The 109,779-nt window shown below is 65.9% G+C and carries 100 protein-coding genes, 1 tRNA gene, 1 other RNA gene and 1 riboswitch (1 of these 103 only partly in view); of the genes, 46 read left to right on the top strand and 56 right to left on the bottom strand.

Features of this window, described 5'->3' with window-relative positions; translation table 11 throughout:
• The 4 genes in view from ACS5PJ_RS13190 to acsA are tightly spaced (each overlapping or abutting the next) and all read right to left on the bottom strand, a layout consistent with a single transcriptional unit that may run on beyond the window.
• A protein-coding gene (locus ACS5PJ_RS13190) for a dihydrolipoamide acetyltransferase family protein (protein WP_439435328.1) crosses the window boundary here: on the bottom strand, positions 1-834 show its 5' portion. The gene continues 687 nt to the left of window position 1, outside the view; only the first 834 of its 1,521 coding nucleotides appear in the window; the start codon lies at positions 832-834; the stop codon falls past the left edge of the window.
• Positions 827-1,807: an alpha-ketoacid dehydrogenase subunit beta gene (locus tag ACS5PJ_RS13195; RefSeq protein WP_439435329.1), complete on the bottom strand. Its 981-nt coding sequence runs from the start codon at positions 1,805-1,807 to the stop codon at positions 827-829. The genes ACS5PJ_RS13190 and ACS5PJ_RS13195 overlap by 8 nt, the downstream gene beginning before the upstream one ends.
• The gene (gene pdhA / locus ACS5PJ_RS13200) at positions 1,804-2,802 is read right to left on the bottom strand and encodes a pyruvate dehydrogenase (acetyl-transferring) E1 component subunit alpha (protein ID WP_439435330.1); all 999 of its coding nucleotides are present in this window, start codon (positions 2,800-2,802) and stop codon (positions 1,804-1,806) included. Before pdhA ends, ACS5PJ_RS13195 begins: the two co-directional genes overlap by 4 nt.
• Entirely contained in the window at positions 2,799-4,622 is a 1,824-nt protein-coding gene (gene acsA / locus ACS5PJ_RS13205; RefSeq protein WP_439435331.1) for an acetate--CoA ligase, read from the bottom strand. The genes pdhA and acsA overlap by 4 nt, the downstream gene beginning before the upstream one ends.
• 67 nt (positions 4,623-4,689) lie before the next feature.
• On the opposite strand from acsA, the gene pyrE reads away from it, so the two are divergent.
• The 4 genes from pyrE to ACS5PJ_RS13225 all read left to right on the top strand — a co-directional run bounded on the left by pyrE (position 4,690) and on the right by ACS5PJ_RS13225 (position 8,040).
• Positions 4,690-5,274: an orotate phosphoribosyltransferase gene (gene pyrE, locus ACS5PJ_RS13210; protein ID WP_439435332.1), complete on the top strand. Its 585-nt coding sequence runs from the start codon at positions 4,690-4,692 to the stop codon at positions 5,272-5,274.
• Positions 5,275-5,380: 106 nt separating this feature from the next.
• A complete protein-coding gene (locus ACS5PJ_RS13215; RefSeq protein WP_439435333.1) occupies positions 5,381-6,139 on the top strand; it encodes a GAF and ANTAR domain-containing protein in 759 nt (252 codons plus the stop codon).
• A gap of 90 nt (positions 6,140-6,229) precedes the next feature.
• Positions 6,230-6,883, top strand: a complete 654-nt coding sequence (locus ACS5PJ_RS13220) for a hypothetical protein (RefSeq protein WP_439435334.1) — start codon at positions 6,230-6,232, stop codon at positions 6,881-6,883.
• A gap of 110 nt (positions 6,884-6,993) precedes the next feature.
• Complete coding sequence (locus tag ACS5PJ_RS13225) at positions 6,994-8,040, top strand: thioesterase domain-containing protein (protein WP_439435335.1); 1,047 nt, start codon at positions 6,994-6,996, stop codon at positions 8,038-8,040.
• Here ACS5PJ_RS13225 and ACS5PJ_RS13230 read toward each other — a convergent pair.
• Positions 8,037-8,867 carry an HAD-IIA family hydrolase gene (locus ACS5PJ_RS13230; RefSeq protein ID WP_439435336.1) on the bottom strand — a complete coding sequence of 277 codons (831 nt, stop codon included), beginning with the start codon at positions 8,865-8,867 and terminating at the stop codon, positions 8,037-8,039. The two genes, ACS5PJ_RS13225 and ACS5PJ_RS13230, sit on opposite strands and share 4 nt — an antisense overlap.
• Positions 8,868-9,299: 432 nt before the next feature.
• Between ACS5PJ_RS13230 and ACS5PJ_RS13235 the strand changes: the two genes are divergently transcribed.
• The 4 genes from ACS5PJ_RS13235 to ACS5PJ_RS13250 all read left to right on the top strand — a co-directional run bounded on the left by ACS5PJ_RS13235 (position 9,300) and on the right by ACS5PJ_RS13250 (position 12,350).
• The gene (locus ACS5PJ_RS13235; RefSeq protein ID WP_439435337.1) at positions 9,300-10,082 is read left to right on the top strand and encodes a hypothetical protein; all 783 of its coding nucleotides are present in this window, start codon (positions 9,300-9,302) and stop codon (positions 10,080-10,082) included.
• Positions 10,083-10,101: 19 nt separating this feature from the next.
• Complete coding sequence (locus tag ACS5PJ_RS13240) at positions 10,102-10,773, top strand: TrmH family RNA methyltransferase (RefSeq protein WP_439435338.1); 672 nt, start codon at positions 10,102-10,104, stop codon at positions 10,771-10,773.
• Positions 10,774-10,902: 129 nt separating this feature from the next.
• Positions 10,903-11,922 (top strand): class II fructose-bisphosphate aldolase, encoded by a 1,020-nt coding sequence (gene fbaA / locus ACS5PJ_RS13245; RefSeq protein ID WP_439435339.1) that lies wholly within the window; start codon positions 10,903-10,905, stop codon positions 11,920-11,922.
• 2 nt (positions 11,923-11,924) lie between these two features.
• Entirely contained in the window at positions 11,925-12,350 is a 426-nt protein-coding gene (locus ACS5PJ_RS13250; protein ID WP_439435340.1) for a DUF3151 domain-containing protein, read from the top strand.
• A gap of 186 nt (positions 12,351-12,536) precedes the next feature.
• Here the strand turns inward: ACS5PJ_RS13250 and ACS5PJ_RS13255 are convergent, their stop codons facing one another.
• Positions 12,537-13,169 (bottom strand): uracil-DNA glycosylase family protein, encoded by a 633-nt coding sequence (locus ACS5PJ_RS13255; protein WP_439435341.1) that lies wholly within the window; start codon positions 13,167-13,169, stop codon positions 12,537-12,539.
• A gap of 213 nt (positions 13,170-13,382) precedes the next feature.
• On the bottom strand, positions 13,383-14,591 hold the full coding sequence (locus tag ACS5PJ_RS13260; protein WP_439435342.1) for a cobalamin-independent methionine synthase II family protein: 1,209 nt from the start codon (positions 14,589-14,591) through the stop codon (positions 13,383-13,385).
• 13 nt (positions 14,592-14,604) lie between these two features.
• Positions 14,605-14,711, bottom strand: a riboswitch (SAM riboswitch).
• A 277-nt stretch (positions 14,712-14,988) separates the two neighbouring features.
• Here ACS5PJ_RS13260 and ACS5PJ_RS13265 point away from each other — a divergent pair.
• The 4 genes from ACS5PJ_RS13265 (at position 14,989) to ACS5PJ_RS13280 (ending at position 18,660) form a co-directional block, all read left to right on the top strand.
• Positions 14,989-16,278, top strand: a complete 1,290-nt coding sequence (locus ACS5PJ_RS13265) for an adenylosuccinate synthase (protein ID WP_439435343.1) — start codon at positions 14,989-14,991, stop codon at positions 16,276-16,278.
• Positions 16,279-16,613: 335 nt separating this feature from the next.
• The gene (locus ACS5PJ_RS13270) at positions 16,614-16,991 is read left to right on the top strand and encodes a YegP family protein (protein WP_439435344.1); all 378 of its coding nucleotides are present in this window, start codon (positions 16,614-16,616) and stop codon (positions 16,989-16,991) included.
• Between the two features lie 233 nt (positions 16,992-17,224).
• Positions 17,225-17,776, top strand: a complete 552-nt coding sequence (locus ACS5PJ_RS13275) for an RNA polymerase sigma factor (RefSeq protein WP_439435345.1) — start codon at positions 17,225-17,227, stop codon at positions 17,774-17,776.
• Complete coding sequence (locus ACS5PJ_RS13280; protein ID WP_439435346.1) at positions 17,773-18,660, top strand: hypothetical protein; 888 nt, start codon at positions 17,773-17,775, stop codon at positions 18,658-18,660. Before ACS5PJ_RS13275 ends, ACS5PJ_RS13280 begins: the two co-directional genes overlap by 4 nt.
• Before the next feature lie 57 nt (positions 18,661-18,717).
• Here the strand turns inward: ACS5PJ_RS13280 and ACS5PJ_RS13285 are convergent, their stop codons facing one another.
• From ACS5PJ_RS13285 to acs, 4 genes are read right to left on the bottom strand one after another with little or no spacing between them, the layout of a single operon-like run.
• A complete protein-coding gene (locus ACS5PJ_RS13285; RefSeq protein ID WP_439435347.1) occupies positions 18,718-19,212 on the bottom strand; it encodes a CoA-binding protein in 495 nt (164 codons plus the stop codon).
• A complete protein-coding gene (locus tag ACS5PJ_RS13290; protein ID WP_439435348.1) occupies positions 19,209-20,540 on the bottom strand; it encodes an O-acetylhomoserine aminocarboxypropyltransferase/cysteine synthase family protein in 1,332 nt (443 codons plus the stop codon). Before ACS5PJ_RS13290 ends, ACS5PJ_RS13285 begins: the two co-directional genes overlap by 4 nt.
• On the bottom strand, positions 20,540-21,733 hold the full coding sequence (gene sfnG, locus ACS5PJ_RS13295; RefSeq protein WP_439435349.1) for a dimethylsulfone monooxygenase SfnG: 1,194 nt from the start codon (positions 21,731-21,733) through the stop codon (positions 20,540-20,542). The genes ACS5PJ_RS13290 and sfnG overlap by 1 nt, the downstream gene beginning before the upstream one ends.
• The gene (gene acs / locus ACS5PJ_RS13300; RefSeq protein WP_439435425.1) at positions 21,730-23,688 is read right to left on the bottom strand and encodes an acetate--CoA ligase; all 1,959 of its coding nucleotides are present in this window, start codon (positions 23,686-23,688) and stop codon (positions 21,730-21,732) included. The genes sfnG and acs overlap by 4 nt, the downstream gene beginning before the upstream one ends.
• A 539-nt stretch (positions 23,689-24,227) precedes the next feature.
• On the opposite strand from acs, the gene ACS5PJ_RS13305 reads away from it, so the two are divergent.
• Positions 24,228-24,653: a CoA-binding protein gene (locus ACS5PJ_RS13305; protein ID WP_439435350.1), complete on the top strand. Its 426-nt coding sequence runs from the start codon at positions 24,228-24,230 to the stop codon at positions 24,651-24,653.
• 20 nt (positions 24,654-24,673) lie between these two features.
• Here ACS5PJ_RS13305 and ACS5PJ_RS13310 read toward each other — a convergent pair whose 3' ends face one another.
• A complete protein-coding gene (locus ACS5PJ_RS13310; RefSeq protein WP_439435351.1) occupies positions 24,674-25,702 on the bottom strand; it encodes an isopenicillin N synthase family dioxygenase in 1,029 nt (342 codons plus the stop codon).
• Positions 25,703-25,747: 45 nt separating this feature from the next.
• On the opposite strand from ACS5PJ_RS13310, the gene ACS5PJ_RS13315 reads away from it, so the two are divergent.
• From ACS5PJ_RS13315 to ACS5PJ_RS13330, 4 genes are read left to right on the top strand one after another with little or no spacing between them, the layout of a single operon-like run.
• Positions 25,748-26,167: an MmcQ/YjbR family DNA-binding protein gene (locus ACS5PJ_RS13315; RefSeq protein WP_439435352.1), complete on the top strand. Its 420-nt coding sequence runs from the start codon at positions 25,748-25,750 to the stop codon at positions 26,165-26,167.
• Complete coding sequence (locus ACS5PJ_RS13320) at positions 26,160-26,702, top strand: DUF1990 domain-containing protein (protein ID WP_439435353.1); 543 nt, start codon at positions 26,160-26,162, stop codon at positions 26,700-26,702. Before ACS5PJ_RS13315 ends, ACS5PJ_RS13320 begins: the two co-directional genes overlap by 8 nt.
• A 31-nt stretch (positions 26,703-26,733) precedes the next feature.
• Complete coding sequence (locus tag ACS5PJ_RS13325; RefSeq protein ID WP_439435354.1) at positions 26,734-27,051, top strand: putative quinol monooxygenase; 318 nt, start codon at positions 26,734-26,736, stop codon at positions 27,049-27,051.
• 21 nt (positions 27,052-27,072) lie between these two features.
• The gene (locus ACS5PJ_RS13330) at positions 27,073-27,366 is read left to right on the top strand and encodes a DUF503 domain-containing protein (protein ID WP_439435355.1); all 294 of its coding nucleotides are present in this window, start codon (positions 27,073-27,075) and stop codon (positions 27,364-27,366) included.
• 78 nt (positions 27,367-27,444) lie between these two features.
• On the opposite strand, the gene purL is transcribed toward ACS5PJ_RS13330, so the two are convergent.
• From purL to purS, 3 genes are read right to left on the bottom strand one after another with little or no spacing between them, the layout of a single operon-like run.
• On the bottom strand, positions 27,445-29,754 hold the full coding sequence (gene purL, locus ACS5PJ_RS13335; RefSeq protein ID WP_439435356.1) for a phosphoribosylformylglycinamidine synthase subunit PurL: 2,310 nt from the start codon (positions 29,752-29,754) through the stop codon (positions 27,445-27,447).
• The gene (gene purQ, locus ACS5PJ_RS13340; protein ID WP_439435357.1) at positions 29,751-30,524 is read right to left on the bottom strand and encodes a phosphoribosylformylglycinamidine synthase subunit PurQ; all 774 of its coding nucleotides are present in this window, start codon (positions 30,522-30,524) and stop codon (positions 29,751-29,753) included. The genes purL and purQ overlap by 4 nt, the downstream gene beginning before the upstream one ends.
• A gap of 1 nt (position 30,525) precedes the next feature.
• Positions 30,526-30,777: a phosphoribosylformylglycinamidine synthase subunit PurS gene (purS, locus tag ACS5PJ_RS13345; protein WP_066287204.1), complete on the bottom strand. Its 252-nt coding sequence runs from the start codon at positions 30,775-30,777 to the stop codon at positions 30,526-30,528.
• A gap of 259 nt (positions 30,778-31,036) precedes the next feature.
• Here purS and ACS5PJ_RS13350 point away from each other — a divergent pair, with 259 nt between their 5' ends.
• From ACS5PJ_RS13350 to ACS5PJ_RS13365, 4 genes are all read left to right on the top strand, one after another.
• The gene (locus ACS5PJ_RS13350; RefSeq protein WP_354147962.1) at positions 31,037-31,234 is read left to right on the top strand and encodes a hypothetical protein; all 198 of its coding nucleotides are present in this window, start codon (positions 31,037-31,039) and stop codon (positions 31,232-31,234) included.
• Between the two features lie 264 nt (positions 31,235-31,498).
• A complete protein-coding gene (locus tag ACS5PJ_RS13355; RefSeq protein WP_439435426.1) occupies positions 31,499-34,420 on the top strand; it encodes an exo-alpha-sialidase in 2,922 nt (973 codons plus the stop codon).
• Between the two features lie 246 nt (positions 34,421-34,666).
• The gene (locus ACS5PJ_RS13360; protein ID WP_500690905.1) at positions 34,667-35,065 is read left to right on the top strand and encodes a substrate-binding domain-containing protein; all 399 of its coding nucleotides are present in this window, start codon (positions 34,667-34,669) and stop codon (positions 35,063-35,065) included.
• Positions 35,066-35,357: 292 nt separating this feature from the next.
• The gene (locus tag ACS5PJ_RS13365) at positions 35,358-38,393 is read left to right on the top strand and encodes a S8 family serine peptidase (protein ID WP_439435427.1); all 3,036 of its coding nucleotides are present in this window, start codon (positions 35,358-35,360) and stop codon (positions 38,391-38,393) included.
• A gap of 59 nt (positions 38,394-38,452) precedes the next feature.
• Here ACS5PJ_RS13365 and ACS5PJ_RS13370 read toward each other — a convergent pair whose 3' ends face one another.
• From ACS5PJ_RS13370 to ACS5PJ_RS13385, 4 genes are read right to left on the bottom strand one after another with little or no spacing between them, the layout of a single operon-like run.
• Entirely contained in the window at positions 38,453-38,830 is a 378-nt protein-coding gene (locus ACS5PJ_RS13370; RefSeq protein WP_439435359.1) for a YegP family protein, read from the bottom strand.
• Between the two features lie 14 nt (positions 38,831-38,844).
• Positions 38,845-39,777, bottom strand: coding sequence for a 3-methyladenine DNA glycosylase (locus ACS5PJ_RS13375; protein ID WP_439435360.1), 933 nt, complete (start codon positions 39,775-39,777; stop codon positions 38,845-38,847).
• Positions 39,755-40,336 (bottom strand): serine protease inhibitor, encoded by a 582-nt coding sequence (locus ACS5PJ_RS13380; protein ID WP_439435361.1) that lies wholly within the window; start codon positions 40,334-40,336, stop codon positions 39,755-39,757. The genes ACS5PJ_RS13375 and ACS5PJ_RS13380 overlap by 23 nt, the downstream gene beginning before the upstream one ends.
• A 44-nt stretch (positions 40,337-40,380) precedes the next feature.
• Entirely contained in the window at positions 40,381-40,866 is a 486-nt protein-coding gene (locus ACS5PJ_RS13385; RefSeq protein WP_439435362.1) for a MarR family winged helix-turn-helix transcriptional regulator, read from the bottom strand.
• Between the two features lie 81 nt (positions 40,867-40,947).
• On the opposite strand from ACS5PJ_RS13385, the gene ACS5PJ_RS13390 reads away from it, so the two are divergent.
• Both ACS5PJ_RS13390 and ACS5PJ_RS13395 read left to right on the top strand, forming a co-directional pair.
• Complete coding sequence (locus ACS5PJ_RS13390; RefSeq protein WP_439435363.1) at positions 40,948-41,190, top strand: hypothetical protein; 243 nt, start codon at positions 40,948-40,950, stop codon at positions 41,188-41,190.
• 140 nt (positions 41,191-41,330) lie between these two features.
• On the top strand, positions 41,331-41,546 hold the full coding sequence (locus tag ACS5PJ_RS13395; protein ID WP_439435364.1) for a hypothetical protein: 216 nt from the start codon (positions 41,331-41,333) through the stop codon (positions 41,544-41,546).
• A gap of 84 nt (positions 41,547-41,630) precedes the next feature.
• On the opposite strand, the gene ACS5PJ_RS13400 is transcribed toward ACS5PJ_RS13395, so the two are convergent.
• Positions 41,631-42,989, bottom strand: coding sequence for an aspartate kinase (locus ACS5PJ_RS13400; protein WP_439435365.1), 1,359 nt, complete (start codon positions 42,987-42,989; stop codon positions 41,631-41,633).
• Between the two features lie 215 nt (positions 42,990-43,204).
• On the opposite strand from ACS5PJ_RS13400, the gene ACS5PJ_RS13405 reads away from it, so the two are divergent.
• The 3 genes from ACS5PJ_RS13405 to ACS5PJ_RS13415 all read left to right on the top strand — a co-directional run bounded on the left by ACS5PJ_RS13405 (position 43,205) and on the right by ACS5PJ_RS13415 (position 46,534).
• The gene (locus ACS5PJ_RS13405; RefSeq protein ID WP_439435366.1) at positions 43,205-44,176 is read left to right on the top strand and encodes an ABC transporter ATP-binding protein; all 972 of its coding nucleotides are present in this window, start codon (positions 43,205-43,207) and stop codon (positions 44,174-44,176) included.
• On the top strand, positions 44,173-45,324 hold the full coding sequence (locus tag ACS5PJ_RS13410; protein ID WP_439435367.1) for an ABC transporter permease: 1,152 nt from the start codon (positions 44,173-44,175) through the stop codon (positions 45,322-45,324). Before ACS5PJ_RS13405 ends, ACS5PJ_RS13410 begins: the two co-directional genes overlap by 4 nt.
• A 106-nt stretch (positions 45,325-45,430) precedes the next feature.
• Complete coding sequence (locus tag ACS5PJ_RS13415) at positions 45,431-46,534, top strand: hypothetical protein (protein WP_439435368.1); 1,104 nt, start codon at positions 45,431-45,433, stop codon at positions 46,532-46,534.
• On the opposite strand, the gene ACS5PJ_RS13420 is transcribed toward ACS5PJ_RS13415, so the two are convergent.
• The 5 genes from ACS5PJ_RS13420 to ACS5PJ_RS13440 all read right to left on the bottom strand — a co-directional run bounded on the left by ACS5PJ_RS13420 (position 46,523) and on the right by ACS5PJ_RS13440 (position 51,699).
• Positions 46,523-47,119, bottom strand: a complete 597-nt coding sequence (locus tag ACS5PJ_RS13420) for a GNAT family N-acetyltransferase (protein ID WP_439435428.1) — start codon at positions 47,117-47,119, stop codon at positions 46,523-46,525. The two genes, ACS5PJ_RS13415 and ACS5PJ_RS13420, sit on opposite strands and share 12 nt — an antisense overlap.
• A gap of 17 nt (positions 47,120-47,136) precedes the next feature.
• Positions 47,137-47,736, bottom strand: a complete 600-nt coding sequence (gene recR / locus ACS5PJ_RS13425; RefSeq protein ID WP_439435369.1) for a recombination mediator RecR — start codon at positions 47,734-47,736, stop codon at positions 47,137-47,139.
• A 74-nt stretch (positions 47,737-47,810) separates the two neighbouring features.
• Positions 47,811-51,137 carry a DNA polymerase III subunit gamma and tau gene (locus tag ACS5PJ_RS13430; protein WP_439435370.1) on the bottom strand — a complete coding sequence of 1,109 codons (3,327 nt, stop codon included), beginning with the start codon at positions 51,135-51,137 and terminating at the stop codon, positions 47,811-47,813.
• Between the two features lie 65 nt (positions 51,138-51,202).
• Positions 51,203-51,299: signal recognition particle sRNA small type (gene ffs / locus ACS5PJ_RS13435), an RNA gene on the bottom strand.
• 76 nt (positions 51,300-51,375) lie between these two features.
• Positions 51,376-51,699, bottom strand: a complete 324-nt coding sequence (locus tag ACS5PJ_RS13440) for a YqfO family protein (protein ID WP_439435371.1) — start codon at positions 51,697-51,699, stop codon at positions 51,376-51,378.
• A 336-nt stretch (positions 51,700-52,035) separates the two neighbouring features.
• Between ACS5PJ_RS13440 and ACS5PJ_RS13445 the strand changes: the two genes are divergently transcribed.
• Positions 52,036-52,120 (top strand) — tRNA-Ser (locus ACS5PJ_RS13445).
• A gap of 132 nt (positions 52,121-52,252) precedes the next feature.
• Here ACS5PJ_RS13445 and ACS5PJ_RS13450 read toward each other — a convergent pair.
• Positions 52,253-53,170: an oxygenase MpaB family protein gene (locus ACS5PJ_RS13450; RefSeq protein WP_439435372.1), complete on the bottom strand. Its 918-nt coding sequence runs from the start codon at positions 53,168-53,170 to the stop codon at positions 52,253-52,255.
• Between the two features lie 231 nt (positions 53,171-53,401).
• Here ACS5PJ_RS13450 and ACS5PJ_RS13455 point away from each other — a divergent pair, with 231 nt between their 5' ends.
• The 3 genes from ACS5PJ_RS13455 to ACS5PJ_RS13465 all read left to right on the top strand — a co-directional run bounded on the left by ACS5PJ_RS13455 (position 53,402) and on the right by ACS5PJ_RS13465 (position 56,383).
• Positions 53,402-54,718, top strand: a complete 1,317-nt coding sequence (locus ACS5PJ_RS13455) for a M23 family metallopeptidase (RefSeq protein WP_439435373.1) — start codon at positions 53,402-53,404, stop codon at positions 54,716-54,718.
• Positions 54,719-54,798: 80 nt separating this feature from the next.
• Positions 54,799-55,284 carry a glutathione peroxidase gene (locus tag ACS5PJ_RS13460; protein ID WP_439435374.1) on the top strand — a complete coding sequence of 162 codons (486 nt, stop codon included), beginning with the start codon at positions 54,799-54,801 and terminating at the stop codon, positions 55,282-55,284.
• A 163-nt stretch (positions 55,285-55,447) separates the two neighbouring features.
• Positions 55,448-56,383: a phosphodiesterase gene (locus ACS5PJ_RS13465; RefSeq protein WP_439435375.1), complete on the top strand. Its 936-nt coding sequence runs from the start codon at positions 55,448-55,450 to the stop codon at positions 56,381-56,383.
• Positions 56,384-56,387: 4 nt separating this feature from the next.
• Here ACS5PJ_RS13465 and ACS5PJ_RS13470 read toward each other — a convergent pair whose 3' ends face one another.
• A complete protein-coding gene (locus ACS5PJ_RS13470; RefSeq protein WP_439435429.1) occupies positions 56,388-57,803 on the bottom strand; it encodes a stealth family protein in 1,416 nt (471 codons plus the stop codon).
• A 287-nt stretch (positions 57,804-58,090) separates the two neighbouring features.
• Entirely contained in the window at positions 58,091-59,020 is a 930-nt protein-coding gene (locus tag ACS5PJ_RS13475; protein ID WP_439435376.1) for a Cof-type HAD-IIB family hydrolase, read from the bottom strand.
• A gap of 148 nt (positions 59,021-59,168) precedes the next feature.
• Between ACS5PJ_RS13475 and ACS5PJ_RS13480 the strand changes: the two genes are divergently transcribed.
• Both ACS5PJ_RS13480 and ACS5PJ_RS13485 read left to right on the top strand, forming a co-directional pair.
• Positions 59,169-59,468: a type II toxin-antitoxin system VapB family antitoxin gene (locus tag ACS5PJ_RS13480; protein ID WP_439435430.1), complete on the top strand. Its 300-nt coding sequence runs from the start codon at positions 59,169-59,171 to the stop codon at positions 59,466-59,468.
• A complete protein-coding gene (locus tag ACS5PJ_RS13485; protein WP_439435377.1) occupies positions 59,461-60,132 on the top strand; it encodes a LytR C-terminal domain-containing protein in 672 nt (223 codons plus the stop codon). The genes ACS5PJ_RS13480 and ACS5PJ_RS13485 overlap by 8 nt, the downstream gene beginning before the upstream one ends.
• Positions 60,133-60,151: 19 nt before the next feature.
• Here the strand turns inward: ACS5PJ_RS13485 and ACS5PJ_RS13490 are convergent, their stop codons facing one another.
• Together ACS5PJ_RS13490 and ACS5PJ_RS13495 are read right to left on the bottom strand one after the other, a co-directional pair.
• Complete coding sequence (locus ACS5PJ_RS13490) at positions 60,152-60,793, bottom strand: TetR/AcrR family transcriptional regulator (protein ID WP_439435378.1); 642 nt, start codon at positions 60,791-60,793, stop codon at positions 60,152-60,154.
• Between the two features lie 38 nt (positions 60,794-60,831).
• Positions 60,832-61,590, bottom strand: a complete 759-nt coding sequence (locus ACS5PJ_RS13495) for a DsbA family oxidoreductase (RefSeq protein ID WP_439435379.1) — start codon at positions 61,588-61,590, stop codon at positions 60,832-60,834.
• 124 nt (positions 61,591-61,714) lie between these two features.
• On the opposite strand from ACS5PJ_RS13495, the gene ACS5PJ_RS13500 reads away from it, so the two are divergent.
• Both ACS5PJ_RS13500 and ACS5PJ_RS13505 read left to right on the top strand, forming a co-directional pair.
• Positions 61,715-62,833 (top strand): glycosyltransferase family 4 protein, encoded by a 1,119-nt coding sequence (locus tag ACS5PJ_RS13500; RefSeq protein WP_439435380.1) that lies wholly within the window; start codon positions 61,715-61,717, stop codon positions 62,831-62,833.
• Between the two features lie 17 nt (positions 62,834-62,850).
• Positions 62,851-64,998 carry an amylo-alpha-1,6-glucosidase gene (locus ACS5PJ_RS13505; protein WP_439435381.1) on the top strand — a complete coding sequence of 716 codons (2,148 nt, stop codon included), beginning with the start codon at positions 62,851-62,853 and terminating at the stop codon, positions 64,996-64,998.
• 28 nt (positions 64,999-65,026) lie between these two features.
• Here the strand turns inward: ACS5PJ_RS13505 and ACS5PJ_RS13510 are convergent, their stop codons facing one another.
• Genes ACS5PJ_RS13510 through ACS5PJ_RS13530 form a run of 5 tightly spaced genes read right to left on the bottom strand, consistent with a single transcriptional unit; the run spans position 65,027 to position 69,721 of the window.
• Positions 65,027-65,560, bottom strand: coding sequence for a GNAT family N-acetyltransferase (locus ACS5PJ_RS13510; RefSeq protein WP_439435382.1), 534 nt, complete (start codon positions 65,558-65,560; stop codon positions 65,027-65,029).
• A 9-nt stretch (positions 65,561-65,569) separates the two neighbouring features.
• Positions 65,570-66,586, bottom strand: coding sequence for a sugar phosphate isomerase/epimerase family protein (locus ACS5PJ_RS13515; RefSeq protein WP_439435383.1), 1,017 nt, complete (start codon positions 66,584-66,586; stop codon positions 65,570-65,572).
• Between the two features lies 1 nt (position 66,587).
• Positions 66,588-67,826, bottom strand: coding sequence for a Gfo/Idh/MocA family protein (locus tag ACS5PJ_RS13520; protein WP_439435384.1), 1,239 nt, complete (start codon positions 67,824-67,826; stop codon positions 66,588-66,590).
• Between the two features lie 9 nt (positions 67,827-67,835).
• Entirely contained in the window at positions 67,836-68,966 is a 1,131-nt protein-coding gene (locus ACS5PJ_RS13525) for a Gfo/Idh/MocA family protein (protein ID WP_439435385.1), read from the bottom strand.
• Positions 68,963-69,721, bottom strand: a complete 759-nt coding sequence (locus tag ACS5PJ_RS13530; RefSeq protein ID WP_439435386.1) for a sugar phosphate isomerase/epimerase family protein — start codon at positions 69,719-69,721, stop codon at positions 68,963-68,965. Before ACS5PJ_RS13530 ends, ACS5PJ_RS13525 begins: the two co-directional genes overlap by 4 nt.
• A 150-nt stretch (positions 69,722-69,871) precedes the next feature.
• On the opposite strand from ACS5PJ_RS13530, the gene ACS5PJ_RS13535 reads away from it, so the two are divergent.
• Positions 69,872-71,083 (top strand): ROK family protein, encoded by a 1,212-nt coding sequence (locus tag ACS5PJ_RS13535; protein ID WP_439435387.1) that lies wholly within the window; start codon positions 69,872-69,874, stop codon positions 71,081-71,083.
• A gap of 6 nt (positions 71,084-71,089) precedes the next feature.
• On the opposite strand, the gene ACS5PJ_RS13540 is transcribed toward ACS5PJ_RS13535, so the two are convergent.
• Entirely contained in the window at positions 71,090-72,049 is a 960-nt protein-coding gene (locus ACS5PJ_RS13540) for a D-2-hydroxyacid dehydrogenase family protein (RefSeq protein ID WP_439435431.1), read from the bottom strand.
• A gap of 142 nt (positions 72,050-72,191) precedes the next feature.
• Here ACS5PJ_RS13540 and ACS5PJ_RS13545 point away from each other — a divergent pair, with 142 nt between their 5' ends.
• Positions 72,192-73,373 (top strand): MFS transporter, encoded by a 1,182-nt coding sequence (locus ACS5PJ_RS13545; protein WP_439435388.1) that lies wholly within the window; start codon positions 72,192-72,194, stop codon positions 73,371-73,373.
• A 323-nt stretch (positions 73,374-73,696) separates the two neighbouring features.
• Here ACS5PJ_RS13545 and aceB read toward each other — a convergent pair whose 3' ends face one another.
• Positions 73,697-75,349, bottom strand: coding sequence for a malate synthase A (gene aceB, locus ACS5PJ_RS13550; RefSeq protein WP_439435389.1), 1,653 nt, complete (start codon positions 75,347-75,349; stop codon positions 73,697-73,699).
• Positions 75,350-75,459: 110 nt separating this feature from the next.
• Positions 75,460-76,776 (bottom strand): isocitrate lyase, encoded by a 1,317-nt coding sequence (gene aceA, locus ACS5PJ_RS13555; protein WP_439435390.1) that lies wholly within the window; start codon positions 76,774-76,776, stop codon positions 75,460-75,462.
• Positions 76,777-76,931: 155 nt separating this feature from the next.
• Between aceA and ACS5PJ_RS13560 the strand changes: the two genes are divergently transcribed.
• A complete protein-coding gene (locus tag ACS5PJ_RS13560; RefSeq protein WP_439435391.1) occupies positions 76,932-78,446 on the top strand; it encodes a helix-turn-helix domain-containing protein in 1,515 nt (504 codons plus the stop codon).
• A gap of 105 nt (positions 78,447-78,551) precedes the next feature.
• On the opposite strand, the gene ACS5PJ_RS13565 is transcribed toward ACS5PJ_RS13560, so the two are convergent.
• From ACS5PJ_RS13565 to ACS5PJ_RS13575, 3 genes are read right to left on the bottom strand one after another with little or no spacing between them, the layout of a single operon-like run.
• Positions 78,552-79,571 (bottom strand): TAXI family TRAP transporter solute-binding subunit, encoded by a 1,020-nt coding sequence (locus ACS5PJ_RS13565; protein WP_439435392.1) that lies wholly within the window; start codon positions 79,569-79,571, stop codon positions 78,552-78,554.
• Positions 79,564-81,048 (bottom strand): HAMP domain-containing sensor histidine kinase, encoded by a 1,485-nt coding sequence (locus ACS5PJ_RS13570; RefSeq protein WP_439435393.1) that lies wholly within the window; start codon positions 81,046-81,048, stop codon positions 79,564-79,566. Before ACS5PJ_RS13570 ends, ACS5PJ_RS13565 begins: the two co-directional genes overlap by 8 nt.
• The gene (locus ACS5PJ_RS13575; RefSeq protein ID WP_439435394.1) at positions 81,045-81,713 is read right to left on the bottom strand and encodes a response regulator transcription factor; all 669 of its coding nucleotides are present in this window, start codon (positions 81,711-81,713) and stop codon (positions 81,045-81,047) included. The genes ACS5PJ_RS13570 and ACS5PJ_RS13575 overlap by 4 nt, the downstream gene beginning before the upstream one ends.
• Before the next feature lie 260 nt (positions 81,714-81,973).
• Here ACS5PJ_RS13575 and ACS5PJ_RS13580 point away from each other — a divergent pair, with 260 nt between their 5' ends.
• From ACS5PJ_RS13580 to ACS5PJ_RS13590, 3 genes are all read left to right on the top strand, one after another.
• Entirely contained in the window at positions 81,974-83,368 is a 1,395-nt protein-coding gene (locus ACS5PJ_RS13580) for an MFS transporter (RefSeq protein ID WP_439435395.1), read from the top strand.
• A gap of 247 nt (positions 83,369-83,615) precedes the next feature.
• Positions 83,616-85,364, top strand: a complete 1,749-nt coding sequence (locus tag ACS5PJ_RS13585) for a pyruvate dehydrogenase (RefSeq protein ID WP_439435396.1) — start codon at positions 83,616-83,618, stop codon at positions 85,362-85,364.
• Positions 85,365-85,528: 164 nt separating this feature from the next.
• The gene (locus tag ACS5PJ_RS13590) at positions 85,529-86,821 is read left to right on the top strand and encodes a serpin family protein (protein WP_439435397.1); all 1,293 of its coding nucleotides are present in this window, start codon (positions 85,529-85,531) and stop codon (positions 86,819-86,821) included.
• Positions 86,822-86,904: 83 nt separating this feature from the next.
• Here ACS5PJ_RS13590 and ACS5PJ_RS13595 read toward each other — a convergent pair whose 3' ends face one another.
• Entirely contained in the window at positions 86,905-87,756 is an 852-nt protein-coding gene (locus ACS5PJ_RS13595; protein WP_439435398.1) for a hydroxymethylpyrimidine/phosphomethylpyrimidine kinase, read from the bottom strand.
• Positions 87,757-87,903: 147 nt separating this feature from the next.
• On the opposite strand from ACS5PJ_RS13595, the gene ACS5PJ_RS13600 reads away from it, so the two are divergent.
• Entirely contained in the window at positions 87,904-88,647 is a 744-nt protein-coding gene (locus tag ACS5PJ_RS13600) for a queuosine precursor transporter (protein WP_439435399.1), read from the top strand.
• A gap of 100 nt (positions 88,648-88,747) precedes the next feature.
• Here ACS5PJ_RS13600 and ACS5PJ_RS13605 read toward each other — a convergent pair whose 3' ends face one another.
• The 6 genes from ACS5PJ_RS13605 to ACS5PJ_RS13630 all read right to left on the bottom strand — a co-directional run bounded on the left by ACS5PJ_RS13605 (position 88,748) and on the right by ACS5PJ_RS13630 (position 94,480).
• Entirely contained in the window at positions 88,748-89,689 is a 942-nt protein-coding gene (locus tag ACS5PJ_RS13605) for a type IV toxin-antitoxin system AbiEi family antitoxin domain-containing protein (protein WP_439435400.1), read from the bottom strand.
• A 189-nt stretch (positions 89,690-89,878) separates the two neighbouring features.
• Positions 89,879-91,207 carry a tRNA guanosine(34) transglycosylase Tgt gene (gene tgt, locus ACS5PJ_RS13610; protein WP_439435401.1) on the bottom strand — a complete coding sequence of 443 codons (1,329 nt, stop codon included), beginning with the start codon at positions 91,205-91,207 and terminating at the stop codon, positions 89,879-89,881.
• A gap of 33 nt (positions 91,208-91,240) precedes the next feature.
• Positions 91,241-91,966 (bottom strand): SRPBCC family protein, encoded by a 726-nt coding sequence (locus ACS5PJ_RS13615; RefSeq protein WP_439435402.1) that lies wholly within the window; start codon positions 91,964-91,966, stop codon positions 91,241-91,243.
• A gap of 62 nt (positions 91,967-92,028) precedes the next feature.
• A complete protein-coding gene (locus ACS5PJ_RS13620) occupies positions 92,029-93,018 on the bottom strand; it encodes a DUF6707 family protein (protein WP_439435403.1) in 990 nt (329 codons plus the stop codon).
• 86 nt (positions 93,019-93,104) lie between these two features.
• Positions 93,105-93,644 (bottom strand): NUDIX hydrolase family protein, encoded by a 540-nt coding sequence (locus tag ACS5PJ_RS13625; RefSeq protein WP_108597822.1) that lies wholly within the window; start codon positions 93,642-93,644, stop codon positions 93,105-93,107.
• A gap of 86 nt (positions 93,645-93,730) precedes the next feature.
• Positions 93,731-94,480 carry a VOC family protein gene (locus ACS5PJ_RS13630; protein WP_439435404.1) on the bottom strand — a complete coding sequence of 250 codons (750 nt, stop codon included), beginning with the start codon at positions 94,478-94,480 and terminating at the stop codon, positions 93,731-93,733.
• A gap of 104 nt (positions 94,481-94,584) precedes the next feature.
• Here ACS5PJ_RS13630 and ACS5PJ_RS13635 point away from each other — a divergent pair, with 104 nt between their 5' ends.
• Positions 94,585-95,187 (top strand): YdeI/OmpD-associated family protein, encoded by a 603-nt coding sequence (locus tag ACS5PJ_RS13635; protein WP_439435405.1) that lies wholly within the window; start codon positions 94,585-94,587, stop codon positions 95,185-95,187.
• Positions 95,188-95,224: 37 nt separating this feature from the next.
• Here ACS5PJ_RS13635 and ACS5PJ_RS13640 read toward each other — a convergent pair whose 3' ends face one another.
• From ACS5PJ_RS13640 to ACS5PJ_RS13655, 4 genes are all read right to left on the bottom strand, one after another.
• Complete coding sequence (locus tag ACS5PJ_RS13640; RefSeq protein WP_439435406.1) at positions 95,225-96,391, bottom strand: ABC transporter ATP-binding protein; 1,167 nt, start codon at positions 96,389-96,391, stop codon at positions 95,225-95,227.
• The gene (locus ACS5PJ_RS13645; protein ID WP_439435407.1) at positions 96,388-97,980 is read right to left on the bottom strand and encodes an ABC transporter permease; all 1,593 of its coding nucleotides are present in this window, start codon (positions 97,978-97,980) and stop codon (positions 96,388-96,390) included. Before ACS5PJ_RS13645 ends, ACS5PJ_RS13640 begins: the two co-directional genes overlap by 4 nt.
• Positions 97,981-97,984: 4 nt before the next feature.
• Positions 97,985-99,046 (bottom strand): iron ABC transporter substrate-binding protein, encoded by a 1,062-nt coding sequence (locus ACS5PJ_RS13650; RefSeq protein WP_439435432.1) that lies wholly within the window; start codon positions 99,044-99,046, stop codon positions 97,985-97,987.
• A 165-nt stretch (positions 99,047-99,211) separates the two neighbouring features.
• Positions 99,212-100,465, bottom strand: coding sequence for a glycoside hydrolase family 76 protein (locus ACS5PJ_RS13655; protein ID WP_439435408.1), 1,254 nt, complete (start codon positions 100,463-100,465; stop codon positions 99,212-99,214).
• A gap of 100 nt (positions 100,466-100,565) precedes the next feature.
• On the opposite strand from ACS5PJ_RS13655, the gene ACS5PJ_RS13660 reads away from it, so the two are divergent.
• Together ACS5PJ_RS13660 and ACS5PJ_RS13665 are read left to right on the top strand one after the other, a co-directional pair.
• Positions 100,566-101,375 (top strand): 3-hydroxyacyl-CoA dehydrogenase, encoded by an 810-nt coding sequence (locus tag ACS5PJ_RS13660; protein WP_439435409.1) that lies wholly within the window; start codon positions 100,566-100,568, stop codon positions 101,373-101,375.
• A complete protein-coding gene (locus tag ACS5PJ_RS13665) occupies positions 101,372-102,619 on the top strand; it encodes an acyl-CoA dehydrogenase family protein (protein ID WP_439435410.1) in 1,248 nt (415 codons plus the stop codon). The genes ACS5PJ_RS13660 and ACS5PJ_RS13665 overlap by 4 nt, the downstream gene beginning before the upstream one ends.
• Positions 102,620-102,643: 24 nt before the next feature.
• Here ACS5PJ_RS13665 and ACS5PJ_RS13670 read toward each other — a convergent pair whose 3' ends face one another.
• Genes ACS5PJ_RS13670 through ACS5PJ_RS13685 form a run of 4 tightly spaced genes read right to left on the bottom strand, consistent with a single transcriptional unit; the run spans position 102,644 to position 105,751 of the window.
• A complete protein-coding gene (locus ACS5PJ_RS13670; RefSeq protein ID WP_439435411.1) occupies positions 102,644-103,486 on the bottom strand; it encodes a DUF1684 domain-containing protein in 843 nt (280 codons plus the stop codon).
• Positions 103,483-104,094: a TetR/AcrR family transcriptional regulator gene (locus ACS5PJ_RS13675; RefSeq protein ID WP_439435412.1), complete on the bottom strand. Its 612-nt coding sequence runs from the start codon at positions 104,092-104,094 to the stop codon at positions 103,483-103,485. Before ACS5PJ_RS13675 ends, ACS5PJ_RS13670 begins: the two co-directional genes overlap by 4 nt.
• Before the next feature lie 50 nt (positions 104,095-104,144).
• Positions 104,145-104,738: a TetR/AcrR family transcriptional regulator gene (locus ACS5PJ_RS13680; protein ID WP_439435413.1), complete on the bottom strand. Its 594-nt coding sequence runs from the start codon at positions 104,736-104,738 to the stop codon at positions 104,145-104,147.
• Positions 104,735-105,751, bottom strand: a complete 1,017-nt coding sequence (locus ACS5PJ_RS13685) for an aldo/keto reductase (RefSeq protein WP_439435414.1) — start codon at positions 105,749-105,751, stop codon at positions 104,735-104,737. Before ACS5PJ_RS13685 ends, ACS5PJ_RS13680 begins: the two co-directional genes overlap by 4 nt.
• A gap of 159 nt (positions 105,752-105,910) precedes the next feature.
• Between ACS5PJ_RS13685 and ACS5PJ_RS13690 the strand changes: the two genes are divergently transcribed.
• Both ACS5PJ_RS13690 and ppc read left to right on the top strand, forming a co-directional pair.
• Entirely contained in the window at positions 105,911-106,591 is a 681-nt protein-coding gene (locus tag ACS5PJ_RS13690) for an NADPH-dependent F420 reductase (RefSeq protein WP_439435415.1), read from the top strand.
• A 132-nt stretch (positions 106,592-106,723) separates the two neighbouring features.
• Positions 106,724-109,570 carry a phosphoenolpyruvate carboxylase gene (gene ppc / locus ACS5PJ_RS13695; RefSeq protein ID WP_439435416.1) on the top strand — a complete coding sequence of 949 codons (2,847 nt, stop codon included), beginning with the start codon at positions 106,724-106,726 and terminating at the stop codon, positions 109,568-109,570.
• Positions 109,571-109,779 lie beyond the last annotated feature (209 nt).

The raw sequence follows: 109,779 nt of genomic DNA on the forward strand, positions 1-109,779 counted from the left end.
CGCCTCCTCCGCCTGCAGTTCGCCTTCGCGAGGGCGTGACTTCTCCGCCGTCGCCGTTTGCGGGGGCGGCTCCGGGGCCGGCACCGTTTCCGCCGGAGCCGGAGCGCCGGGGGCTTTCGGGGCCCGCTGGACGTCGACTTCCGTAACAGCCCCGTCCGGTCCCGTCCCCGCCACGGTGCCGATGTCGAGGCCGAGCTGGTCCGCCAGCCGCCGGGCCCGCGGTGAGGACCGCACCCGGCTTGTGCGGGGGACGGTATGAGCAGCGGGGGCCTCAAGACCCTCGGTAGTTTCAGGACCCTCGGTGGCCCCCGAGGCTGGCACTGGCGCGGCTGCCGGAATCGCGGCGGCACGGTCAGGCCGGCCCGCCGCGGCACGTTCGACGTCGGTTCGGGTGACCGCGCCGCCCTTGCCGGTCCCCTGGATCGCCGACGCATCCACGCCCAGCCGGTGGGCCAGATGCCGGACCGGGGGCGGGACCTGGGCCGCGGCTTCCGCCGTTGGCTTCGAGGGAGCGGGCGCGCCTGCCTCAACCGCCTTCGGACCCTGTGTGGACTGCGGGACCGCCGGCTGGCGTCCGCCCTGGCCGGTGCCGTCGTCGGGGGTCTGCGTGATCCGGGCGAGGGGAGTGCCGATGGGAACGGTGGCGCCGACGTCCACCAGCAGCTCAGCCACGACGCCCTCTTCAAAGGACTCTACGTCCATCACCGTCTTGTCCGTGTCCACAACGGCCACCACGTCGCCGCGGTGGATGTAATCTCCCGGCTTGACCAGCCACTCCACCATCTTGCCGTGCTCCATGTCCGCGCCAAGGGAGGGCATCCGGAACTCACCCACGCGCCCCGACCGCCTCCCGGACAGCAGCAACGATCCGTTCCGGCGTGGGCAGCGCAGCCAGTTCCAGGTGTTTGGCGTACGGAAGCGGAACCTCCGCGCTGCAGACCCGGCCCACGGGGGCGTCCAGGTCGAAGAAGGAATTTTCGGTGATCCGGGCGCTCAGTTCGGCGGAGATGCTGCCGCTGCGCCAGCCCTCGTCCACCACCACCGCACGGTGGGTCCTGGCCACGCTCGCCAGGATGGCCGCCTCGTCGAGCGGGCGCAGCACGCGCAAATCAAGTACCTCCGCGTCGATGCCTTCCTCTGCGAGCCGGGCGGCGGCGTCGAGCACTGTTGGCAGCGTTCCGCCGTAGGTGATGAGTGAGATGTCCTGGCCCGGCCGGCGGATGGCCGCCGTGCTGATGTCCACGGGACCGGCGTTCTCAGAGAGGTCTCCTGCCATGTTGTACAGGGTGCCGTGTTCGAAGATCAGCACCGGATCCGGGTCTTCCAAGGCCGTCCAGAGCATCCCCCGGGCATCCTCCAGGGTGGCCGGGGTGAGGATCCGCAGGCCCGGGATGTGGGCGTACCACCCCTCCAGGCTGTGCGAGTGCTGCGCTCCCAGCTGGCGTCCGGCGCCTGTGGTCATGCGGACCACGAGGGGCACGTTGAACTGGCCGCCGGACATGTGCAGCAGGGTGGCGGCATTGTTCACCAGCTGGTCCAGCGCGAGCAGGCTGAAATTGACGGTCATGATCTCGACAATGGGCCGCATCCCGCCCAATGCCGCTCCGATGCCGGCCCCCACGAAGCCGGATTCCGACAGGGGAGTGTCCCGGATCCGTTCCGGCCCGAACTCCTCGAACAGGCCAAGGCTCACGGCAAAGCATCCGCCGTACGCGCCAACGTCCTCTCCCATGAGGAATACCCGCCCGTCGCGCTGGAGGGCATCCCTGATGGCTGCCCGCATGGCTTCGCGGTAGGTGGTCTTCATCGCCGGCTCCGCTCGCTGTAGACGAACCGGGTCAGGTCCTCCACCGGCTCCGGTGTTCCTGCATCGGCGAATTCCACCGCGGCCTTCACCTCGGCCTCCACATCCTGCTGGATCGAGGTCCAGTCCTTTTCGGTCAGCTGCCCGGCGGCTTCCAACGTGTTCCTCAGGGTGTTGATCGGATCGCGCTCGATCCAGTGCGCGACCTCCGCTTTTTCCCGGTAGCGTTCGGGATCGAACATGGAGTGGGCCCGGAAACGGTAGGTCCTCAGTTCAAGGAAGTGGGGCCCGCCGCCGGCCCGGACGGCGTCCACCGCCCGCCGGGCGGTCTCTTCGACGGCGAGGACATCCATCCCGTCCGCGGACCACGAGGCCATCTCATAGCCGGCGGCCTTGAGGGCTATGTCGGTCTGCGACTCCGAGCGGGCCAGGGCCGTGCCCATGGCGTAGAGGTTGTTTTCGCAGCAGAACAGGACGGGCAGTTGCCACAGGGCGGCGAGATTCAGGCTTTCGTGGAATTCGCCTTCCGCCACGGCACCTTCGCCGAAGAAGCAGGCGGTCACCCGCGAGCGCCCGGACATCTTGTCGGCGAGCGCCAGGCCCACGGCCAACGGCAGGCCGCCCGCCACGATCGCGTTGCCGCCGTAGAAGCGCGTGGCGGCGTCGAACAGGTGCATGGAGCCGCCGCGGCCGCGGCAACAGCCTTCAACATAGCCGTACATTTCGGCCAGGATGGCCCCTGCGGACACGCCGCGCAGCAACGCGTGGCCGTGCTCCCGGTAGGTTGCCACCACGGCGTCCTCCGGTTCCAGGGTGCTCATCACCCCGGCGGCCACTGCTTCCTCGCCGATGTAGACATGCAGGAACCCGCGGATCTTGGCCGCGCTGTACAGCTCCACGCACTGCTCCTCAAGCCGCCGCACGCGCAGCATCTGATGGAGCAGGTGCCGTGCGTGGGCGCCGTCCGTTCCTGTAGCCCGTGCTGATGCGGCCCTCACGCGGGCGCTCCCGGGTGGCCGGCCTGAGGTGATTCGATCGTTGAGGTGTCACCCTCGGGCAGACCAAGTTCCCGGGCTTTCAAAAGCCGCCGGAGGATCTTGCCGCTGCGGGTCTTTGGCAACGCTCCGGTGAAGTCCAGCTCCCGGGGAGCCACGGCCGGGCCCAGCCGCTTACGGGCGAAACCGATGATGTCCAGCCTGAGCGCGTCAGAGGGTTCCCATCCGGTGCGCAGTTCCACGAACGCCTTGACCACTTCGCCGGCGACGGGATCCGGGACGCCTATCACCCCGGCCTCGGCCACTGCCTCGTGTTCCATCAGCGAGCTCTCCACCTCGAAAGGGCCGATCAGGTGCCCGGAGGACTTGATCACGTCGTCGCCTCTTCCCACAAACCAGAAGTACCCATCGGTGTCCTTCCTCGCGAGGTCCCCGGTCAGGTACCAGCCGCCGGCGAAACACCGCCGGTACCGCTCGTCCTCATTCAGGTAGCCCCGGAACATGGAGGGCCAGCCCGGCCGCAGGGCCAGTTCACCCACCGCATCAGGTTCGGTCAGCAGGGCAGCCTCGCCGTTCCTGACCACCGGCCTGCCGTCCGGGTCCCGGGCCACAATCGCGGCCTCGATACCGGGCAGTGGCCGGCCCATCGAGCCGGGCCGGATTTCCATGGCGGCGTAGTTCGAAATCATGATGCCGCCGGTTTCGGTCTGCCACCAGTTGTCGTGGATGGGATGGCCGAACGCTTCCTGGCCCCACACCACCACCTCGGGATTGAGCGGCTCGCCCACACTGGCCACGAACCGCAGGGCGGACAGGTCGTGCCCGGCGGTGCGGTCGGCACCGGCCTTCATCAGCATGCGCAGCGCTGTGGGGGCGGTGTACCAGACGGTCACGTGCTGCTCGGCGAGGATGCGGTACCACCTGTCCGCATCCATCTCCTCCTCGTCCACAATCGTGGTCACGCCGTGGGTGAGCGGAGCGATCACTCCATAGGACGTGCCGGTGACCCAGCCGGGATCCGCCGTGCACCAGTAAACATCGTCCGGGTGCAGGTCCAGGGCGAAGAAACCCGTGGCCCGGTGGGCGGTGACGGCGTCGTGCACATGGATGGCGCCTTTGGGAGTGCCGGTGGTGCCGCTGGTGAAGTGCAGCAGGGCCATTTCCTCGGCCCGGGTTGAGGCTGTTTCCAGCGGCTGGGCATCCTGCATCAGTTCGGCCAGGTCCAGCGTTCCGGGGTCCGGCCGGCCCTCGGCATCGATCAGCAGGACGTGCTCGAGTTCCGGGAGCTGGTCGCGGATCTGGGCGACCTTCCGCCGGTACAGTGCCCGCGTGGTGACCAGCGCCCGTCCCGATCCCAGCTGAAGCCGCTGACGGACAGGCTCGGGGCCGAACGCGGAGAACAACGGGCAGAAGACGCTGGCATTCTTCAGCGTGCCCAGCACGGCCACGTACAATTCGGGGCTGCGGCCCATCAGTGAAAAGATCCGTTCCCCGCGCCCGATTCCCAGACCGTGCAGGACACCGGCAAACCGTCCGGTCTGTTCCGCCAGGTCGGCGTAGGTCAACGAACGGGCCGTACCGTCAGCCCGGATAAAACGCAGGGCCTCGTGGTTGGACCGCTCGCCCGCTGCATGGCGGTCCACGGCCTCGTAGGCAATGTTGACACCGCCGCCGGGCAGTCCAGCAAGGGCCTGCCGCGCTTCATCCCAGGAGAACGCGGCCCGGCTGGCATCGTAATCCACCATGTTGGGGTGGACAGCGAGGCCGCGGAGGTTCTTCGGGATTGCGGGCCAGCGGGTCGAGGGAGCGGTTCCGGCCGTCATGAATCAATCGGACTCCAGGCCGGGGAAGCTGCATAGAGCAGAAAGTCCCCCGGCTAAACTGGACCCCATGACTTCCCCCAGTAACTCTGCAGTTGACGCTGCTGCCGCCCGTGCCCGCCTGCTCGAACTCATCAAGGAACTCGCCGTGGTCCGGGGCAAGGTTATTCTGTCCAGCGGAGCCGAGGCCGATTACTACATCGATCTCCGCCGCATCACGCTGCACCACGAAGCGTCCAGGCTGGTGGGTCAGGTCATGCTGTCGCTGGTCGACGACGCCGGGATCGACTTTGAGTGCGCCGGTGGCCTGACCATGGGGGCGGACCCCGTGGGAACCGCCGTGATGCACGCGGCCGTCGACGCAGGCCGCACTGTGGACGCGTTCGTGGTCCGTAAGGCCCAGAAGTCCTATGGCATGGGCCGCCAGGTGGAAGGACCCTCGGTGGAGGGACGCAAAATCCTGGTGCTTGAGGACACCTCCACCACCGGCGGCTCCGCGTTGACCGCCGTCGAAGGGGTCCGCAAGGCAGGCGGCAACGTGGTTGCCGTCGCCGTGATCGTGGACAGGGACACCGGAGCCAAGGAAAAAATCGAGGCAGAAACCGGTGTGCCGTACCTGTTCGCGTTCGGCAAGGACGAACTGGGCCTCGCCTGACCCGGCCGCCGGCCCGCACCACAAGGGACCGGTTCCGGTTGGACTGACGCAGGGGGCTGTCATAAAATTGGCCAACCCCATTTTTGCAGCCATTGGAGAACGCGCCATGCTCCCACCGGAACTACCCTTGAACACCACCGAACAGATCCAGAACCTGATTCTGGACAGTGCGGACTTTGAGCAGTTCCTGAACGAGCTGGCAAGATTCTCGGCGCACCAGGTGGCGGGCGACGGCGACGACGCCCTGTGCGGGATCACCCTCCTTCGCCACCGCAAGGCAGCCACCATCGGCTGGAGCAGCGATTCGGCCCGGGAAGTGGATGAAATCCAGTACTCACTGTCCCAGGGCCCTTGCCTCACGGCCGCCGAAGAGGAACGCGAAGTGAATGTCCCGGACCTCTTCGAGGAGGACCGGTGGGGGCCGGATTACGCCAATGCCGTGGCTGCCCACGGGCTGCGTTCGGTGCTGTCGCTGCCGTTCAACCTCCAGGGTGAAGCGAAGGCGGCCCTGAACCTTTATTCGGATGTCCCGCACAAATTCGATGAACGTGCCGCAGCCAAAGCCCGCGGCTATACCCGGGAGATTTCCCAGGCCCTGCGGCTTGCGGTCAGGTTCTCGCTGCATACTGACAGTGCAGCGAACCTGCGTGCCACGCTCGAGTCCCGGACCACCATCGACATTGCGGTGGGCATCGTGATGGCACAAAACCGCTGCAGCCAGGAAGCCGCAGTCCGGATCCTCACAGACGCCTCGAGCAACAGCAACACCAAGCTGCGTAATGTCGCAAAATCCCTGGTCGAGTCCGTGGGCGGCGCGGGAACCCGCACGCACTACCAGGGACCGGACGCAGTCCAGGCAGGCTGAAGCCGGCACGTGGCTTGTGCCAGGCCGCGTCCAAAGATAGGCTTGCTGAGGTTGAGCCGTCGGCCATAGACACCCTTAATTGGAGTACCTATGGACCGCAAATTACACGCCCTCGTGACGCGTGACGTTCTCACGGACACCGTCCGGATTGACATCCGGGGAAGCCTGAACGAGGAATCCCGCCCTTCCCTGGTCCGCCTTGTTGAGCGGGTCCGGAGCATGGGGATCCCCTCCCATATCCTGGTGGACCTGTCCCGCGCGGCCCTGGTGGAGTCAGCGGCCTTGGCTGGCCTGCGCAATGTCCTCAATAGCCTGGACGGGGCCGTAGCTCCCGCAAATGCCGGTGCCGGCGTCTCGCTGGTGCTCAGCGGCACGGCGGACGGGGCCTTTCCCGCCGCCGGCATCGGCGTGGAGTCACTCTTCCTTGCCGATGACCCCGCCCCCGACCCTGCCTCCGGCTTCGCCCACGGTCCCGCCGGTGCAACTGAGGCGGACACGCAGCCGCCCCTTGACGCCGTATTCGGGCCGCCCCTGTCCGAGTACTCGGATGATGAACTGTTTGCAGCCAGCGACTCCCTCTTTGCGCTGCTTGATACACCGGAGGCGTTCGGCGGTTCGGACCTGCTCGCCCGGTTCAACGATATCGGGGAGGAAATTTCCCGTCGGAAACTCCCCAGCGGACTGGACGGACCGGCCAGCGAGGCCTGCTACGACTGTGCGGGAGAGGGACAGGCCGCAAGCTGACCCCGTTTCCGTGTGGATGTTCGTCCGCTGAGCCTCCGCGTCCGCCCGGTTGACCGGCGTTTGTAGCCTGGAGTTGCAGCAGGGGCTTGCGCTGTGGCTACGGTAGATGTGTGCCGTACAGGGGGGAAGACCCGGAGGAACAACCTGAGCAGCCGGGACTTGACCACGCCCGGCTACTTGCGGGCGCCGCCTCGCTCAAGCGGTTCTCGCGCCGCGGGTTCTTCGCCGGCGCGGGGGCCTCAGCGCTTCTCGTCGCCGACATGTTGTTTACCCGCCGTGTCCAGGCGGAACGCCGGGTCAACAGGATACTGCAGGTTCCGGACGCCTTCGCGGACGCCTATTACCCGGACGCCAGCTGGTTTCTCTTTCCCGGCTACAAGACGAGCTGGGAAGAGGCGCAGTGGATCCTGAACGCCCTGCGCGGGGCGCTCAACAAGCGCGGCCGGCTCGCCGCCGTCGGCTATTCCAACCTCGGGCTGGACATCGACGAACTGGTCATCGCAGTGATCGAGCATGTCAGGGCCAACAAGCTCACCAAGCTCTTCTTCTACGGCCACAGCTTCGGCGGGATGGTGGCCACGCAAGTGGCCGCCCGGCTCCGCGAACTCCACGGGGTCGAAGTGGCGTTCATCGTGCTCGATTCCAGCCCTTACAGCAGATTCGACGTCCTGGACCAGAGCTGGTTCGACGGCGTCGTCTTCCTTTATGAGCACGGCTTCCGCGTGCCGTCCGTGGTGCGCGGCGGCTATGAACTGGGGGAGCGGGTCATCCACAAGGACGAACGCAGCTGGCCGCAGATCCTGGACCAGACGCTGGAGCAGTTATCGCCCATCGCGCCCTCGAGTGAGCTGATCCAGACGGAGTCTGCGTACATCTACCACTTCAATGGCAGCAGGTACGCAGAGCACCTGGGAAGCACCAAGATGGCTTACATCGGAAACCCCCGGGACCGAACAGTCAGCTACTCGACGGCGGTGGCGGCCTGGGCCCTCGTGTTCCGGACCAATATCGTCTCCACCCACCTCCAGACAGAGGGTGCCCTCCCGGCCCACGCCAGCCCGGGCTGGAATCCCACTATCTACCGCCCCATCCTGGAGCAGCTGCTCGACGAGTTCCTGCCATTGCCCCGCGGCGGGTCAAGAGTCTCCGTTTTCTAGATTTGGTTTTTCAGGTCAGCGACGGAGTTCAGTACCTGGTTGGGCCGGAACGGATAGGACGCAATATCCTCGCGCCGGGTGATGCCGGTCAGCACCAGGACGGTGTGCAGGCCCGCCTCCATGCCGGCGACGATGTCCGTGTCCATCCGGTCCCCGATCATGGCGGTGGTCTCGGAGTGCGCGTCGATCTGGTTCATGGCGGAACGGAACATCATGGGGTTGGGCTTGCCGACGATGTACGGCTCCCGGCCGGTGGCCTTGGTGATGAGGGCCGCGATGGCGCCCGTGGCCGGCATGGGGCCATCCTTGGACGGCCCGGTGGCATCCGGGTTCGTGGCAATGAAACGCGCCCCGGCCAGGATCAGGCGGATGGCCATGGTGATGGCCTCAAAGGAGTAGGTGCGGGTCTCGCCGAGCACCACAAAGTCCGGGTCCTGGTCGGTGAGGATGAAGCCGGCCTCGTGCAGCGCCGTCGTGAGCCCGGCCTCCCCGATCGTGTAGGCGCGGTTCCCGGACCCGGAACCCCGCACCTGGTCTTTGAGGAACTGTGCCGTTGCCAGCGCGGAGGTCCAGATGTTCTCTTCAGGGACCTCCAGGCCGGAGGCGCGCAGCCGGGCGGCCAGGTCACGCGGGGTGAAGATGGAATTGTTGGTCAGCACCAGGAATCGTTTGGAGGTGTCCACCCAGCGCTGGATCAGGTCTGCCGCGCCCGGGACCGGCTGGTTTTCGTGGACCAGCACTCCGTCCATGTCCGTCAGCCAGCATTCAATCTCCTGGCCGCTGCGGTAAACCGCGGGTGATCCCTTGACCTGGTCTGTCTCTGCCACGTTTACCTCCGGAAGATGTGCGGATACGTGGTCCAGTCTGTCATTCTTCGTGGCGCCGGAACACGCGGAAGGCACTTGTACTGATGGAGTCGCCCGCCGTCCTGGCTGTCCTGGCCCGTGCGCTGTACCGCTGTCGGCTAGGCTCATAGCTGGCACCAGAGTGCCCAGTTGCTGCGGATCGGGGGATGTCCGCGGCGGTTGTTGCGCCCGGCACGCGCCGGCCGGTCCCCGCCGTCGAAAATCACCGGGCACCGCGCGAACCGCAGGATGCCCGCCAGCACCTGAAGGGGACCGCCATGAACAGCAACTACAGCGCGCCACCGCCACCTCCGCCAAGGGAGCTGCGGAGGCAGCCCGCTGCCTCCGCAGCACAGCAGGAAGAACCTTTTCATCGTTCTCGGGGCCATCGCCGCCGTCGTGATTGTTGCCTGCGTGGCAGTGTTCGCCTGGGTGATCCCCACCTTCGCCAAAGCGCAGGCCGGGGACGCCCCGGCTCCCGCGGTTTCGTCGGAGGCAGCAGGGGAAAGCGCCGCTCCGGAAGAATCAGCGGCGCCGTCGGAGGATCCCGACGCTGACGATGTACCCGCTGGTGCTTTCCCCCTGCCGCCGGGCTGGGCCGATCTGCAGGGACCGGCGAACATCCCGGCCGAGGGCGACCCGCTCTTCAGCCGGTTTGTCACCGGGGAGTCATCGTTCCAGTACCTCGCCGCCTGGACGGGTGATGACACCTTCGGAATCACCACAGACCCCACCACCGGTGTTCCCATGCAACAGAAGGCGCAGGGCACCGAGGAGCGCGACGGGGACGGCATCGCCTTGGCCTACGCATTCTTCGCCGAGGCCGACGAGGGCAAGTATGGCAAGGAGCCCGCGAAGGTGCAGGCCGCCGTCAAGGAAATCGAAGCGAAGTTCAAGGCCATGCCCGCCGCTGAGATGCCGCAGCACCTGGTGGGCCACAAATGCACGGGCAGTTTCGAAACAACGGCGCCGGAAATCCGGGAGTTCCGCCGCACGGCGGCCGTTGTCATCGGGTTTACGTGCGTTAACGCCCGCGGCGAGACCATCCAGGCCGTGAACCTCTTCAGCGTGACGCCTTGGGGCACGCCGCAGATGGTGGGAGTCAGCGGCCACTCGACGTACTGGAACGAGCACCCGCAACTGCTGGAGCAGATCGCCAATTCATACCGCGCCAACCGCTGGAAGCTTCAAGGGTGACCCCGGCTAGAGTTGACGTGTGACTGACCAGCCCCAAATCCCGCCGCCCGTTTCGCCGCCCGAGGACGAATCCGCGCCAAAGCCGGAGGTCGGCGTCGGGCCCTGGGAGGGCGAGCCGCCGGCCGGCGGCCACTGGGATCCCGAGCTGCTGGCCGACGGCGACCGGCGCAATGTTGTTGACCAGTACCGCTACTGGAAGCATGACGCGATCGTGGCGGATCTTGATTCCAAGCGGCACAACTTCCACATCGCCATCGAAAACTGGCAGCACGACATGAACATCGGCACCGTGGTGCGCACCGCCAACGCCTTCCTCGCCAAGGAAGTCCACATCATCGGCCGACGGCGGTGGAACCGGCGCGGGGCGATGGTCACCGACCGCTACCAGCACGTCCGCTACCACCCCACGGTGGATGATTTTGTGACATGGGCGCAGGGGGAGGGGCTGGCCATCATCGGCATCGACATCTTCCCTGACTCCGTGCCGCTGGAAACCTACGAGCTGCCCAAGGACTGCGTCCTGGTCTTCGGCCAGGAGGGTCCGGGGCTGACCCCCGAGGTCCACGAGGCCGCCCTGGCCACCCTGTCCATCGAGCAGTTCGGCTCCACCCGCTCCATCAACGCCGCCTCCGCCGCGGCCATCGCCATGCACGCCTGGATCCGCCAGCACGTGTTCAACCAGCACGTCTGAGCAAGTATTACCGGCCCGCGTGACCGGAAACACGGCGCCGGGGCAGAACTGGCTAGGATGGTTCGTAGCCGACGAGGTTCACTCCAGGGCCTGCTCGGCCCGCAGACGAAATTCACTTTAGGAGTCAGCATGCCCATTGCAACCCCAGAGATCTACTCCGAGATGATCGACCGCGCAAAGGCGGGCGGCTTCGCGTTTCCGGCCGTTAACGTCACCTCCTCACAGACGCTGAACGCGGCCCTGCGCGGCTTCGCTGAGGCCGGGTCCGACGGCATCGTCCAGGTATCCACCGGCGGCGCGGCCTACTGGTCAGGCGCCTCCACCAAGGACATGGTGGCCGGCTCCCTGGGCTTCGCCGCGTTCGCCCGCGAAGTGGCCAAGAACTACAACGTCAACATCGCCCTGCACACGGACCACTGCCCCAAGGACAAGCTGGACGGCTTTGTCCTGCCGCTGCTGGCAGCCTCCGAAGCAGAGGTCAAGGCCGGCCGCGACCCGATCTTCAACTCCCACATGTGGGACGGTTCGCATGAGCCGCTGAACGAAAACCTGAGCACCGCCCGCGAGCTGCTGGAGCGCACCGCTGCCGCGAAGATGATCCTCGAGGTTGAGATCGGCATTGTCGGTGGCGAGGAAGACGGCGTCGAAAACGCCATCAACGACAAGCTGTACACCACCGTTGAAGACGCCCTGGCCACCATTGAAGCCCTCGGCACCGGCGAGAACGGCCGCTACATCACCGCTTTGACCTTCGGGAACGTGCACGGGGTGTACAAGCCCGGCGGCGTGAAGCTGCGCCCGGAAATCCTCAAGGACATCCAGGCCCAGGTGGGTGCCAAGCTCGGCAAGAACAGCCCGTTCGACCTCGTGTTCCACGGCGGCTCCGGCTCCTCGGACCAGGAAATCGCCGACGCCGTCTCCTACGGCGTGATCAAGATGAACATCGACACGGACACCCAGTACGCCTACACGCGTCCCGTGGTGGACCACATGTTCAAGAACTACGACGGCGTGCTCAAGGTGGACGGCGAAGTGGGCAACAAGAAGCTCTACGACCCGCGCGTCTGGGGCGCCTCCGCCGAAGCAGGCCTGGCCGCCCGCGTCGTGGAAGCGACCAAGCAGCTCGGTTCGGCCGGAAAGACGTTCTAGGAATGTCCGACGAGTTCCGCAGAAACCTGATGGGCCCTGAGCCCACGCTCCTGCCTGCCGAGACCGAGGTCTACCAGCAGCTGGAAGCGGGCCAGGAAGCCCTGGATCTCGTGGCCAAAAACCCGACGTCCTCCCTCCTGTGGGCCGTGCTGGCGGAAGAGGCGTGGGCCGAGGGCCGCGTCATCGATTCCTACGCCTACTCCCGCGTCGGCTACCACCGTGGCCTGGACTCGCTGCGCCGCAACGGCTGGCGCGGCACCGGGCCCATCCCGTGGGAGCACGAGCCCAACCGCGGCTTCCTGCGGGCGCTGTATTCGCTGGGCCGGGCCTCTTCGGCCATCGGTGAAGCGGAAGAGCCGGAGCGGATCGAGAAGTTCCTGAACGAATCCGACCCGGCGGCGAAGGCCGCCATCGAAGCGGCAGCCTGACAAGTACCACCCAAAGCAACGCGAGGTCACTTTCCGCCCAATAAACCAACGTTTTTGGGCCGGGAGTGACCCCGCGTTGTGGTTAGTAGTACAGCGGTTGTGGTTTAAAGTACGACGGCGGCCGGTCGCCTTTTCGAAAAAGGTGACCGGCCGCCGTCGTAGGTTGCCGTGGTTACGGGCGGGGGACTAGCTGGCCTTGGTCAGTCCGGTGCGGGCCATGGCGTCGGCGTAGGCGACGCGCATTTCCTCGAGGTACTGATCCTGCCGGGCGGGGGTTCCGGCGAAGGCGCGGCCGCTGAGGCTGCGGACCTTGTACGTCTTCAGGCCCCGGCGCCAGATCATGGGCACCTCGGTCTTAAGGAGCAGGTTGGCCAGCCGGTTGGCTTCGGTGCCGTGGGCGACGATCACCGAGGCGCGGGGCACCAGGGCTAGGAACTTGAGCAGGGGCTTGAGGCCGGAGGCAATCTGGTCCGGCGTGAACTTGCCGTTGGGCTCTCCGTCGGTGTGCCACGGGTGGACGTTCCACGGCATGACACACTCGGGGCGCAGGCCCAGCTTCCACTGGATTCCCAGCATGCGGGTGGTGGCGTCGTCGTCGCCCGCGGTGATGAAGCCCGAAGGGTCCGCCTCGCCGATGTTGGAGAAAAGGCTGATGATGCGGCACTCATCGACGTCGTGCATCGGGTCGACATAGGGGACCCGGGTGTGCGGCTTGACGCTCTGCAGTGAATCGCACAGCTCGTTGACTGCGGCAACATTTGGATCGTAACGGCGGTTCAGGAGCTGTTCGCGGAATGATTCGGGTGCCAGGGCTGTCATGAAGGGCAATGTCTCCTGCGGGGATCGGTGCTGCTGCCAATCCGGAAAATGGGCGCGCGGTGGGCACGCCAAGTCCGGGATGGTTTGAAATGTGTTGTGGACCGATTCCTGGTCGGTCTCTATCAGTTTAGCAAGCCCCGCAAAATGCAGGGTCCGTCCATGGCCTTCCCGTGATGGAAGGCACAGGACGGACCCTGCAGCCGGATCGAAAAACTACCAGAGACGCTTGGTGGCGCGGCGGGCGCCCTCGCCCAAGGCCTCCAGCTTGGCCCAGGCGATTTGCGGGTGGACGCGCCCGCCCAGCCCGCAGTCGGTGGAGGCGATGACATTCTCCCGGCCCACTACCTCGGCAAAACGGACAATCCGGTCCGCGACGAGGTCCGGGTGCTCCACCACGTTGGTGGCGTGTGACACCACGCCGGGAATAATCACTTTGCCCTCGGGAAGCCTCGTGTCCTCCCAGACCCGCCATTCGTGCTCGTGGCGGACGTTGCCGGCCTCAAAGGAGTACGCTCCGGCGTTGACCTGCAGCACCGAGCCGACAATGTCCCCGAACGGAATGTCGGTGGTGTGCGGGCCGTGCCAGGATCCCCAGCAGACGTGGAGGCGGATCTGTTCCTGGGGCAGGTCACGCAGGGCCCAGTTGGTGGCCTCGACCCGGAGCTGGATGAACTTGAGGTAGTCCTCCAACGTCGGCTCGGGGTTGATCTGGTCCCAGCTTTCGGCCAGGGAAGGGTCGTCGAGCTGCACTGTCAGGCCGGCGTCGATGATGGCCTTGTATTCCTCCCGCATCACGTCGGCGCAGGCGTAGAGCAGCTCCTCGTCGGACTTGTAGTACTCGTTGGCCACGCGGGCGCATGACCCGGGGGACAGCGACGCCACAAAACCCTGGTTGAGGCCTGCGGCGGCGAGGCCCTTCTTCAGGTTGGTGACATCGGAGTTCACCAAGTCCTGTCCGGTGTAGGTCAGGGGCCCGGTGATCTTCGGCTGGGAAACGCTCTTGCGGTGCGCCAGGATCCCCGAGGACGGATCGGTGTAGGCGTCGTTGAAAGCAAGCCTGTCGCGGCGGTCCGGAAAAGAGGTCAGCACAATGTGCCCGGGAGACGAGCGGTGCACCGTGGCGTCCTTCCACCGGTCCACATCTGTCGGTTCCAGGCCGCCGAGCCTCGCGAAGGAGTAGTTCCACCAGGCTCCGTAGTCGACCGAACTGGACATGGTGTGTCCGTATTCGCCGTCGTTGGGAACGTCCACTCCCACGTCTTTCTGCCGCTTGACGACCTCCGCCACCGACGATTCGAGCAGTGCCAGGAATTCCGGGGTAATGCCTTCGGTCTCCTTCGCGGCGTTGGCAGCGATGAGCTCCGGGGTGCGGGGCAAGGAACCTGCGTGGGTGACCTGGATGTGGTCCGAGTTCTGGGACATCGGGGGATTTTCCTTTCCATCGGTCCTGGCAGTAGCACCTGCGCGGGCAGAGTTGTCCCTGCTCATGCGCGGTTGCTGCGGCGTCAACGAGCCAGGTCTCTCGGCCGCTCCGGATGGGTACTCTCACTTAAGGCCATCTGTGGGGCCCGGGCAAGTCCGGGCCCGATTGTTTCGTGTGTGAACCCTGCCAGGCCGAACGAGTGGAGAAACCCGGGCATCGGCTAAACTTGGGTGGTAAGAGCCCCGAACTCTTGCGTGGCAGGGCGTCATAAACCGTTCCCGCCAGGCTGTTGCCTTCGGGGCGTTCTCATGAACGGCGCCGGCTTTCGGTGGGCCGTCCGGTGCACCACCGGATGGAGTACCCGGAGTGCGGCCCGAACGAATGGGGGAGGATCCCATGCCAGCAATCGTGATCGTAGGAGCCCAGTGGGGCGACGAAGGAAAAGGCAAGGCCACAGACCTTTTGGGTGGCCGTGTGGACTACGTCGTTAAGCCCAATGGTGGCAATAATGCCGGACACACCGTCGTCGTAGGCGGTGAGAAGTATGAGCTCAAGCTCCTTCCGGCCGGCATTCTCAGCCCCAACGCGGTTCCCATCATCGGAAACGGCTGCGTGGTGAACCTCGAGGCGCTGTTCCAGGAAATTGATGGACTTCAGGCCCGTGGTGCGGACACGTCCAAACTGCGCGTTTCCGCCAACGCCCACCTGGTGGCGCCTTACCACCAGGTCCTGGACAAGGTCACCGAGCGATTCCTCGGCAGCCGGGCCATCGGCACCACCGGCCGCGGCATCGGCCCCGCGTACATGGACAAGGTGGCCCGCCTGGGCATCCGCGTCCAGGACGTCTTTGACGAATCCATCCTCCGCCAGAAGGTGGAAGGCTCGCTGCGCCAGAAGAACGAACTCCTGGTCAAGGTCTACAACCGCCGCGACATCGAGGTGGAGGAGATCGTCAGCTACTTCCTGTCCTTCGCCGAGCGCCTGCGCCCGCTGGTCATCGACAGCACCTTTGTCCTGAACAAGGCGCTGGACGAGGGCAAGGTGGTGCTCATGGAGGGCGGCCAGGCCACCTTCCTGGATGTGGACCACGGGACGTACCCGTTCGTCACGTCCTCCAACCCGACGGCAGGCGGTGCGTCAGTGGGTTCCGGCATCGGCCCCACCCGCATCTCCCGCTCGATCGGCATCATCAAGGCCTACACCACGCGCGTCGGCGCCGGACCGTTCCCCACGGAACTGTTCGACGAGATGGGCATGTACCTGCAGAAGACGGGCGGTGAGTTCGGCGTCAACACCGGCCGCCCGCGCCGTTGCGGCTGGTACGACGCCGTCCTGGCCCGCCACGCCTCCCGCGTCAACGGCTTCACGGACTACTTCGTCACCAAGCTGGATGTCCTGACCGGCATTGAGCAGATCCCGGTGTGCGTGGCGTACGACGTCGACGGCGTCCGGCACGACGAAATGCCCATGACGCAGACCGAATTCCACCATGCTGTCCCGATCTTCGAGTACTTCGAAGGCTGGACCGAGGACATCACCGGCGCCCGCACCCTGGAGGACCTCCCGGAGAACGCCCGGAACTATGTGCTTGCGCTGGAGAAGCTCTCCGGTACGCGGTTCTCCGCCATCGGCGTCGGCCCGGACCGCGATCAGACCATCGTGGTCAACGACCTCATCAAGGACTAAAGTCCACACACGTACGACGCCGGCGGGTCACCTGAAAGGGTAACCCCGCCGGCGTCGGTGGTTAAGGCGTGGGTTACAGGGCGGGCGTCAGCGCTGCTGGCCAGGCCTGGGCGGGCCTGAGCGGGCTCTGCGGGCGGTGGTACGCAATTTACACAGGGTTTACCGGGCCGGTCTTGTGGGGCTCCCGGAGCGGCGGCCAGACTCTTAAGCACACGCTGAACTGATCAACAGATCGTTCGACCAGACCCGCGGGACCGGACGCAGCAACGCGTCCGGGCAGGCCGGTGGCGAGGACGTCGCCGGAGCTGATCACCCGCAGACCGGAAGGATTTGCCATGGCCGGGATGTTTGAAGTTTTTGTGGACGCCGATTCGCTGTTCAGGTTCAGGCTGATGGGGCCGGACGGAACGGTGATGGCTGTGTCGGAGGCGTTCGCTGACAAGCCGGCGGTGGCAGCCGGGATCGCGGCCGTGCGGGAGTGCGCCGGGACGGGGCTGGTCACGGACCTTTCACGCGTTTCGCCGCCGGCCGCAGCAGCCCAGCCGGTGGCGGTGCCAGTAGCGGAGCCGGTTCCTGTGCCGGTTGCAGTCCAGCCGGTGTGCGACGAACAGCGGGTTCCGGTGACCAGGCTCCGAGCCTTCAACCATGCCAAGGCTCCGCGGCGGCAGGTCCCCGCACCGCGCTGGATCGGCGCAACACAGGCGCCCGCCTGAGGCTGAATTCCGGCCTCAATAAGATTTTCAAAGTTTCTTGTGACCGGGCGTAACCCTGTGGCCTGTGTCAGCGATTACCCCTATGAAGCGCCGGTCTGGAACTTGTCCCCCATCATGTTCCAGCCCGGCCTTTTTGTCCCCCAGCCGGCTCGTGGGGTTGCCGGCAGCACGGTTACCGGAGGGTAAAGTTAGCGGGGCAAGCCCCTTCCCCTTCACCGAAAGCCCTGCGTCCCGTGACCGATGCGCTGACAGACGACGTATTGCGTGCCCGCGCCCGCGATCCGGAGCTGTTCAACACCGTGTACCGAACCTATGCGGCACAGGTCCTGGGCTACCTCACAGCCCGCGGAGTAGAAGATCCGGAGGCGGTTATGCAGGAAGTCTTCCTCGCCGTCCTGCCACGGCTCCAGACAGTCACCGGCGGGGTTGCCGGGCTGCGCACGTTCGTCTTCTCCGTGGCCCACGCCCGCATGGTGGATGACCACCGGCGGCAGCAGCGCAGACCGGTCGAACTCCCGTTCGAACCGGAACTGGACCGGCGCGAGGACACGTCGGCAGAAACTGAAGTCCTCCAAAAAATCTCCCCCCAGGAAGTCCTGGACCTGCTCGGCGGTCTGCCGGATGAGCAGCGGGAAGTCTTGTCCCTTCGCCTCGTCGGCGGCCTGACCGTCGAACAGGTGGCTGACGTTATGGGGAAAACCGCCGGTTCTGTAAAGCAGCTGCAGCGCCGTGCATTGGTCAAACTCCGCGAGGAGTCCGCTGTAAAGGAATATGTGGTGCCATGAATGCTCCCTCCAGCCCGGTGATTACCCGGTCCCTTTCCCGGACCGTGGATGACATGCTGCTCGACGCCGGCGAAACCGATGCCAGGCTCCGCTCTGCCCTGCTCTCGCTGGGTTCCCTCCGTTCCCTCCCGGTCCCCGAACCCGGAGCCGAACTGGCAGCCCTGCTTCTGACAGGCCCTGCAGACCAGCTGGCCCGCCAGCGCCTGCTCCGGAGGCACCGGAACTCCGTGGTGGGACTTGCCGTGATCGCCGGGATGGGGTTGGGCGTTACCGGCGTGGCTGCCAGCGGGTCAGTTCCGGACGGATCCACCAACAGCTCCGTCCAGCAGATGCTGGCTGACTGGAGCCCTGCCTGGACCATCACAGGAACCCCGCTCGCCAGCCCGGCGGACGGCGGTCTTTCCGGGGAGATGCGGGGTCCCGGCGGCCCTGCACCAGCCGACCAGGCGGGTCGGGACGGCGCTGCGGGCCAGCCCGAAACATCGGGGCCGGGAAGCAACCAGCCCGGCAGTACCGGCCAGGGGACATCCCGTCAGGAAACCACGCACCAACAAAAGGCAACGGGTAATGGACAAGGCGATAACTCGTCGTCCAAAAACGGCGACGACGGCGCAGCCGATTTCGCGGTGAACGGCAACTCTGATGGCAGCGGCGCCGGGGACGCGGCGTCCGGGGACGGCCGGGAGGAAGCCGGCAATGCCGGTTCAGAAGAGGCCGGTTCTGAAGAGGCCGGTTCTGACGGGGCGGGCGGCCAGGGAAACCATGGGAAGCCCGCGGCCCTGACTTCCACCCTGGAGGCCGTCACTTCGCTTGCGCAGACAGGAAAGACCGTGGCCGGCAAAACCGACCCCGGCCTGATCTGGCTGAAGAAGTTCAGCCGCTGACCACCCACCCCGCGCAAAGGTGTGCAGGGTGCGTGGTGAGCGGTAGGGATTTTTTAGTCAGGAAAGCAGCTGCCGCTTCGAGGAGATCACGCCGGTATCGAAGCCGGCCAGGTGCAGGCCGCCATGGAACCGGGCGTGTTCGATCTTCACGCAACGGTCCATCACCACGTTGAGGCCTGCGGCTTCAGCGCCAGCGGCCACCTCCTCGTGCCATGATCCCAGCTGCAGCCACAGTGTTTTTGCGCCCGCCGCGATGGCCTCGGCGAGGACACCCGGAAGGTCATCGTGCTTGCGGAACACATCCACGATGTCCGGGCTCTCGGGAAGGTCCGCGAGCGTCGCATACGTGGGCTGGCCAAGGATTTCCTTCACCACCGGGTTCACGAAGTAGACCTTGTACCGGGTGGAGGACTGAAGGTACGTTGCCACGAAGTAGCTGGCCCGCGACGGTTTGTCCGAGGCTCCCACGATCGCAATCGACTTTGCCTGCCGCAGCAGGTTCAGGCGATCGGGTGCGGACGGTCCGGTCCAGGTGCGTTCGGCGGTGCTCATGCGCTGGCTCCAATCGTGCAGGAATCAGCGGGTTCGGCCTCCGAAGCCGAGGCGGCCTCCAGCGCCTGGTCAAGATCCCACAGGATGTCCTCGATGTCCTCAAGCCCCACGGAAATGCGGACCAGGTCCTCGGGTACCCCGGCGGACTCGAGCTGGGCCGGGCTCAGCTGCTGGTGCGTGGTGGAACCGGGGTGGATCACCAGGGTACGTGAATCACCCACGTTGGCAAGGTGCGAGGCGAGCTGCAGCGCTTCAATGAACTTCTGCCCGGCCGTCCGGCCGCCCTTTACGCCGAACGAGAATACAGATCCCGGGCCCTTGGGCAGGTACTTCTTCGCCCGCGCGAAATGCGGGTGCGAGGGAAGGCCGGAGAAGTTCACGTAGGCCACGCGCTCGTCCGCCTCCAGCCATTCCGCGACGGCCTGGGCGTTCTCCAGGTGCTCGTCGAGGCGCTGCGGGAGGGTCTCCACGCCCTGCAGGAGCTGGAAAGCCGACTGCGGGCTAAGGGCGGGGCCAATGTCGCGCAGCTGCTCGCAACGGAGCTTGGTGAGGAACCCGTACTCGCCGAAGTTGCCCCACCACGAGACGTTTCCGTAGGAGGCCACCGGCTCGGTCATGGTGGGGAACTTGCCGTTGCCCCAGTCGAACCGGCCGCTCTCGACGATCACGCCGCCGAGGGTGGTGCCGTGGCCGCCCAAGAACTTCGTGGCGGAGTGGATGACAATGTCGGCTCCGTGCTCGATCGGCCGCACGAGGTACGGCGTGCTTAAGGTGGCGTCCACCACGAGGGGGATGCCGGCGTCGCGCGCTACCTTCGCCAGCCCCTCCAGGTCCTGGACCTCCGAGGACGGGTTGGCTACCACCTCAACGAAGATCGCCTTGGTGTTCTCCCGGACGGCCGCGGCGTAGTCTGCGGGGTCGGTGCCGGGCACAAAGGTGGTGTCCACGCCGAAGCGGCGCAGCGTCACATCCAGCTGGGTGACCGTTCCGCCGTACAGCTGTGAAGCGGCCACAATGTGGTCGCCGGCCTGCGTCAGCGCCGCGAAGGTGATGAACTCGGCCGCCATGCCCGACGACGTTGCCACCGCACCGATCCCGCCCTCCAGGGACGCGATGCGCTCCTCGAACGCCGCAACCGTGGGGTTGCCGATCCGGGAGTAGATGTTGCCGTACTTCTGCAGTGCGAACAGGTTGGCGGCGTCCTGGGTGTCCTTGAACACGAAGGACGTGGTCTGGTAAATCGGCACGGCCCGGGCACCGTGCTCGGCGTCGGGGGTGCCGCCGGCATGCAGGGCGCGGGTGCGGAAACCAAACTTGCGGTCAGCCATTACGCAGCCACCTCCACGGAAGCAACCGGTGTCCCGGACAAGTCCAGCTCGGTGCCGTGCTTCCGGGCCAGGTCGGCCTCGAGCTCGCGGACGATCGGCAGGATGTCCGAACCGAAGGCCGCCACTTCCTCCTGGAAGTGCAGGTAGCCGGTGAGGAACAGGTTCACGCCGATCTTCTTGTACGCCACAATGCGCTCGGCGATCTGCTCCGGGGTGCCGATCAGCTGGGTCTTGAAGCCGTCGTTGTACTGGACCAGGTCCTCGAAGCTGGAATCCGCCCACATGCCCTTGCCGTCCTTGGTGGACGCGCCGGCTTCCTGGACGGCGTCGCGGAAGCCCTGGACTGCCGGCTTGTGCGCCTTCGCCACGATTTCGCGGAGCGTGTCGCGGGCTTCCTTCTCGGAATCCCGGGCGATGACGAAGCCGTTGAGCCCGAATTTGGGGGCGGACAGGGCACCGTCGGTGCCGCGCTTGGTTTCGCCGGAAGCGGCCACTACTCCGGCGATGTTCTCCTTGAACCCTTCCAGGTCCTTGCCGTTGGAGAAGTACCAGTCCGCCACGCGGCCCGCAGTGGCCTGTGCCGCCGTCGAGTTGCCGCCAAAGAAGATCTCCGGGTGCGCCCGGCCGGGAACGTCCACGGGGGCCGGGTTCAGGGTGAAGTCCGTGATGTTGTAGTACTTGCCGGACTGGCTGTACTCCTGCTCGGTCCAGAGGCCGCGGAGGACCTTGATGAATTCCTCGGTGCGGACGTAGCGTTCGTCGTGTTCCAGCCAGTCGAGGCCGAAGTTGGTGAACTCGTTCTTGAGCCAGCCGGAGACGATGTTCACGGCGGCGCGTCCGTTGGAGATGTGGTCAGCGGTGATGATGAACTTGGCCAGCACGCCGGGATGCCACATGCCCGGGTGGACGGCGGCGATGACCTTGAGGCGCTCGGTGGCGGCCAGAAGGGCCAGGCTGAACGAGGTGGCCTCGTGCTGCTTGTCCGCGCCGTAGGAGGCGGCGTAGCGGGTCTGGGTCAGCGCGTATTCGAAGCCGGAGTTCTCGGCAATCTGCGCGAGCTTCCTGTTGTAGTCGAAGTCCCAGCCGGTGCGCTGTTCGATGGTGGAAACCACCAGTCCACCGGAAACGTTCGGCACCCAGTATGCGAACTTGAGCGGTTCGGAAAGACGGGCAACGTTGCTGATGTCATTCATGAATTTTCCTTAACTAGGGTCCGCTCGCGCAGGACGTCCTGGATGCCGGCGATCGCCGGTTCGTTCTGAAGTGAGGTGGTATCGCCCAGGGCGGTCCCCTCGAAGAGCTGGGTCAGCAGCCGGCGCATGATCTTGCCGCTGCGGGTTTTGGGCACGTCCTGGACCACGACGACGTCGCGGGGCTTGGCGATCGGGCCGATCGCCTTCGCCACATGGTTCCGGAGTTCCGCGGCGACTTCCCCCGAAACCCCGGATTTAAGAACCACGAAAGCAACAATCGCGTGCCCGGTCTTCGCATCCGCGACCGGACAGACGCCGGCCTCCACGACATCCGGGTGCGAGACCAGGGCCGACTCGATCTCGATGGTGGACAGCAGGTGGCCGGAGACGTTGAGCGTGTCGTCCACGCGGCCCAGGATCCAGATGTCGCCATCGGCGTCGTACTTGGCTCCGTCGCCGGCCAGGAACCAGCCCTGCTCCACGTACTTGCTCCAGTAGGAGTCGTAGTAGCGGCGGGGATTTCCCCAGACGGTCCGCGCGATGGCCGGCCCGGGGGTGTCAACCACAATGAAACCCTGGACGCCCGGCGGCACTGTCCTGCCGGCGTCGTCCACGATCCTGGTACTCACGCCCGGCAAGGGCCGGGCAGCGCAGCCCGGTTTGAAGTCCGTGTCCGTGGGGGCGGGGGAAAGGATGGTGGCGCCGGTTTCGGACTGCCACCATGTGTCCACCACCGGAGCCGTGCCAGCACCCACGTTCCGGCGCAGCCAGCGCCACGCCTCCGGATTCACGGCCTCGCCCACGGTGCCCAGCATCCGGATGGAGGACAGATCGTAGGTGTCCGGCACGCCGTCCGGGAACCAGCCCATGAGGGACCGGACCAGGGTGGGTGCCGTGTAGTACTGCGTCACGCCGTAGCGTTCGATGATCTCCAAGTGCCGGCCCGGATGCGGGGTGTTGGGGGTGCCTTCGAAGATCACCTGGGTCACACCGTTGGAGAGCGGGCCGTAGATCTCGTACGTGTGCGCCGTGACCCAGGCCAGGTCAGCGGTGCACCAGTGCACGTCCGTGTCCCGCAGCGCGGGGTCCGGGTTGCTGAACAGGTGCTCGAAGCTCCACGACGCCTGCGTGAGGTAGCCGCCGGAGGTGTGGACCAGGCCCTTGGGCTTACCGGTGGTCCCGGAGGTGTACATGATGAACAGGGGAGTCTCGGCGTCGAACGCCTCCGGCTCGTGGAGTTCCGGGGCGCGCCCGACGGCGTCATGCCACCACACGTCGCGGCCCTCGGTCATGTGCACGGTTGCCAGTTCGCCAGCGGGCGTGGTGCGGTTGACCACCAGCACGTGCTCGATCGCGTTCTCGCCGGCGACTGCAGCGTCAGCGTTGTCCTTGACCGGGACGGCGACGCCGCGGCGGAACTGGCCGTCGGTGGTCACCAGGAGTTTGGCCCCGGTGTCCTCCACCCGGAACTTCAAGGCTTCGGCGGAGAAGCCGCCGAAGACGAGGGAGTGGATGGCGCCGATGCGGGCCACTGCGAGGGTGATGATGACGGTTTCGGGGATGACCGGGAGGTAGATGACCACGCGGTCGCCCTTGGTGATGCCCAGAGCCAGGAGCGCGTTGGCGGCCTTGGACACTTCGCGCTGCAGTTCCGCATAGGTGATGGCGCGGCGGTCCCCGGGCTCGCCTTCGAAGTAAAGGGCCACCTTGTCGCCGCCGCCGTTGGCCACGTGGCGGTCCACGCAGTTGTACGCGACGTTGAGCTTGCCGCCCTCAAACCAGGTGATCCCGGGGCCTTTTCCTTCTGCCGCTTCCGCTGGAACCCAGCGGTGCGCAGTGTGCCAGGGCTTTTCCTGCCCGGCTGCGGGCGCGGCCCAGTCCAGGCGGAGGGCCTGCTGTTCCCAGAAAGCCACAGTGTCCTGGATTGCCGGCCGGGCTTCCGGATGGTCGGCCATGGTAGTGCTGCTGTGACGGGCCGGCCCGCCGGACGGTTCGCCGTGCACAGCGACGTCCTGCAGCCCGGTCGAGGACCATCCCGATGGGCTATTGGCGGGGCCGGCCGCGTCACGCAGCCCTGCTCCGATCGCCGTCGCGTTCGAAGTGGTGTGGGGGGATTCCACGGGCACACCTGGTGAGGCCGTGCTGGCGGAACCCGGAGTGGAAATCGGGGTCAAAAAGGGCGTGGCAGGATAAATCTCCGGGGTCATGGGTATGCTCCATCGATCCTGGCGGTAGCACCCTGCAGATTGGTTAAGGATGGTCGCCTCAACTGTGCTGCTTTGACGACGGCAGGCGTCGCCCAGGGATGCTGCGGCGTCATAGATCCAGGTCTCTCGGCCGCTCGGGATGGTCAGTACCACTACAGCCGAACCGCACGGCCCGCGCCAAATCCCACGTTGGGGAAGCGTAATATTCGTTCATCCCTGCGATTGCTGCCCCGGATCATTCAATTGTTCGACGGAACGTTGGGGGATTGGCAATGTAGTCTTGCATCATGGCCCACGTCAACGATCCAGCGGTTATTGAGCGCCTTATGCGAAACAAAGGGCGGTGGGCCATCGTCGGCCTGACCACCAATGAATGGCGTGCTGCCTACGACACCTCACTGTTCATCCGGGACAGGCTGGGCATGGAAATCATCCCCGTCAACCTCCCAGGGGATGCTGTCCACGGCGAAACCGGGTACCGGACACTGGCCGAGATTCCGGCGGAAAAGCAGCCCATCGACGTCGTCGACTGTTTTGTGAATTCGCAGAAGGTCGGGGCCGTGGTGGACCAGGCCATAGCGGTGGGGGCCAAGGCCGTGTGGCTGCAGCTCGGGGTTATTGACGAGGCCGCCGCTGCCCGGGCAAAGGCTGCCGGGCTGGATGTTGTGATGAACGTTTGCCCCGCCCAGCAGGCCTGGAAATACAGCCTCTGACCGTTGCTGTGCCGCCGGCGTCAGCCCTTCATGAGCTCCGGGTAGTGCCGCTCCGTCACGTCCGGGTGGGCACGCATCCGGCCTTTGAGCATGTTCATGCCGAATGATGCGAGCATCGGGTTGGACGGGTCGTCGGACAACCCGCGCGCCTGTACCTTGAGTTCGGGCGGCAGGGGGACCGGGTCAATCACGGCGTCCAGCCTCGGGGACCAGAAAAAGGGTACTGAATACCGGTCCACCCCAGGCGGCGGAGCCTTGACCCGGTGGATGGTGGCCGCCAGGTAGCCTTCCGTGGCCACCTCCAGCATTTCGCCCAGATTCACCACCAGGGCGCCTGGAATGTAGTCCACCTCCACCCATTCGCGCGCTCCCGGCGGCAGCACCTCCAGCCCGCCCACCTCGTCCTGGAGCAGGAGGGTCACAAAGCCATAGTCCGCGTGCGATCCCACGCCCTGGTCACCGGCCTCTTCAACCACGCCGCCCACATAGTGCACCAGTTTGCCCATCCACGCCGGCTGGTCGCCGAAAGGTTCGTCGAAGTGGTCCTCCGGCAGCCCCAGGGCAACAGCGATGCCGCGGAGCAGCTCCATGCCCACGGCGGACATCAGGTCGGCCCAGGCCATGGCCGCGGTTTTGAGTTCGGGCAAGGACTCGTCAGGCCACAGGTTATGGCCCTGGAGCAGCCAGTACGGCTGGTCCGCCGGGTAGTCGGGGATGGGGTCGCGCTCAGGGGAATAGTCGATCTGCTCGCGCGCGTCCGCCCGTCCCTGGGTGACTTCCGTGCCCATCCGGGTGTAGCCGCGGAAGTGGGGTGAGAGCCGGTTGTCCAGCTTCATCCGCTCCTCAAGCGGCAAGTCGAAGAAGCGTTTGATGAGGCCCAGGAGCTCCTCTGCCTGTCCGGGAGCCGCACCGTAGCCCGTGATCTGGAAGAAACCGACATTGTGGGCGGCGTCCCGCAGCTGGTCGATGAATTCCGGGCTGAAGGAACCGTAGGGCTGACGCGCGGTGCTCAAGTCCAGAACAGGGATGGTGGCCTGGTCAGGTGACATCTTCGCAGACTAGCACCGCCGGGAACGGCTTTGTAGGCTCACAGGATGGAACCAGCTGAGCTCAGGGAGATCTGCCTTTCTTTTCCCGGCGCATATGAAGATTTTCCCTTCGGACCGGAGACTTCGGTTTTCAAGGTGAGGGCGGCTGTGGGCGGCGGAAGCAGTCATCACGCGAAGATGTTCGCCGCATCCACCCTGGACGTGGACGACTTTTCGGTCAGCCTCAAATGCGAGCCTGCGCTGGCCGAGCAGCTCCGCGCCGCCCACCCGGGGATCACGGGTGCCTGGCACATGAACAAGACCCACTGGAACGGCGTCAGGCTGGACGGTGCCCTCCCTGATTCGATGGTCCGGGACATGGTGGAGGACTCCTACGATCTGGTGGTGGCCACCCTGAGCCGGAAGCAGCAAGAGCAGCTGGGCTGGGCGCGGCTGTCCACATCCAAAGGGGGCTCCGTTGACTGACAAGCGCCTGGTCGGCGGCCGCCTCGATTACCCGGGTGTCGGCGCCACCGAGAATGGGCGTCCACCTGCGGGGTATCCCAGCCAGATGTCCCAGGTCTACCTGGGTGACGGGTTGGCGCTGTACCGCCGGGTGGCGCAGGGAATCCTGACCTGGGAGCTGCAGCGGCGGTCGGGGCTGCGCGTCCGGGCCGAGTCCGACGTCGTCCGGCCCGGAACGCGCGTGGTGAGCGGATTCGGCGTCGGACCTTTCCGGATCAACGCCCCCTGCGAAGTGGTGTGGGTCCGGCGGCCGGTGCCGGGCGACGGTCCGCAGTCGGCAGGCTTTGGGTACGGCACATTGCCGGGACATCCGGCGCGCGGCGAGGAAGCCTTTGAAGTGGAGATTGACGCCACCGGGCGGGTGTTTTTGAAGATCACGGCCTTCAGCAAGCCGGCCAACTTGCTCTACCGCGTCGGTGGCCCGGTGACCCGGGCGGCGCAGAGGCACGTGACTTCGCGATACCTTGAAGGCGCACGCCAACTCGCCGCGGGCTGAACGGCCCTTCCCGGAAACGGACGGAAATTCCATGATCTTCATCGTCGTCAAATTCAAAGTCAAACCCGAGTGGTCCGAGCGCTGGCTCGGCCTCGTGGACGGGTTCACCCAGGCCACCCGGCAGGAGCCCGGAAACCTGTGGTTCGACTGGTCCCGCAGTGTGGAGGACCCCCACGAATTTGTATTGGTGGAGGCCTTCAAGGACGACGCCGCTGCGGACCACGTCAACAGCACGCACTTCAAGCAGGCGATGGCGGATATGCCGCAGGCCCTGGCCGAGACCCCGCAGATCATCAGCCGCCAGTTCGACGGCGAGGGCTGGGACCGGATGGGCGAGCTCACCATCTGACCCCGTGGTTACGATGGGGGAATGTGGATCGGTTGGATTGAATTCGATATCCTCCTGGGCGATGTCCAGAGCCTGAAGGAGAAACGCTCCGTCATCAGGCCGCTCCTGGCCGAACTCAAGCGCCGGTTCGACGTGTCTGTCGCCGAGGTGGGCAATCACGAACAGTACCGGCGCTCGCAGGTGGGCGCGGGCCTGGTGGCAGCAGACCGGGCGCACCTCGTGGAGGTGCTCACCGCCGTCGAACGTTTCGTGGCGAACCGGCCCGAATTCGAGCTGCTCAGTTCACGTCAGCGGGAGCTGCACAGCGAAGATTAAAGCAACGCGGGGTCACTCCACGCCCAATCCCGGAGGATTATTGAGCGCGGAGTGACCCCGCGTTGCGTTCAGGATGGGCTAGCCGAAGTACTTCGGCAGGGTGGCCTCGTGGGCTTCGCGGAGGGCATCGAGGGACAGGGTGTCCACGCCGTTGATCTCCAGCTGGCCGCTGGCCGCATCCACAACACCGATCCGGGTGTGGGCGAAGCCGCGGGCGGTGCACATGTCCGTAAAGCGGATTTCCTCGGAACGGGGCACGCCAACAATGGCGCGGCCCTGGGTCTCGGAGAACAGGGCCGTGAACAGGTCAACGCCGTCGCGGTCCATGACATCCTGCAAGGCGATCCGGGCACCCACGCCGTAGCGCAGCGAGGACTCCACCAGGGCCGCCGCGAGGCCGCCCTCGGAGAGGTCGTGAGCCGAATCGACCATGCCGTCACGGGACGCGTTGATCAGGATTTCACCCAGTGCGCGCTCGGCGGCGAGGTCAACCTTGGGCGGCAGTCCGCCGAGGTGGCCGCGCAGGTTGGCCCACTCGGAGCCGTCCAGTTCAGCCGCCGTCGTGCCCAGCAGGTAGATGGCCTGGCCATCCTCACGCCAGCCCGACGGCGTGCGGCGGGCGACGTCGTCGAGCTTTCCGAGAACTGCCACCACAGGGGATGGGTGGATGGGCGTGGTGCCTGTCTGGTTGTACAGCGAGACGTTGCCGCCGGTGACCGGGATGCCCAGCACCATGCAGGCGTCGGACAGGCCGCGGATGGCCTCGGCGAGCTGCCACATCACGTCCGGGTCCTCGGGGGAGCCGAAGTTCAGGCAGTCGCTGACAGCCATCGGCACGGCGCCGGAGGTGGCCACGTTGCGGTAGGCCTCGGCCAGTGCCAGCTGTGCGCCGTGGTACGGGTCAAGGAAGGTGTAGCGGCCGTTGGCATCGGTGGCCAGCGCGACGCCCAAGCCGGTTTCCTCATCCACGCGGACCACACCGGCGTCGTCCGGGAACGCCAACGCGGTGTTGCCGCCGACGTAGCGGTCGTACTGGTTGGTGATCCAGTCCTTGCTGCACATGTTCGGTGAGGCAATGAGCTCGGTGACGGCAGCTGCCAGCGCCGCGGGAGACGAGGGACGGCCGGCGTCCTGGACGGAGCCGGTGAAGGTGTCCGCCTGGAGGGAATCCTGCCACTCGGGGCGGGCGTAGGGGCGGTCGTAGACCGGACCGTCGTGGGCCACGGTGCGCGGGTCAACGTCCACGATCACCACGCCGTCCCAGGTGATGATCAGGCGGCCGGTGTCGGTCACCTCGCCCAGCCAGGAGTACTCCACGGCCCACTTGTCCATGACCGCTTCGAAAGCAGCGATGTTCTCCGGGGTGACCACGGCCATCATGCGTTCCTGCGACTCGGACATCAGGATTTCGCCCGGGGTCAGGGTGGGGTCGCGCAGCAGGACGGAGGTCAGCTCAACTTCCATGCCGCCGTCGCCGTTCGAGGCCAGTTCCGAGGTGGCGCAGGAGATGCCTGCGGCGCCGAGGTCCTGGATGCCCTCAACGAGGGAACCCTTGAACAGCTCGAGGCAGCACTCGATCAGGACCTTCTCGGCGAAGGGGTCACCCACCTGGACGGCGGGGCGCTTGGACGGCTTGGTGTCGTCGAAGGATTCCGAGGCCAGCACGGAGGCGCCGCCAATGCCGTCGCCGCCGGTGCGGGCACCGAACAGGACAACCTTGTTGCCCTTGCCCGAGGCGTTGGCCAGGCGGATGTCCTCGTGGCGCATGACGCCGACAGCCAGTGCGTTGACCAGCGGGTTGCCCTGGTACACGGAGTCGAAGACCATTTCGCCGCCGATGTTGGGCAGGCCCAGGGAGTTGCCGTAGCCGCCGATGCCGGCAACGGCACCGTGCATGACGCGGGCGGTGTCCGGGTGGTCGATCGCGCCGAAGCGGAGGGGATCCATCACTGCCACCGGGCGGGCGCCCATGGAGATGATGTCGCGGACGATGCCGCCGATGCCGGTGGCGGCACCCTGGTAGGGCTCCACGAACGACGGCGAGTTGTGGGACTCGATCTTGAACGTCACGGCCCAGCCGTCGCCCAGGTTGGTGACGCCGGCGTTTTCGCCGATGCCCACCAGCATGTCCTTCTTCATTTCCTCGGTCACCTTGTCGCCGAACTGGCGCAGGTGGTTCTTGGAGGACTTGTAGGAGCAGTGCTCGCTCCACATGACCGAGTACATGGCGAGCTCGGCGCCGGTGGGGCGGCGGCCCAGGACCTTGACTACCTCGTCGAACTCGTTCTGCTTCAGGCCGAGTTCGGCCCAGGGAAGCTCCGTGTCCGGCGTCTTGGCAGCGTTCTCGACGGTGTCGATGTTGAACTTCTTGGTGGTTTCCGTGGTCACTTGGCGCCTCCCACAATCTTGTTCAAAACGGAGGTGAAGAAACCGAGGCCGTCGGTATCGGACCCGCCGATGCCATCCAGGGATTCCGGGCCGAAGCCAACCTCCACTGCGTGCTCCGGGTGCGGCATGAGGCCCACCACGTTGCCGGCGGCGTTGGAGATGCCGGCGATGTCGCGGCGTGAGCCGTTCGGGTTGAAGCCCACGTAGCGGAACACCACACGGCCTTCGGCTTCGAGCGCGTCCAGGACCTTCTCGTCGGCGATGTACTGGCCGTCCTGGTTCTTCAACGGAACGGTGATTTCCTGGCCCGCCTCGTAGTCCAGGGTCCAGGCGGTGTTGCTGTTTTCAACCCGCAGGACCTGGTCGCGGCACATGAACTTCAGGTGGTCGTTCTTGATCATGGAACCGGGCAGCAGGTGCGATTCGGTCAGGATCTGGAAGCCGTTGCAGATACCCAGCACGGGCAGCTTGGCGTCGGAGTTGGCGGCGTCGATGATTTTGGACATCAGCGGCGCGAAGCGGGCAATGGCGCCGGCGCGGAGGTAGTCACCGTAGGAGAATCCACCGGGAATCACGACGGCGTCCACGTCACCGAGGGTGGTGTCGGCGTGCCAGAGCGGCACCGCGGTGCCGCCTGCGAGCCGGACTGCACGGGCGGCGTCGCGGTCGTCCAGTGTGCCGGGGAAGGTGACGACGCCGATCCGGGCGCCAGCGAGGCGCGGCTCGGCGGCGACGGCGACTGCCTCGCCGATCAGGGGGAGTTCAGTCATCTCAGGCCTCGACGACCTCGACGTTGACGACGTCCTCGATCACCGGGTTGGACAGCAGGGTTTCGGCTGCCTCGCGGGCCTGGGCCAGGATTGCGTCGGTCACCTCGCCGTCGACAGTGAGTTCAAAACGCTTGCCCTGGCGGACAGAGCTAAAGCCGGTGAAGCCCAGGCGGGGGAGTGCACCCACGATGGCCTTCCCCTGCGGGTCCAGAATCTCGGGCTTGGGCATGACGTCAACAACGATCCGGGGCATCCGGCAACTCCTGTGCGTGAGCATTGGGTAAGGGCGCAGCGGAGTCACGCCGTCTTACGCCGTTCCAGAGGTGAAGATTGCTTTTTGCAACAGTGTGGACGGGCGCTCCGCGAGCTTGCTAGCCCATTCTACCGGCCTAAGCGCTTGACCCCGTATTTCGGTGGGCTCCGTCACCGTCATCACTTTGGGGACCCTCCTCAACGAGTGGAGAACGACGGCGGCTATGGCACTGCGGGTGCAGCGTCACTAGGATGGCGGAATGGCTGAGAAATCGAAATCCGTGCTGTTGCCGTTCGTCGCCGCGGCGGTATTCGCCGGGCTGGGCAGGATGGTCTTCCAGAAAATCCTTGCGGACAAGGCGGCGCGGGAAAACCGCGTGGCCGGTCCCGTGGACGAAAAGACCCGCCAGTGGATCAGCGACGTCGTCCGCACGCCACGCGAGGCTCCGCGCGAGTAGACCCACCCGTACACAGGCTCACTAGGGGCACTCCCTCAACGGGGGTGCCCCTTTTTTGTGCCTTTTGAGGCACTCTTCTGTGGCCCCCTCACAGAAGCACTAGCCAGGTGATCCGTTGCACACTATGGTCGTAGGACGTCGTATGTGGCAGGTGGTATGACACGACGCATGCCATGCGGCTGATTCTCCCGGTCCGCCGCCTCCGCGGCGCCTTGAAAGGATATGGATTTGCGAATTTTCACTCCACGAAGCGGGCAACCCCGCGTGGCCCTCAGAGCCGGGGCCGCGCTGGTAGCGTTGACGCTCCTGACGGGGTCCGGCGTTGCCGCGCAGGCAGCACCGATTCCGCCGAACAACCCTGCGTCAGCCCCTGGCAGCTTCACCGAGGACAACATCGGGGCGGACCGCACGGCCGCCAACTTCTTCTACCGGATCCCGGCCCTTGCGTCTCTTGGCAACAATGTGGTGCTCGCGTCATGGGACGGCCGGCCCGGCAGTTCAGCAGATGCCCCCAACCCCAACTCCATCGTGCAGCGCCGCAGTACCGATGGCGGTCAGAGCTGGGGCCCCGTTCAGGTCATCGCCGCTGGGCATATTGCCGATGCCAGCGGTCCGAAGTACGGCTACAGCGACCCCTCCTACATCCACGACGCCGAGGCCGGCAAAGTGTTCGCATTGTTCGTGTATTCAAAGGACCAGGGCTTCGGCGGAAGCCAGTTCGGCAACGACGACGCGGACCGAAGTGTGATCTCCTCTGCTGTCATTGAATCCGCAGACGGGGGTGTCACGTGGAGCCAGCCGCGGCTTTTCACCAACATCACGAAACCGGGCACCAGCAAGACCAACCCCGCGGCCGGCGACGTCCGCTCCAACTTCGCATCGTCCGGCGAGGGCATCCAGCTCAAGTACGGACAGTACAAAGGCCGCCTCATCCAGCAGTACGCCGGCGACGTCCGCCAGGCTGACGGCACCAACAGGATCCAGGCCTACAGCGTTTACTCGGACGATCACGGCGTGACCTGGCACAAGGGCTCCAACGTGGGTGACCGCATGGACGAGAACAAGACTGTTGAACTTTCCGATGGCCGCGTTCTGTTGAACTCCCGCGACAACGCCAACCAGGGTTACCGAAAGGTGGCCGTCTCCACCGACGGGGGCGCCACCTATGGACCCGTCGCCCAGGACACTGAACTGCCGGACCCGGCCAACAACGGTTCCATCGCGCGGATGTTCCCGGCCGCAGCACAAGGTTCAGCCGATGCCAGGAAGCTCATCTTCACCAACTCCAACTCCAAGACCGGCCGCGAGAACGTCTCCGCCCGCGTCTCGTGCGACGACGGCGCCACCTGGCCGGGCGTGCGCACCATCCGCCCCGGGTTCTCCGCCTACTCCACCGTGTCCCGGCTCGAAGACGGCAAGTTCGGCGTCCTGTATGAAGGCAACTACACGGACAACATCCAGTTCGCGAAGTTCGACGACGCGTGGCTGAACTACGCCTGCGCCCCGCTGACCGTCCCTTCCGTCACCACCGCGCCGGGCGCCACGCAGCAGGTGGCCGTCACCGTCACCAACCAAGAGGCCACCACCCTCTCCGGCGCCACCGCCACGGTCTACACGCCCACCGGCTGGACAGCGACCACGGTGCCTGTTCCCGACATCGCGGCCGGCGCCTCGGCCATCGTCAGCGTTGCCCTTACGGCGCCGTCGAACGCCAGCGGACCGCAAAACCTCAACGCGGCCTTCACGACGGCGGATGGCCGGGTTTCGCAGTTCACGTTCACCGCCACCGTCCCGGCGGCCCCGCAGGTGGGCCTCGCCATCACCGGAGCAGCCGCCGCCCGCGATGTCATGGCCAGCCCCTACCAGGCAGGCGACGTCCTGTCATACACCTTCACGGTCAAGAGCACGGCCAACGTCACGGCCAATTCCGTCCCTGTCGCCGGCACGTTCGATTCAGGCTTCCTCCCGCCGTCGGCCCCCAACTGCCGTTTCAACAACCTGGCCGCCGGGGCAACCTACACGTGCGCCTCGGCCAAGCACACGGTAACCGCCGAAGACGTTGAGCGCGGCTACTTCGTTCCCCAGGCGAGCTTCGCCATCACGGCCAGCTCGACGCCCTCGCTCACCAAAACCGTGCCGTTCACGGGTGCTGCGGTGGCATTGCGGGACGGGCTGCTGGCTGCTGACATCAGCGGCGTGCGTGCCGACACCGGGCGCGATCTTGCCACCCGGCCGTACGCTGCCGGAGAGCTTGTCCCGTACACCTTCAACGTCACGAACACCGGGCCGCTGCTCGAAAAGGTGGTCCCCACCGCAGGCAACTTCAGCCCGTTTGTTCCTGAGGGTCCTGGGAACTGCCGCTACAGTGCCCTGCCGGCCGGGCAGGGCTACGCATGTGCCACGCCGCGCCATACCGTGACTGCGGAGGAAGCCGCACAGGGCTTCTTCGTTCCAAAGACCACCTGGGAGGTCAGCGCCACCGGCCAGAGCACCCGGACGTACGAAATTGAAGGCGGTGAAGTGGATCTGAAGGTCCGAGAGGCACGTATCGAGGGCACGATCGCCACCGAATGGAAGGACGTCGACGGCGACCGCTTCGCCAGCGTGGGCGACACCGTCACATACACGTACACAGTGGGCAACGCCGGCAATGTCGCACTGACCGGCCTGAGTGCCCCCGACGCTTCCATCAGCCAGGAAGCCCTGGCGGTGGGCGGCACGGTAACGGCAACAAGTGAGCATGTCATGACCGCAGCGGACATCGCGGCAGGCAGGCTCGAGGCCGGCTCATTTGAAGTCACCGCTTTCAACGGCGCCAAATCGGTCACAGCAACAGTGACTGGCGGGCCGATGCTCCTCAACCTCCAGCCGGCGCAACCCGAGACCGTCCCCGTCCTCGCCATTCAGGACCTCGAAGGGCAACTGCCGCCCTTTGACATGGGCACGCTGGATAAGTACCGCAACGGCCAGAAAGTAACGCTGAAGGGCCTGGATTATGGTCAGTGGTACTACGTGTACCTGAACAAAACGGGCTACAGGGTCGGGTGGATCTTCCCCACTACCGTCGAAACGGTTGAGTTCATCCTGCCCTCCGATGTGCAGAACGGCCGTGACGACGTGGTGGTCCTGGACAAGGACGGAGCACAGGTGTCCTTCGACCGCCTGCAGGTCACGCCCAAGGGCTAAGGGCATTCCTTGACCTGAGCAAAAAGGAAGACCCCCACCCTTGGACACTTCAGCGTCCGTACGGTGGGGGTCTTCTGCTGTCCGAGGCAACTGATGGCAACTCCTTGACCCCCGATCGGCCCGGCCGACTCAATGGGAACACGGAGGGAATTCACAGCCTGTGCCCCGCCGGTGTCCAATCAAAGGAGATATGAGGCATGGAAAAACGCACATGGGAAGAGGGTCCACCGGACCCTCCGGGTGGGCATGGTCGCGGCGCTTGCCCTCGGGTTCACCGTTCCCACGGCGGCCACCGCCGACGACTTGCCCTGGATGAACACCGCCCTGACGCAAACCTCAGCCGTGATCGCCTATAACGATCAGATGGCCATCGGATTCATTCGGGCCGTCCAAAAGCACGGCATCAAAGTCCCCGCGAATGTCAGTGTGGTGGGCTTTGACAACAGCTACGGAACGGGTTTGGTCACTCCTGCCCTGACCACCGTGGAAGCACCCCTTTATGCCCTGGGCTCCACCGCCGTCTCCAATCTGCTGGCCTTTGCCCACGGCGCGCACTCACAGTCACGGCAGCCGCTGGTGCTGCCCACCCGCCTCATTGTCCGCGGTTCAACTTCCGCCCCGGCGGGGCTCTCTGTCGCCGGCTGAGCGCCCCCGGCGACAGCAGGCATGACGCTTCAGAAAACTCGTTCTGTGTCCTATGTCATATTGAGCTATCAGTCTGTACTGTGTGAATACGCTGGTCTCACCGCATTACAAGATCTGTAATACGGCTATGCCGTTCCAGCTGCTTCAGACCGGCAACGTGGCCGGCCCGTTTCCCTCGTGAAAGGTGCAGTCGCTCGTGAAATCAACTGAAAAGAGCCCCAATCGGGGCGGGGGACTGAGGAAGGCGACGGCGTTGGCCGTGGGCCTTCCTTTGCTTCTCACCTCGCTGGCGATGAGCCCCGCTACCGCGGCGCCCGCCGGTCAGGACACAGCAATATCCTCCAAGAACCCCGCAGCCACAGCGTTCAAGGACGGCAGGTACATCGTGGTCCTTGCGGCCAAGGCTGCTGCGGCCTACGAAGGGGAAATTGCGGGCCTGGGTGCTACAAAGCCACAGAACGGCCGGAAACTCGATGCGGGCAGCCCCAATTACCAGGCATACGACGCCCATCTTCGCAAGGTCCAGCGCGAGGTCGCCGCGGAGCAGGGGGTGACGCCGTCGAAGCAGTTCACGGCTGCCCTTAACGGTTTCACCGCCGAGCTGACCGCCAACCAGGCAACCGAACTGGCCAAGGACCACCGTGTACTGACGGTAGCTCCCGACGTCGAAAATACTCCCGACTACACCACCAACGATTTCCTTAAGCTCACCGGAGCGCAGGGCGCGTGGGCAACCCGGTTCGGCGGGGAGCAGAACGCCGGTAAGGGCGTTGTAGTGGGTGTGATCGATTCAGGGTACGCGCCGGACAACCCGTTCCTGCAGGGTGAGCCAGTGCAGCCGCTCAGCGGAAAGGCCCAGGTGGGCGTTCCCTACCGCAATGGCGAAGGCAACATCGCCATGCTCAAAGCTGACGGCACCACCTTCGAAGGCGAATGCCAGAAAGGCACAGGTACCGGTGCGGCATACGACGGAACCCTGTGCAATTCCAAGGTTGTGGGCGCCCGCTACTTCGCTGATTCCTTCCTGCAGTATGTGGCTCCTGAACACCGTGCTCCAGAGGAACTGATTTCGCCTGTGGACGTGGGAAGCCACGGAACCCACACAGCCACCACAGCCGCCGGCAACGCCAACATCGAGCAGGTGCTCGACGGCGTGAGCTTCGGCAAGAGTTCCGGCGTTGCACCCGCGGCCAAAGTGGCCGTCTACAAGATCTGCTGGGAAGACGACAACCCAGCTACCGGCGGCTGCTATTCCTCCGCCTCCATCGAGGCAATCGACGCGGCCATCCAGGACGGTGTCGACGTACTGAACTATTCGATCTCCGGCAACACGGACAGCACCACGGATCCCGTGGCCCTGGCATTCCTCAACGCGGCCGCGGCCGGCGTGTTCGTGTCCGCCTCCGCAGGAAACTCCGGTCCGGCTGTCTCTACGGTCAACCATGCTTCCCCCTGGCTGACCACTGTTGCTGCGTCCACGTTCCCGAGCGACCTGCTGGGAACCGTCAAAGTCTCGGACGGCACGCTTTACCGCGGCGCCTCCATCATGAAGACCGAAGTAGCTGACAAGCCGGTGGTCGTCGCCGCTGCCGCAGCAGCAGCCGGCATCACCAACGCCAACCTGTGCGGCCCAGGCACCCTGGATCCAGCCAAGGTGGCCGGCAAGGTTGTGGTCTGTGACCGCGGGGTCGTGGACCGTACAGCCAAGAGCCAGGAGGTCCTGGACAAGGGCGGCGTAGGCATGATCCTGGTGAACCTCAGCAACAGCTCCGAGGACGCAGACAACCATGTCCTGCCCACGGTCCACGTCAATGCACCCAAGAGCCTTGAACTCAAGTCCAAGCTGGCCGCCAACACCGCGCTTACGGTCAGCATCGTCAAGGGCGACCTCACCGGGGACCCGCAGTCTCCGGCCCCGCAGGTGGCAGGATTCTCCTCCAGGGGCCCCAGCCTGGCTTCCGGCGGTGACCTGCTGAAGCCGGACATATCGGCCCCCGGCGTCAATGTCCTGGCCGGCGTATCCACTATCGGAAACGACGGCGACCAGTTCGGCTTCATGTCCGGCACGTCCATGGCAGCTCCACACATTGCCGGCTTTGGTGCCCTGGTGCTCAGCAAGCAGCCGACGTGGAGCCCCGCGACTGTCAAGTCCGCGATGATGACCACGGCCTACCCGCTGCTCAATGCGGACGGAACCCCCAACATGGATCCGTTCGCGGGCGGCGCCGGCCACATCGATTCCCTGCGCGTGCTCGATCCGGGCCTGGTCTACGACTCCGGCGTCAAGGACTGGCTGGCATTCCTCAACGGGCAGGGGCTGGATACGGGAGCACCGGAGGCAGGCACCATTGCAGCACGCGACCTGAACCTTCCGTCCATCGCACTCGGAAGCCTGGTGGGCGAAGTAACGGTCAAGCGCCAACTCACCGCCCTGGTGCCCGGACTGTATCGTCCCGAAGTCACCATGCCGGGCGTCAGCGTCCAGGTGGAGCCCAAGGTGCTGAACTTCTCCAAGGCAGGCCAGACGCGTGAAGTGTCGCTGACCATCCGGAACGTCAGCGCACCCGTGGGCAAGTTCACCACCGGCACGCTGACATGGAAGGGCCCGCGTACTGTCAGCTCACCCATCGCGGTCCGGCCTGTTGATGCGCAGATCGCTCCGTCCTTCTCCTTCAGCTCGGTCACCGGGACGGGCAGTGGAACCATGGACCTGGTGTCGGGCTCTGACCAGCCGATCGGTGTGGCCGTAGAAGGCTTGGCACCGGTAAGCCGGACCGCCATTACGAAGACGCCCGGCGCCCTCCGGGCCACCAACGATGAACACAACGCCTTGCTCCGGGTGACTGTTCCGGAGGGTGCCACGTTCGCCCGTCTCGGCATTCAGGCCGAGACGAACGACGTCGACTGGGACATGCTGGTCTACGCGCCCAACGGCACCGGCGGCCTGGTGCAAACCCAGGTGGCCACCGCGGCAGCCAGCGAGTTCCTGGACCTTGAGTCGCCCAGGGCAGGGACCTACTACATCGTGGCGAATCTGTATGCCTCGCCGGATGACGGGCCGGCCAACGCCGCAGTCCAGGCTGTCTCCTTCAACGGCGACGCCGGGAACCTGACGGTCAATCCGAATCCCATCCTGGCGCCCAACGGCACGGCCACCGCGGCCACGCTCAACTGGACGGGACTGACGGACGGCTCCTACGCCTCCCGGCTCAGCCTGGGTGCGAACGGCATCAGCACCTGGGTCAACGTGAACGTTGGTCCGGCGACGGCGGGATCCCCGGCAGGTGCCCCTGCGATGGCGTCGGTCGAGGCCGTCCCTACCTCATAGGGGGGAATGCCCAGCACCTGAAAAGAGGCGTCCCGGTCAGCTGAGCTGGCCGGGACGCCTTACGTCCAGGAGTTGGCGGTTGCCCCGCCAGTCCCGCCAAGAAGCGGGGCCAGGGCCTTCCAACGGGCAATCTCGCACCCGTCCGTCCTTTGGAACTTCGCGTTGACCTTCCGGCCATGGAAGGTCCCGGTGACCAGCGCGACCTGCGGTCCGCCGTACTGCTGGGTGCAAAGTTTCGGTGGCCCCGGCAGTGGGAAAAAGATGTCCTGCCCATACCGCTCCAGCGCAGCCAGCGCGGCCTCCGGATCCGGCAGGGTGGATCCGTCCATGACCTGGCCGGCGTCTGCGACCAGCCGGAACCGGTATTCACCGGCGTCCGGTTCCTCCCTGAGCCTGATGGTCAGGTCTATGGGGTTTGTCAGTTCCGGGCTTTCCATGTCGTCCCTTCGGATCACTGCATGTCCAAGGTTCCAAGCGGCGCCAAGGCGTGTGCCAGGCGGCTGCGAAGCGCCGCAGCCTCGGCCGCGAAGGAACGCTGGTGCTCCACGTAGGCGGCTTTGCCGTCCGGAGTCTCAATCCTGATGGCAGGATAGCCCCATTCTTCAAGATCGTAGGGGGATGCCTGCATGTCCATGGCCCTGATCCGCCACGACAGCTCAAAACAGTCCATCACCAGTTCGCTGGGCAACGCCGGGAGGAGCTTGTAGGCCCATTTGTAAAGGTCCATGTTCGCGTGCAGGCACCCCGGTTGTTCCAGGTGCCGCTGGTTCTCGCGGGTGGGCGCCAACTCGTTGCGCGGGACGGCGTCCGGAGTGTAGAAACGGAAGGCATCGAAGTGCGAACACCGTATCCGGTTGTCCTCCACCACCTGGTCCGTTCCGGCGGAGCCGAGCCTCAGCTTCAAGTACTCGTGACGCAGGTCGAACTTGTCCTGGCGGTAGACCATGGCCCATTCATGCAGTCCGAAGCAACCGAACTGGGCCGGCCGTGCCGCGGTGCCGCGGAGAATGATGCCGGCAAAGGTCACGGCCTCGTGCCGGTCGGCCAGGAATTTCCCGCGGTCAAAAGTGACTGCGACGCTGCCCGGCCGCAGACCGACCAAGGCGAGTTCGCCGTCGTCGAGCCTTCTGTAGTGCTTCCAGCCGGTGCGGGCAACGGCAGGCTCACCTGAAAGCACGACGCCGGCACCCGGGTGCCAGCGCAACAGCTGGCCCGGTTTTTGGGTGTAGTAAGTGAACAGGAAGTCCTCTACGGGATGCTTCCTGCCGGCCGAGCGCCGGGCAAGGTAGGGATCGGCGTAACGGCGGACGCGCCGGGCATGCGCGTCTTCGCGCTCACTCCAGGCCCCGGCCGCCAGCAGGCTAAGCTGCTCCACCGCTGGCACCCAGTACGTCCCGGGCGGCGTCCCAGGCGCCAATTTCGCAGCCGTTGGTCCGGGCAAACGTGGCATCCACGGGCGTCTCGTCCACAATCCCCGTGACGGTTGCCTGTTGCGGTCCGCCGTACTGCTCGGTGCACGCCCGGGCGGTGCCCCTGGTGTCCGGACTGAGGAGGGCGGCGTTGTTCTTCAGGGCGGCGCACGCGGCCTCCGGCCTGGGGTGCTTGCTTTCCGCAGCGGGAAGGCCTTCGCGGCAGACCAGGGTGTAGTTCAGCGCAGTCTCGGTGGGGGAGGGCCTGACCGTGATGGAGAGTTCCGCATTTCCCGCCCCGGGTCCCGCCGTGGGGGCGGGGGGTGCGGACGGCGACGGCGCCGGGACGGAGGTTTCCGTGTCCGGACCGGGGGCGTCGGAGACGCTCGCAGTGGGACTGACGGACGAGCTGGCTGCGCCTGCGGTGCTCGGGGCGGTGCCGCCGGGGGTGGGCGTGCACGCGGCGAGCCCGGCAACGGCCAGTGCCGCGAGCAACGGCCGAAGTGTCCGCGGCCGTACCGTTCGCAAGCGCATTAACCCTCCTAGGTTGCTGCCATTTTACGCCCCGGGCAGGATCCTCAGGATTCGTCCACCGGGTCCGGGTCGCCTCCAGCGGTAGCGGCAATGAGCCCCATCATGGATCTGTGCAGCTCGCTGACCTCTTCACGGGTCAGTCCCAGACGCTCCATCATGGTGCCCGGGACGGCGAGGGCCTGCTGGCGCAGCGCTGCTCCGGCCGGTGTCAGGCCCACGGCAAGGGCGCGTTCGTTTCCGTCCACCCGCTGGCGGGTGAGGAATCCTGCTTCTTCGAGCCGACGAAGCAACGGCGAGAGGGTGGCAGGCGCCTGCGCCAGGGCTTCACTGATACTGCGCAGGGTGCGGGGCGCGGATTCCCAGAGACACAGCATCACCAGATATTGCGGGTGGGTCAGCCCGAGTTTTTCCAGTACCGGCTTGTACGCGCCCACCACACTTCTCGAGGCCACTGTCAGGGCAAAGCACAGCTGCTGTTCCAGCAGGAGGTCATTGTCCTGCTGCAGGGCAGCGCCGGGTATGGCAGTCATTTGCGATCCTCCAAATACTTAGTGCACTAATTGTTAGCGTACACTGGACGAAGGAATTCGTTCTATCGAAGGGTCGCTCCAATGGCTAAGGACAGCACGGGCGGGCGCGACAACGCGTCTCAGCGGTTCATGCGCGCCACCGGAAGGCTGAGGGCAATTTTTGGTCCCGCCAACCGGAGTTCGCTGGTCCATGACATGACCGAGGAGAACAAGCGCCTCCTAGCCCAGCGCGAGGTCGAAAGCCAGCAGTGGGAAACCCTGCAACGCCCTGATGGCAGCACCTACGTTGTTCCGAAGAACCGGGACGACCAGTCCCTTCGCTGAGCTTCGCGCCCGGCATCACACGCGTTTGGTCCCGCAAACCCCGCGGGGCCATTTTGTGCCCCCGGGCGTAAAATAGGGGCACTGGCTCCAGTTAGGGCCGGCGGCTCTTTTCGCCCGTAATGCGGGAAGGGGGTGGAAATATGGCACATGCACTCAGCGGTTTCATGAACCTCACTGAGAGGCTGCGTTTCGTCTTCGGGCCGGCAACACGCCTCGATACAGATGCTCCGGTGGTGCACAAGCACGACGATTTCGAGCAGGCCTCTGAGGAAGAACTTGCCCACTTCGTTGTGGAATCGGACTCAGAGGGCCACCACTACGCAGTCCGCCGCGAAGAGCTCGGGAAGCAGTCCTGAAGCAGAGCAACGCGGGGTCATTTCCTGCCTGATAAACGAAGGTTATCGGGCAGGAAATGACCCCGCGTTGCGTCTGATCTGCGTTTAGCGGCCCGTGCCGCCGTAAACCGTTGCCTCGTTCTCGCTGTCCAGGTCAAACGCCTTGTGAATGGCGCGCACGGCGTCGTCCAGCAGGTCGGCGTGCGTCACCACGGAGATGCGGATTTCCGAGGTCGAGATCATGTTGATATTGATGCCGGCGTTGGACAGGGCCTTGAAGAAGGTTGCCGAAACGCCCGGGTGCGAACGCATGCCGGCACCGATCAGGGACAGCTTGCCGATCTGTTCGTTGTATTCGATGTTCTCGAAGCCGATCTCCTCCTGCGCCGCCTTCAGGGCGGCCAGTGCGTCCGCGCCTTCGACGATCGGCAGGGTGAAGGAAATGTCCGTCCGGCCGGTGCCGTGCGTGGAGACGTTCTGCACGATCATGTCGATGTTGGAGTGTGCATCGGCAATGACCTGGAATATGGCGGCGGCCTTGCCGGGGATGTCCGGAACGCCCACCACGGTGACTTTGGCTTCGGAACGGTCGTGTGCAACGCCGGAGATGATTGGCTGCTCCAAGGCAACTCCCTCTTGAGTGGTGATCTTGTCGTCGGCGCTGGGGATGACCCAGGTGCCTTCGTTCTGGCTGAATGAGGACCGGACGTGCAGCGGAACGCCGAACCGGCGCGCGTATTCGACACAGCGCAGGTGCAGGATCTTTGCGCCCGAAGCGGCGAGTTCCAGCATTTCCTCGCTGGAGATGGTGTCAATCTTCTGCGCGGACGGCACCACGCGGGGGTCCGCGGTGTAGATGCCGTCCACGTCGGTGTAGATCTCGCAGACGTCCGCGTCGAGCGCTGCCGCAAGCGCGACGGCGGTGGTGTCCGAGCCGCCGCGGCCCAGGGTGGTGATTTCGTGGGTGGTCCGGCTCATGCCCTGGAACCCGGCGACGATGGCGATGTGGCCCTTGTCCAGCGAGGTGCGGATCCGGTGGGGGTCGACGTCGATGATCCGCGCCTTGCCGTGGATGCCGTCGGTGATCATGCCGGCCTGGGACCCCGTGAACGACTGGGCTGAGGCGCCGTACTTGTTGATGGCCATGGCCAGCAGGGCCATCGAGATGCGTTCGCCGGCGGACAGGAGCATGTCCATTTCCCGGGCGGGTGCGGAATCGGTCACCTGGGCGGCGAGATCCAGCAGCTCGTCCGTGGTGTCACCCATGGCGGAGACCACCACCACAACTTCATTGCCGGCCCGCTGTGCATCCACGACGCGCCTTGCGACGCGTTTGATGCCCTCGGCGTCCGAAACGGAGGACCCGCCGAACTTCTGCACGATCAGCTGTTTGGTCACGGCAGCACCCTGGGGCAGCTCCTGAGGCTGGGTTGCTGTGTGCACTTCGGTAGTGGGCGTACTCATGCGCGTACCTTCACTGGATCAATCGGAGTTCTGGACGTCAGGCACAGCCCTTGAGGGCGCGACGGCGTGACTTTCAGTCCAGTTTATCGCCGCAGGCAGCAGGGCGTTGAATTGTGACCGAATCTCAGCCGTGCGCCCGCCCCACGGATCACACCGCGGGACTACGCTCGGATAGTCAGTATGCATGCCACGGTTGGGGGACAGGTGCTCGGAGAATGACTGCAAATCAGGAAGAGATGGACGTGCCGGCGGAGCCGGAACAGCGCGACGACGGCGGCATCACCGCCACCGGTGTCAGCAGAAGCTTCGGGCAGGTGCACGCCGTCGAACACATGGATTTCCATGCGCCGGCCGGAAAAGTCACCGCCCTGATCGGGCCCAACGGGGCCGGCAAGACAACCCTGCTGCTGATGCTGGCCTCGCTGCTGGCGCCCGATTCCGGCACCGTCACAGTGGGAGGGCTTGATCCGCAGCACCACCGCTCCCAGGTGCGGAGCAGGATCGGCTGGATGCCTGACACCCTGGGCGTTTGGGAGTCGCTGACGGCCCGCGAGATCCTCACCCAGATGGCGCGCTTCTACCGGTTGCCCAAAGCCGGTATTGCGCAGCGGGTTGCCCAGATGCTGGACCGGGTCCGCCTCACCGACCTCGCCGACCAGCCGGCCCGTGTCCTGTCCAGGGGGCAGCAGCAGCGGCTCAGCCTGGCCCGCGCGTTGATCCATGATCCCTCCGTCCTGCTCCTCGATGAGCCCGCGTCCGGACTTGACCCCGGATCGCGGGTGGAGCTCCGGGTGATGCTGCGCCAGCTGGCCGCGGAGGGGAAGGCGATTGTTGTCTCCTCCCATGTGCTGAGCGAGCTTGATGAGATTGCCGACGCCGCCGTGTTCGTCAACCGGGGACGGACCGTCCGGCACCAGACCACGGAGGAGGCGGCCGCTGCCGGCCGGCGCTACGCCATCACCGCGGCGGACACCTCGGCACTCACCGCCAAGCTCACGGACCTGGGACTTGCTTTCCGGGTTGAGGACGGCCGGCGGCCGGCCACCAGCCTGCTGCTGCTGAACGACGACGACGCCGCGCGCCTGCTGCGCGACCTGGTGCTCGCCGGCGTCGTGGTTACGTCTTTCGCGCCCGCCTCGGGTGCCTTGGAAGAGACTTACATGAACCTCGAGGGGGAGCGGCGATGAGCCAGGTGACAGATTCAGCGCAGCATCCACCGGCGTCCGGTGCGGCCGCCGGCTATGTTTCCGGTATCCGCGACGTGGTGGTCCTTGAGCTCAAGCAGCGGCTCCGGTCCCGCGGCTGGTACATCATGCTGGCCATCTGGTTTATTTTGACCGGCCTGGTGACCTGGTTGACGTGGGCCAGCTGGAATGCCCAGCGGGAGGCGCAGCGGACCTATGGCAATTACGTGCCTCCCGGGTCCGAGGGCCCGGGATCCATGATCTTCGAAGTGGTGCTGGCCTTTGTCCTCCTCTTCGCGTTGTTGGTGGCCCCCGCGCTGTCCGCCAACGCCGTCAACGGTGACCGTGCCGGCGGAACCCTTGCCATCCTGCAGGTGACCCTGCTCCGTCCCGGGCAGATCCTCTGGGGAAAATTCCTGGCTTCCTGGTTTGCGGCACTTGCCTTCCTAGTGGCCAGCACGCCGTTCCTGGTGATCGGGGTTGCCTTGGGCGGCATGACGCCAGGCCACGTGGTGGTGGCACTGTTGATGCTGGCTGTTGAAGTCGGCGTGGTCTGCGCCGTCGGCGTCGGAATTTCCGCCCTGGCCGGCAGGCCGCTGTTCTCTATCGTGGTCACCTATCTCGCTGTTGCCGGGCTGGTGTTCGGCACACTGATTTCGTTCGGGCTCGGCACGGGCCTCTCACAGGGCACCATCATGGCGAACCAAGCGCAGTCCCGCGGCTACTCTCCTTATGAGCCCCTGCAGGAACAGCCCATGCCGATGGAACCTGAGTACACATGCTCCGGGCCCCTGATGGAGCGGCCGGCGGTGCACACCGAGAGGGTGGCATGGATGCTGGCCATGAACCCGTACGTGGTGGTGGCCGATGCGATTCCGTACCCTGTCCGGGCCACCAGCAATTTCGGCACGTCCCCGCAAGGCGCCATCGAATCCATCAGCCAGGCTGCGCGCTACGCCATGGCCGGTCCCGAGGGCACGTATCCATGCGCCAATGGCGAGGCAAAGCCGCGTTATCTGGCGCAGGAAACTCCCTTGTGGCCGCTTGGGCTGGGACTGCAGCTGCTGCTGGCCGCCCTGCTTATGTGGCTGGGATGGCGCTCACTGCGTACACCCGCACACAGGTTGGCGCGGGGAACGCGCATCGCCTAGGCCGCCACTGGACACACCTGATCCAAAAGATCACGATTGGACTATCCGGTGAGTCCACCGGTGACGGCGGGCGCTGGGGCTGTACATCGGAAGGGGGCCTCGGCCTGTGCCTGACGACGACGATTGGCCGGATAAGTCCCGGCCCATCGAAGAACCCGTTTATGAGGCCATCGGCCCTGGGGCCCTCAATGAACCTGCTGGTGAGAACGGGGAGGGCGCGCCTCCAGGCGCGCAGATCGCCCGCGCGGTACTCGGCCAGGCTTTGGAGGCCGGTCTTGTCAGCGTCCAGTCCGGCAGGTTCTGGGCGCTGACAGCAGCGGCATTCCTGGGCTCAGTGTGTTGTGGGCTGGTGCTGGCAATTGGCGTGGTCACCGGGGGAGACCTGCCTCCCGAGGCCTTAACGTGGGCCTACATTCTGACGGCCGCCTCGCTCATCGTGGTTTCCTGTGTGCTTGCAGTCAGGTGGACGATTAATCAGGCCGCCGCCCTGAAGGGGGCTGAGCGTGATGAAGGTCCCGGTGCAACTGCAGCCGGTCCACTCCAGGACTGGGCGGCAGCCGGTGGCCGCGGAGCGGCCTTTGCCGCGGCGGCCGGAGTTTTCCTCCTCGTTCTGGCGTATCTGTCCGGGTCCCCGCCGGCCCTGGCCGGGGTCGCCGCAGCAGTGATCCTGCTTGAGTTCCTGGTCTTTGGGGCGATCGGGGCAGGCGCGTCAGCGTGGTCGAACCGGACCGCGGGGCGGTTCCTGGGCTGGACCGCGGCCATCACCCTCCTGGTGGGAAATGTGATGGCCGCCGTTGCCCTTTTGCCCGCCGTAAGGTCGTATGAGCGGGTTGTGGTGGCGATCAATATCGAGCGGGATGAATCGGGCCGTGCGGTGTCCTGGGGGTGCCTGCCCGAATCCAAGGGCCTTGCTGAGGTTTACCACACGGAGCGGATCGCGTGGCTGGCAGCGGGCAACCCCCTGGTGATCTTCGCCCTGCTGGCCGGAGAAACCGATCCCCGGGAGGACTCGCTTGCGTGGCTGCCGGGGGAGCTGCAGAACGCCGCGGAGGGCTCCCAGGTGCCCTGCGTGGAGGGCAAGGAACGCCAGGCGACAGGAGCCGAGTTGCCGTTGGCCGTTGCTGGCGTAGCCCTGCAGTTGGGCGTGGCCGGGGCATTTCTTGGCGGCGGCCAGTTCGCCTTCCGTCGGAGGTCAGGGTCAGACGGCTGAGTCCGACGGCCTGTCGAGCCTGAACATCAGCAGCGGGAAACCTTTGCCAGAGCTCTGCTGGTCCGTCTGGAGGGCCGGATCCTGCTGAAACCCGAGACTTTGGAGGAGCCTGATGGACGGAGTGTTCGGTTCGTAGACGCCCGCGACGACGGTGCTGGTTCCGGACGCGGCGAAGAGCCACTTGACCAGGGCCGCGGCGGCCTCGCGGCCGTACCCTTGGTGCTGGTGGTCCGGATGCACGACATAGGCCAGGGCGGCGTGCCGGACTGGATGCCGTCCGGCGGCCACCTCGCCCGAAGGGGTGAGGCGTGAGCTGTTCCAGGTCCGGGCATCGCCCACGATCTCCCCGGACTCCCGCAGGACAATGGCCCAGCTGTAGTTGAACCATTCGGGCGTGGACGCCGCACTCAGCGCCAGTGCCTCCGCCAACCTCCCCCGGTTTGCCTCCGCTGTGAGGGGTCCATGGGAAAGGTACGTCGTGGCGGCCGGATTGCCGCGGAACCGGTGGATGGCCGCTGCGTCCGAATCGAGCACCAGCCGAAGCAGCAGGCGCTCGGTGACCAGCGGCCCGACCCCCTCCAACATCACGGTCTGCCCGATTCTTACGTGAGGGCGTTCCGGCGGCCCTCGAAGGCCCGGCCGAGGGTGACCTCGTCGGCGTACTCAAGGTCACCGCCCACGGGAAGGCCGGAGGCGAGCCTGGTGACCGCGATGCCGATCGTTTTCAGCATCCGGGCAAGGTAGGTGGCCGTCGCTTCGCCTTCCAGGTTGGGATCGGTGGCGATGATGACTTCCTGGATGGCGCCGTCGTTGAGCCTGGTCAGAAGTTCCCGGATCCGGAGCTGCTCGGGTCCCACTCCTGCGATGGGGTTAATTGCCCCGCCAAGCACGTGATAGCGGCCCCTGAAGGACCGCGTGCGTTCCACCGCGAGGACGTCTTTGGATTCCTCCACGACGCAAATGACTGACGGATCCCGGCGGGGGTCCCGGCAGATGTTGCACAGCTCCTGCTCCGTGACGTTGCCGCACACAGTGCAGAACTTGACCCGTTCCTTCACACTGGTGATGGCTTCAACGAGGCGTTTCATGTCCTGCGGATCTGCTTCGAGGATGTGGAAGGCCAGCCGTTGGGCGGACTTTGGCCCGACACCGGGAAGGCGTCCGAGCTCGTCGATCAGCTCTTGGACTGCACCTTCGTACACGTTTTCCTCTTTTTGGTCTGGAGTGGATGGAGCTACAGGCGCGGGTGCGCCTGCGTGCGGTGGTCTTGCCGGCCCTAGAACCTCGGAACGATGGGGCTGCCGTCCGTGGACCGTTCCTCGATCAGCTTCCCGCCCAGAATACGCTCGACGGCAGCGCGTCCAAAGACACCGGATTCTTCGATGGTTTCGTCGTCGGCGCTGGGGATGTCCTGGACCAAAGCGGCCACAGCGCGGGCCGGCGCTTTGGCCCGTCCGGCTTCGGCTTCAGGGCTGTTGGAGAGCCTTTGGTAGAGGCTTTGCCTGGCCGCGGCCGCTGAGGCCGAGGCGGCAGGCGCGGGCTGAAGGTGCGGCGCAGGCGCAAGAGCTGATGCCATGGCGTACTCACGGACTGGTGCCGGCTCTGGAACCGCGGGCTGTGGAGCCGCGGGCTGTGTAGCCGCCGGTTCCCCGGCCTGCGTCGCCGAGGGTTGACGTCCGGGGGTTTCCTGAACCTGTCGCAACGGTGCGGCTGCCTGGCGCTGACCGCCGTCGAACGTGGAGCGTTCGGCTGCGACGGCATCGGAGGCGGCCTTTTCAGCTGCTTGTCTGGCTACTGGTCCGGTTACCTGCCCGGCTGCCTGTTCTCCCAGTCCCGCCTCACTGGGAAGCAGGCCCCAGCTGGCGTCTGCTTCGGACAGGCCATTCACCCGTGGGGTCTCCGGGACCTGCGCAGTGGCCGGCTCGTAGCTTGGTGCAGCGGCGGGGGTGAAATCCTGGTTGGTGACGGACGCTTCGATGCCCTTGCCCACGTTGGTCTCTGAGCCAATGACCCAGATTCCGGGCGCCTGCTCGACGGCACGCGTCCAAGGATCAGGGGCTTCATCGGGCTGCGATGGAGCCACCGGGCCAGAGGCACTGCCGGGGCCGGCGGCGCGGGCAGGCCGCTGTACCGTTCGCGGGGCGCTTTTGCCGGCTGGAGCCGGCGAGGACTCCTGCGGCGAGGGCTTGGCCTTGGCCGTCGAGTGTCCCGGCCCGGTCGGAGCGGACGGGTCCCAGTCCATGGGTGGTTCCTCGTCCAGCGGCGGAGCATCTTCGTCGCGCGGGGGGCCCCAGTCGTCGTCCGAATAAGCATAGGATCCGTCGTTGCCGGCGGCGGGCTCCGGCCGGCCCGGTGCGGGATCCTCGGGTGGGGTGCGTTCCTGTGACTCCTGATCCTGTGCCGGCTCAACCTCTGGGGCCTGATTCTGCAGTGCCGAGGCAGGCGCCCCGGGGTGTTCAGCGGCGACGGCTGCAGGGTGCTGCACTGCGGCAGGGTGCGGCGCTGCGGGCGGAGCCGGTTCGACAGTCCGGGGCACAGCTGCCGGGGAGGCTGCGACGGCGGCTGGCGGGGAAACGGTGCCTGCAGGGGCCAGGCCCCAGGCGACGTCGGCGGAGCTTGCCGGAGTTTCCGGGCTAGCGGGTGCTTTTGGGTTTGGCTCAGAGCTCGCTGCGCTGCTGGCGCCGCCGGCGACCGCCGTGATCTGGCAGTCGATGCCGACGGTTTTGTGGATTGCCTGCCGGAGGTTTTCGGCATGGTCGGCCCGGCCGAACGCGCCTGCCAACCCTGTGGTGGTGAAGGACAGTGTCAGAACCTGGCCGTCAAAAGCACCGACCTGGGCGTTGGGCTCCACGAGCGCCCAGGTGCTGCGCTTGATCCTTGACAGCGTCTGCAGGACCTCCGGCCAGGCGCGGCGCAGGACTTCGACGTCGCCTGCCGCCGCCGGCCCGGCGGTTACCGGTGCTGCCGCTGCGGCCGGAGAAGGGCCCTGGAGACCTGCGGCCGGGGCACCCACGGCCTGGGCACCTGTTGACGATGGTGGGGCTGCCGACTGTGCGGCCTGCGGGACCTCGGCAACGGGACGTGCCTGCGAAGAAGCCTGTCCCTCGGCTTCAGGACGACCCTCCCGGGCTGGCGCTCGAACGGGGCCGGACGCGGCAGGAGATGTCCGGCCGCCTGCGGGCTCGTCAACCGGCCAGTCGTTGGTGCTCACCCTGGGTGCAGTCAGAGCCGGGCGGGTTTCGTCCCTCGGGGAGACCTGCGGTGCGGCCGGTTCAGCCGACGGAGCAGTAGCTGGCCGTCCCGCCGCTGGCTGTAGCGCCGCGGGTGCCTGTTCCGCCGCAGGTTGCTGTACCGCTGCAGCCGGTTGTACTGCCGCGGCTTGCCGGGCAGCCTCGGGAGCTCCCGGGGCGGAAGCGCCGACGTCGTTCCCTGCATAGTTCAGGCGCCGCTCCACCCGGTCAATGCGTGCTGCAATGCCGCGTTCGGTCTGTTCCGAGCTGGGCAGCAGGATGCGGGCGCAGAGGAGCTCAAGGTGGAGGCGGGGAGACGTGGCACCGGTCATCTCCGTCAGTGCCGTGTTGGTAACATCCGCAGCACGTGAGAGTTCAGCGGCACCCAGGTTGTGCGCCTGGTTCTGGAGGCGCGCAATCTGGTCCGCGGGCATGCCGCGCAGAATGACCTGGGCGCTTTCGGGCATGGCCTGGACGACGATCAGGTCGCGGAAGCGTTCCAGCAGGTCCTCGACAAACCGGCGGGGATCGTGGCCGGTCTGAATGACGCGGTCCACAGCGCGGAACACCGTGGCGGCGTCGGACGCGGCAATGGCTTCCACCACGTCATCCAGCAGCGAGGCGTGGGTGTACCCGAGCAGGGCAACCGCCAGTTCGTAGTCAAGGCCGTTGGGACCGGCCCCGGCCATCAGCTGATCCAGCACCGACAGGGAATCCCGGACTGAACCGCCGCCGGCCCGGACCACCAGGGACAGCACGCCGGGGGCAACCGGAACGTTCTCCTGGTTGCACAGAAGCTCCAGGTACGCCATCAGTGGCTCGGGCGGAACAAGCCGGAAAGGATAGTGGTGGGTCCGCGAACGGATGGTGCCGATGACTTTGTCCGGCTCCGTGGTGGCGAAGATGAACTTGATGTGCTCCGGTGGCTCTTCGACGATCTTGAGGAGCGCGTTGAAGCCGGCCGACGTGACCATGTGGGCCTCGTCAATAATGAAGATCTTGTAGCGGTCCCGCACCGGGGCATAGGTTGCGCGTTCGCGGAGGTCGCGGGCGTCGTCCACGCCACCGTGGCTCGCCGCGTCGATCTCGATGACGTCGAGGGAGCCGGAACCGCCGCGGGCAAGTTCAATGCAGCTGGGGCAGGTACCGCAGGGAGTATCCGTGGGGCCCTGGGCACAGTTGAGGCAGCGGGCCAGAATGCGCGCGGACGTGGTCTTTCCGCAACCGCGCGGGCCGGAGAAAAGGTAGGCGTGGTTGACGCGGTTTTTCCGCAGGGCCGTCATCAGCGGCTCTGTGACATGTTCCTGCCCGATAACGTCAGCGAAGGAGTCCGGACGGTATCTGCGGTAAAGGGCGGTGGTAGTAGCAGTCACGGGAAAACACTACCAATCCGGGCCGACAATCAGGATTCCTCGCTGATGGTGGCCCTCTCGGGAATAGTAAAGACCCCCCATGCACCCGCCAGAGCCCGTTTACCCTTGCTACCTTCCGGTCCTGGGGGAGTTCAACAGGATGACGCCACATGAGGGGCCGCAGACAAGTTTACCCGAAGATTCGGAATGGTCAGGACGCAACGGGGTGGCCCCCATGAGGCCAGGCGGGGCCGGCCTTTTACCGCCAGCCATCCACCGGCCAACTCATGAATGCAGGCTCCTCGTACGGGTGGGCGGCACGCAGGGCCAGCACGACGGCGTCGAGCAGCTTCTCCTCTACGACGCATTCGATCCTGTCTTCGTCCACTGTTGCCGATTTTCCCACCTCGCCGATGAAGGGGGAGGAGCCCGGCCGCGGTGTGAACCGGCCGGTGCCCGGCGTGACGAAGGAACAATGCGAGTAGTCGCCGATCCGGCCTGCACCGGCGCCGCCGAGAGCCGAAAGCAGCGTCCCGGTATGGGTAGCAGGGACATATACCACCAGGGCATGCAGGCGCGTCATGGCTCCCATCCTGCCAACACCTGCTGGTGTCCGCGCCCACTTTTCATTGCTAATCCGGCGGGCAGGCCTGATCATGGGTATGTACACCGATTGGGGCAATCTCAAGATTGTGAGCTGCGGGGCCTGGCGCGAGGGCCGGACCCGGCAGCTCAACGGGTACCGGTGGAATGGGCGCGTTGGGGGCGTCCATTTTGGCGTTAATGCGCAAGCTCCGTCCCGTCGTGCCAGCCTCTTCCGTGCCGGTACTCCTGCCACGGCAGCGGCGGCCAAGGCATCAATTGGGCGGAGTCGAAAAGTTCAGGTAGTCTAGTATCTGCTTTTGATTCAGAAGCAGCTGGAGAATTCGCCTAGCGGCCTATGGCGCACGCCTGGAACGCGTGTTGGGTTAACGCCCTCGGGGGTTCAAATCCCCCATTCTCCGCGCAATTAAATCCCGGTCCTGACTTATGTCAGGGCCGGGATTTTTGCTTTGTTCCGTAATTCGGGTCCTACGCAATCCCGCGCCCAGGCGACCAGGAAATTCCGGCATCGCTGTTGTCCTCTTGGTCTGCGCTCAGCGGTCGAAGTCGTAGCCCAGACGACGGAGCCGTTCGCGGGCGGCCAGCTCGCTGGGTCCTTGACGTCCCAACGCGAGGCGTACGACGCCGAGAGTCACCTTGGTTGCGAGCCGCACCGGAAGGGGGAACGGCCCCACGGACGGGACGCGAAGGCCAAGCATCCGGCGATACTTCGGCTCAAGGCTGTAAACGGCTCCGGCGAACATCACCCGGTATCCCGGACGAAGCAGCGGGTGCAGCGGGGGATCGCGGAGGAACGCAACAGTCTCTGCGAGCCGGCTGTCCACCCGGAGCTCTCCGTCGTCATGCCAGCGGTCCAGCTGGCGGCGCATGTCAGCTTCGCTCAACGGCGGGTCCGCCACCCCCATCAGCTCCCCGGCCTGCGCCCACTCGCGGACGTAGGCATCCGGGCCGCCGGGGATGGTCCCGCCCCAAAGTTTGTGGGCCGTCAGAAACGCGTCCACAAACGCTATGTGCACCCACCGGGCCAGATCGGGATCGTTGGCTGCGTAGCTGAGCTGCAGGCCATGGCCATTGGTGTAGCTGCCCTGGACCGGCTCGTGCAGGCGCCGGAGGCGGGCCGAGGCTGCCTCCGCGGCGGCCCTGGAGCCGTACGTGACCGTAAAGATCCAGCGGATGGTCCTGGCCAGCCGGCCCAGGGGGTCCTCCCGGAAATTCGAATGTTCGTGGACGCCGGCCAACGCTGCGGGGTGGAGTGCCTGCATCAGCAACGCCCGGATCCCCGCGACGATGGTCGGCATGGAACCGTGCACCGCCCACACTGCCGAGCCCGGCAGGTGATAGCCGGGGTCGTCCCCTTCGGCCAGACGCGGAACCCAATCCGGAACCGCGTCGGAGCTGCCCGTGAAGGCCCGCTTCAGTTCGCCCTGCCATTCCCTGAGGAGGTTGCGCATACACCCATTCTGACGCAGATTCCTTGTGCCAAAGGCTGCCTGCGCAGGGGTCCACAAAATATCCACAATACGGTTGGCGCCGGGGTTCACAGGTTCCATCCAATGTGTTCCCATGGGAGAGTACGCCTGTTCGGATTGGGGTCCGGGTTGGGTCTATCCGGGAGTCGATTTGTGGGAAATCATTGGGGATCAGGCCGCGATAGGGAGTCCGCAGGACCCTGTGCTTTAGCGGTGCGCGTCTTCGCGGCGGCCGCGGCGGTTGCTGCCTCCGCTCTTGCCCTCGGCCTCCCTTGGGCCCCTCAATTCGGCGGAACGTCCGACGGCGGTCCCGCCGCCGTGAGCGCAGGTTCTGCAGCGTCGGAGGCCCCCCTGCCTTCCACCGGACATGAACCGTCCGGAACCGTCGAACAGCCGGCGCCGCCAGCTCAGGCCGGCGGCTTCCTGACCGATGCCAGGGCGCTGGTTCCCTTCAACAGAACCATCGTCAGGACAGTCGGGAAGGGCGGGCATCCCCGGCTCAATGTGGCGTCAGCGGATCTGAAGCGGCCCCCCAAAGGATCGCTGATGGCTCCGCTGGAAGTTCTTACACCCAGTTCGCCCTTTGGGTACCGGGTCAGCCCGCTGACCGGCGCCCGCGGGGACTTCCATCTCGGGCAGGACTACGCGGCCCGTTGCGGCACCAGGGTCTATGCGGCCGACTCGGGTGTGGTTCGGGCCGCGGGATGGCACCCGTGGGGTGGCGGCAACCGGGTGGAGATCGATCACGGCAACGGCCTCATCACCACTTACAACCACTTGGACGCGATCGCAGTGCGGACCGGCGATTCCGTTCAAGTAGGCCAGGTCATTGCGCGGGTCGGGACCACCGGGTGGTCAACCGGCTGCCACCTGCATTTCGAAACCATACTCGGCGGCAAACACACCAGCCCGCTTAACTGGACCCTCATTCCCATCCGGCAGTTGGATGATCTGGCCGACATCGCCATGGTGAGTTTCGAGGCCGGCCCTTCGTCCCCGGCGGCAGAGGCCCTCCGCTGGGCCATCCCGGTTGCCGCGGACCAGACCCACAGGGTGCTTTTCGGCGACGACGAACTGCGCGACCCGCCCGGCCCTGACCCGACCGCCCCCGCGTCCGAAAGCGCGACTCCGACGGGCAGTGCCTCGCCGACGGGCACTTCCACCGCGTCTGAAACCCCGACGCCGACAGGCACGTCGCCGTCCGGGACTGCCACGCCGTCGCCGACGGGCACGTCGCCGTCGGGGACTGCCACGCCCTCGCCCACGACGACGCCGTCGACCACCACCGCAACTCCGACGCCCACGCCGACCACCACCACCGCAACTCCGACGCCCACGCCGACCACCACCACCACAACACCGACGCCCACGCCGACCACCACCACCACAACAGCGACATCCGGGCGGCGGGACCGAAGGACGCAGGAGCCAACTCCAACACCAACGACTGACCCAACGACTGCCACGGGCTCCGCCATAGCGGATCCCGGGAGCGGGGAAACCTCCGCGCTCCCGACGGCCGGATCTTGAGAGGAGGCACCGCAGTGGACCCGTACGATGGCCTCTTGGCTACGAATCACCCGTATGACCCACTTCGGAAGGACCCCCTCATGACGGCCCTGCACTCCATTCCCCTCACTCTCAACGACGGCTCCGAGACCGACTTTGGCCGCTTTGACGGAAACGCTGTCCTGGTGGTCAATGTGGCATCCAACTGCGGCTTCACCCAGCAGTACGCCGGGCTCGAAACCCTCTACGAAAAGTTCCGCGACCGGGGCCTGGAAGTCCTCGGCGTCCCCTGCAACCAGTTCGCCGGCCAGGAACCCGGAGACGACTCCGAAATCGCGGAATTCTGCGAACGCAACTTCGGCGTAACATTCCCGCTGACGTCCAAGGCCGATGTCCGGGGCAAAAACCAGCACCCGCTCTATGCGGAACTGACGAAATTCAAGTCCGGAATGTTGCCCGGACTGGTCAAGTGGAACTTCGAAAAGTTCCTGGTCAGCCGCGAAGGCAAGGTGGTGGCCCGCTTCGCACCCGCGGTCGAACCGGATTCGGCCGAGATCATTGACGCGATTGAGGAGGCCCTGTCCTGACGAGTGCCCGGCCGTCCGGCTTGGACGTGTCCCGGCAGTAATTCTTTTGCCTTTTTCCAACTCGGCGGCGGGGATTTGCCTAATGTTTGCCAAATGTCTGGTTGGATTAGGCGTACTGAAGGTAGAAGGGAAGAGCAGCTTCCCGCCGACCATAGAGGTAGCAATGAAGCACATCGAGGCCGAACACCCCCGGCCACGCCACTTCCTTCTCCACCTGAGCGATCCCCATCTGATGGGGGGTCCGGAACCCCTCTACGGCGCAGTTGACAGCGAAGCCAGGCTTTTTCAGCTTTTTGAGGAAGTCCGGGCCTCCGGCGCCAGGCCCGAAGCGGTTATTTTTACCGGCGATCTTGCGGACCGGGGTGAGGCCGAGGCCTACGCCAAGCTCCGGGCCATCGTCGATCCGGCCTGCCGGGAGATGGGCGCCCAGGTCATCTGGGCAATGGGAAACCATGACGACCGGGCGAACTTCCGCAGGGGCCTGCTGGACCAGGTGGGAACCGATGACCCAGTGGACCACAGCTATTTCCTCAATGGCCTGCGCGTCATCACCATGGACACCTCCGTGCCGGGCTTCCACCACGGTGAACTGAGCGCTGAACAGCTGGAGTGGCTGAGCCGGGAACTCGAGACTCCGGCCCCGGACGGCACCATCCTTGCACTGCACCACCCCCCGGTTCCGTCCGTCCTGGACCTTTCCGTCCTCGTGGAACTCAGGGACCAGGCGTCCCTGGCAGCGGTGGTCCGTAATTCAGACGTCCGCACCATCCTGGCCGGTCACCTGCACTATTCGACCACCGCCAGTTTCGCCGGCGTACCAGTCTCGGTCGCCTCCGCATCGTGCTACACGCAGGACCTCAACGTGCCGGTGGGCGGCACCCGCGGACGCGACGGCGGCCAGTCGTTCAACCTGGTCCACGTCTACGAGCACACCATCGTCCACTCTGTGGTTCCCTTGGGCAGCTCCCACACCGTGGGCGAGTACGTTACTCCAGAGGAGACCAGCCGGCGGCTGGCCGAAGCCGGAGTGCTGATCCCGGACACGGCGAAGGCCTCGGTCAAAGCAACATCCAAAGCCGGACTGCCCGTGGTCGGCTAGGAGCCTATAGCTCCCAAGGGGCCTTGATCGGGAAATACTTCTCCAGGAAGTCCGTCACCAGCTGGGCGCGTTCATCGGCAGGTACTTCGGGGAAACTGCCATCATTCAGGCAGAAGAAATCCACGTTGCGTTTGGCCAGAAGCTTCGGCAGGTAGTTCAGCCCGGCCCTGACAGTGGTATCCACGTAGCGGACCTTGGCTGAAGTCTGCGTGACCGCCTGGCCCGTGAGAAGCGCGTAGTAGTGATACAGCGAGTTGGTCACCGAAATATTGTCGGCGGCGCGGAAGCGGCTCGCGGCCGTTTTCTTGAACTCGCCGGGGAATTCGCTCTCCAGCCTGTCGATGACGCTGCGCCGCAGCGGGGCGGCCGCGTGCTCCAGGTGCCGGGTTGTGATCCGTCCAAAACGGTCCCACAGCAGCTTCCGGTTGACCCGGGCGGCGTTCTCGAAACCGCTGCGTTCAGCCGCGTTCTCGCCGAGGCCGATCCTGGTCTCCGCCTCAATGAACTTGGTGATGCCGCCGGGCGTGAAAAAGGTGTCCGGCCCCACGGGACGGCCGAAGAACATGTCGTCGTTGGAGTACAGGAAGTGCTCGGACAGGCCCTCGATGTTGTGGAGCTGGCACTCCACGGCCTGGGAGTTATGCGTGGGCAGCACAGAGGGGTCGGAAAAGAACTCCTCGCTCCGGACGATGGTCACGGACGGGTGTTCGGCGAGCCAAGAGGGTGCGGGGGAGTCGGTTGCGATGAAGATCCGGCGGACCCAGGGGGCGAACATGTACACCGAGCGCAGGGCGTACTTGAGCTCGTTGATCTGCCTGAAGCGGGCTTCGCTGTCGTCCCCTTCGCCCAGAACCACGCCTTTTTGCTGGGCGCGGCGTGCCGCGATGTACTCCGGCGAGCTGCCATCGACCCACGAGAAGACCAGATCGATGTCGAAGCTGATGTCGCTGGCGTGGTCGGCAAACATGTTCTCGATGGTTGGCCAGGTGTGGCCGTAACGCTCGACGGTCCCGCGGACAGCGTCCTGGGTCAGCATGGTCCGGCGGGTCAGGGAGTTTTCGATCGGCAGGATCAGCTGATCGCCCTCGAAGCTCCAGAGCTCAATCTGGACGCCGGCTGAGGAACCGAACTCGAAGCCGCCGTCAGGCTCTACACGCGGACGGTACAGACGGAAGATCCGTGCCTGCCGGTTGGGGGAAAGCTCTCCGTCGGCCACCAGCACGGACGATTTCTTTTTCGCGTCCACCGTCATGGAGTAGACGGGCTCGTTCCGGCAGGCCTCCACCAGGGCGGCGCGCAGCTTCTTCCGGTCCTTCCAGTCAAGGGCAATGACAGGACGGTCGTTGTTGCCCCGGACCAGGAGGTAGTCCAGGCCCGCACCCGCGAGGACGCCGCGCAGGAACAGCAGGTCCTCCACCATCGCCTGGTAGGGCGTCCGGTTGTGGTTAATGAGGGCGTACCTGCCCTTGTGCCGCACGACGTCGGCCCGGTTCTTGAGGCGCGCCACAGCGGCCGGCGATGTTACTTCGGTGTGGACCCGGGCTTCTTCGGATGCCTGGCCGCCGTAATAGATCTCGTCCTGGACAGGTGCTTCTGTAATGGTTGTCTCCGTCGCGGCTAAATGGTAGGGGTTCTTATCTGAATAATAGCGGTACCGCCAAAACGGGCACGCCGGAGGCGGGCGTCACGCGGCCGGTGGACCGGGGCTCAGCCGGCCACGGCCTCCCGCCACTTGCGCAGGAAGGCCCCGCCGGCGTCGTCGTGAATGACCTCTTCCCCGAGCCCCAGATCCGCGGCGGTGAGCACCTGGTATGGCTTCACCGGTACTCCGTCTGCCGGGCGGACGTCCACGTGCTTGACGGGATGGTCGTTGTGGTGCAGCCAGTCGGCCATGGCGTAGTCAGTCCGGGAGTCTCCCACGGTCCGCCAGGCCTGCGGGGTGATGCCCTGGGCCGCCAGCAGTTCAACTGCCCGGCTGGCCCCCAGATCCTTGCCGAGGCGCACGGATTCAATGTCCGTGGAAATGATGGTGGGGTCCACGCGGTAGTCCACCTCATCGTCGGAATTCGGTTCATGGTGGTCCAGGCGGACAACGCCCAGGCCGTGCCGGGCCATCAGCTGCATGGCCTCGGCGTCGAAGAGCTTCTGTTCGGCCAGGTAATCGGCGGAAGCCACCTCGATGTGCTGTTCCACGGACACCATGGCGCGCTTGGTCTCGTCGAAGAACATGTGGGCCGAGTAGTCCTCGGCCACCAGCCTGCGGACGTCGTCTCCGTAGGCGCGGGGAACGGCCAGTTCGTTGTCGACGTGGATGGGGCCCGGCCCGGCGGCGGTGTAGCTGAACCAGACGGCGCCCTTCTCGCAGATGGCGTGGATGACCGTTCCGGCGGGAATGCCGGCGGCAATCATCGGTTCCATGACCTGTTCCCGGATAAAGGAATCCGAACGTCCTGTATTGAAGATGACCGGAATGCCGGCAGAAGCGAGGGCCACCATGTCCGCGATGATCTCGGGTTTCACCTCACGGGTCACCGGGCTGGCGACCGGTCCGTCGACGTCGAGCAGGAGCGCGAGGGGCGGAGCGGACGGCAGGCGGACGCCCGGCGTGGAACCGGCAGGAAACTCGTGTGCAGTCATGGCTCCATTCTGTCAGCCGGCGGCGTCCGTCCCGGCGCCGGCGGGCGAAGTCCCGCGGATGTGACGGATGGTCACTGTTTGGCTACAACCTGAGGACGCCGCGGGCCTGACACTTCTCTTGGGAAGCCAAGATGCCTAGTGTGGCATGGTGATCTTCAAAGCTGTGGGCGAAGGACGCCCGTACCCCGACCATGGCTACAACACGCCCAAACAGTGGGCATCGCTTCCGCCGCGGCCCGTGCGCCTTGACGAACTGGTGACCACCAAGCGGACCCTGGACCTGGAAGCGCTCCTGGCCGAAGACTCCACGTTCTTCGGGGACCTCTTTCCCCACGTGGTCCAATACCGGGGAACCCTGTACCTCGAGGACGGGCTCCACCGGGCTGTCCGGACCGCGCTGCACCAGCGGACCGCCATCCACGCCCGCGTATTGGTGATCGATGGCTAGGAAACCGACGGACGTCAGCGTCCTGCACGGCCACCGCGTGGTGACCGGGCCTGAACTGCGGGCAACCTTCGAGGCTGCGGGGGATCCTGACGACCCCGTCCGGCTGCGACGCAGGGTGGTCCACGGCGTGGTGCTCGTGCTGCTGCTGGGGCTGATCGTAGGTGCCGTCATCACCGCCCTGGCCATCGTGAACGGCCAGCTCAGGATTCCGGCGGCGGAAGTCAGCGATGAGCCGGCGGCACTCTGCCCCGCGGCCAGTTTCGACTACACCCCCAACGAAAAGATCAACCTGAACGTCTTCAATTCCACCAGCCGCCCGGGCCTGGCCAGGACGGTGGCGGATGAACTCCTGGGCCGGAAATTCGTGGTGGGTGCGGTGGCCAATACCGACGCCGGCTACCGGGGCGTTGCCGCCGTGCTGTCCGGGGCCGCCGGGCAGTCGGCGGCGTTCAGCGTCCAGCGGAACGTCCCCGGCTCGGACTACTTCCAGGATGGACGGGCGGATGCCAGCGTGGACCTGATCCTCGCTGGAGACTACAAAGCGCTTGCCGCCGCGGACCAGGTGGACCAGACCCCCGGGAAGCTCAGCTGCCCCCGGGAGAGCAGGCGGATCGCCGACGACGCCAAGTGGCCGGTCATTCCCACCGCCGCCCCCACGCCGTAGGACCCCCGTCCTGTGGAGATCAGGGGCGCGGAAGCACGACGCGCTGGGGAGTGCCGTCGTCGCCGAACCGGGCACCGGCACCCAACAGGATGAAACGCACGGTCCGGGCGATCCGGGCCTCCAGTTCAGCGGGGTCGTTGCTGCCGCGGGCCGCGCTGGAGGACAGCGTGCCGTGGATGAGCTGGGCCTGCTGGCTGATGTCCGCTTCCGGCAGGTAGCCCTGCGCCATGGCATCGCCGAGGATGCCCTGGAGCATGATGCTGAGCTCGCCCACGTGGTCCGCCAGTTTGGCAAAGGACGACGGCGACAGCACCGCCGCCATCGCAGGCCCCGGCGGGAGGTGGCGGCGGCTCAGGTCCTCCACCTGGGTGCGCACGTACAGTGCCAGCCGCTCCACGGGGTTCTCGAGCCGGGCCAGGGATTCCCGGAGCTCCGCGAGGAACCGTTCGGTCTCATCCAGCGCGTAGGCGATCAGGAGCTCTTCGATATCGGCGTAGTAGTTGTAGACCGCGGTGCGCCCCACTCCGGCGTGCCGCGCTACGTCCGTCATGGTCAGCCCCGGCAGGCCGTGGGTGAACAGAAGCTCGCCGAAGGCTGTCAGGACCCGGCGTTGTGTCTCGGCGCGCTGCGCGGCGTTGGTCGCCGCCGAAATCCTGGGCATGCAGACACTTTACCGCGATGTGTCAGTAAACGCGGTCTTTAGACGGCGCAGCCCTCCGGGCCGCACGTTTCGCCGCCGGCAGAGTTAACCAACACCAGCGGATTCGCGTCCTGCCAGGCCTGGTTGAGCGCGGCGGTGAACGTTTCGGCAGGCTGGGCGCCGGAAAGCCCAAATTTGCGGTCGATGACAAAGAACGGGACCCCGCTGATGCCCAGGGCGCGGGCCTCCTCGAAGTCGAAGCGGACGTCGTCAGCGTACTTGTCCGTGGTGAAGAGCCCAGCCACCTCGCCGGCGTCGATCCCCAGATCGCTGCCCAGTGTGGTGAGGTACGCCGTGCTGCCGATGTCCTGGCCGTGCTCGAAGTGGTCGCTGAGGAGACGCTCCTTTGCTGCGTCCTGCTTTCCGTGGGCAGCTGCGAGGTGGATCAGCCGGTGGGCCGTGAAGCTGTTGGCCACCACAACCTTGTCGAAGCGGTAATTCAGGCCTTCGCCCTTGGCCTGCTCCGTGACGTGTTCGAACATCTGCGAGACCTGCTGCGGTGCCATTCCTTTGCGGGTGCTCAGGTAATCGAGTTCGGTGCCGTCGTAGTGCTCGGGGAGGGTGGGGTCCAGCTGGTAGCTCCGCCATGTGACGTCCACCGAACCGCGGTGTTCAAACCCGGACAGGGCGGCTTCGAAACGGCGTTTGCCGATGTAGCACCAGGGACACGCGACGTCTGACCAGATCTCAATCTTCATGTCAGCCACAACTGTGCCTCGCCGGCAGCCATTCCCGGCAGCCGTTGTCTGATCAGTCACACAAGGCACTTGTCAGGGTGCCCCCGGTGGGCGATAGTCGGAATAACAGGTTAAGCAGACGCCTTTTAGGAAAGCCCAGTTGCCAGGTCGGGGGACCTTGGACTGTGATCCCCCGGAGGCGCGCATGCGGATAGGACTTGTAGCAGCACCATGGATTCCCATTCCCCCAGTCGGATACGGCGGCATAGAGAGGGTTGTTGACTCCCTTGCCCGCGGGTTCATCGCGGCGGGGCACGAGGTGCTGCTGGCGGCGGCTTCGGACAGCACCTGTCCGGTACCTTTGGCACCCAACATGAGGCCATCTCAACCCGCCGAACTTGGGTTCACCCTCTCAGAACTAAGCCATGTCATCAGGGCATATGAGAGCATGGCGGACGTCGACATCATCCACGACCACACACTGGCCGGACCACTGTGCACGGCCCGGCGGGGAGCCCCGCCCGTGGTGACCACCATCCACGGCCCGCTCATCCCGGCGTCGGCCGATCTGTACCGTGCCATGGCGGCCGACACCGCCATTATCGGCATCTCCCGCGACCAGACCTCCCACGTGCCCGACGTTCCCGTCACCCGCGTCATCCATCACGGAATGGACGTCGCTGCCGTGCCGGTCGGTTCGGGACAGGGCGGCTACGCCTGCTTTGTCGGCAGGATGTGCCCGGACAAGGGCGTGCTTGAGGCGATCCACATTGCACGCGCCGCCGGCATTCCGCTGCGACTTGCCGCCAAGATGCGCGAACCGGACGAGATCGGGTACTACCGGTCCGTCATTGAGCCGATCCTGGGTTCGAACGAGGAGTTCCTGGGCGAACTGGGGGATGCCGAGAAGTACCACCTCATGGGAGAAGCCGTGGCGTTCCTGAATCCCATCCAATGGTCCGAGCCGTTCGGCCTGGTCATGATTGAGTCCCTGTCGACAGGCACACCCGTGGTGGGCACGCTGATCGGATCCGCCCCCGAAATCGTGGACCACGGCAGGACCGGGTATCTGGGTTCGACCGAAGAACTGCACAGCCTGCTCCCGTTGGCGGCATCGTTGGACAGGGCCCACTGCAGGGACCGTGCCCTCAAGCTCTTCAGCACCGAGAGGATGGTTGCCAACCATCTGGACCTGTACGCAACGCTGCTGGAAAAGAGTCAGCCGCCAGGGGTTCCGGATGGTGCGCACTTGCACCAGAATCGACTACGGGGAACCGTCATCCGGACGCCGGAATCGAGCCCTGGCTCCACCCGGCGGCCATGAGGTAAGGAGAGCATCTAATGACTGCCTGGAACGCCGACACTGAAGCCGATATCGGCGGAACCGACGCAGTAACGCTGGTGGAAGGGTCTTCGTTCTGCATTTCCGCCCACAGCGGCGATATCAGCCCTGAGGGCGGAACCAACGGAGCGTTCTACCAGGACACCCGGATTGTGTCACGCTGGATTCTCCGGATTAACGGCGCACTGCGCGAACCCCTTGTGGCTCATCGTCCCGATGCCTATGAGGCCACCTTCGTGGGCCGGGCAAAGTGGCCGGACGGCCGGTTCGACAGTCCGCTTGTGGTCCGCCAGGACCGGCACATCGGACCTGGCCTCCAGGACGACATCACCCTGGAGAACTATTCCTCGGAGCCTGTCGAATGCGAGATCGAACTCCTGGTGGACGCAGACCAGGCGGACCTCTTCGACGTCAAGGGCGGACGCCTCAGCACCGAGGCCGCCCTGACGAGGAGTGTCCGTGACGGCGAGCTCGTGGTCGAAGCCGTCCGCAACGGCCAGCGGCGTGGATCAGCGGTACGGGCCGCGGGCGCAGAAGTCGCTGAGGACGCTTTGCGTTTCCGCGCGACCATCCCGGCAAGGGGCAAATGGTCCACGTCCGTCATAGTGGTCCCCCTGATCAACCGCATAGCCCCCAAGGAGCCCTTCACAGAGGCGGGACTGCCCCGCCACCGTGAGGGCGTGCAGCGGCACCTGGCGTGGGAAGAAAACGTCCCCCGGATCTCCATGGGGGACAGCAGTATTGAGGCCACACTGCTGCGGAGCCAGGCCGATCTGGGATCACTGCGGATCTTCGACGCCCAGCACCCGGACCGTGCCGCCGTGGCGGCCGGTGCGCCCTGGTTCATGGCGCTGTTCGGGCGGGATTCGCTCCTGTCCTCCTACATGTCCCTCCTGGTGGACTCAACTCTGGCGGTCGGCACCCTGCAGACGCTGGCAGCCATCCAGGGCACCAAAGTGGATGACGATTCCGAAGAAGAGCCCGGCCGCATTCCGCACGAGGTGAGGCTGGGCGTGACGGCCGGCATGGCTCTGGGCGGGACCGCGTATTACGGCACCGCAGACGCCACACCCCTGTTCGTCAGCGTGCTGGGTGAGCTCAGCCGCTGGGGTCTCTCGGATGACGTGATCGAATCCCTGTTGCCGCATGCAGACCGGGCACTTGAATGGATGGAAAAGTACGGGGACCGCGACGGCGACGGTTTCGTGGAGTACCTTCGTCCGAATCCGCACGGGCTGCTGAACCAGGGGTGGAAGGACTCCTGGGACGGGATCAACTTTGCGGACGGGCGGATGGCCGAGCCTCCCATCGCGTTGTGCGAGGTCCAGGGGTACGTCTATTCCGCCTATGTGGCCCGCTCTCTGCTGGCACGCTCAGCCGGGGACACCGAAAAAGAGTCCTACTGGGCTGAGCGCGCTGTCACGCTGAAGAAGGCCTTCAACGAGAAATTCTGGCTGCCGGACAAGGGCTATTTCGCCGTGGCACTGGATAAGGACAAAAATCCGGTGGACGCCTGCACGTCAAACATGGGCCACTGCCTCTGGGTGGGCATCGTCGATGAGGATAAAGCCCCGTCGGTGGTGGAACACCTGATGTCGCCGGAGATGTTCACCGGTTGGGGGATCCGCACGCTGGCCTCGAACATGGGCGCCTACAACCCCGTGAGCTACCACAACGGATCGGTCTGGCCCCACGACTCGGCCCTGGTTGCCACCGGTCTCATGCGCTATGGCTTTGTGGCCGAGGCAAAGCGTGTGGCGCGCGGAATTTTCGACGCGGCCGCCCATTTTGACGGGCAACTGCCGGAACTCTTCTGCGGCTTTGACCGGACCGAGTTCTATGGCCCCGTCCCGTATCCCACCGCCTGTTCCCCGCAGGCCTGGGCAGCAGCGGCACCCATCCAGCTTGCCCGGATCCTGCTGCGTTTTGATCCGGACTTTACCCGCGGTGTTGTTCACCTGGCCCCCATCCTTGCCGAGGAAAAGGGTGACTTCAGGGCCGAAAACGTCCGTCTGGGGCACGACCGGATCACCATCAGTGCCAACCGGACCGAGGGGAGCATCGAGGGCCTGCCCCCGGGACTGAAGCTGTTGAAGGAGCCCCGTCCCCCGCTGGACGAAGGCTTCGGTGGCCGGGCCGGCGGCTAGGGAAGGCACTTGTCAGGCAACGGTTCTGTCAGGGAACGGCGCGCTCCAGGACAAAATCGTGCTCCACGGTGGTGCCCAGCCGGAACGACTTGCTGCCCACTTTACGGAAGCCTGACTTTTCGTAGAACCGGATGGCACGGGCGTTCTGGCTGTTGACCCCGAGCCACACCCCGGCTGCACCGGTTCCCGCCGCTGCCTCGAGGCTGGCGTGCATCAATTCAGCTGCGGCGCCCAGCCCGTGGTGCTCAGGGTGGACATAGCATTTGCTCAGCTCGACTGACGGAAGGACCGTCAGGGCGGAGGCCACGTCCGGGTCCTCCGCCGGCCGGTTCACGAGCAGGCTGTAGCCCCGCAGTCCACCGTCGGAGTCGATGACCAGGATGGTGACAGCCGGGTCGGCAAGGTAGCTCCGGAAGTGCCGTTCGCTGAGCGTATTGGCCAGGTGGGCGGCAATGTCCTCAGGTGAGGCCGACGGCGGGCAGGCCAGTGGGAACGTGACGGCCGCGAGTGCGGCGAGCGGTCCGGCGTCGTCCGCTGTTGCCTTTCGGATGGTGTGGCTCATGGAGGGATTCTACGTGCGATCCCCCTGGGGTTTGGTGCTGAAGGCGGCGTCGAAGGAGGTGTTCGAGGCGGGGAAGTCGAAGTTTTTGAGCGCGGCGAGGGCTTCGGGGGCGCCGTGGAGGCGGTCCATGCCTGCGTCTTCCCATTCGATGGAGATGGGGCCGTCGTAGCCGATGGCAGCCAACGCCCGGAAGGATGATTCCCACGGCACGTCGCCGCGGCCGGCGGAGACGAAGTCCCAGCCGCGGCGGGGGTCGCCCCAGGCCAGGTGGGAGCCGAGGACGGTGTTCCGGCCGGTCTGGCGGAGCTTGGTGTCCTTGCAGTCCACGTGGTAGATCCGGTCCTTGAAGTCCCAGATGAAGGAGACCGGGTCCATGCCCTGCCACATCATGTGCGAGGGGTCCCAGTTCAGGCCGAACGCCTCGCGGTGGCCGATCGCTTCGAGGGTCCGGACCGTGGTCCAGTAGTCGTAGGCGATCTCACTCGGGTGGACCTCGTGGGCGAAGCGGACCCCGCATTCGTCGAAGACGTCCAGGATGGGGTTCCAACGGTCCGCGAAGTCCTGGTATCCGGCGTCGATGACCTTCTCCGGGACGGGCGGGAACATCGCCACGTACTGCCAGATGGAGGAGCCGGTGAAGCCGACGACGGTGTCCACGCCGAGTGCTTTGGCGAGCCGGGCGGTGTGTTTCATTTCCTCGGCGGCGCGGGTGCGGACGCCCTCAGGGTCCCCGTCGCCCCATACCTTGGACCCGACGATGGCTTCGTGGCGGAAGTCGATGGGGTCGTCGCACACGGCCTGGCCCTTGAGGTGGTTGGAGATGGCCCAGACCTTGAGGTTGTACTTGTCCAGGACGGCGAGTTTGGACTCGACGTAGCCGGGTTCGTCCCAGCGCCAGGCGTCCAGGTGGTCCCCGGAGACGGCGATTTCCAGGCCGTCGTAGCCCCAGCCGGATGCCAGGCGCGCGACTTCCTCGAAGGGGAGGTCGGCCCACTGACCGGTGAACAGGGTGTACGGGCGGGGCATGTCAGGCTCCTTCTGCGGGGGCGGTGTCTGCGGGTGCGTTGTGTACGGGCTGGACGGCGTGGGCCAGGTTGATGAGGGTGCTGTTCGCGGCGGCGGATTCCTCCACGGCGGCCAGGATGCGCTGGACTGCGAGTCCGTCGTCGAACGACGACGTGGGCGGGGTTCCGTTGCCGATGGCCAGCAGGAAGTCGCGGACCTGGTGGGTGAAGGCGTGTTCCCAGCCGATGATGTGGCCCTGCGGCCACCACGCTTGAAGGTAGGGGTGTTCGGGTTCGGTGACCAGGATCCGGCGGTAGCCCTGTTCCCGGGCCGGTGCGGTGGCATCGAGGAAGCGGAGTTCGTTGAGGTTTTCGAGGTCGAAAAGGATGGATCCTTTGTCGCCGTAGACCTCCAGCTGCAGCGAGTTCTTCCGGCCGGTGGCCACCCGGGATACCTCCACTGAGGCGATTGCCCCTGAGGCGAGCGAGAGGGTTAACCAGGCGGCGTCGTCGACCGTTACGTCCTCCAGCCCGTCCTCGGGACCACTTGCACGGGGGCGGCGGGTGGTGAACGTGTGCGTCCGGCCGGACACCTCGGTGGCCGTGTCCCCGAGCAGGAACAGGACCTGGTCGATGGCGTGGCTGGCGATGTCACCGAGCGCTCCGGAACCCGCCGACTCCTTCCTGAGCCGCCAGGTCATGGGTGCTGTTTCGTCCGCGAGCCAGTCCTGGAGGTAGGCGGCGCGGACGTGCCGGACGGTCCCCAGCCGGCCCTCGGCGATCAGTTCCTTCGCCAGGGCAAGGGCGGGGACCCGGCGGTAGGTGAACCCGACCATGGACTGGACGCCCCGGGCCCTGGCTGCCTGGGCAGCGGCGGTCATGGCTTCAGCTTCCTCAAGGGTGTTGGCGAGCGGCTTCTCCAAGAGCACGTGCTTGCCCGCCTCGAGGGCCGCGATCGCGATCTCGGCGTGCAGCCATCCCGGAGCGCAGATATCCACGATGTGGATGTCGTCCCGGCCCAGGACAGTGCGCCAGTCCGTGGCAGTCTCAGCCCAGCCGTACTTCGCAGCGGCCTCGGCCACCCCGGCGGCGTCCCGGCCCACCAGGACTTTCTGCTCGAAAGCCGGGACATCGAAGTAGCTGGCCACATTGCGCCACGCATGGGAATGGGCCTTGCCCATAAACGCGTAGCCGATCATCGCCACACCCAGCGGTTTCCCTTCCGGGTGCGGGCTTGTGGGGAGTGATTCCGGTGGAGTCATGGTCAGTTCCTAGAGGGTGGCAGTTTCCGGGGCCCAGTCCTCGGGGAGGGCCGGGGACGCGGGAGCGGAGCTGTCGACGGCCACGAACGTGCCGGAGTCCACGGACTCGGAGATCGAGACCATGGCGTCCAGCACGTGGTAAGCCAGCTTGCCCGTGGCGCGGTGGGGGACACCGGCACGGAGTGAACGCGCCATGTCCAGGACGCCCATGCCGCGGCCGTTCGCCGGGCCGGTGGCGGGGATTATGGTCCAGTCATCGTCCCCGGCCCGCCAGAGCCGGAGGTCGCCGTCGAAGTGGTTAGGGTCCGGGAGGGAGAGCGTGGCCTCGGTGCCGGTGATTTCCACGAAACCCATCCGGACGCGCGGAGACTCGAAGGAGAAGACGCTGTGGGAGGATGCGCCGCTTTCGAACTGCGCCATCGCGGACACGTGCGTGGGTACGTCAACGGTGAATTCCTCGCCCAGCTTGGGGCCGGAGCCGATGACCCGGACTTCCTTGGACTTGGAGCCGATCGCCGCCACCTTGCGGATGGACCCGAACGTCTGGACCAGGGTGGTGAGGTAGTACGGGCCCATGTCGAACAGCGGCCCCGCGCCGTACTGGAACAGGAACGCAGGATTGGGGTGCCATGACTCCGGGCCTGGGGTCTGGAAGGTCGTCATCGCAGTCAGCGGGGTGCCGATGTCGCCGCGTTCGATGATCCGCCGGGAGGTCTGCAGTCCTGCCCCGAGGAAGGTGTCCGGGGCACAGCCGAGGCGGATCCCGGCGTCGTCGGCGGTCTTGAGCAGTCCAAGCCCCGAATCCCGGTCCAGCGAGAACGGCTTTTCGGTCCAGACATGCTTCCCTGCCCTGACGGCGGCGGTGGCCACCTCCACGTGGGCGGCCGGGATGGTCAGGTTGACGATGATTTCGACGTCGGGATGGTTCAGTGCGGCGTCAACGCCGCCCCACTCGGGGATGCCGTATTCCCTGGCACGCGCCTGGGCGGCTTCCTCGAAGAGGTCGGCAATGACGAGCACTTTGAGGTCGGGGAAAACAGTGAGGTTGTCCAGATACTGCTTGCTGATGTTTCCGGCGCCGATGACGGCGACGCCCACCGGCCCCCGGCCTGATCCGTCCCCCGTTCGTACCGCGCTCACGACTTGCCGGTCCCGGCTGCCGCAGCGTCGGCGGCGTTCAGGAAGGCGAGGCTCTCGGCGATCCCTTCGAAAATGTCACCGTCATAGTCATCAAACTCAACGACGCCGGTCTCCAGGGATTGTGCCGCGGCGATGACATCCAGGACGGCAACCTTGCCCTTCCCGGCTGGCAGCTGGGACTTGGTTTCAGTGGTCAGCGGGCCGTCCTTGATGTGGATGAGTTTCACGCGGTCCCCGAGTTTGGTCAGGATGTCCACGGGGTCCTGTCCGCCCACGGCCACCCAGTAGGTGTCCACCTCAAGGACGAGTTCGGGGTCCAGCAGATCGGCGAAGTACTCCAAGGCCGTGCGCCCCTCGATGGTGGACTCCAACTCCCATGCATGGTTGTGGTAACCCACGCGGATGCCGTATTCAGAGCCCTTTTTGGCGGCGGCGTTGAGTCCGGCTGCGGTTGCCTGGATGTCCTCAGCAGTCTGCCAGCGGTCGGCCGCGATGAACGGGTCAATGACCGTGCTGATGCCCAGATCCCTGGCAGCGGCGAAGATTTCATCCTGGTCCTGGCTAAGCAGGGGTGCGTGGCCGGACGGCGCGGTGAGGCCGTTCTCCTTCAGGGCAGCGCCAAGTTCCTTGGCAGTGGCGACGAAGTTGTACGGCTCCACCTGCGTGAAGCCGATCCCGGCGACCCGCCGGATGGTGCCAGGCAGGTCCTCCTGGATGGCATTGCGCAGGGTGTACAGCTGGAGTGAGTACGGCATGGGGCTCTCCTGAAATCTGAAGACGGTTCAACCAAGAACGATTCCTCCCAAGCTAGGACCACTTTTGCCGGGCGTCAAGCAAAAGATGCTTGCGAGTCCATTTCCTTTCCTCGCGTGACATGCAGAAGCACCGTGTGTTATTCATGTTTCATGACCTTGAACCTTGGCCCCCAACCGGCTGCAGCCGACGCAGGAGGCAGCCTGGCGCGCGCCGGTGACCTGTTCCAGCTGTTGCGGGACGGAAAGGCGAGGACCCGCGCCGAACTTGCCCTGACCACAGGGCTGGCGCGTTCCACTGTGGCGTCCCGGATCGATGCCTTGCTCCTGTCCGGACTGGTGGGTCCCGCGGGGGAGGCTAATTCCAGTGGCGGCAGGCCGCCGTCGCGCTTTGCCTTCAACCCCGCGGCACGGACCGTGCTGGCGGTCGACGTCGGGGCCACCCACGTGATCGTTGCCGTCACCGATCTCAGCGGGCGGGTGCTGGCCGAACAGCGCCTGGCCCAGGATGTTGCTGCCGGCCCCGAGGCTGTGCTGGACCGGGTGGTGGGCGAGGGCCTGGCGCTCCTCGCCAAGGCCGGCCGGACCGCCTCGGACCTGTCAGGCATCGGCATCGGCCTGCCCGGTCCGGTGGAGCACAACACCGGACGGCCGGTGAAGCCCCCCATCATGCCGGGCTGGGACGGGTTCGACGTCGTCAGTTACGTCCAGCGCTCGCTGCCGGTGCCGGTGCTGGTGGATAACGATGTCAACATCATGGCGCTGGGAGAACGTACCGCGCACTGGCCCGAGCACAGCAATTTCCTGTTTATCAAGGTGGCTACCGGCATCGGTGCAGGGATTATCGGCAACGGTGAACTGCAGCGCGGAGCCAACGGCACAGCGGGCGATCTTGGCCACGTCCGGGTACCCCGCGGTGACGAGGTCATGTGCCGTTGTGGCAACACCGGTTGCCTGGAGGCGCTTGCGTCCGGGCCAGCACTTGCCGCGGAACTTAGCCGCCGTGGCGTTCCGGCGAGCAAGGGCAGCGACGTCCGGCGGCTGGTCGACGAGGGCAACCTGCAGGCCATCCAGGCCTTGCGCCAGGCAGGCCGCGACCTGGGGGATGTGCTGGCCACGGTGGTGAACCTGCTCAATCCTTCAGTCATCGTCATCGGCGGAAGTTTGGGCCAGACCGGCGAACACCTCATGGCGGGTGTCCGGGAAGTGGTTTACCGCCGCTCGCTGCCGTTGGCAACAACGAATCTGAGGATCGCCCTCTCCGTGGCCGGAGACCAGGCCGCGATCCTCGGGGCAAGCCAGATGGTCACCCAGTACGTCCTCTCGCCGGCCGCCGTCGAGGCGACGCTCCAGGCGGCTGGCTAACGCGCTTCAGGGACTGAGTACGCGGACCGGCGACCCCGCAAGCCACGCGCTGACATCCTCAAAAGCGCCACCATAGAACTGGCTGTAACTCTCCCGGGTGACGTAGCCAAGGTGCGGGGACAGCACGGTGTTCGGGGCGCCGAGGAGGGGGTTGCCCGCCGGGAGCGGCTCTTCGTCGAACACGTCAAGGGCAGCTCCCCGGATCCAGCCTTCGTTCAAGGCGCGCACCAAGGCGTCCTGGTTGATCAAGGGTCCCCTCGCGGTGTTCACCAAAAGGCCTTCCGGCCCGAGCAGCCGCAGTTCCGGTTCGCCCACAATCCCCTCGGAGCGGGGAGAGAGCCGCAGGTGGAGGGTGGCGACGTCGGAATTCCTGAAAAGCTCTTCCTTGCTGACTTTCCGGGCGCCCGCCTCTTTCGCCGCCTCAGCGGTCAGGTTCTGGCTCCAGGCCAGCACTTCCATGCCGAAGGCCTGCCCGTAGGTTGCGATCCGCCGCCCGATCCTGCCCAGGCCCACTATCCCCAGTGTCTTCCCTGCAAGCTCGGTTCCCACCGACGTCTGCCAGGTTCCGGCCCGCAGTGAGTTCTCCTCGGCCGGGAGATTGCGGGCAAGCGCCAGGAGCAGGGCCCAGGTCAGTTCCGGGGCGGCGGTGGGGGAACCAGGCGTGCCGCACACGGTGATGCCGAGTTCGCCGGCCGCTTCAACGTCGATGGCGGCGTTCGCCATGCCGGTGGTGACGAGCAGTTTGAGGGCGGGAAGTTTCTCCAGCACGGCGCGGGGGAAGGGCGTCCGCTCCCGCATAGCCACGACGATCTGGCAGTCGACGAGCGCTGCCACCAGCGCATCCGGGGACTGGAACGGTTCACGGAAGACGGACGTCAAGACGCCTGCCTGCTCCAAGGAGGCCCAGTCGGCGAAGCCGTGCGCTACGTCCTGGTAGTCGTCAAGGATGGCAAGCCGCTGCTGCATGTCTGGTCCTTCGTCCGTGTGCTGGGCCGTGATGTTCATCCTAGGCCCCCTCGTCCGGGGCTGCTTGAAGGGAAGGGCGTGATAGCAATGGAGTGATGAAATCACTTTTAAGCCTCCCGGAGATCCGGTGAGCGGGCAGTTCATGGCAAAAGTTCCGAAATCCTGGATCCTGCTTGCCTGCATCGGACTGCTCGCACTGAACCTGCGCGGACCGTTCGTGGCCGTGGCTCCCGTAGTGGATGTCATGCAGGCGGACCTCGGCTTTTCGCCCGTGGTACTCGGGCTCCTCACCAGCATCCCCGTGCTTTGCTTTGCGCTCGCTGCCCCGCTGGCGTCCCTGACGACGCGGCGTTTGGGCGCCGAATTCGCCGTGTCGCTCACCATCCTGGGCGTACTGGCCGGAGTGATCGTCCGCTCGGCCGGCGGTCCGGCGCTCGTGCTGGTGGGAACGGTGATGATTGGCCTGGCCATCACCATCGGCAATATCGCGGTTCCCTTGATAGTCCGCCGTGACTTCTCGCCGCGGCGCCAGGGCACCGCAATGGGTGTCTACACGGCGGCCCTGAACATCGGATCGTTCCTGACATCCATGGTGGCGGCGCCGCTCGCCGAGCTGGCCGGTTGGCAGCTCTCCCTCGCATCCGTCGGCATTCTGGCGGTGGCGGCGATCGTCTTCTGGACGTTCGCAGTAGGTCCCCGCACCGCCTTTGTCCCCTCCGCGGACGTGGTTCCCGGCGGACAGGAGCATCCGGCGGTCAAGGGTTCCGGCTGGATCACCGCAGGACTTACCGCAGGCTTCGCCGGACAGGCTTTTTCCTACTACGCCGTGACCGCCTGGCTGCCGAGCTACCTCAACGATGAGCTGGCGATGTCGGCTTCGGCCGCCGGTGCAGGGTCCTCGCTGTTCCAGATTTTCGCCATCGTCGGCGGGCTCGGTGTCCCGCTTGCCACCAAATATTTCAGTACGACGACGACGGCGGTCACCTTGGGAGTGCTGTGGGTGACGGTGCCGGGCGGGCTGATGCTCGCGCCGCAGCTGTGGTGGCTCTGGTCCACCTTTGGCGGCGTTGCCCAGGGCGGGGGCATCACCCTGATTTTCATTGCCATCATCAAACTGGCCCGGGACCAGGCGTCGGCCGGCCGGATGTCCGCCACCGTCCAGGGGATCGGGTACTGCTTCGCTGCCGTGGCCCCGCCCCTTGTCGGGTTCGTCCACGGCGCCACCGGTTCCTGGACGCCGGCGCTGCTGCTGATCCTGGCCTCGACGCTGGCCTTCTTCCTCAGTACCACCCTCTCCGTGCGGCTGGTGCCCAAGGGCCGCTGACCCGCCCCGCCGACGTCGTACTCTTCCTTTCCCGTACCTTGCCCGCCACTCCACTTCACTACCGCCACTCCACTCCCGATGCTCTGGCAGATCCTGCCGCAAACGCCGGCACGCTCTATCACTCTCTTCTGGAGAGTGATAGAGCGTGCCGGGTTTTCCTGCGTTAAGTGAGAGAGCGTCGCCAGGGGTGTGCCGCTATGGTGCGTCCCGGCGTCGGCTCGTGTTGAAAGGTGCTTCCGTCGCCGGGCCGGCTCCCCGGATCTCGGGGTTCCTGTTGCGAAGGGCGTGCCGGCCCGGCGGACGGAATTCTGTGGCTGCTGCCTTTAAGCGGCGGCGAGTTCCTCTGCGGAGGCCTTTGTTTTGGCTTCCGTGAGGTAGCGGGCGTAGGCCGGGAGGGTGAGGAACGAGGGGAAGTCCTGGGCGAGCGTGACCTCTTCGAAGATGTCGCGGGCGTCCTCGAAGCGGTCGCCGTCGAAGCGTTCCAGTCGGGCGAACTCTTCGTCGAGGAGTTCCTCGATCCAGTGGTGGGTGATTATTTCGCCGTGATCGGTGATGGCGGAGGCGTACATCCACTGCCAGAGCTGGGAGCGGGAGATTTCCGCGGTGGCGGCGTCCTCCATGAGGTTGTGGATGGCCACTGCACCGTTGCCCCGGAGCCAGGATTCGATGTAGCGGATGCCTACTTCGATGTTGTTCCGGATGCCCTGCTCGGTGATGGTCCCTTCGGTGGCAGCCACGTTGATGAGGGCGGCGTCGTCCGGGATCACGTCCTCGCGGGTGCGTTCGAGCTGGTTGGGGCGTTCGCCGAGGATGGAGTCGAACACCTCGCGGCAGACCGGCACGAGGTCCGGGTGCGCCACCCAGGAGCCGTCGAAGCCGTCGTTGGCCTCGCGCGTCTTGTCGGCACGGACCTTCTCGAAGGCGTTGGTGTTGGCGGCTTCGTCCTTGCGGTTGGGGACTGCTGCTGCCATGCCTCCGATGGCCATGGCGCCGCGCTTGTGGCAGGCGCGGACCAGCTGCTCGGTGTAGGCGCGCATGAAGGGCTGGGTCATGGTCACCTGGCCGCGGTCCGGGAGGACGAAGCGGGGGCCGCGGGTGCGGAAGTTCTTGATCAGGGAGAAGATGTAGTCCCAGCGGCCGGCGTTCAGGCCTGCGGCGTGATCGCGCAGTTCGTAGAGGATCTCCTCCATTTCGAACGCGGCGGTGATGGTTTCGATCAGCACGGTGGCGCGGATGGTGCCCTGCGGGATGCCGAGCAGGTCCTGGGCGAGGATGAAGATGTCGTTCCACAGCCGTGCTTCGAGGTGGTTCTCGATCTTGGGCAGGTAGAAGTAGGGGCCTTTGCCCTGGGCCAGGAGGCGGCGGGCGTTGTGGAAGAAGAACAGGCCGAAGTCCACGATGCCGCCGGCGATCGGGGCGCCGTCGATGATCATGTGCTTCTCGGGCAGGTGCCAGCCGCGGGGGCGGACCACGATGGTGGGCAGTTCGCCGGCGGGGCGGAGCTTGTATTCCTTGCCTTCGGGGGAGGTGAAATCGATCCGGCGTTCCAGGGCGTCGGTGAGGTTCAGCTGCCCTTTGATGATGTTGCGCCAGGTGGGGGTGGAGGAGTCCTCCATGTCCGCGAGCCAGACCTTCGCGCCGGAGTTCAGGGCGTTGATGGTCATTTTCTGGTCCACGGGTCCGGTGATTTCCACGCGGCGGTCCTCCAGGCCCGGGGCCGGGGGAGCGACACGCCAGGACGGGTCGTTGCGGATGTCCTCGGTTTCCCGGAGGAACCGGGGGTCCTGGCCGGCAGCGATCTCGGCCCGCCGGGTCCGCCGTGCCTGCAGCAGTTCCTGCCGGCGCTCGGCAGTGGCCCGGTGCAGTTTCGCGACGAACTCCAGAGCGTCCGGAGTAAGAACCTCGTTCTGCCGGCAGATGGGCTGAGCGGTCATGGTGATTCCGTTGATCGTGAAGTCGTCAGTAAAGCTGTTCATGGCGTTTGCTCCTTAAAAGTCCACTGTTGCTCTATCACTTTTGGTTGCCAAAACGGCTTGATAAGGACCAAAAGTGATAGAGCAACGGGTGGGGAAGGGTGGGGAAAGTCTTAGTGGAACTGGCCCTCTTCGGTCGATCCGACCAAGGCGAGGGTGGATGCGTTCGGGTTGAGCGCAGTGGCGATGTCGTCGAAGTAGCCGGTGCCGACTTCGCGCTGGTGTTTGGTTGCGGTGTAGCCGCGGGATTCGGAGGCGAATTCCTTTTCCTGGAGCTCGACGTACGCGCTCATGCCTTCACGGGCGTAACCGTGGGCGAGATCGAACATTGAGTAGTTCAGGGCGTGGAAGCCGGCCAGGGTGATGAACTGGAACGTGAAGCCCATGGCGCCGAGTTCACGCTGGAACTTGGCGATGGTGGCATCGTCCAGGTGCTTGCGCCAGTTGAACGACGGCGAGCAGTTGTAGGAGAGCATCTGGTCCGGGAAGTCGGCCTTGACGGCCTCGGCGAACTTCTTGGCCAGCTCCAGGTCCGGGGTGCCCGTCTCCATCCAGATGAGGTCGGAGTACGGGGCGTAGGCCTTGGCGCGGGCGATGCAGGGTTCGATGCCGTTGCGTACCTTGTAGAAACCTTCCGGGGTGCGTTCGCCGGTGACGAATTCCTGGTCGCGGGGATCGACGTCGGAGGTGATCAGGGTGGCTGCCTCGGCGTCGGTGCGGGCGATGACCACGGACGGGGTGCCGGCGACGTCCGCGGCGAGGCGGGCGGCGTTCAGCGTGCGGACGTGCTGCTGGGTGGGGATGAGGACCTTGCCGCCGAGGTGGCCGCACTTCTTCTCCGAGGCGAGCTGGTCTTCCCAGTGCACGCCTGCGGCGCCGGCCTGGATCATGGACTTCATGAGCTCGTAGGCGTTCAGCGGGCCACCGAAACCGGCCTCGGCGTCGGCAACGATCGGGACCATCCAGTCCTCAACAGTCTGGACACCCTCGGAGAACTCGATCTGGTCGGCCCGGAGCAAAGCGTTGTTGATGCGGCGGACCACGGTGGGGACAGAGTTGGCCGGGTAGAGGGACTGGTCCGGGTAGGTGTGGCCGGAGTTGTTGGCGTCCGCGGCGACCTGCCAGCCGGAGAGGTAGATGGCGCGCAGGCCGGCTTTGACCTGCTGCACGGCCTGGTTGCCGGTCAGGGCGCCCAGGGCGTTCGTGTAGCCGCCGGTCTTGTGCTCTTCGGTGAGCTGCTTCCACAGCTTCTCGGAGCCGCGTCGGGCCAGGGTGTGCTCTTCGGAGACGCGGCCGCGGAGCTTGACGACGTCCGAGGCCTTGTAGTCACGGGTCACCCCTTCCCAGCGGGGATTGGCGGCCCACTCAAGCTCCAGGGCGGCAGCCTGCTGTTCGGGCGTCTGCTGGGTGGGCTCAAATGCTGCAGTCATCGTTGATCTCCTTGATTGAGCTCCGGGGGATTATCCGCCGGCAGGAACTGCTCCGTTGCAGTTCCGGCCGGCGACCCCCGGTGCGGTGTTTCTTTCCGTGATCACTACTTTTCAGCACTTCACAACCCTTCGATAGAGGAAAACAGTGGAAATAAATGCAGTTCTTCGCGTATCCTCAAGAAATGTCGCCTGGAAGCTGGAATCGTGAAGCCGCACCGTTGCCGTCGTCCTCAGCCGTCCCGGAACTGGACGTCATCAGCCTGGGCCGCCGTGTCCGGCATCTGCGCAAGCAGGCCGGCTACACCCTCGATGACCTGAGTGCCGCCGTCGGGACCGCCCCCAGTCAGCTGAGCCTGATTGAGAACGGCAAGCGGGAACCCAAGCTCTCCCTGCTGCAGGGGCTGGCCGGCGCCTTCAATGTGAGCATCGACCAGCTGCTCGGGGCCGAACCGCCCAGCCGCCGCGCAGCCCTGGAAATCGAGCTGGAACGTTACCAGCGCGGGCCCCTTTATGAGTCGCTCAACCTGCCCAAAATCCGCATCAGCTCGCGGCTTCCGCTCGATGTGCTGGAGGCCCAGGTGGGTCTGCTGCACGAGCTCGAACGGAGGCTGAACGAGCAGGTTGCGACGCCGGAGGAGGCCCGCCGCGCGAACGGTGAGTTGCGCGCCATGATGCGCGAGCGCGGCAATTACTTCCCGGAGTACGAGGCCGAAGCGCAGAAGGTGCTGGCCGCCGTCGGATATACCTCCGGACCGTTGAGCCAGCACGTGATCGCGGACATCGCCGAGACGCTCGGATTCAGCCTGCACCACGTGGGTGACCTTCCGCATTCCACCCGCTCTGTGACCGATTTGAAGAACCGCAGAATTTATCTCACGCAGAGCCAGCGCCAGGACCACGACCCCAGATCTGTCCTGCTGCAGGCTTTGGGGCATTACGTCCTGGGCCACGAGACCCCGAAAAACTATGGCGACTTCCTGGCCCAGCGGGTGGCCACCAACTACTTCGCGGCCGCCTTGCTGTTGCCTGAGCAGGCCACCGTGGACTTCCTGCAGACAGCCAAAACCGCCAAGGAAATAGCGGTGGAGGACATCCGTGACGCCTTCGCCGTCTCGTACGAGACCGCAGCGCACCGCTTCACGAACCTGGCCACGAAGCACCTGGGCATCACCACGCACTTCCAGAAGACGCACCAGAGCGGCATCATCTACAAGGCGTATGAGAACGACGGCGTGACGTTCCCGCAGGACCATACCGGCGCCATTGAGGGCCAGCCGTCGTGCAAGGCCTGGACATCGCGGGCTGTGTTCGATGTGCCGGACAAGTTCAGCGCATACAGCCAGTACACCGACACCCCGTCCGGAACGTACTGGTGCACGGCCCGGACGGAGCGGTCGGCGAACGGCGAGTTCTCACTGTCGATCGGGGTGCCTTACCAGCACGTTAAGTGGTTCCGTGGGCGGGAGACGACGGCGCGGGCAACCTCAACGTGCCCCGACCCGAAGTGCTGCAAGCGTCCCCCCGCGGAACTGGCCACCGAGTGGGCCGGGAACGCCTGGCCCTCGGCCCGCGCCCACTCGCACCTGCTCGCCGCCATGCCCCCCGGCGCGTTTCCCGGTGTTGACGAGACCGAGGTGTACAGCTTCCTGCAGGCTCACTCCGGGTCCTGACGCTCTGGCAGTTGCTGCCGGTTTTCCGGCGGCGCTCTATCACTCTCTTCAAGAGAGTGATAGAGGGTTCGTGCATTTGTTGCATTAAGTGAGAGAGCGTCCGGCCTAGCCGTGCAGCTCCCGGTAGGCGGCTGCGGCGGCGGGGTGCAGCGGCAGCCCGGGGGTGTTGATCAGCGACTCCGGGCTGAGGAACTGCACCCCCAGGCTGGAGCGCGGGACCAGGTCCTCGGCATGATTTACCAGAATCTCCACAGTCTTTTTCACCGTGCGGGCATCCGTGTCGCTTCGGCACAGCAGGAGGTTCGCCAGGCCTACGGTCCAGACCGCCGGAATGCCGGGATAGGCACCCTCCGGGATCAACACCCGGTCATAGAAAAGGCCGTGTTTGGCGCGGAGCGACGGCAGGAGCGGGGAAAGGTCCAGGAGGGCCAGCCCCGAGTCCCTATGAGCGGACGCAATGGCCGCCGTAGGTACGCCGCCGGACCAGAACAGCGCGTCCACGGACCCGTTCTGCAGTGCTGCCAGTCCCTCGTTGAGCCCGAGGTTGAGGACGCTGACGGTCCCTCCTGGTGTGGCAGGTGCGCCGGGGCCAACAGCCGTGGAGCCAAGCCCCGCAGCCTCGATCAGGCGGGGAGTGGTCAGCGACGTCCCCGAGCCAGGCTCGCCGACCGCCACAATCCGGCCCGCCAGCCCGGCAATATCGCGGATCCCGCTGTCCCGCCTGACAACGCAGTGGACGTAGTTCTCGTAGACCTTCCCGACGGCGGAAATTGCGACGGCGTTAGTGTCACCCGCCGCTGAGCGCTGGGCAGCCGCGTCGGAGAGCGCGATGGCGAACGTTGCCTTGCCCGAGAGCAGGAATTCGATGTTGTCCAGGCTGCCACCGGTGGTCAGCGCCGTGGCCTGGCCTGCTGCACCGTAGCGCTGCAGCGAGGCGGCCAGCAGTCCGGCGAACTCCAGATAAAAGCCCCCGGGCTCACCGCCGGCCACTGTCACAGTGTCCGGACGGTCCTCAGGTGTGCAGCCGTTGAGGGCCGGCAGCAGCAGCCCGGTCAGGCCGGCTGCCAGGCCGGCCTTGAGGGCAGCCCGGCGCGGAAAACCATGGGCCCCGTTGAAGTCAGTCATTCGGGGCCGCCTGCCCTGGACCGGCGGCGGGGTCCCGCCCGGCGGCAGCATCCGGCCCGGCCTCTGCGAGGGGAAACTCGAGGCGCGCAACCAGGCCGTGGGGGGAAGCCTCAGCCAGCACCAGGCGGCCGGAATTGGCGCTGGCCAGTTTGTCTACGATGGTCATGCCCAAGCCGTTGCCGCCGATGCCGCGGTTGCGCGGCGAGCGCCAGAACCGGCCGGTGGCCGCAGCCCGTTCGTCGGCCGAAAGCCCGGGGCCGTCGTCGGACACTTCGATGGTGATGGTGCCTCCGCGACGCAGAGCGCCGATCGAGATGTGGGCGCCCGGCGCGTACTTGACGGCGTTGTTGATCAGTTCCGCCACCATCTGGGCCAGCTCAACGGGGTTGGCGGCGATGAGCACGGCTGGTTCCGGTGGGCTGTGCAGCAGGATTGTCGCTCCGCTTCGGAGGGCGGCGGGTCCGGCCCTTTCGGCTTCCTCCGCGAGGATCGGGTCCGGATCGATCGGAGCCTGGGACTGGCCCCAGGTACTGCTAGAAGACCCGCGCAGGGGACTCCCGGCAGGGTATTCACTTGCCCTGTGCTCAGCCGCCGCCAGCCTCAGGACCCCCTCGAGGATGTCCTCCACATGCTCAAGTTCCGCCAGGACCCCGGCCGCCGCGTCCTGCTGGCTGGCCGTCTGGAGTTCCAGCTGGAGCAGATCGATCCTGAGCCGCAGGGCGCCTACCGGGTTGCGGAGCTCGTGCGAGGTGTCGGCGATCAGCTGCCGCTGGGATTCCAGGCTGTTGCTGACGGTCCGGGCCATCGTGGTGAAGGAGCGGCTCAACTCCCGCAGCTCGGGCGGCCCATCCTCCGGAAGCTGGCCTGTCCGGCCGGTTGCCTCAAATTCGGTCACGGCCGAGTTCAGCCGATGGACCGGGCGGAGCACCCACCGGGTCACGCGGGCAGCAGCCAGGAGGAGCATGGCCGCGAGGGCGGCGGCCGCCAACCCGACGATGAGCCACCGCTCACGCAGTTTCTGCCGGGCGGCTTCCACATTAACCTCCAGGACCACCTCGCCCAGGACCTGGCTGGCGCTGCCGAAGGAACGGGACAGCACCTCGGAGCCAGGGCCGAACGGCTGAAGCGGGGCAAGCGTGTTGTCGCTGAGGTTCAGGTTCGCCCGGGCCAGTGCGTCACCGACGTCGGCTCTGTCCTCGCTGAGGCCACCCGAGCGCAGGGTGCCCTGCTGGAGGCGGATCAGGACTCCCTCGCCATAGAGCTCGGAATATCTGTCCATCTCCGTCTGGAGCCCCGCTGAAACCTCAGCGGTTGTGGCGTCCAGGGCCACCTGCGCGAACCTGTTCAGCGCGGCCACCCTGTTGATCTGGAGTTCCTGCGTCAGCTCCCGGCTGACGGACGCCAGGATGGCGGTGGAGCCTAACAGGACCAGCAGGACGGACAGCACGCTCAGGATGCCCAGGACGCGCAGCTTCACGCGGAGTCCGCCTCGATCCGGTACCCCACGCCACGGACGTTGATGATGAAGCCGGGCAGTTGGAGCTTGGCCCGCAGCCCGGTCAGGTGGACGTCGAGGGCGCGGGAGGTGGCTACGAAGGCGTCGCCCCACAGCGCGTCGAGGATCTGTTCCCTGGTCACAACAGAACCCGCATGACCAGCCAGCAGGGCAAGCAGATCGAACTCCGTGGCGGTCAACGGCAGCTCCTCTGAGCCCCGGGTTGCCACGCGTCGTTCGAGGTCGATCTGCAGATCCCGCAGGGCGATGATCTGCTGCGGAGTGGCGGCGTGACGGCCCGCCCGTCGCGTAACTGCTTCGATGCGGGCCAAAAGCTCAACGAGCTTCACAGGCTTGACGAGGTAGTCGTCCGCTCCGGACCGCAGGCCGAGCACCACGCTGCGTTCGTCGTCGCGCGCTGTCAGGATCAGGATCGGCACCGGGGTGACCTGGCGCAGCTTCCGCAGGACCTCAAGGCCATCCATGTCCGGAAGCCCCAGGTCCAGGAGGATCACCCGGAACTTCCGGTGGACCAGCAGGGCGTCGGCTCCGCGCGCCACGCGGGTGGGGTGGTGGCCGGCTGTCACCACCGCGGCGGCCAGTGCCGATGCCATGGCGTCGTCGTCCTCGACGATCAGCAATTCCATGGTCCGGTCCCTTTTTCGTTGACTGGGCACCTGCAATCCGCCCGCTTTGGAGATTACCCCCCGGCCCCGGCGAAACCTAAGGAAGTGTTAGGAAATGCCCTGCCACGTAGGTTGTGCTGTGGCTCACGCATAACTTGGAGGAGTCCCTCGGCGTGTGCAGGGACCGTCAACGTCGAGGAGGAAACCATGGGCAATGTCGCCATGGACAGCACGAAATTACGCCAGGAAGCCACGGCGCCGCAACTCAGGAAGGTTCAGCGATGAGCACCCAGCAAACCGAAGTCCAGAGCGAGGCAGCCCAGACCCGCCGGGCAGTAAGCAACATCCTGAAGGGTTCCGCGGGCAACCTGGTGGAATGGTACGACCTGTACGTCTACACGGTCTTCGCCGCGTACTTCCAATCCCACTTCTTCAACTCCAAGGACGATCTCCAAGCCGGACTGGAAGCGATGGCCGTCTTCTCGACGTCGTTCCTCATGCGGCCCATCGGCGCGTGGTTCTTCGGCCGCTATGCCGACCGGAAGGGCCGCAAGGCCGCGCTGACGCTCAGCGTGACACTGATGTCCGCAGGCTCCTTCGCCATCGCGCTCCTGCCTACTACGCAGCAGGTCGGCGTCTGGGCATTGGTGCTGCTGATCCTCATCCGCCTGATCCAGGGCTTCTCCGTGGGCGGCGAGTACGGCACCAGCGCCACTTACATGTCCGAGGCCGCCACGTCCAAGCGCCGCGGCTTCTTCTCCAGCTTCCAGTACGTCACCCTGATAGGCGGCCAGATGATGGCCTTGCTGGTCCTGGTCATCCTGCAGAACGTCATGCCCAAGGGCGACCTGACTGAGTGGGGCTGGCGTATCCCGTTCGCCATCGGCGGCGTGGCCGCCCTGGTGGTCCTGTGGCTGCGGCGCTCCATGGAGGAAACCGTATCGGCCGAGCAGGTTGAGGCCGCCAAGGTTCCGGCCGTTGCGGGCGTGGCCCAGCCGGGCACCATGAAGCTGCTCTTCACGCAGTACTGGAAGCCGCTGCTGATCTGCATCGGAGTTACCCTCGGCGGAACCGTGGCGTTCTACACGTACACCAACTTCATCCTGAAGTTCATGAACGATACGTCCGGCATCGCCAAGACCGACACCTCCGTCATCAACTTCTGGGCCCTGTTCATCTTCATGCTGCTCCAGCCCGTCTACGGCATGATTTCCGACAAGGTGGGCCGCAAGCCGCTGTTGCTCTGGTTCGGGATCACCGGTGTTCTCTTCACCTGGCCCCTGCTGTCCACTCTGTCCGGCACCAAGGACCCGTTTACCGCGTTCCTGCTGATGCTCGGTGGCCTGCTGATCGTTGGCGGCTACACCTCCATCAACGCACTGGTGAAGGCTGAACTGTTCCCCGCTTCCATCCGCGCACTGGGTGTCGGGCTGGGCTACGCGATCGCCAACTCGCTCTTCGGCGGCACGGTCCCGCTGCTCGGAGCCGCATTCCAGAAGGCCGAACGGGTGGACCTGTTCTTCACCTACGTCACCGTGGCCATTGCCATCTCGCTGGTGGTCTACATCTTCGCCCTGAAGAACAAGAAGGCCACCCACCTGGACCGCGAGCAGGGCGATGCGTGGAACCGCCCGGCCAAGGGCGACGACAAGGACAAGGACCTCCTCAACGTCTAGGACTCTCGCCCACAGAAACCGGGGACGTACGACGGCGGGTGGCCGCCCGCCGTCGTACGCCCACCCACCGGGACGCTCTGGCAGAGCCTGCAGGTTTTCCCGTGACGCTCTTTCACTTTCTTCAGGAAAGTGAGAGAGCATCGCGGGATTTCCTGCTTTAAGTGAAAGAGCGTTCCGATCGGGGTGGGGGCTATATTGGCCGTGTCAGTTGATCAGCCCACCAACGTGATCGCGGGAGTGTGCACTCATGGCCAAGGAACTTGCCACCCAGCTCGTCGAACAACTCCAGGCTGCCGGCGTGCAGCGGATCTACGGGATTGTGGGGGACAGCCTCAACCCGATTGTGGACGCCGTCCGGCAAACGGGAGGCGCCAAACAGGGCGGAATCGACTGGATCCACGTCCGGCACGAGGAGGCCGCTGCGTTCGCGGCGGCAGCTGAAGCGCAGCTGACCGGCAGGCTTGCGGTCTGCGCCGGCTCCTGCGGCCCCGGAAACCTGCACCTCATCAACGGGCTCTATGACGCGAACAGATCCGAAGCTCCCGTCCTGGCGATCGCGTCCCACATCCCCAGCAAGCAGATCGGAAGCAGCTTCTTCCAGGAGACCCACCCTGACCGGCTCTTCAATGAATGCTCCGTCTACTCGGAGATGATCAGCACGGCGGAACAGGCTCCCCGGGTGGTGCACAGCGCGATCCAGCACGCCCTCGGCCTCGGGGGAGTCGCCGTCGTCACCCTTCCGGGCGACATCGCCGGGCTGGAAGCCGTCGGTGAAACGCCGCTGCCCGCCACGTTCCGGCCGGCCAGCCTGGTCCCGGACCAGGCAAGCGTCAGGGACCTCGCCGATGCCATCAACGCTGCGGGCAAGGTGGCCATCTTCGCCGGCGCGGGCGTCCAGGGTGCCCACGATGAGGTTATTGCCCTGGCGGAACGGATCCACGCCCCGATCGCCCACACGCTGCGTGGCAAGGATTTCATGCAGTACGACAACCCGTTCGACGTCGGCATGACGGGCCTGCTGGGCTACGGCGCCGCGGCCGAGGGCATCGAGGATGCCGACCTCCTGATCCTGCTCGGCACCGACTTCCCCTACGACCAGTTCCTCCCCGGGACCCGCACCGCCCAAGTGGACCGGGCCGCGCACAAGCTGGGCCGCCGCACCGACGTCGACGTTGCCGTCCATGGCGACGTGCTCCCGACCCTGGCCGCGCTGATGCCGCTGGTGACGCAGAAAAAGAGCCGCCGTTTCCTGGACCGGATGCTGAAGAAGCACGACCGCCTGATGAACAAGGCCGTGGGGGCGTACACCCGCAAGGTCGGGAAGAAGCAGCCGATCCACCCCGAGTATGCCGCCTCATTGCTGGACCAGATCGCCGCGGAGGACGCCATCTTCACGGCGGACACCGGGATGTGCAACGTCTGGACCGCGCGCTACATCAACCCGCTGGGGACCCGCCGGCTGATCGGTTCCTTCCTGCATGGCTCCATGGCCAACGCCCTGCCCCACGCCATCGGAGCCCAGCTGGCGTATCCCGGCCGCCAGGTCATCTCGGTGTCCGGTGACGGGGGCCTGTCGATGCTACTGGGTGAACTCATCACTGTGGCGGCCCATAAGCTGCCCGTCAACGTGGTGGTTTTCAATAATTCGACGCTGGGAATGGTGAAGCTGGAAATGCTGGTGGACGGGCTGCCCGACTTCGGCGTGGACGTGCCCGACGCCGACTACGCCGCCGTCGCCCGCGCGCTGGGTTTCCATGCAGTCCGGGTCACCGACCCAGCCCGCATCGAAGCCGCGTACCGCGAGGCTTTTGCTCATCCGGGCCCGTCCCTGGTGGAGGTGATCACGGATCCCTTGGCGCTGTCCCTCCCGCCGAAGATTTCGGGGTCGCAGGTCCTGGGCTTCGCCACGGCCATGTCCAAGGTGGTCCTGAACCGGGGAGCCGGGGAAGCCGTCAGCATGGCGCGGAGCAACCTGCGGAACATCCCCCGAGGCTAGGTTCCGGCGATCCGCGGCGGGTAGTGCGCCGTCGTCCGTTTCCGAGACCGAAACGACCGCAAACCGTGACCCCAGCGGCATCGTTCCGCGGCGGGCAGGCTGGTTGACTGAAGGCAGGCGGAATCCCGCTGCAGCGTCGGCCAATCATGTCTCAGGGGGACAAAATGAAGACAATCAGAGCGGCCAGAATCGCGACGGCCGGTGCACTGGTGGCACTTACCGCGTGTTCGGCGCCCGCGCCCGAGCTCCTGACGGCCGACGGCGTGGAACGGGTTTCGGTGGACCGTGCGGACTACGCCGCCGGGCTGCGCTCCTTCCGGGCATCGGCTTTTGGACTCGGCGAGGCGCTGCTGACCGACGGCGGCGATGGCTCCACGGGAAACGTGGTGTCCTCACCCACGAGCCTGCTGATCGCCCTGTCAATGCTCCGCGCAGGCGCTTCCGGCGAGTCCGCCGCCGAGATGGACAGCGTCCTGAAATTCCCCGGGGACAAGCGGGATGAGGCCATGAACGCTGTGCTCGGCCTACTCGAGAAGTTCGACGGCGACCCCGGCTCCGTGGACGAGGACAATCCGCCGCGGAAACCGGTCATGCACGTGGCCAACGGGCTGTTTGTGGACAAGGGTGTACCCACTGGCGAGTCCTTCCTGGAGACTCTGGCCCGGCACTACGGAACCGGCGTGTATCCCGTGGACTTCAGCAACGAGGGGGCCACGAAGCCGGCCATCGATGCCTGGGTCAACAAGAACACGGGCGGCCGGATCAAGGAAGCTCCCGCGAAGTACGATCCCGACAACACCTTCAGCCTGCTCAATTCCCTGTACTTCGCTGCCGCCTGGAGCGATCCGTTCGACCCGAACAGCACCTCTGACCTGCCCTTCACCACGGCCGCCGGCGAGGACATCGAGGCGCCCGCCATGCATAACGAGTTTGAGATGAAGTACGCGGAGGGGGCCGGCTGGAGCGGTGTGGACTTGCCCTACGCTGAAGGTTTCGTCATGCGGCTGCTGTTGCCGGAAGCCGGGACCCGTTCCGGGGGCCGCCCCGCCGCCGCGGGCTTGACCGCCGAGAAGCTCACGGAGATCGCGGACGCATTTGATACTGCCCAGCCCGAGTCAGTCCAGATCCAGCTGCCCCGCTGGGACCACAAGTCCACTTTTGACCTGCGGAAGGTCCTCGGGTCCCTGGGACTGGTCAGGACACTCAACAATGCTGAGGACTTCAACAACATCCAGCCCGACATGAAGATCACCCAGGCCGCCCAGGCTGCCAACATCACCGTGGCGGAAAAGGGCACTGTCGCGGCCGCCGTCACCCAGATCAACGGGATGGCATCCGGCGCGCCCGCAGAACCCGAACGGACCATCGATTTCGACCGGCCGTTCCACTACCAGATCGTCCACGTTGAGACCGGCCTGCCGCTCTTCATGGGGATCGTGGCCGACCCCCGTTCCTGACGCTCTTTAGGGTGCGCCCCGGTGCCAGAGGGTTTGGGAGAATCCGGCGGGAAGTGCCAGAGGGTTTGGGGGCGGGGGAGTGGCTAGCGGGCGCCGCCCTGCAAATGCGCGTCAAACGGGGCGCCCGAGGCAACGCGGTTGCGGATGCCCGCGGTGACAAAGGCTTTGGCGGTCCGGGCCGCCTCCAGCGGCGTGGCGCCCTTGGCCAGCTCGGCCGTCACTGCCGCGGCAAGTGAGCAGCCTGCGCCGGATACGGCAACCTCGCCCACCTTGGGCGCGCTGAGGACCTCAAGGGTCGCGCCGTCGTAGTAGACGTCGACGGCGTCCGGGCCTGCCAGCCGCACGCCGCCCTTGGCGAGCACCGCGGCGCCGCTGAGCTCGTGGATGCGGATGGCTGCGGCTTTGAGGGACTCGACGTCGGTGATCGCCAAGCCGGACAGGGACTCCGCCTCGAAGTGGTTGGGCGTGACGAACGTGGCCAGCGGCAGGATCTGCGCCTTCAGGGCGAGGTCGGTGTCCAGCGCATGGCCGGGCTCCTGGCCCTTGCAGATGAGCACCGGATCCAGCACCACGTGGCGGAACCCTGCGCCCGACAGTGCCGTGGCGACGGTGTTGATGGTCGCCGGGCTTCCCAGCATGCCGATCTTCACCGCGTCCAGGGCCGGCCCATACGCCGCCGTCGTGGCTTCGAGCTGGTCGGCGATCACCTGCTGGTCCACCGCCACAAAGCGGTGGTTCCAGTTGTCGTTCGGGTTGAACGAAACGATGCATGTCAGGTTGGCGATGCCAAAGACGCCCAGCTCCTGGAACGTCTTCAGATCGGCCTGGGCGCCGGCGCCACCCGTAGCCTCGGACCCCGCAATGGTCAGGACGACGGCGGGGGCCAGGGCCGGAGCGCCGGCTGGGGACGGGGAGTCAGTTGAAGCGAAAGTCATGATTCCATCCTGCCATCCGGCGTTCCCTTGGCGATCGCGGGCCTGTTCGGTGGGAGAATGGCGTGACAGTGCTAATACAGCCGGTGTCACGCATGATCCCCTGGATGGTGCGGAGACCCGAGCGAACCACTACGAAACGGAATCCCCATGCCTTCGCCCTCAGGCCCTGACGCCCTGAACCTCGCCGACTCCGCAAGGACGGCGCCGAAATTCGCGTCGATCGGATCGCCCTACTTCGGCATCATGCTGGCTGTCATGGCCGTGGTGCTGATCCTGTCCAACATCGGCGCGTCAAAGGGTGTGGCGATCGGACCGATCATCACAGACGGCGGCTTCTTCCTGTTCCCCTTGGCGTACATCCTGGGCGACGTGATCAGCGAGGTCTACGGCTTCAAGGTGGCCCGCAAAGCCATTTTCACCACCTTCGCACTCTCGGTCTTCGCCTCGATCTGCTACTGGGTGATCATCGCCCTGCCCGGCTTCGACGACGAGTTCGGCACGTCCAAGCAGGCCGCCCTTGAGGGCGCGCTTGGCCCGGTTCCGCAGATTGTGCTCGCCTCCCTGCTGGCGTTCCTCGCGGGCCAGACCATCAACTCGTGGATCCTGGTGAAGATGAAGGCCCGCACCGGGGAGAAATCCCTGTGGGCGCGCATCATGGGGTCCTCGGTTGCCGGCGAATTCGTTGACACCCTGATCTTCTGCAGCATCGCAGCCTCCGTCATAGGCATCACAGACTTCGGCATGTTCGTGAACTACGTGGTGGTGGGCTTCGTCTACAAGACCCTCGTGGAGTTCCTGTTCGTGCCGGTGACGTCACTGGTGATCGGCTGGATCAAGAAGCGCGAACCAAGCTACGGCGCACCGACCTCGGCCGTGACGAACGCCGCGTAACTGCTGCGGCGCCCTGCCGCCGCTCCGTTTCGACGGTTCCCTGCGCACACGACGTTCACCGACGTCGAGTGTGCAGGGAACCAGCGAAATGGGCCCGCACTTAGGCAGCTGATTGCCTCCGGAGGGCCTGGAGCACGGTCATCTTGAACTCCTGTTCGCGGAAGAGGTGTTTCCACTCGACCCGGATGAAGGTCCAGCCGAGGGCCATCAAGGCCTTTTCGCGCTGGCGTTCGGCGAAGATGGCCTCGTCCGTGGGCTGGTAGTCGAAGTACTTCACCTTGCCGTCAAATTCCAAGGCCACTTTCCTGTCCCGCCAGGCGAAGTCCAGGCGGTGCTGGCCCTCCGCGGACCACACCACCACCTGAAGTTCGGGCGGCTCGATGCAGAGCCGGTGGAGAAGCTCGCGGGAGAGCGTTTCGCCAGGAGATTCGGACCGGGCATCGCTGTTTTCGATGGCCCGGCGAAGTGCCAGGACTCCGTTCCTTCCAGCCAATGCAGAGCACATGGTCCGGAGCTTCTCCACATCCGCGCCCTTCCGCAAAGCGTGGTCCATCAAGATCAAGGACTGCCTGTAGTTCAGCATGAGGCAGCAATCCACGACTGTCCGCTCCAGCGACGTGCAGGGCAGACCATCCACGAAGATGACGGCTCCGGCCTCCAGCGTCCGCGTGTGTGCCACCACGTCTTTGCCGTGGGATACACGCGAGGGGCATGTCTGCTGCGTGATGTGGACGAGATCGTCGACATCCCACAGGTACAGCCCATGGAGCCGGGCGGCCGAGGTGTGGCTGTACACAAAGCCGCCGCCCGACGTCGTCAGCGTTCCATGGGCATGTGCGGCGATCAGTTGGCGGCTCCGCACCCAGGGCTTCTGATTCGCCCAGATGCTGCTGCGGATATAGCAGCCGCGTCTGAGCCGCACCAGTTCCTGAGACCGGACCAATGCAGCGATGGCCCGTGCGTTGAGGCCTGCCTCCAGCAGCTGCCCGGTCCGCCACAAGCCCACTCCAACCGGAAGACCGCGGGTAGTGTCCTTTGACATGGGCCCAGCCTCCGCCTTTCGCCCGGGTCGAGGCCAGACCGTGGAGTTGGTATGTGGACAAGCCCGGTTCGACGGTTCCCTGCGCACACGATGTTCGCAGCCGTCGAGCGCGCAGGGAACCGTCGAAATGGCGCTCAGCGCGCAGGGAACCGTCGAAATGGCGCGGAGGGGGCCAGAGGCGGCGCACGCTCAGGAGTAGTACTGCGCCAGGGTCTCGGCCTTAAAGTCGAAGAACGTGCCGGACTCGATGGCCAGCCGGGCGTCGTCCACCATCTTCACCACAAAGCGCTCGTTGTGGATCGAAATGAGCGTGGCCGAGAGCATCTCCTTGGCCTTGTAGAGGTGGTGGATGTACGCACGGGAGTAGTTGGCGCAGGCGTAGCAGTCACACCCTTCCTGCAGCGGCCCGAAGTCACGCTTGTACTTGGCGCCGGAGAGGTTGAAACGGCCCTGCGGCGTATAGAAGGCCGAGTTGCGGGCCACCCTGGTGGGCGAGACGCAGTCAAAAGTGTCGGCGCCGTTTTCGATGGCGGTGAAGATGTCGTCCGGTTCGGAGATGCCCAGCAGGTGCCGCGGCTTGTCCTCCGGCAGCTCCTCATTGCACCAGCGGACAATCGTGCCCAGGTTCTCCTTCTCCAGCGCACCGCCGATCCCGTACCCGTCGAAGTCCATGGCACCCAGGTCCCGGCAGGCCTTACGCCGCAGGTCCTCATATTGGGCGCCCTGGATGACGCCGAAGAGTGCCTGGTACGGCTTGCCCACCCGGGAGGAGGTCAGCCGGAAGTGCTCATCGAGGCAGCGCAAAGCCCACAGCCGGGTCCGCTCCAGCGACTCCTCCTGGTAGCCACGGGAGTTCTGCAGGGTGGTCAGCTCGTCGAAGGCGAACATGATGTCTGCGCCGATCTGGTGCTGGACCTGCATGGAGATTTCGGGGGAGAAGCGGTGCCGGTCGCCGTTGAGGTGCGATTTGAACCAGACCCCGTCGTCGTCGATGTGGGCCAGGCGTTCCTTGCCGGGCGCTACTGCGTCGTCCGGACCTGAGGTGTCCACCGACTTCATGTCGATGACCTTCTTGAACCCGGAGCCAAGGCTCATCACCTGGAATCCGCCGGAGTCTGTGAACGTCGGGCCGCGCCAGTTCATAAACGCCCCCAGCCCACCGGCCTCGTCCAGGACATCCGCGCCCGGCTGCAGGTACAGGTGGTAGGCGTTGGCCAGAAGCGCCTGCGCGCCGAGTTCCGCCATGGAGTCGGGCAACACGGACTTCACGGTGGCTTTGGTGCCGACGGCGATGAAGGCGGGCGTCTGGATCTGGCCGTGCGGCGTGGTGATGGTGCCCGCGCGGCCCAGGAACCCACCGCCGTTGGCGGACTCCTGGGCGGACGACGGCGGGCAACGCTCGGCCAGCCGGGTGCCAACCGTGAAGGAAAACTGTGACTGGTCAGCAGCCGCCGCATGGGCCGGTCCAGGACGGGGCGTCGCGGCGGCGGGCAGGGCAGAGGCAGGGTTGGCTGGCACGGTTCCAGTGTGTCAGCAATCAGAGCCGATCCTTCAGTGGGCCGCCTCGGTTGTGGGGTAGTTCTCAGCACGCCAGCCGTCCCAGAGTGAGCTGATCGACTCCAGCTTGTGGGCGCCGAGGTCGTACGTGGAGGCGATCACCAGGGCGCCGCCGTGGGGCCTGATGTTCTCGATGACAGGCTGGTCGGCCACGATCAGCAGGCCGTCCCCGTGCTCCGCGTAGCCGTGGACGGTGAGCCCCACCTGGTGGTTGGTGCGGTACCAGACCTTGCCCGTGATCTCCTCGCCGGTGGCCAGTGTCAGTTCGTACTTCTCGCCGGGCTTGGGCACGTCCGCAAGTCCCAGTTTCTCGATGACGGAGCCGGGGGTGCCCGGAAACTCGAAGAACAGGGTGTGCCGCTTGCCGTGGGGGTGGCGTTCCAGGGCGAAGCGGAGTTGCTGGAGGAACGTCAGCCAGCCCTGCGTGATGTCCTCGTCCCAGGCTGCCCACTCCGAATTGTGGTCCAGGGCTGCCCTCGTGACGCTGACCAAAGTGCCTCCGGGCACCGGCTTCAGGTCAAAGACGTCCCCGCCATGGGTGGTCAGGCTGGTGTGGTCCGGGGATTCGACCACGTCCTTGTGGAAGTAGATCTCATTGATCTCGGCGGCGAGTTCATCGGCCTCCCAGCCGTGCCACTGCGCTACTTTGGCCGGTTCGCGCAGCATGGTCCAAACCTGCGCCGCATCAGCATTGATCACTACGCTCAGATTGTTCGTCATAGCCCGAATGTACAACTCCGGCACAGCCGAAGGGTAGGGGCTAATGCCCTCAGCCCGGCAGCTCAGGCCCTGACGGCCTCGAGTTCGTTGCTGATCCGGCGCTGGAGTTCGCCGTCGCCAATGGATTCCGACCCGCCGTGGGCCCGCAGGAAGAGCAAGGACTCAAGGCGCAGCAGCCTCCACTCCCGCTCGGCCTCGTGGTTTGAGTTGTCGATGGAGCGGAAGATTTCTTTGTCGTACAGGTTCGGTTCATTCAGGGAGCGCTGGCGGATCTTGGCGTTCATCCGGGCCTTGAACGGGTCCGTTTCCTGACTCTCCGGAGCGCGCAGCATCTTTTCGTACACTTCAGCGCGTTCCTCCTGCCGGTCCTGGCGGCAGATGTAGCTGGAGAGGGCGAGCGATGCTTCCACGGACGCCCACCTGCCCGGGTTTCCGTCGAACGGCAGGACGTTGAGCAGGTCAGCCACCGCCAGTGCGCCATCGGGATCCTTGAGGGTGATGAACAGTTCGTGGGCAAGGTCGCTGAGGTCCTTGAGGCAGCTTCCGGACTTGAAGTTGATGCCCTTGGTCAGCTTGTCCGCCAGCAGCAGCACGCCGACCGCATCGGGGTGGGCTTCGGCGGCAGCCTCCACCACCGCTTCCGGGGTGCCCTGCGGCGTTGGGATGCGTGCGAGGTCGGCTGCGGAGGGCCCGCTCACCGCGGGCGGGATGGCAGGCAGCGGAGGTACGACGACGGCGGGAGCCGCCGGGGCGTCCACGTGTTCCCCTGCGGCGGGTTCCACAGCCAAGGACAGTTGTGTGCCGGCGTCGGGCGTTTCGTCATGGACGGTGGTGTCCAGGATCTTCACGGCCGAGCCTGCGGCGATGCGCACGGTGCCGCCGCCGGAAAGGCTGGCCAGCACCACTGCGGGGGCGCCGTAGTCATCTGACTGGACCTCAACGTGCTGGATTTCCGCGGTCCGTTCACCATCCGGGAGGAGAAGCTGGTCGCCGGTGGTCAGAGATCCAGCCTGCTGTTCGCTGTAGTACCGGGAGGCTGGTGTTTCGGTCATCAAAGTCCTTAAATTCTCTTGCGGTCCGCCCTATAGTCTACAAAGGCGGGGGCCGGAAGTCGGGGACCCCGGGGATCGCGCGGGGCTTAGAAGCCCACTCCCGCGAAGGCCAGCGCCTGGCGGATCAGGGCGCCCCGGCCGCCGCTGAACTCAAGCTGGACATCAGGGCTGAGCACTTCCTCTGGTGTCATCCAGGTCAGTTCCAGGGCGTCCTGGCGCGGCTCGCATTCGCCGGTCACCGGAATGACGTAGACCAGCGACACGGCGTGTTGGCGGTCATCGGTGAACCCGGTGTGGGACGGGGCAGGGAAGTATTCGGCCACGGTGAAAGGCACCGGGCTGATGGGGAGCTGGGGAAAGGCGAGCGGTCCGAGGTCTTTCTCCATGTGGCGCAGGAGCGCGGCGCGGACGGTCTCACGGTAGATCACGCGGCCTGAAACGAGCGACCGGATCATGGTGCCGTCTTCATCGGCCTGCAGCAGCGTGCCCACCTCGTTCACGAACCCCAGCGGATCCAGCCTGACCGGAACGGCTTCCACATAGATCATGGGGAGCCTCCCGCGGGCCTCAAAGAGGTCTTCTTCGGAAAGCCAGCCGGGATTCGGGTCAGGAGTGCGAACGTTCATGGTTAAGTTCTACCCCATCGGACGTGCGCGGGCCGGTGAGGAGTGGGCTCTCGGCGTAAAGCGTCGTCGTAAGCGCCGGCATCTGATCACTCGGCGAGCCGCTGGGAGACCCAAAGGGTGGGCGGCACGCGGGCGTCGGAGGTGGCGCCGCCCGGGCGTCCCACGGCATCCGGGTTGGCCACGTGCAGGGTCCTCGCAAAGGCCTCCTCCGTCTCGGACACGGCGATTCCCGCAGCGGTGAGCCGGTCCCGCACCGTGCGCAGATCGCCGTCGTACTCGAATCCCAGACCGGAGCGCGGACGGCCGGACGCGGGACGCACCATCAGCACCCCGCCGTTCTTGGCGGTGAAATCGGCCGTTTCGTCGGCGTCCGGGACAGGGCGGAACCTTGCGCCGATGTCCTGGAGCGTCGCCGTGGCGGCGCCGGGATCCGGGGTGAACCAGACCCCGACGACGGCGAGGGCCGGGTCGGCATCGGCGCACTGGGCGCCGTGGGCGGCTTTGTCGGCGAGAAAGCTGAAGCCGTCGGTGCAGGAGATGCGGCACGACTCACCGTGGTCCGCGGCGATGATGTCTGCGGTGGTGGTTCCGGATTCAGCCGCGGCGAGGTTGGTGCGCCGGCCAAACTCCGCCAGATCGCCCACCTCGACGCCCAGGGCCGTGTTGCCATCGTCAGCCGCGCCGGCTTCCACCAGGTGCAGGGCCAGCCGGCCGGCGCCGGAGTCGAACTCCTGCCAGGGGCCTTCATCGACTGTCTTGACCATGCCCAAGGCTGTCAGAAGTTCCTCCCACACGTCCTGCCGGGACGTGAAGTGGACGGGGCGGACACGCAGCATGGGTTTCTCCTCGCGTTGGAAACGGGCAGACAGGGCCATCATGCCACGCCCTGAATCGGACGGCACAGTGCCTTTGCCGGGCAGGTGGCAGGCAGAATGGGGCCATGGCCATTGAACTCGAGGAACTGCTGGTGCCCGACGCCGCGGCGTGGCGGCTGTGGCTGGAAAAGAACCACACGGACAGTCCAGGCGTGTGGCTGATACTCCACAAAAAGGGCGGCGACGTCACTGAGCTGGACTACGACGCCGCGCTCGATGAGGCGCTGTGCTTCGGCTGGATAGACGGGCAGGTCAGGAAGCGCGACGCCGGGAGCTACTTCCAGCGCATGACCCGCCGCGTGCGCAGGAGCCCGTGGTCCGCCCGCAACGTAGGGCACGTGGCCCGGCTGGAAGCTGAGGGAAAGATGACGGACGCCGGCCGGGCCGCCGTCGAAAGCGCCAAAGCGGACGGGCGTTGGGACGCAGCCTATGGCGGGCAGGGGACAGCGGAGGTTCCGCCCGACCTGGCCGCCGCCATTGCCGCCGTCCCCGCAGCGCAGGCAATGTTCGATGTGCTGACATCGGTGAACCGGTACGCGATGATCTACCGGACGAACACCGCCAAGAAGCCGGAGACCCGGGCGGCAAGGATCGCCGGCTTTGTGGAGATGCTGGCCCGCGGGGAGACCCCGTACCCGCAGAAGAAGAAGCCTGCGGTGGACCGCTAACGGTTCCGGGAGGCCAAACCGGCGCTTAGGGACGGACTCAGTCGCCGGATGAATCGAGCGGGAACGCTACGGCTTCGCCGACAACCCGCAGGCAGAGTTCCATCCCGGGCCGGGCAATCGAAGCATTCCAGTGCCGGATGGTGATGACCTCTCCGCCGCCGGGGTAGCGGTGATCTGCGCCGCTCGCCAGCTCGGGGGGTACCGCGAGTTTCAGCCGCACGGTGGTTTCCGGGCCGAAGTAGTCGGTGTCCACCACCACCCCGCGGATGGGGCCGTCCTCGGCGATGCGGATCTGCTCCGGCCGCAGCATCAGCTGCACGAGCCCTTGGGCCGGCGGCCGCCGCACGGGAATGCCGCCGAGGGAACACGTGGCCAGCGAGCCTTCCATCCAGGCGTCCAGGATGACGGCGTCGCCCAGGAATTCGGCTGTTTCGCGGTCAGCCGGCCGCGTGTAGACGACAAACGGGTTGCCGATCTGGGCCAGTTTGCCGCCGCGCATCACGGCCACCTGGTCCGCGAAGGACAGGGCTTCGGCCTGGTCGTGGGTGACCAGGATGGTGGTGACGCCGGCCTCGGCCAGGACTTTGGCGACCGCGCGGCGGGTGGCTACGCGCAGGCCCGCGTCGAGGGCTGAGAAAGGCTCGTCCAGCAGCATCAGCTCAGGTTCGCGGGCCAGTGCGCGGGCCAGCGCCACGCGCTGCTGTTGCCCGCCCGAGAGCTGGTGGGGCCGCCGCCGGCTCATGCCCTCATCCAGGGAGACCATCGTCAGGAGTTCGCTGATCCGGGCTGCAACGGCACCGCGGCCGCCGGGCAGTTTGCGGGCATTCAGGCCGAACGCGATGTTCTGGCCCACTGTCAGGTGCGGGAAGAGGGCGCCGTCCTGGGCCACGTACCCGACCTGGCGTTTGTGAGCGGGCAGCCAAACGCCGTCGCCGGCTATCTTGTGGCCGCTGAGCGAAATGCTGCCGGTCTCAGGGTGTTCGAAGCCGGCGATCAGCCGCAGGAGGGTGGTCTTGCCGGAACCGGACGGTCCCACGATGGCAGTGGTGCCGCCCCTGGCCACGGACAGGTTGACGCCCTTGAGGACGGCCTGGGAGCCGAAGTTCTTGGTGACATCCGTGATGGTCAGATGGCTGTTCGTGCTGGGAGCCACCGATGCGGCGATCCGGGGTTCGGGAAGCCTGGAGGGGGATTGTTCGGTCACTGTCCGGCCGCTTTCTTGGACTGTTGGAAGAGCAGGTAGGTCATGGGCGCCGAGAGCAGGATCATCAGCAGGGCATAGGGGGCCGCGCCCGCGTAGTCGATCTCGCTGCTCTTGGACCAGAATTCGGTGGCGAGCGTCCGTGTGCCGTTGGGCGAGAGCAGGAGTGTGGCGGTGAGTTCGTTGGCGATGGCCAGGAACACCAGGGCCGCCCCGCCCGCGGCCGCCGGAGCCGTGAGCCGCAGCGTCACCCGGATGAACGAGAGCAGCGGAGGTTTGCCCAGGGCCTGGGCCGCCTCATCGAGTTCCTTGGGAGCCTGGGCCAGGCCGGCGCGGAGATTGACCAGCGCCCGCGGGAGGAAGAGCAGGACGTAGGCGGCCACGAGCAGCCCTGCGCTCTGGTAGACGCCCGGAACCAGCCGGATGCTGACCGTCACGAACGCGAGCCCCACCACGATGCCGGGCAGTGAGCTGGTGACGTAGTTGGAGAGCTCCAGGGACTTGCTGAACCAGCTGGGGTGCCGGACCGCCAGGTAGGCCATGGGGAACGCGACGACGGTGGTGACCACCGCCCCGGCCAGGCCGTAGCCCAGCGTAGTCAGGAGGGCCGGCAGGAATTCGTCCGCCGCCCAGATGGCCGGGCCGCCGGCTCCGATCCAGCGCAGGACGAAGAACAGCGGGAGCCCGAAGGCCAGCGCCGTCAGGGCTGTCAGCGCGAGCTGCGCCGGGACCTGGTACACGTGCAGCGGAAGGCGCAGGGCCTTGGCCTGGGCGCCTGAGCCTACCCGGGCGTAGCGGGCCGTACCGCGGCCGCGGGCCTCCACCACGAGCAGGATCAGGCAGAAGAACACCAGGACACTGGCCAGCATGTTGCCGGCAGTGCCGTTGAAGGTGGACTGGTACTGGACCATGATCGCGGTGGTGAAGGTGTCGAAGCGGATCATCGCGAAGGCGCCGTATTCGGCGAGCAGGTGCAGGCCCACCAGGAGCGCGCCGCCGGTCATGGCGAGGCGCAGCTGAGGAAGGACCACCCGGAAAAAGACCCGCCAGGCGCCGAGCCCCAGCGCGGCGGCAGACTGTTCAATGGCCGGGTCCAGCCGGCTGAGCGTTGCCGCCGCCGGAATGTACACGAGGGGAAAGTAGGAGAGGCTGGCGATCAGGACGCCGGAGCCGAGCCCCTCCAGCGACGGGATGGCCGATACCCAGGCGTAGCTGTTGACAAACGCCGGGATGGCAAGCGGCGCGGCCAGGAGCACTGCCCAGATTTTGTGGCCGCGCAGGGAGGTTCGTTCCACAAGCCAGGCACCGCCCACTCCCAGGACGAGGCAGAGCGGCACAGTGGCCAGCATCAGGAGCACAGTGTTGAGCAGGAGCTCGCCCACCCGCGGCCGGAAGATCAGTTCGACGGCGGTGTCCCACCCGGTCGCCGCCGTCATGTAGATGACGTATCCCAGCGGAACGAGGGAAAACAGGGCGATCAGCACCGCAAGGATGGACACTATGGAAACGCCGAAAGGCGGGCGGGGGCTGCTGCCCCGGCCCGCCGTCGTCGTGCTCCCCGTGGACGGGGGAGCCGATATATCAGTGGTCACAGAATTACAGGAGTCCTGCCTTGGTCATCATTTCGGTAACCGTCTTGGAGTTGAGCTTGGCCGGGTCAACGGTGGGTGCCTGCAGTTCCTTGACGGGAACAAGCTTGTCGTTTGCCGCGACATCCGAGGCGATGGCGTACTCGAAGGAGGTGCCGTTCTTCAGCACTTCCTGGCCCTTCTTGCCGGTAACGAACTTCAGGAAAGCCTGGCCAGCGGCGGCATTCTTTGCGGACTTGAGCACTCCGCCGCCGGAGATGGACAGGAACGCGCCCGGGTCCTGGTTCTTGAAGTAGTACGGGGTGACGTTCTTGGAGTTCTCGCCGGTCTTGGCCTGGTCACCGTAGTAGTAGTAGTGGTAGATCAGTGCGGCGTCGACTTCACCGGCGTTGACGGCCTTCATGGCGGTGCTGTTGCCCTTGTACGCCTTGAAGTTTTCCTTCATGCCCTTGAGCCATTCCTCGGTGGCGGCTTCACCCTTGAGCTCCAGCAGGGCCGCGACGATGGCCTGGAAGTCGGCGCCTGAAGGCGACGCTGCCCACTTGCCCTTCCACTCCGGCTTGGCGAGGTCAAGCATGGACTTGGGGAGCTTGTCCTCGGTCAGCTTGGCTTTGTCATACACCAGGACGGTGGAGCGGGCGGCAATGCCGGTCCACTTGTTGGTGCTGGGGCGGAACTCGGCCGGAACCTGGTCAACAGTGGCTTTGTCCACGTCTGCAAAAAGGCCGGCGTTCTCAACCTGCGCCATGGCAGGCGAGTTTTCGGTGAGGAAAACGTCGGCAGGGGATGCCGCCCCTTCCTGGACGATCTGGTTGGACAGCTCGGTGTCCGAACCCTGGCGCATGGTCACCTTGACACCGGTCTCAGCCGTGAAGGCGTCGATCCATTCCTTGGTCAGGCTTTCGTGCTGGGCGTTGTACACCGTGATCTCACCGGAGACTTTGGTGTCGGTCCCGGCGGAGGGGGAGACGGTGGCTGCCGGTCCGGTGCTGCCGCCGCAGGCGGTCAGTCCCAGGGCTGCGGTGGCGGCGAGTGCGATACCGGCCAAGGCGCTGTTGCGGATCTTCATCGAGGCTGCTTTCTGGGGAAAAGTGTTGTGGACCGTCGGTCCGTGCAAGCCGGGAAGGGGGTGGCTCACTCTCGAAACTGTAGGTTAGCCATACCTAAGGTACCAAGCCCGATCCGCCGGAAGTGATCAGGATCACATCAATTACGTAACTGTTGCGTGACTTAATTATTGGGCGGGTTTCGGATGAAGGGCGGCGGCAGCTTCCAGGGCCATCCAGGCCTGCAATTGAGTGGAAAGTTCGACGGCGGCGCCCGGCGGATAGGTGGCTTCGGCGGGCTGTGCCGCGTGGATGGAGAAGATCACGCTGCCCTGCTCGTGGCTGTCTAGCTTGTGGCTGTCCAGCTCCGGCCGGCGGCCGGCCCAGAACGCTTCGGCCGTCGCCGTCACCAGTTCCGCGGCGGTGGCCCGGGAGGACGCGGGAAGCCGCTCATCGCGGGCGGCAAGCGCCAGGTACCGGCAGAGGATCCCGGTGAAGAGGCCGCCGTCGCCCGTTCCGTCGCACCGCAGGACGCGCGACGGCGGCGGGGTGTGCAGCGGGGTCTCTGCGGTGTCGGGGGCTGGTGTGGGCGCAGCGGAGGGCACCGTAAGGTGCCGGGCAACCGCTTCGATGACAGCGGCGGCGCGGGCGAGGTTAGCCTCACCGCCAAGCTCCAGCAGTGCGCCAAGGACCGGTCCTTGGTTGTAGGTGTAGATGGCGCCCTCCACCACAACTTCTCCGGCCGCGTTGAGCCGCGCGCCGTCGAGGTAGAGGCCCTGGGACCCGTCAAAAAGGACTGCGTTGAGCCAGTCCACCAGCCGCTGGGCCTTTGCCTGCTGGCCTGTCCGCGCGTAGTAGAGCGCAACCGGGGCTGTGGCCGGGGTGTTTTTGAAGTCCCGCTTCTTGCTCCAGTACGTTCCGCCACCCAGGTCGTCGGTGGAGGCGGAGTCGAACTGCGACGTGAGTTTTGCGCGGACACTGGCGTTGCGGCGGCGGCCGCCGGGTTTGCGTGTCTGCTCGGCAAGTTTTTCCAGCCGGTGCGTGGCCAGTGCCAGCCAGGCCATGTCGTCGTAATAGCTGTTGACGAAGGTGAAGGCGTTGCGGAGGCGGATGCCGGTGACCAGCCGGGAGGCGAGCTGGCCCGCACTGGGGCGTTCCGGGCCGTTGAACCGTGCCGCCGGGGTTGCTCCGTTGCCCAGTTCACGGCGGCCGGCATCAACCAGGCAGTCCACGTAGTGTGCCTGCCACCAGTAATGCCATGGCTGGAGGAGGTTCTTAAGCTGCTTCGATGGCCACTGCACTGCTGCCAGGTGGGTTCCCGGGAGCCAGAGCAGCCGCCGGCCGAACATCGACGTGACGGAGCGGGCGGCCACATTGGCCCTGTCCTGCCAGTCGGTCGGCTGCAGGCTGAGTGGGGCGGGGCTGGGGTCCGGCATGGTCATGGATTCCAGCCTAACGGGTGCAGGACGCGGGTATTTCAGTTAACATTCACTAACTAATGGTCGCGCTGGGCAGGTCCGGTGGCCGCATCAAGGAGGATGTATGGACGTCTCGGGTACTGTCGCTCTGATTACGGGCGGGGCGTCCGGTCTGGGTGCCGCCACAGCCAGGCGCCTGTTCGACGCCGGCGCCTCGGTTGTATTGATCGACCTGCCGTCGTCGGCCGGTGCGGCCTTTGCTGCTGAGCTGAACGGGACAGGCTCCTCTGGTGGCGGCACAGCGGGCCGGACGGCCGTCTTCGTCCCGGCGGACGTGACGGACGAAGCCCAGGTGCAGGCCGCCGTCGATACCGCTGCGAAGCTGGGGCCACTGCGGATCGTGGTGAACTGCGCCGGCATCGCCACGCCCGGGAAGGTTCTGGGCCGCGAGGGCGTGCTGCCGCTGGACTCCTTCAGCCGGGTCATCCAGGTCAACCTCATCGGCACATTCAACGTCCTTCGCCTGGCTGCGGCGGCCATGGTCGCAACCGAGCCGGTCAGCACCGGACTGGGCGGTCCGGAGCGGGGCGTCATCATCAACACGGCCTCGGTGGCGGCCTTCGATGGCCAGATCGGCCAGGCCGCCTATGCTGCATCCAAGGGCGCCGTTGCCGCCATGACGCTGCCGCTGGCCAGGGAGCTCGCCCGCTCGCTGGTGCGCGTGGTGACCATCGCCCCGGGGATTTTCGAGACGCCCATGATGGCCACGCTTTCGCAGGCAGCCCAGGACTCATTGGGCCAACAGGTCCCGCACCCGTCCCGCCTGGGCAAGCCCGCAGAATACGCCAACCTCGTGGCCCACATCGTCGAAAATGCCATGCTCAACGGGGAAACCATCCGGCTCGACGGCGCCATCAGGATGGGCCCGAAATGAGGATGGATCCGGCTGAGGCGGCCGCGGGGCCGCGGCTCGAGGACCTGCCTGCCGCAGACCTTTTCTCCTTCGAGGCGCTCCTCAGTTCGAAGGAGCAGGCCAAGCTGGCCGAACTGCGCGGGTTCCTCGCCACGGAAATAGCACCTTACGCGTCCGACTGGTGGAACAAAGCGGAGTTTCCCGCCCACCTTCTCCCCAAGCTCGCCGCCCTGGAGCTGAGCACGCCGGCGCAGCGCGGCTACAGCAACCTGTTCGCAGGCCTGGTCATCGCGGAGATGACGCGCGTGGACACCTCGATTGCCACGTTTTTCCTGGTTCATCACGATCTGTTTGTGGAGTCGCTTTTCGGTTTTGGCTCGGCGGACCAGAAGGCGCGGCTGCTGGCCGATGCCTCAAGCCTTCGCATCACCGGCGCATTCGCGCTCACCGAGCCCGGGCACGGCTCCGATGTGGCCGGCGGGATGGAGACGCGGGCACGCCGGATTTCCTCAGCTACGGGACAACCCGACGACGACGGCGACACCTGGGTGCTCAACGGTGCCAAGCGCTGGATCGGGAACGGGACGTTCTGCGACTACCTGCTGGTGTGGGCCCGGGAGGAGGCCCCAAACGGCGGGGCGGGCCGCGGCGCCGTCCGCGGGTTCATCGTCGACGCCTCCCTGCCGGGCGTGACCCGCAGCCGGATCGAAAACAAGATCGCCCTGCGGACGGTGCAGAACGCGGACATCGTCTTCGAGGACGTCCGCGTCGCCGAAGCCGACCGCTTTGCCGGGATCAGCAGCTTCGAGGACACCAACCAGCTCCTGCGCGGGTCCCGGATCATGGTGGCATGGCAGGCCGTGGGGCAGCAGCTGGCGGCGTTCGACGTCGCCCGGCAGTACGCCGTCGAACGCCACCAGTTCGGGCGGCCGCTGGCGAAGTTCCAGCTCATCCAGCAGCAGCTGGTCACGATGCTGGGCAACGCCGTCGCGAGCATGGGAATGATGGTGCGGATCGCCCAGCTGCAGGACGAGGGGGCGGCGGACATGGCCCAGGTGGCACTGGCCAAGTCCTACACGAGTGCCCGGATGCGGGAGACGGTGGCGCTGGGCAGGTCGATCCTGGGCGGCAACGGCATTGTGACCGACTACCGGATGGCCAAGATCTTCTCCGACGCCGAGGCCATTTACACCTACGAGGGCTCGTTTGAGATCAACACCCTTATTGTGGGCAGGGCCGTCACCGGCGTATCGGCCATCGTCTAGAACAGCGCCGCTGGAACAGCGCGTCTAAAACACCGCGGGCTCTTTCTCGCCGGCCTCGATCCGGTAATCCAGGCTGTTGTTCTTCACCGGCATAGGGCAGGTCCCGTACGGGGTGAAGGCGCTGGGGTAGTTGATGGCCCGGTTGAAATCCAGGATGACCGTCCGGTTCCCCAGCGCATCGACGCGGGGCCGGGCGGTGGAGACCTTCCGCCACTCGTCGGTTGACTCTCCGTTCGTCTCGTCGTGGAACGTCACCGTCAGGGCGCCGAGTTTTTCCTCCTCTGCCTGCAGGTGGAATTCGTGGTCCTTGCCCGGCAGCCGGAAGACCACCTCACCCACCGAGTAGTGCACACCGTCCACCAGTGGATTGGCGGTGCCGATCGGGATGGCTACCGGCTCGGGATACGGCTTGTAGTCAGCCTCGATTACCAGTTCCGGGTTGTAGTCGAAGGTGGGCACGCCGTCGAATTCGGTGAACACCGGTGAGCCGGAATCGCGGGTGCGGATGGCGTAGCGGTCCGCGCGCATGGCCAGCTCGACCACTACCTGCCGTCCGTCGGCGCCGCCGAACTGCACCCACATCAGGGACTCCTCGTCGGCGAGGGTGGCGGTGATCGTGCCGACAACAGCTTCGCCGGTCTCCCCGAGCGTCAGTCCGTCCTCTGCCACGGCGGTGAGCGTGGCCGTCGTGCCGTCCGCAGACCAAAGGCCTGGGCAGAGTTCGACGCCGGCGGGTTGGGTCTCGAGCCACTGGAAGGAGGTGAGGGTCAGCCAGCCGTGGGGAGCTGCGAGGGCATTCTCCCGGTTGGCGCGGAAGCGCTGCCAGCGCTTCACCTGCGCCTCAGGATCGGGTTGCGGAGGGCTCACGGGTTTCTCCCCAGGCTTGCGGACACCAGTTGCGAAGCGGTGTTGCGGGCCACGATGGCCGCCTCCGGGTCAGCATCGAGTACGCCGCTGGCCAGGCCGCCGTCGAGTATCAAGGTCAGGCTGCGCGACAGCTGGTCCGGCGCCGGGGCACCCGCCTGGACGGCCAGGTCCCGGATCCAGGCGCTGATCTGCTTCTTGTGCGCAACGGTCCGGTCGTGGACGCGGGTTCCGGTGGGGGACTCGGCCGCGGCGTTGATAAAGGCGCAGCCGCGGTAGCCGTCCCGGCGGCAGGCGCTGGCCAGGGCATCGAACAGCCCAACGAGCTGGTCCGCAGGGGTGGGCCCGGCGGCTTCCGCGGCTGCGTGGAGCTGCCCGGTCCAGACGCCGTCAACCTTGTCCAGATACGCAAGGATGAGGTCGTCCTTGGCGGGAAAGTACTTGTAGAACGTCGCCTTCGCAACACCGGATTCGGCGATGATCGTATCGATGCCGGCCGCCCGCAGTCCTTGGGAATAGAACAGCCGGAAGGCAGTGGCGAGGATTCTTTCCCTGGCCTGCCCTGCCGGCGTACGGGCTGCCGGCGGCTTCCCAATGTCGCTCGTTGTCATGGCTCCATGGTACACAGACAAGTCTGTCTGTTACCCAGTCTTCCCCATCTTCAGCGGCGGACAGCCAGGCCCTGTACGAGCAGCCTCCATACCTCGATCAGGTCCCCATGGATCGCAGGATCGGCCCATTCAGACGCGTGCAGCGGGTGGTTGAACCGCGCCGAGGCATGCAGCACGGCCCTGCCGGCAGCCGAAACATCGGCAACTTCGAACTCGCCCCTGTTCGCACCGTCCGCGACTATCGCCGTGATCTGGGCGGCGAGGTGGTCCACATGTTCGGCAACGACGGTCCGCGCCTCAGCGGTGAGCTGGCCGAAGGTTGCGAACAACTCGGGGTCTTCGAGGGCCATGCCCTGCTTGATGGCAGCCAGCCGCTGGAGCCAGCGGAGCAGGCGATCGGCCGCCGGCCCGTCGGTGTCTTTGGATGCCTCCAGTGGCTCGGCTATCCGGGCAAGCCAGCGGCGGGCCACGGAATCCCGCAGCGCCGCCTTCGTGGGGAAATGCCGGTACACGCTTCCATGGCTGACGCCCAACGCCTTGGCAACATCCACCACAGTGGCTTTGCCGGGTCCGAAGCGGCGCAGGACGTCCTCGGCGGCGTCGAGTATGCGTGCCTCCGTCAGAACGACGGCGGCCGGACTCACCGGCGCTCGCTGTCGAGCATGGCCATCTGGGCGGCGTCGTAGCGCGAACCTGAGGCAGTGCCGGTGGGAACGGCAGCCTCGATGGCGGCGAGATCCTGGCCGGACAGGTCCAGCGAGGCGGCCCCGAGCGATTCGACGAGCCGGTCGCGGCGGCGGGCGCCCACCAGTGGCACGATGTCCTCCCCGCGGGACAGAACCCACGCGATGGCCACCTGCGCGACGGTGGCATCCTTGCTGTCGGCAATCAGCCGCAGCCGCTCCACCAGTTCAAGGTTCCGCTGCAGGTTCTCGCCGGAGAAGCGAGGCAGGTGCGCCCGGAAGTCCCGCCGGTTTCCGCTCCCCGTGGAAGGCCAGTGGCCCGATACCAGGCCGCGGGAGAGGACGCCGTAGGCAGTGATGCCTACGCCCAACTCCCGGGCGGCCGGCAGGATGTCCGCTTCGATGCCCCGGGAAATCAGGGAGTATTCGATTTGCAGATCCGAGATCGGGTGCACTGCGTGCGCGCGGCGCAGGGTATCGGCGCCGACTTCGGAGAGGCCGATATGGCGGATCAGGCCCTGCTTTACGAGCTCGGCCAGTGCGCCGATGGTCTCCTCGACCGGGACGGCCGGATCGAGACGGGCCGGCCGATAGATGTCAACGTAGTCCGTCCCGAGGCGCCTGAGGCTGTAGGCAAGGAAGTTCTTGATGGCGGCGGGGCGGGCGTCGACACCGTTCCAGCCCCCGCGTGCATCACGGAGGATGCCGAACTTGACGCTGATTTGCGCATCCTCACGCCGGCGGCCGCGGATGGCATCGCGGAGAAGCAGTTCGTTGTGGCCCATGCCGTAGAAGTCCCCGGTGTCGAGCAGGTTAACTCCCTGGTCGAGGGCCGCTCGGATGGTGGCGACGCTCTCGGGGTCGTCCGCCGGGCCGTAAAGGTCAGACATTCCCATCAGGCCAAGGCCGATGGGTGCAGTGGTGGGGCCGGTGGAGCCGAGTGTGCGGCTGTCGCCCAGGAGGTCTGTTGTCATGGCGTCAATGTTACAGCAATCATCTGACAGATATCAATATTTGTCATTAGACTAGGATCGCTGGTCTCGCGTCCTTGCCGTAGACAGGTCTGTCTGATAGCGTCATGGCCAACCAGTAGACGAACCTGTCTACTCCATCACTGCAGAATGAGGAACACCATGAAGATCGCCGTACTTGGAACCGGAAGTGTCGGACCCGCCGTCGCCGCTGCATTCTCAGGGCTGGGCCACGACGTCGTGATCGGAACCCGTGATCCCCAGGCCACACTGGCGCGCACCGGCCCTGGCGCCACGGGCGGACCGGCATTCTCCCAGTGGCACGCATCCCATCCGCAGATAGGCGTCGTGACGCTCGCCGAGGCAGCGGCGGCCGGTGACGTGGTTGTCAACGCCACCAATGGCACGGCCTCGCTCGAAGCCCTGGCTGCCGCCGGGGCCGAAAACCTTGCCGGGAAGATCGTGATAGACATCGCGAACCCGCTTGATTTCTCCAAGGGCTTCCCGCCGGCGCTCAATCCAGTCAATGACGACAGCCTGGGGGAGCAGATCCAGCGGGCGTTCCCGGAAGCCAAGGTGGTCAAGACGCTGAACACCATGACGAACAGCGTGATGGTCGACCCTATGCACGTCGCCGGCGGGGACCACACTGTCTTTGTCTCGGGCAATGACGCCGGGGCCAAGGGAGAAGTGACCCAACTCCTCAAGGCCCTCGGCCACACGGATGTGCTGGATCTCGGTGACATCACCACCGCCCGCGGTGCCGAGATGATCCTGCCCCTTTGGCTGCGGATCTGGGGCGCGCTGGGGACCGGCGAGTTCAATTTCAAGGTGGCCCGGTAAGGACAGCGTCACATCATCTGAGACAGATTCCGCGCGGGGGCCACGTGCGGGTAGCATCGAAAGCCAGTAACGTGGCTCACAGTATCCAGCGCAGTGTACGAGCCAAGTCCGAACCCTCGAAAGACAGTTTCCATGGCTAACACTGCAATGAATTCCGCTACCGACCTCGCCTCCGAACTCAGGGCCGACGTCCGCCGTGTCTCCACACTGCTGGGCGAATCCCTGGTGCGGCAGCACGGTCCGGAGCTTCTTGACCTCGTGGAGCAGGTCCGCCTGCTGACCAAGGAATCCAAGGAGGCTGCCCGCGGCGGTGCGGACGCCACCGGCCCGTGGAGTGCGCACGACGTCGTCGAGCAGGTCCGTGAGCTGCTCGGCTCCCTCCCCATCGAGCAGGCCACCGACCTGGTCCGGGCCTTCGCGTTCTACTTCCATCTGGCCAACGCCGCAGAGCAGGTCCACCGCGTCCGCGGGCTGCGGACCAGGCAGGAGAAGGACGGCTGGCTGGCCAAGGCCGTCACCGAGATTGCCGCGAAGGCGGGTCCCGGGGTTCTTCAGGAAGTGGTCAACGGCCTGGATGTCCGGCCCATATTCACCGCCCACCCTACGGAGGCCTCGCGGCGTTCGGTGCTGGATAAGATCAGGAAGCTTTCCGACGTTCTTGCCCAGCCCACCAAGGAAGGCACCACTGCCCGCCGCCGCCAGGACCGGCAGCTCGCGGAGGTCATCGACCAGATGTGGCAGACGGACGAACTCCGGCAGGTCCGCCCCACCCCCGTGGACGAGGCCCGCAACGCCATCTACTACCTCGGCGGCATCCTCACCGATGCCATGCCCGAGATGCTCACGGAGCTTGCCGAACTGCTGGATGAGCACGGCGTGAGCCTGGCTTCCCAGAACGCCCCCGTCCGGTTCGGGTCCTGGATCGGCGGGGACCGCGACGGCAACCCCAACGTCACCGCCGCGGTCACCAGGGAGATCCTGCAGATCCAAAGCCAGCACGCCATCCGCATCAGCATCGGGATGATGGACGGACTGATTTCCATCCTCTCCAACTCCACCGCGCTGGCCGGAGCGGACCAGAACCTCCTGGATTCCATCGACGCCGACCTGAAAAAGCTCCCGGGCCTTGACCGCCGGGTCCTTGAGCTCAACGCGCAGGAGCCCTACCGGCTCAAGCTCACCTGCATCAAGGCCAAGCTGATCAATACCGGCAAACGCATAGCCGCTGATTCCAGCCATGAGCACGGCCGCGACTACAGCGCCACGGATGAGCTGCTGGCCGATCTCGAACTGCTCGAACTCTCCCTTCGCAACCATTCAGCTTCCCTCGCGGCCGACGGCGCGCTTGCCCGGGTCCGGCGTGCGGTGGCGTCTTTCGGCCTGCACCTGGCCACCCTGGACATCCGCGAACACGCAGACCACCACCACGACGCGGTCGGGCAGCTGATGGACCGGCTCGGCGGACCGGGGCTCCGGTACGCCGAACTGAGCCGCCACGAGCGCTTCGATGTGCTGGGCTCCGAGCTCGCCTCGCGCCGGCCGCTGTCCGGCCACCCGATTAAGCTCGACGGCGTCGCTGACGGAACGTACGACGTCTTCCGTGAGATCCGGCGCGCCCTGCGCACCTACGGCCCGGACGTCATCGAGACGTACATCATCTCCATGACCCGCGGCGCCGACGACGTCCTGGCCGCGGCTGTCCTGGCCCGGGAGGCCGGCCTCATCAACCTGTTCGGCGCTGCGCCGTACGCCAAGATCGGGTTTGCCCCGCTGCTGGAGACGGTGGAGGAGCTGCGCGCCTCGGCGGAGATCGTGGACCAGCTGCTCTCTGTTCCTGCGTACCGTGACCTGGTCCGGCTGCGCGGCGACGTCCAGGAAATCATGTTGGGCTACTCAGACTCCAACAAGGAGTCGGGCGTCATCACCAGCCAGTGGGAGATCCACAAGACCCAGCGGAACCTGCGCGACGTTGCGGCCAAGCACGGCGTCCGCGTCAGGCTGTTCCACGGCCGCGGCGGTTCCGTGGGCCGTGGCGGCGGACCCACCTATGACGCCATCATGGCGCAGCCCAACGGCGTCCTCGAAGGCGAAATCAAGTTCACCGAACAGGGCGAGGTCATCTCGGACAAGTACTCGCTGCCGGAACTGGCCCGTGAAAACCTGGAGCTGTCGCTTGCCGCCGTACTCCAGGGCTCGGCCCTCCACCGGGATCCGCGGACCTCGGACGACCAGCGCGAACGGTACGGGCACGTTATGGAGATCATCTCCGACGGCGCCTTCGAGAGGTACCGGAAGCTCATTGACGATCCGGACCTGCCCGCCTACTTCCTGGCATCCACGCCGGTGGAGCAGCTGGGCTCGCTGAACATTGGCTCCCGGCCGTCCAAACGCCCGGACTCCGGGGCCGGCCTTGAGGGCCTGCGCGCCATCCCGTGGGTGTTCGGCTGGACCCAGTCACGGCAGATCGTCCCCGGCTGGTTCGGTGTGGGCTCCGGCCTGAAAGCGGCCCGTGAGGCCGGGAATTCCGCCCAGCTGGTGGAGATGATGGAGGGCTGGCACTTCTTCAAGTCGGTCCTGTCCAACGTGGAGATGACGCTGGCCAAGACTGACATGGACATCGCCGGTTACTACGTTTCCACCCTGGTCCCCGAGGAGCTGCACCACATTTTCAGGGCTATCCGTGAAGAGTACGAACTTACGGTCACCGAGGTCCAGAACCTGACGGGTGAGCACGTCCTCCTCGACGCCCAGCCCACTCTGAAGCGTTCGCTGGAGATCCGCGATCAGTACCTTGATCCCATCAGCTACCTGCAGGTGGAACTGCTCCGCCGTGTGCGGGCGGACAACGCTGCAAACAGGCCAGCAGAAAAGGACGCCGAAGCCGGCAGCATCAGCGGCGCCGAGATCGATGAGCGCCTCCAACGGGCCATGCTGATCACGGTCAACGGCGTGGCGGCCGGCCTCCGCAACACCGGCTGAACGCTCTGGCACTACCCGCTGGTTTTCCCGGGACGCTCTTGCACTTCCTGCGGGTTTTCCGGCGATGCTCTCTCACTTTCCTGAAGAAAGTGAACTGCTCCCCGGAAGTTGGACTGAGAAATTCAGTTTCGACTTCCGGGGAGCAGTTTTATGCGTGCTAATAGTTCTTTGTCTGAGGTCCAGCGCGAGGCGGCGGTAGCGTGGTTTGA

It is taken from the genome of Pseudarthrobacter cremeus (genome assembly GCF_051857465.1).
In the GTDB taxonomy this organism is placed as follows: Bacteria; Actinomycetota; Actinomycetes; order Actinomycetales; family Micrococcaceae; genus Arthrobacter.

Excerpts from the sequence above, each read along its gene's own strand:
- ACS5PJ_RS13195 (WP_439435329.1), bottom strand. The coding sequence starts at position 1,807 with ATGAAGACCACCTACCGCGAAGCCATGCGGGCAGCCATCAGGGATGCC.
- acsA (WP_439435331.1), bottom strand. The coding sequence starts at position 4,622 with ATGACGGCCGGAACCGCTCCCTCGACCCGCTGGCCCGCAATCCCGAAG.
- pyrE (WP_439435332.1), top strand. The coding sequence starts at position 4,690 with ATGACTTCCCCCAGTAACTCTGCAGTTGACGCTGCTGCCGCCCGTGCC.
- ACS5PJ_RS13215 (WP_439435333.1), top strand. The coding sequence starts at position 5,381 with ATGCTCCCACCGGAACTACCCTTGAACACCACCGAACAGATCCAGAAC.
- ACS5PJ_RS13220 (WP_439435334.1), top strand. The coding sequence starts at position 6,230 with ATGGACCGCAAATTACACGCCCTCGTGACGCGTGACGTTCTCACGGAC.
- fbaA (WP_439435339.1), top strand. The coding sequence starts at position 10,903 with ATGCCCATTGCAACCCCAGAGATCTACTCCGAGATGATCGACCGCGCA.
- ACS5PJ_RS13250 (WP_439435340.1), top strand. The coding sequence starts at position 11,925 with ATGTCCGACGAGTTCCGCAGAAACCTGATGGGCCCTGAGCCCACGCTC.
- ACS5PJ_RS13255 (WP_439435341.1), bottom strand. The coding sequence starts at position 13,169 with ATGACAGCCCTGGCACCCGAATCATTCCGCGAACAGCTCCTGAACCGC.
- ACS5PJ_RS13260 (WP_439435342.1), bottom strand. The coding sequence starts at position 14,591 with ATGTCCCAGAACTCGGACCACATCCAGGTCACCCACGCAGGTTCCTTG.
- ACS5PJ_RS13265 (WP_439435343.1), top strand. The coding sequence starts at position 14,989 with ATGCCAGCAATCGTGATCGTAGGAGCCCAGTGGGGCGACGAAGGAAAA.
- ACS5PJ_RS13270 (WP_439435344.1), top strand. The coding sequence starts at position 16,614 with ATGGCCGGGATGTTTGAAGTTTTTGTGGACGCCGATTCGCTGTTCAGG.
- ACS5PJ_RS13280 (WP_439435346.1), top strand. The coding sequence starts at position 17,773 with ATGAATGCTCCCTCCAGCCCGGTGATTACCCGGTCCCTTTCCCGGACC.
- ACS5PJ_RS13285 (WP_439435347.1), bottom strand. The coding sequence starts at position 19,212 with ATGAGCACCGCCGAACGCACCTGGACCGGACCGTCCGCACCCGATCGC.
- ACS5PJ_RS13290 (WP_439435348.1), bottom strand. The coding sequence starts at position 20,540 with ATGGCTGACCGCAAGTTTGGTTTCCGCACCCGCGCCCTGCATGCCGGC.
- sfnG (WP_439435349.1), bottom strand. The coding sequence starts at position 21,733 with ATGAATGACATCAGCAACGTTGCCCGTCTTTCCGAACCGCTCAAGTTC.
- acs (WP_439435425.1), bottom strand. The coding sequence starts at position 23,688 with ATGGCCGACCATCCGGAAGCCCGGCCGGCAATCCAGGACACTGTGGCT.
- ACS5PJ_RS13305 (WP_439435350.1), top strand. The coding sequence starts at position 24,228 with ATGGCCCACGTCAACGATCCAGCGGTTATTGAGCGCCTTATGCGAAAC.
- ACS5PJ_RS13310 (WP_439435351.1), bottom strand. The coding sequence starts at position 25,702 with ATGTCACCTGACCAGGCCACCATCCCTGTTCTGGACTTGAGCACCGCG.
- ACS5PJ_RS13315 (WP_439435352.1), top strand. The coding sequence starts at position 25,748 with ATGGAACCAGCTGAGCTCAGGGAGATCTGCCTTTCTTTTCCCGGCGCA.
- ACS5PJ_RS13325 (WP_439435354.1), top strand. The coding sequence starts at position 26,734 with ATGATCTTCATCGTCGTCAAATTCAAAGTCAAACCCGAGTGGTCCGAG.
- ACS5PJ_RS13330 (WP_439435355.1), top strand. The coding sequence starts at position 27,073 with ATGTGGATCGGTTGGATTGAATTCGATATCCTCCTGGGCGATGTCCAG.
- purQ (WP_439435357.1), bottom strand. The coding sequence starts at position 30,524 with ATGACTGAACTCCCCCTGATCGGCGAGGCAGTCGCCGTCGCCGCCGAG.
- purS (WP_066287204.1), bottom strand. The coding sequence starts at position 30,777 with ATGCCCCGGATCGTTGTTGACGTCATGCCCAAGCCCGAGATTCTGGAC.
- ACS5PJ_RS13350 (WP_354147962.1), top strand. The coding sequence starts at position 31,037 with ATGGCTGAGAAATCGAAATCCGTGCTGTTGCCGTTCGTCGCCGCGGCG.
- ACS5PJ_RS13360 (WP_500690905.1), top strand. The coding sequence starts at position 34,667 with ATGGTCGCGGCGCTTGCCCTCGGGTTCACCGTTCCCACGGCGGCCACC.
- ACS5PJ_RS13365 (WP_439435427.1), top strand. The coding sequence starts at position 35,358 with ATGAGCCCCGCTACCGCGGCGCCCGCCGGTCAGGACACAGCAATATCC.
- ACS5PJ_RS13370 (WP_439435359.1), bottom strand. The coding sequence starts at position 38,830 with ATGGAAAGCCCGGAACTGACAAACCCCATAGACCTGACCATCAGGCTC.
- ACS5PJ_RS13380 (WP_439435361.1), bottom strand. The coding sequence starts at position 40,336 with ATGCGCTTGCGAACGGTACGGCCGCGGACACTTCGGCCGTTGCTCGCG.
- ACS5PJ_RS13385 (WP_439435362.1), bottom strand. The coding sequence starts at position 40,866 with ATGACTGCCATACCCGGCGCTGCCCTGCAGCAGGACAATGACCTCCTG.
- ACS5PJ_RS13390 (WP_439435363.1), top strand. The coding sequence starts at position 40,948 with ATGGCTAAGGACAGCACGGGCGGGCGCGACAACGCGTCTCAGCGGTTC.
- ACS5PJ_RS13395 (WP_439435364.1), top strand. The coding sequence starts at position 41,331 with ATGGCACATGCACTCAGCGGTTTCATGAACCTCACTGAGAGGCTGCGT.
- ACS5PJ_RS13400 (WP_439435365.1), bottom strand. The coding sequence starts at position 42,989 with ATGAGTACGCCCACTACCGAAGTGCACACAGCAACCCAGCCTCAGGAG.
- ACS5PJ_RS13405 (WP_439435366.1), top strand. The coding sequence starts at position 43,205 with ATGACTGCAAATCAGGAAGAGATGGACGTGCCGGCGGAGCCGGAACAG.
- ACS5PJ_RS13410 (WP_439435367.1), top strand. The coding sequence starts at position 44,173 with ATGAGCCAGGTGACAGATTCAGCGCAGCATCCACCGGCGTCCGGTGCG.
- ACS5PJ_RS13420 (WP_439435428.1), bottom strand. The coding sequence starts at position 47,119 with ATGTTGGAGGGGGTCGGGCCGCTGGTCACCGAGCGCCTGCTGCTTCGG.
- ACS5PJ_RS13440 (WP_439435371.1), bottom strand. The coding sequence starts at position 51,699 with ATGACGCGCCTGCATGCCCTGGTGGTATATGTCCCTGCTACCCATACC.
- ACS5PJ_RS13450 (WP_439435372.1), bottom strand. The coding sequence starts at position 53,170 with ATGCGCAACCTCCTCAGGGAATGGCAGGGCGAACTGAAGCGGGCCTTC.
- ACS5PJ_RS13460 (WP_439435374.1), top strand. The coding sequence starts at position 54,799 with ATGACGGCCCTGCACTCCATTCCCCTCACTCTCAACGACGGCTCCGAG.
- ACS5PJ_RS13465 (WP_439435375.1), top strand. The coding sequence starts at position 55,448 with ATGAAGCACATCGAGGCCGAACACCCCCGGCCACGCCACTTCCTTCTC.
- ACS5PJ_RS13470 (WP_439435429.1), bottom strand. The coding sequence starts at position 57,803 with ATGGTGGAGGACCTGCTGTTCCTGCGCGGCGTCCTCGCGGGTGCGGGC.
- ACS5PJ_RS13475 (WP_439435376.1), bottom strand. The coding sequence starts at position 59,020 with ATGACTGCACACGAGTTTCCTGCCGGTTCCACGCCGGGCGTCCGCCTG.
- ACS5PJ_RS13485 (WP_439435377.1), top strand. The coding sequence starts at position 59,461 with ATGGCTAGGAAACCGACGGACGTCAGCGTCCTGCACGGCCACCGCGTG.
- ACS5PJ_RS13490 (WP_439435378.1), bottom strand. The coding sequence starts at position 60,793 with ATGCCCAGGATTTCGGCGGCGACCAACGCCGCGCAGCGCGCCGAGACA.
- ACS5PJ_RS13500 (WP_439435380.1), top strand. The coding sequence starts at position 61,715 with ATGCGGATAGGACTTGTAGCAGCACCATGGATTCCCATTCCCCCAGTC.
- ACS5PJ_RS13505 (WP_439435381.1), top strand. The coding sequence starts at position 62,851 with ATGACTGCCTGGAACGCCGACACTGAAGCCGATATCGGCGGAACCGAC.
- ACS5PJ_RS13510 (WP_439435382.1), bottom strand. The coding sequence starts at position 65,560 with ATGAGCCACACCATCCGAAAGGCAACAGCGGACGACGCCGGACCGCTC.
- ACS5PJ_RS13515 (WP_439435383.1), bottom strand. The coding sequence starts at position 66,586 with ATGCCCCGCCCGTACACCCTGTTCACCGGTCAGTGGGCCGACCTCCCC.
- ACS5PJ_RS13520 (WP_439435384.1), bottom strand. The coding sequence starts at position 67,826 with ATGACTCCACCGGAATCACTCCCCACAAGCCCGCACCCGGAAGGGAAA.
- ACS5PJ_RS13530 (WP_439435386.1), bottom strand. The coding sequence starts at position 69,721 with ATGCCGTACTCACTCCAGCTGTACACCCTGCGCAATGCCATCCAGGAG.
- ACS5PJ_RS13535 (WP_439435387.1), top strand. The coding sequence starts at position 69,872 with ATGACCTTGAACCTTGGCCCCCAACCGGCTGCAGCCGACGCAGGAGGC.
- ACS5PJ_RS13540 (WP_439435431.1), bottom strand. The coding sequence starts at position 72,049 with ATGCAGCAGCGGCTTGCCATCCTTGACGACTACCAGGACGTAGCGCAC.
- ACS5PJ_RS13545 (WP_439435388.1), top strand. The coding sequence starts at position 72,192 with ATGGCAAAAGTTCCGAAATCCTGGATCCTGCTTGCCTGCATCGGACTG.
- aceB (WP_439435389.1), bottom strand. The coding sequence starts at position 75,349 with ATGAACAGCTTTACTGACGACTTCACGATCAACGGAATCACCATGACC.
- aceA (WP_439435390.1), bottom strand. The coding sequence starts at position 76,776 with ATGACTGCAGCATTTGAGCCCACCCAGCAGACGCCCGAACAGCAGGCT.
- ACS5PJ_RS13560 (WP_439435391.1), top strand. The coding sequence starts at position 76,932 with ATGCAGTTCTTCGCGTATCCTCAAGAAATGTCGCCTGGAAGCTGGAAT.
- ACS5PJ_RS13565 (WP_439435392.1), bottom strand. The coding sequence starts at position 79,571 with ATGACTGACTTCAACGGGGCCCATGGTTTTCCGCGCCGGGCTGCCCTC.
- ACS5PJ_RS13575 (WP_439435394.1), bottom strand. The coding sequence starts at position 81,713 with ATGGAATTGCTGATCGTCGAGGACGACGACGCCATGGCATCGGCACTG.
- ACS5PJ_RS13580 (WP_439435395.1), top strand. The coding sequence starts at position 81,974 with ATGAGCACCCAGCAAACCGAAGTCCAGAGCGAGGCAGCCCAGACCCGC.
- ACS5PJ_RS13585 (WP_439435396.1), top strand. The coding sequence starts at position 83,616 with ATGGCCAAGGAACTTGCCACCCAGCTCGTCGAACAACTCCAGGCTGCC.
- ACS5PJ_RS13590 (WP_439435397.1), top strand. The coding sequence starts at position 85,529 with ATGAAGACAATCAGAGCGGCCAGAATCGCGACGGCCGGTGCACTGGTG.
- ACS5PJ_RS13595 (WP_439435398.1), bottom strand. The coding sequence starts at position 87,756 with ATGACTTTCGCTTCAACTGACTCCCCGTCCCCAGCCGGCGCTCCGGCC.
- ACS5PJ_RS13600 (WP_439435399.1), top strand. The coding sequence starts at position 87,904 with ATGCCTTCGCCCTCAGGCCCTGACGCCCTGAACCTCGCCGACTCCGCA.
- ACS5PJ_RS13605 (WP_439435400.1), bottom strand. The coding sequence starts at position 89,689 with ATGTCAAAGGACACTACCCGCGGTCTTCCGGTTGGAGTGGGCTTGTGG.
- ACS5PJ_RS13615 (WP_439435402.1), bottom strand. The coding sequence starts at position 91,966 with ATGACGAACAATCTGAGCGTAGTGATCAATGCTGATGCGGCGCAGGTT.
- ACS5PJ_RS13620 (WP_439435403.1), bottom strand. The coding sequence starts at position 93,018 with ATGACCGAAACACCAGCCTCCCGGTACTACAGCGAACAGCAGGCTGGA.
- ACS5PJ_RS13625 (WP_108597822.1), bottom strand. The coding sequence starts at position 93,644 with ATGAACGTTCGCACTCCTGACCCGAATCCCGGCTGGCTTTCCGAAGAA.
- ACS5PJ_RS13630 (WP_439435404.1), bottom strand. The coding sequence starts at position 94,480 with ATGCTGCGTGTCCGCCCCGTCCACTTCACGTCCCGGCAGGACGTGTGG.
- ACS5PJ_RS13635 (WP_439435405.1), top strand. The coding sequence starts at position 94,585 with ATGGCCATTGAACTCGAGGAACTGCTGGTGCCCGACGCCGCGGCGTGG.
- ACS5PJ_RS13650 (WP_439435432.1), bottom strand. The coding sequence starts at position 99,046 with ATGAAGATCCGCAACAGCGCCTTGGCCGGTATCGCACTCGCCGCCACC.
- ACS5PJ_RS13655 (WP_439435408.1), bottom strand. The coding sequence starts at position 100,465 with ATGACCATGCCGGACCCCAGCCCCGCCCCACTCAGCCTGCAGCCGACC.
- ACS5PJ_RS13660 (WP_439435409.1), top strand. The coding sequence starts at position 100,566 with ATGGACGTCTCGGGTACTGTCGCTCTGATTACGGGCGGGGCGTCCGGT.
- ACS5PJ_RS13665 (WP_439435410.1), top strand. The coding sequence starts at position 101,372 with ATGAGGATGGATCCGGCTGAGGCGGCCGCGGGGCCGCGGCTCGAGGAC.
- ACS5PJ_RS13675 (WP_439435412.1), bottom strand. The coding sequence starts at position 104,094 with ATGACAACGAGCGACATTGGGAAGCCGCCGGCAGCCCGTACGCCGGCA.
- ACS5PJ_RS13685 (WP_439435414.1), bottom strand. The coding sequence starts at position 105,751 with ATGACAACAGACCTCCTGGGCGACAGCCGCACACTCGGCTCCACCGGC.
- ACS5PJ_RS13690 (WP_439435415.1), top strand. The coding sequence starts at position 105,911 with ATGAAGATCGCCGTACTTGGAACCGGAAGTGTCGGACCCGCCGTCGCC.
- ppc (WP_439435416.1), top strand. The coding sequence starts at position 106,724 with ATGGCTAACACTGCAATGAATTCCGCTACCGACCTCGCCTCCGAACTC.